Source organism: Pseudomonas sp. GM50 (genome assembly GCF_000282375.1).
Lineage (GTDB): Bacteria > Pseudomonadota > Gammaproteobacteria > Pseudomonadales > Pseudomonadaceae > Aquipseudomonas.
The window spans coordinates 1-85783 of sequence record NZ_AKJK01000069.1 but is presented as its reverse complement, the minus strand read 5'-3'; the positions used below and the strand labels follow the sequence as shown (position 1 = coordinate 85783).

Below are 85783 nucleotides of genomic sequence, written 5' to 3'. Positions count from 1 at the left end.
CGTTGGGCTGCGAAGCAGTCCCCAAATCTCTGATGTACCAAAAATTTTGTGAGTGCTACGCACTCAAACGGGGGCAAGCCCCCTCGCCACAGGCTCGCTCCCACATTATTGATCGGCAGTTTGCATGCCGGCGCGGGTGGGTTTGCCCAAGGCATGGGAGAAGAACCGTCCGGCTTCGGAGATCATGTTGCGGTGAATATCCTTGCGGTCGACGCCGTCGGCATCGGTACACAGTGCCGGCATGGCGGCGATCTGTTCTTCGTTGCACGGCGCCAGGAACACGAAGTGCCCTGCCCCGGCCAGCAATTTGAAGTCCGGTGCGGTCGGCAGTTTGCGCGCAAGCGCTGCGGCGTTTTTGTCGAACGCCACCAGTTTGTCGCCATCGCCGCTGTATAGCAGCACCGGCACATGCACGTCAGCCAAGGTATGGCGGCCGAACTTCAGACTCAGCGGCGCCATCAGCAGCAAGGCATGCACGCGCGGGTCCGCCACTGGCTGCAAATCATCGCGGTCGACGATCAGTTCGCCTTGCGTATTGCAGGCATCGTGATCATCCGGGCGCTCCTGGCAATAACGGCGCAGACGATCCAGATCGGGGGTGGCACCAGACAGAATCAGTGCAGTCTCACCGCCCGCCGAATAGCCAATCACCCCGACCTGCTCGGCATTGACGAAGGGCGCGAGCATCCGGTCGCTGAGTGTCGCGGTAATGGCTTCGGAAATCTGGATCGGCCGACCATAAAGATTGCTCAAGGTGCCGAGGCGGCTATGGTCTTTGGAGTTGTCGCCAGGATGGATCACCGCCACCACCACGAAACCCTTGCGCGCCAATGAGGTAGCGAGGTCGTGCAGGGCCAGCGGGGTTCCGGTGTTGCCGTGGGACAGCATCAGCATCGGGAAACGTCCGATGGCGACTTTGGTGTCTTCACCGGCTTCGACCGTGTAGCCCTCGAGCGTGCTGGAATGTTCCCTTTCACTGGACGGGTAAAAGGCAATGGCGCGCATCGGCTGCAAGTCCAGCGGATCGAGGAACGTCATCTCATGGAAGCCGACGCTCCAGTGAGGGTGCGGCGCAGGCGCGGCGTGCACTGAATTCAGGCTGCCGAGCAGGCAAATCAGTAGCGTTGCACAAAGACGCGCCATGGGATGCCCCACCTTGTTACCTGACCGCAGATGTTAAGCCTCGGGTGCATAACCTGGGCCAGAAACTGATCACCGCCAGAAACAAAAAACTCCGTACCTGGCCATCACGATGACCAGAATACAGAGTTTCAGGGGTATTGCCCGAGCTGTTTACGACTTTACGCAAGCCTTACGCGGCAGCGAACAATTGCTCGCTGATGTGCGCCTGGGCGTCGCTCATGGCTTTAGTGCGCACTTCATCACCGTAGGCCAGGCCATGGGCGCGGACGAACTCGATGTCGGTGATGCCGAGGAAACCGAACAGCACCTTCAAGTAGTCTTCGTGAGCAGTGCCGGTTGGTTGGCCAGCATGCAAACCGCCAGCGGTCGAAACGATGACCAGTTTCTTGCCACCGCACAGCCCTTCAGGGCCGGCTTCGGTGTAGCGGAAAGTCTGGCCGGCCACGGCGATGCGGTCGATCCAGGCCTTGAGCTGGGTCGGAATGGTGAAGTTGTACATTGGCGCTGCAATCACGACGGCATCGGCAGCGAGGAATTCGGCCAGGGTCTGCGCGCTCAGCTCGGCTTCGTGTTGTTGCGCGGCGTTGCGCAGCTCAGCGGCGGTACCGGCGGCAACCAGGGTGGTAGCGGAGAAATGGCTGATGGCATCGGCGGCCAGGTCGCGGTAAGTCACCGCTACGCCAGGCTCGGCGGCTTGCCAGGCTTTGACGACTTCGCCGCTCAACTGACGGGAAGCCGAGTTGTCACCCAGAATGCTCGAATCGATATGCAGTAATTTCATGTGGGATCTCCAAGGTGAGGATCGCCACCCGGCGATCTGATGGAGACAATCCTATCGACGAAACCAATAGCTGATTAGTCAGCAACAATGCGATAGTTCGTCTCACTGATAGAACAATCGGATTTAAATCATGCAAGACCTCAACGACCTCTATTACTTCGCCAAGGTGGTCGACGCCGGCGGTTTCGCGGCGGCCGGGCGTTTGCTGGGGATTCCCAAGTCCCGGTTATCGCGACGCATTGCCGAGCTGGAAGAACGCCTGGGCGCGCGCCTGCTGCAACGCACTACCCGCCAACTCAATCTGACCGCCGTGGGCGAGCGCTACCTGCGGCACTGTCAGGCGATGCTACTGGAAGCCGAGATGGCCGACGAAGCGGTGGCCAGCATGTCCAGTGAACCCCGGGGACGACTGCGGGTGTCCTGCCCTGTCGGGTTGGCCCACGAAGTGCTGCCCGGAATAATCAGTAATTTCCTGGAGAAATTCCCTCAGGTGCAACTGGAGGTGATGCTGCTCAACCGCCGGGTTGATCTGGTGACCGAAGGCGTCGATGTCGCCTTGAGAGTGCGGGATCTGGGTGATGAAGATCCATTGCTGGTCACCCGCCGCCTGCGTCAGGCACAAACCGTCATGGTCGCCAGCCCGGCGTTTCTTCGCGAGCGGCAGATCAAAACCCCGGACGACTTGAAAAACGTACCGATACTGGGCGCCCTGGAAGCCGATCGGCTGGTGCATCTGCGGATGCTCGACCAGCATGGCAAGGCCTGTGAAATGACATTCGAAGCCCGATTGGGAGTCGATGATTTTCTCGTGCGCAAGGCTTGTACCCTGTCCGGGCTGGGCTTTACCGTGCTGCCCATGATGTATTGCGAGCAGGAGCTGGAAAACGGCACGCTGGTGCAACTGTTGCCCGACTGGTCATTGCCGGGCGGCTGGCTGCAAGCCGTCTACCCTCATCGACGCGGGGTGATGCCAGCGGTGCGCGCCTGGATCGACCATTTGATCGAATCATTCAATGCTTGTGGGGACAAACTGTTATGAAAGCGCGATTAATGAGCGAAGAGGACGTCGCGCAATTTTGCCTGGCGCTGCCTGGTGCGCAGGAGGACTACAAGTGGGGTGGCGTGCGGGTGTTTTCGATTGCCGGGAACAAGATGTTCGCTTTGCAAAACCTGCGCGGACAGTCCCTGGCTTTCAAGGTCGACAAGGACCTGTTCCTGGGCCACTGCGACCGGCCGGGCATTCACCCGGCGCCGTATCTGGCCCGGGCCCAGTGGGTCATCATGGAAACGCCCTACCCGCTGGGCACCGAAGAACTGCAAGGCTTGCTGCAACGTTCCCACCAATTGGTGGTGAGCAAGTTGCCCAAGCGCACGCAGGTCGGCTTATTGCTTTGAAGCGCTTTAAAACAACGCAAACAGGTTAGCGCCCAGAAACAGCTGGTCGATCCAGAACACCTGATGCATCAGCACGATGAGCCAGAACACCAGTTGAAACGAGACTTTGCGGGTCTTGTGCCGAAACACTTGCTGGGCCAGCAAGGCGCCCGGCCAACCGCCCGCCAGCTCTACCGCGTGCAAGACGTTCTCCGGCGTGCGCCAACTGTCGGCGCGGGCCTTGTGTTTGTCGCTCCAGTACAGGAAAAACGCCAGCACGCTGACGATGCCGTAGGCCGCCAGGGGAATCACCGACACCCCGTGCAGCCATAGCGACACCGAGCCAAACAACGGCACTGCGCACAGCACAACGAATACCAGCAGTTTCAGCCGCAGGTTCTGCATGGCGCCCCCGGGCTTGCGTCCGGGGTTGTTGTTGCGCGCACCGGAATCGTTCATGGCTTGACCGCTGTCCAGTCGACCCAGCCGAATTGCCAAGTGGCCAGGATCACCAGGCCGAACGCGATGCGATACCAGGCGAACGCCGCGTAGCTGTGGCTGGCGATGAACTTGAGCAAGCCCCGAACGGCGATCATCGCAAAGACGAACGCCGTGACGAAACCAATGGCGAACACCGGAAAATCAGCCGGCACGAACAGGTCGCGGTATTTGTAGCCCGAGTACACTGCCGCGCCGACCATGGTCGGCATGGCGAGGAAGAACGAGAACTCGGTGGCCGTCTTGCGCGACAGCCCGAACAGCAAACCGCCAATGATCGTCGAGCCGGAACGCGAGGTCCCGGGGATCATCGCCAGGCATTGGGCAAAGCCGACTTTCAAGGCATCTTTCCAGGTGATGTCGTCGACGCTCTCGGCATGCACTTCATGCTGACGGCGTTCAGCCCACAACATGACGATCCCGCCCACGACCAATGCGGTGGCCACGGTAATCGGGTTGAACAGGTACTTGTGAATCAAGTCGGCGAAAATCACCCCCAATACCACGGCCGGAAGGAAGGCGATCAACAGGTTCGCGGTAAAGCGTCGAGCGCTGGGCTGCGTCGGCAAACCGATGACCACGTCGAAGATCTTGCGACGAAACTCCCAGACCACCGCCAGGATCGCCCCGAGCTGAATGATGATGTTGAAGGCCATGGCCCGCTCGCCCCCAAAGTTGAGCAAGTCCGCCACAATGATCTGGTGCCCGGTACTGGAAATGGGCAAGAACTCCGTCAACCCTTCTACAACGCCTAAAATCAATGCCTGAAAGGCCGTCCAAAGATCCATCAATCCCCCAAGAAGCAATACCCCCAGGCATGCTCCGTTAATAATTTGTAAAGCGTTAAACGCAATCAGCCTTGGCTGAAGCCCCGCGCGCGCAATATCCACACAAAACCGTAAAAACCTTGTGAAAAATCAACCTGGGCTCAGGTTTTTCCGTGCGGGGCCGAAATCCTATCAGACACGCCTCATTTACGCTGCCGCGTAATAGGACCTGAGTCGCATAGGCCCGAGCGGCAAAGTGTGGTTGGATGCTGGCGATCGTTTATGACAAGAACAAGAAAACGGAGTAACAGCGTTATGAACAGCTTGCGCAGTGTGTCGATCAGTCGACGCTTGTGGCTCATCTTGATCGTGGCCGTGGTGATGCTGTTGACGTTGGGCGTGTTGATGCTCAAGCAGATTCACGACGATCTCTATCAGGCCAAGGCCCAAAAGACCCAGCACGTGGTGCAGACCGCCAGTGGCATCCTCACCTACTATCAAGGCTTGGAAACTGCCGGCACCCTCACCCGCGACGCCGCGCAAAAGCAGGCACTGACCGCCGTGCGCGGTTTGCGCTACGACCAGAATGACTATTTCTGGATCAATGATCTGACGCCCGTCATGGTCATGCACCCGACCAATCCGAAACTTGAAGGCCAGAACCTTTCAACGATTCGCGACCCCGACGGTTTCGCGCTGTTCAACGAGATGGTCGCCATCGCCAAGGCCAAGGGTGCCGGCATGGTCGATTACCGCTGGCCGAAACCGGGCGCCAGCGCGCCGGTGGAAAAAACCTCCTACGTGAAACTGTTCGAGCCTTGGGGTTGGGTGATCGGCTCGGGCGTGTACATCGATGACATGCAGGCGGAGTTTTATGCACAGGTCTGGAAGGCGTCTTTCGTGGGCCTGGTGATTGCCCTGATCATGGCGTTGCTGGTGATCATGATTGCCCGCAGCATCGTGCGTCCGCTCCAGGAAACCGTGAACGCCATGGCCAACATCGCCAGTGGTGAAAGCGACCTGACCCGCAGCCTCGATACCCACGGCCAGGACGAAGTCACGCAATTGGCCCGGCACTTCAACGCCTTCACCGCGAAACTGCGCCTGGTGATCAGTCAGCTGCAGGTGTCCGCCGGCGCGCTGGGCCAGTCTTCCAGCGAACTGGGCAACGATGCCGCGCAAGCCCAGCGACGCAGCCAGCAGCAGTCGCAACAAATGGAACTGGTGGCGACCGCGATCAATGAAGTGACCTACGGCGTGCAGGACGTGGCCAAGAACGCCGAACACGCGGCCAGCGAAATGCGTAATGCCGAATCTGAGGCGCAGCAGGGACAGGTCAATATCGATGGCAGCTTGCAGCAGATCGACAAGCTGTCTGCGACCATCGATCAAGCCGTTGAAGTGATTCGTACGCTGGCCGCCGAAAGCACGCAAATCGGCAGCGTTCTGGAAGTAATCCGCTCCATCGCCGAGCAAACCAACCTGCTGGCCCTCAACGCCGCCATCGAAGCCGCTCGGGCCGGCGAGCAAGGTCGCGGGTTTGCGGTGGTTGCCGATGAAGTGCGCCTGTTGGCCCAGCGCACTCAAAAGTCGACGGCGGAAATCCAGTCGATGATCGAACGCCTGCAAAGCCATTCCGAAGCGGCGGTCAAGGTGATTGGCGACAGCAGCCGTGCGTCGCAACTGACCATCGAGCAGGCCGGTCTGGCCGGTGCCAGCCTGAATGCCATCGGCCAGGCCTTGCGCAACCTCAACGGGTTGAACGCCTCGATTGCCAGTGCGACGTTGCAGCAGGCCCACGTGGTGGAAGACATCAATCAGAACGTCACCCAGGCAGCCGGGTTGTCCCATAGCACGGCACTGGCGGCCGAACAGTCGAGCGTGGCCAGCGTTCACCTCAAGGAACTGAGCGAACAGTTGAACGGGTTGCTGAAGCAGTTTCGGGTGTAACCCTTCCCTGAACCCGGCATTGTCCCCCTGTAGGAGCGAGGCTTGCCCGCGAAGAACGCACCGCGGTTTTTCAGGTACTGCGCGTCATCGTTCTTCGCGGGCAAGCCTCGCTCCTACAGGGGCAAGCCCCATTCCCCACAATCCGGGTACAATTCGCCCCCCTCATTTTTACGACACCAAGGAACCTCCATGTCCGGGCTTGAACTGTTTGCTGCCGCCCTCGGCGTGATTGCCGTCTGGTTGACGGTCAAACAGAACCCCTGGTGCTGGCCGATCGGCCTGGTCATGGTGCTGTTGTATAGCTGGATCTTTTTCGAGGTGAAGCTGTATTCGGACATGCTGCTGCAAGTGATCTACGCCGCGTTGCAGCTCTACGGCTGGTGGCAGTGGACTCGCTCGGGGGTGACTCATGGTGGGCGGCAGGTCAGCCTGCTCGATGGCAAATCCACCGCGCTCGGCTTGGCCGTCGGCACGCTCGGCAGTTTGCTGCTGGGGGCCGCAATGGCTAATTGGACCGATGCCGCCCAGCCCTGGCTCGATGCGGCGTTGACCGGTTTCAGCCTGGTGGCGCAGTTATGGATGGCGCAAAAACGTTTGCAATGCTGGCCGCTGTGGATCGCGCTGGACATCATCTTTGTTGGCCTGTTCATCTATAAAGCGCTGTACCTGACCGCTGGCCTCTATGGGGTATTCGCACTGCTGGCGGTGCACGGCTGGCGGACATGGCGCGCCGACCCGGCGTTGCGCACATGAAAGTCCTGGTACTCACAGGGCCTGAATCCAGCGGCAAGAGCTGGCTCGCCGCCGAACTGCAACAGCAATTCGGCGGCGCTCTGGTGGGCGAATACGTGCGCTGGTTCATTGAGCGGAAGGCGCGTGACACGTGCCCGGCCGATATCCCGGAAATCGCTCGCGGCCAGCTGCAATGGGAGGATGACGCCCGCGCCCTCGGGCCGCAGCTGCTGATTCTCGACACTCACTTGCTGAGCAACATGCTCTGGAGCCAGACCCTGTTTGGCGATTGCCCTGCCTGGATCGAGCAGGCGCTGCTGGCTCGGCACTATGACTTGCACTTGCTGCTGTCTCCCGAGCAGGTCGACTGGACGGACGATGGCCAGCGTTGCCAGCCGGAACTGGATGAACGCCGGGCTTTTTTCGACGCGACCCTGGCGTGGCTGGAACAGCATCGACAGCCTGTTCAAGTGCTTCAGGGCGATTGGGCCGAACGCCGGCTTCAGGCATTGCAAGCCGTCGCGCTGCTGCTCGAGCGCTGACCTTTCCCTATTTGGGCCAACACCCCACCCTAGGCGGGACCTGTGGGAGCGAGCCTGCTCGCGATTGGGCCATCACATTCAACATCCATGTTGACGGTCAGACCGCTATCGCGAGCAGGCTCGCTCCCACAGGGATTGCGCTTGACTTACTGGCACTCTCCTCCAGCATTTGTTGCAGTATTTTTGCAAAATACGTCCGTTCCTGAAACACCCCCTCCCTCTCGAACAGCCTGTTTCAACGCTGGTCATCTTGTTGTCATGCGATGTGTTAGAGCGCTGATACATCCCGCACAAAGCTTGGATCCAGTGCTATTGCGATCTCTTATCAATATTGCCGTCCCGATGGCTGTCTCAGACCTGAAACACCCTTTCATCGATCCACTAGCGTTGATCGATAACCCTCTGAATTAAAACAACAATCAAAAACCGGCACAGCTTTCGCTCACTCCTTCCACAACGCTGACCAGGACCAGCCACAACAAAGAAGGAATTGCCGCCGTGGGGAAATTTGATAGAAGCATCTACAGCCTCCTGCTGATCGGATGCGCACTGGGTTCAAGTGTCTGCCTGCCCGTACAGGCTGATAACGGCCTCATCATTATCAAACGAGATGTCCAGCCGCGCATGGCAACGCGTGCGCCGGTGATGCCCGACCCTGGCCCCACGACCGCCAATGCCAACCCGTCCAAACAAGTCCTCAGACAAACGGACGAGTTGAGCGACGGCGACTTTGCCAGCGTCGCCAGTGGTGCAGGCATCTCCCGCCTGGTCACTCAAAACACCAACAACCTGGGCGGCAATCTCACCAACCAGACCCAGCTTTCCAACCTCCCTGCCGGGCGCTCGGGAAATTCGGGCAACGGTATTGCCAACATGGTCAATTCAAACATCCAGCAAGGCCTGGGTGCTCTGAGAGTCGTAACGGGAGACCGTTAAGATGAATCGTACGCTGCTGATGATCGCCATGTTTTGCAGTGCATCGACCTTTGCCCAATCGCCCGTCATCAATAACGCCGACATCGACGGTTCGGGCATGCAGCACCAGGGCGTCCTCTCGGTCAACCAGGCGGCGGGCGATCAGCAGCAACAGGCCAACGCCCGCGCCATCGCCATTGGCAACAACGCCAGTGCTACCACACAGATTCGCCAACGGCTGCGTACGCAGGTCGACCCCAGGATCGATGCCCGATCCAGCATTCAAGGCGACTCCTTCAGCCACGGCAACGGCGTACTGGGCGTCAACCAGAGCGCGGGCGCGAGCAACCAGCAAGCCAACGCCCTGCGGATAAGCGTCAGTACACAGCCGCAAAGTATCGACGACAGCGTCCTCATGCAGCAAAACGTGGCGCTGATCACCAACTCCGATCCAACTGACTCTGCACCAGGCTATCGCCAGGTCGCTACCAGCGATCAGGCCTTCACCGGTAGCCGTGGGGTGATCCAGTTGAATCAGAGCGCCGGGGTGGGAAACCGAACGGCCAACACCCTGAGCGTACGGGTCTCGGATTGACCCAAACAGGTAGAAACAACACTTAACCTAAAATAAGTACGGAGAATCACCATGAAACCTTCGATGGCACTAAAGCCTCTGGTTTTCGCAATTGCTGCGGTCATGGCTGTTGCTGTACAAGCGAACGATTGGCGTGACAATGACCACCACCATGGTCATAAACCCCCTCCTCCAACAAAGATCCCTGTCTATGCGACAGCCAATGCGTGGGATAACCAGAGCAGTACCGGCAACCGCATCCGTAACGAGGGGACGGTCAACGAAGCCGAGATGAGCAGCTCCGCCACAGGCGCCAGCGGCAACGTCGGTGTCAACGTGGCTGCCGGTAACGGCAACCAACAAGACAACGCGTCCGCCATCGCCAATGCTGCTTCAAACTCCAGTCAGGACAATAGCTTCGTGTTCGGCACTGCCGAAGCCACCGCCGACGTCACGCAATACAGCAACAACAACAGGGTCAACAACTTCGGCAGCACAGCCTCTGCCGTGATGGGCGGCTCGGGTAATGGCGGCAGCGGTAACATGGGTATCAACATTGCGGGTGGCGACCTTAACCAGCAGAAAAACACCATGGCAATTGCCAACACCAATGCCCCACTCGGTAACGCAACAGCCACCGCCTCTGCCGATCAACAAGGTCCTGGCCTGGTCGTGAATAACAACGCCGACCGGACGTACCGCCAGGATACGTTCACATTTACCAGAACGGCCAGCGGTAGCTCCTCTCGCGATAAGTCTTCCAATGTGAGCGTTGATAAAAGCGCTTCTTCGAGCTTTGACGAGAGTGGTTCCAGGAACTCTGAGGCGAGTGGTTCCAGGAGTGTTGATGTGAGCGGCTCCAGGAGCTCGGATAGCAGCTCTACTCGCAGTGCTTCTTTGAACGTTGATGTGGACGCTTCTGCGAACGCTACCAGAACGGTTACCTGGAATAATGGCAATGGCGATCGCACCCGCACCAGGACTGTCGACGCATCGCTTGACGCATCGATCGATGCAAATTTCGACGCATCGCGCGAAAGATCGAGCGATTCCTCGTTCGAAAGATCGTTCGATAAATCGTGGGAGAGATCGTCCGCCTCCTCGTTCGAAAAATCGGGCAGTAAAGAGTCCGAATCTTCGTACGACAAATCGAAAACTTTCAGTGAAAGCAGCTCTTTTGATTTGAGCAACACCTATTCCTATCAAGTGCTGACTCCAACTGGCTGGGCAAACCCTGTGACCAACACTGCAACCCTGAGCGGTTCGGTGAATGGTGGCAGTGGCAACCTCGGCGTCAACGTAGCTGCTGGTGTGGGTAACCAACAAAGCAACTCGCTGGCCATTTCCAACAACTCGTTCTAATTGCTGTCTCTGGAGGCCCCCTTACGGGGGCCTGTTTCAACACACCCAGAAGGCGTCCCACCATGCGCATTATCGCCTTGGCATTTTTGCTTTACGTGGCCAGTGTGAGCGAGGCTGCACAAATGCCGCTTTCCGTCCTGCCGGGCGGCGCTGTGGTGTATAAGCCGATCCAGAGCATGCGCGAGCGTAAATTTGCCGACCTGGTGCAGCAGAAAACCGACTTCAGTTGCGGCGCAGCTGCGCTGGCAACCATATTGCGCCAAGCCTACTGGCTGGACGTGAATGAAGAACAGATCATCCAAGGCATGCTGGCCCACTCCGATCAAGATCTTGTCCGCGTCCAGGGCTTCTCCATGCTCGACATGAAGCGTTACGTGGAAAGTATCGGCATGCGAGCCCGTGGCTACCGGGTAGCGCCGCAAACGTTGAGCGAAATCAGAATTCCAGTTGTGGTACTCCTGGATATCCGTGGCTACAAACATTTTGTGGTCATGCAAAAAGTCCATGAGGGCTGGGTCTATATCGGAGATCCGGTACTCGGTCATAAACGCTACAAAGTCGACGACTTTGTAAAAGGCTGGAACGGCATCATCTTTGCCGTGATCGGTCAGGGCTACGACAAAACCAATGCGTTGCTCGACCCGCCCTTGCCACTGACCGCCAAGAACCGCATCAACGCCTTCACCCCGGTGCGAGACGCAGAGTTGATGGATTTCGGATTCATCCAAAGCGACTTCTTCTAATGACAAGGAGCACGACGCTCCGGGAGCATCCAATGAAGACTCCACTCTGGCTAGCCATGGTTTGCCTGGCCGCCAGCCTGCCGACCCAGGCACAGACGTTCAAACCCATTGAACTGAAGGATCAGGAATTGGCGACCCTGCGAGGGCGCTATGTCATGCCGGGACGAATCATCAGTTTCGGCATTGTCATGACCAGCACTTGGCAAAATGCCAACGGTGAAGTGATCGGGGCAACGTCCTCGATGCAAATTCAACAATCGACCATCAAGCCACAGTTCTATGTGTCGATTATCAACGAAAAAGGTAATGGCTCAGCGCATTCGCAAGGCACCGGTACCGTCACTGGCGGTAGCGGCCTCAACAGCACCGAAGGCGTCACTCAAGTCGTGCGTGCTGCCGGCGACCATAACACTGCCTACAACAACGTGGATATCAACGTCACAAAGGCTAGCCAAGCGCCAGCAACGCAACAGCAGGGCCAGGCATTGGCCGCAGGCTCGACGTTGGTCGGCGCCAATGGCGCGGGTTCGCTGAGCGTTTCCTCGACCGGTACGGGTGTGCAATTCAACATCGTCGCCAACAACAACCAGGGCAGTACCGTACAACGCCTGGCCCAGGGTGGGCTGATGCAGAATACGACGTTGCTCGGCGGCGGCAACCAGGTCAACAACCTCACATCCTTCAATGTCGTGCTGCGTGACAACGCAACAACCGGGTCGCTGAATGGCAACCTGGACCAGCTAAGAGGTCTTCGCACTCTCGGATTCTGATCTACGCTCAGTGTCACCCGATGTAGTCAGAAGGGACGGCTAACCCATGCACCGATCGTTGACGTTTAGAGCTATCGTTTGTTTGAGTAGCCTGGCCCCGGTCACACTGCTATACGCAGCAACGGACCCCCAGGTTGAAGCACTAAAACAAGAACTCATGGAGTTGAAACAGCGGTACGAAGCACAACAGAACGCGCTGATGGTACTCGAGCAACGCGTTCGCCAAGTCGAAGAAACACCTGCGACACCGGCTCCCAAACGCTTGACCAAATCCCCCGCCGAAACGCCCAGGAGTGGCCAGACGGTGGCTGCCGGTGCGCCCGGAACCACAGGCAGTTCATACGGCCAGTCGCTCAAGGATGATTCGGCGCCTGCGCAAAGCGTTTCCAACCTGTATGACGAAGCCAGCGGCTTCTTCGGTGGCGGCAAGTTCAGCGTCGAAACCGGCCTGACCTACACGCACTACGATACCCGTGCATTGGTGCTCAACGGCTTCCTGGCACTGGACGCGATTTTCCTCGGCAACATCAACCTCGACCGTATCAAGGCGGATAACTGGACCCTGGACCTGACCGCCCGCTACAACGTGGCCCAACGTTGGCAGTTCGACATCAACGTCCCCGTGGTGTATCGCGAATCAACGTATTCCTCCGGTGGCGCCGGTGGCGCAGGCCCGGTGACGTCGGACGCAACCGTGACCCGCGACCCGACCATCGGCGATGTGAACTTTGGCGTTGCCTACAAGTTTCTGGATGAGTCGGCCAATCTGCCCGACGCGGTCGTTACACTGCGCGTCAAGGCGCCGACCGGCAAGGACCCTTACGGCATCAAGCTGGTCAATGACCCGAACAACGATAACCTCTCGGTACCCGAGGACTTGCCGACCGGCAATGGCGTCTGGTCGATCACCCCGGGCATCTCGCTGGTCAAGAGCTTCGACCCGGCCGTGCTGTTCGGCAGCCTGGCCTACACCTACAACATGGAAGACTCTTTCAGCGACATCAGCCCTCAGGTCAACTCCAAGGTGCCCGGGGACGTGAAACTGGGCGATTCCTGGCAGGTCGGCGCCGGCATTGCATTCGCCTTGAACGAGAAGATGAGCATGTCGTTCTCGTTCACCGATCAGTTCGCCCGCAAGAGCAAGATCAAGCCGGACGGTGGCGATTGGCAATCGATTTCCAACAGCGATTACAACTCGGCCAACTTCAACATCGGCATGACCCTGGCAGCAACCGATAACCTGACGATCGTTCCCAACCTGTCCATCGGCCTGACCGACGACTCGCCAGACTTTTCCTTCAGTCTGAAATTCCCGTACTACTTCTGACCGCCTCACTGCAATGGAAAAGGCCCGCTGCGATGGAAGTCGCAGCGGGCCTTTTCGTTTCACCCGCCCTAGCGGATTTGGTGCTTATGCAGCAATCGGTAAAAAGTCGGCCGCGACACCCCCAGAACTCTGGCGGCGACACTCAGGTTATCGCTGTGCCGGTTCAACACATCGCACAACGCCTGACGCTCGGCGCGGGTCTTGTAGTCTTCAAGGGTGCCCATCGGCGAAGCGGTGGCGTGTTGACTGAGCAACCCCAGGTCTCGCGCCTCGATCTGCCGTCCTTCGGCCAGAACCAGCCCGCGCCGTACCCGGTTGGCTAACTCGCGGACATTGCCCGGCCAATCGTGCTTGCCCATGGCGATCAGCGCGTCTTCGCTGAAGCTGCGAGGGCGACGGCCGGTTTCCTGGCTGTAGAAATGGGAAAAGTGGTTGGCCAGCATCGAGAGATCGCCATGGCGCTCACGCAGCGGCACGGTAATGACTTGCAAGACATTCAAACGGTAATACAGATCTTCGCGAAAGAGTTTCTTCTCAATGGCCGCTTCAAGGTCGACGTGCGTCGCCGCCAATACCCGCACATCCACCGGAATAGGCTGGTGCCCCCCTACACGCTCAATGTGTTTTTCCTGCAGGAAACGCAGCAGATTGGCTTGCAGTTCCAGGGGGAGATCACCGATTTCATCGAGAAACAACGTTCCGCCGTTGGCCGCCTCGATCCGCCCGACCTTGCGCTGATGAGCGCCAGTAAAGGCGCCCTTCTCATGGCCAAACAGTTCGGACTGGATCAAGTGTTCGGGAATCGCGCCGCAGTTTATCGCCACGAACGGTTTGCTGTGACGCTGGGATTGTCTATGCAGGGTGCGGGCGACCAATTCCTTGCCGGTGCCGCTTTCGCCGCGAATCAGCACCGGAGATTCGGTGGGTGCCAGTTTGCTCAGCAGTTTGCGCAGTTCGCGAATCGGTTTGCTGTCGCCAAGCAGTTCATGTTCAGGCTGATCGATATGAACCGTGCCCTGGCCGCGCAGGCGCGCCATGCCGAACGCGCGACCCAGGGTGACTTGAACCCGTGAGACATCGAACGGCAGGGTATGGAAGTCAAAAAACCATTCGCAGACGAAGTCCCCGACATTTTGCAATCGCAGGACTTCTTGATTAAGCACCGCAATCCACTCGGTACCGCTACGGGTGATCAATTCCTTGACGGCTTCCGGGCGCTCCAGATGAAAGGGCTGCAAACGCAACAAGCCGACATCGCAGGTTCGTTCGTTGGCGTTTTCCAGGGTACAGCTGTCAACATCCCAACCCACGGCGCGTAAACCCGGCAACAAACGGTGACAGTCGTCGCAAGGATCCACTACTAAAAGACGTCGTAAGGCAGGCGCTTCGATCATGACTGTTCCTTGACGCCAAATTTTAGGAAATATTATTAAAAACAGTCATTTGGCGGGCTTCGTTGTAACACTAGCAAGATTTTGACGCAGGCTTGTATCGATTGCTTATAGGGCGGTTTGCTTATTAGTTATAAGAAGCCACTTGATTAGTTGCCTAACGAGTTGAACCTTTCATTCAGCTTTCAGAAACGACCTGAATACCGAATCCAACAAAGAAAGTTGAAAATTCTTTTGATTCTGTGTGACCCAACCCCCGGTTGCGGACATCAGTACAAGTAACCAGCCGAACGGTAAGCCCAACCGACGGCACATCACTTGATTGGGCATACAGCGAGAAGATCCCATGAACGCCCCGCTCCGTATCAACGAAGCACTTTTGATTGCCGACCGCGCCTTCCAGCCCTTTCAATGCGTGGCCTGGGCTCTACAAGACGGTAGCGAACTAAGTCTGGCCATCATTGATCGCACCAACACGCGCATCAGCCGCAAACAGATTCCAAGCAGCGCCTACTCCGATCCGGCGCAACTTGAACATGTGCTGGAAGAAGCCCGTGCCGAGTTGAGCCAGGAAGGTTACAAGCTGCAATCGTGGTCCATGCCGCACTAATTGTTTTCGCGGATTACCGCTCGGTAATCCGCGCCCCCCACTTCCTCTTAGTTGACGATTTTTTATTGTCAGCTGCGTGACACCACTCACCTGTTTCAACTTCTAACCTGCCCGATTACTTGGCAGGCTTGGCAATGGTTCGAAAAGACATTGTTCTGGCACAAAACGCCCCTCCACCGGCTCATGAAGACAGTTGTGCGCCGAGTCATTCAGGGATTGAATGATGTGCTCATGCAGTCACCGTCCGGGCACCCGGATAAGGACGACTGGCAAGGAGATGCATGCATGTCACCCCAGCCTGCTTTTGCCTTACCTGCAACCGTGAATGGCGCCGAACGGCTCGATACGAGTTTCGCTGGCACCGGCAAGACTCAAGTGTATTTCGCCAGCAGTCTCTCCAGCATGGCCAATGACGTTGCGATTGATCACGTCGGCCGGTTGTTGGTGGCGGCAAAGGTCGGTACGCCGGGCGGCCAGCGCTTTGGCCTGGCCCGCCTGCTGGCGGATGGTTCGGCGGATCTGGCATTCGGCAAACAAGGCAGTATCAGCGGGCAGTTCGCACACGGCTTCGAGGCCATGGCTGGCAAGGTGCGGGTATTGGCCGACGGGCACATTCTGGTGGCCGGCCTGCACTACGAAAATGCACACCGTACGCTGCCCGCCCTGGCGATGTTTGATCAGCAGGGCTGCCCGGCTCAGGGTTTCGGCGACCATGGACGTTGCGTGGTGCGCCTGCCGGGAGATCTTTCCCGGGGCGCTCGCGACGCCTGGTTACCGCCCGGCGTGCCGAGCGCCGAAGCCTGTGATGTCTGTGTGCAGGACGACGGTCGAATCCTGCTGCTGGCCAATCATTACTTCGAACCGACCGATCACGTCGGCATGCTGATACGGCTCAACACCGACGGTTCTCTGGACAGCAGCTTCAACGGCCGCGGTTTCGTCATGGTTCGGCACTTGTTGATGAACACCCGGCTCAGCAGCCTGATGGTGCAGCGCGATGGCCGGATCCTGGTGAGCGGATCAATCAATTTTCCCGAGGAAGGTCTGCTGGCGCGTTATCACCCGGATGGGCGACTGGACGACAGCTTCGCCGTGGATGGTTTCATGACCTTCAAGGCACGGGAGCACAGCGCTCAGGTCTGCCAGATCGTCCAGCATGAAAGTGGTGACTTGCATTGTTTTGGCAGCAGTCGCGACCCGATGCTCTGCCTGTCTCTGAAAATCCACAGTAATGGTCGACCCGATATTCATTGCAACGGTGGCCAGCCAAAGCTATTGGGCGTCGACCGCAGCGGTTGCCACTGGACCGCCGCCGGGGTTCAGCCGGACGGATGTGTGCTGACAGTCGGAGCGACGGTCGGCGGGGTCGAAGCCGATTTCATTTTTGCCCGATATTTACCCAGTGGACAGCTGGATCGCAGTTTTGCCAAGGGCATCGGCTGGTGTCGCACACACCTGAGTCGCGGTTCGCATACCGCTACTTCACTGGCCATTCAGGCCAACGGCTGCATGGTCATCGGCGGCTATTCACTGGACGGAAACTGCCGCGCGGTCGTCGCGCGTTTTCGGTGTTAGGCCAACGTCATTTTCCTGCACTTGATCTTCCCTTCCTCTTACGGCAAGTTGCGCGCTTCTTAATACAAGGAGTAGCCGATGTCCGGCTCAATGGCCCAGGCCTTCGCGCACAATTTTCTCGGGCACTCACCCCGCTGGTACAAGGCAAGCATTGTCGGCTTCCTGATTCTCAACGCCCTGGTGCTATGGACGGTCGGTCCGGTGGCGGCCGGCTGGCTGTTGGTGCTGGAATTCATTTTCACCCTAGCCATGGCGCTGAAATGTTACCCGCTGATGCCCGGTGGGCTGCTGCTGGTCGAAGCGCTGCTGCTGAAAATGACCACGCCCCAGGCACTCTACGACGAGTTGGTGCATAACTTCCCGGTGATCCTGCTGCTGATGTTCATGGTGGCGGGCATCTATTTCATGAAAGACCTGCTGCTGTTTCTGTTCTCGCGCCTGCTGCTGGGGGTTCGCTCCAAGGCGCTGCTGGCGTTGATGTTCTGTTTCCTGTCGGCGTTTCTGTCGGCGTTTCTCGATGCGTTGACCGTGACCGCGGTGATCATCAGCGCGGCCGTGGGGTTTTATTCGGTGTATCACCGCGTCGCCTCGGGCAACGATCCGCGTCAGGACAGTGAGTTCAGCGATGACCGGCACTTGCCCACCCTCCACCATGCCGACCTCGAACAGTTCCGCGCTTTCCTGCGTAGCTTGCTGATGCACGGTGCTGTCGGCACGGCATTGGGTGGCGTGTGCACACTGGTTGGCGAGCCGCAGAACCTGTTGATCGGCCATGAGATGGGCTGGCACTTCGCCGAGTTCTTTCTGAAGATCGCCCCAGTGTCGTTGCCGGTGCTGGCTGCGGGCCTGGTGACCTGCGTACTGCTGGAGAAACTGCGCTGGTTCGGCTATGGCACGCTGCTGCCGGACAACGTGCGTACCGTGCTGGCCAACTACGCCGCCGAAGACAACGCCGAACGCACTTCACGCCAGCGCGCGGCGTTGCTGGTTCAAGGGGTGGCGGCGCTGATCCTGATTGCCGGGCTGGCGTTTCACGTCGCTGAAGTCGGCCTGATCGGTTTGATGGTGATCGTGCTGATCACCGCGTTCACGGGCATTACCGATGAGCATCGGATTGGCAACGCCTTCAAGGATGCCATGCCGTTCACGGCGCTGCTGGTGGTGTTTTTCGCAGTGGTGGCCGTGATTCACGATCAGCAACTGTTCACGCCGCTGATCCAGTGGGTGCTGGCGCTGCCGGCAGATCAACAGCCGGGCATGTTGTTTATTGCCAATGGCTTGCTGTCGGCCATTAGCGATAACGTGTTCGTAGCGACCATTTACATCACCGAAGTGAAGCAGGCGTTCATCTCCGGCCACATGAGCCGCGAGCACTTTGAAACCCTGGCGATTGCGATCAATACCGGCACCAACCTGCCGAGCGTGGCAACGCCCAATGGCCAGGCGGCGTTCCTGTTCCTGCTGACCTCGGCGATTGCACCGCTGATTCGCCTGTCGTACGGGCGAATGGTGTGGATGGCGTTGCCTTACACCGTGGTGATGGGCGTGTTGGGCTGGTATGCGGTGAGCTTTTGGCTTTGAGGTGATCGGTCTGACGCCTTCGCGGGCAAGCCTCGCTCCTACAGGAGTGGCGTCGATCATGCCCTCCCTTGTAGGAGCGAGGCTTGCCCGCGAAGAACGATAACGCGGTTCAGACCGAACTCAGGATAAACCGCTCGATCGCCTGGGCTGCGCCGTCTTCGGTATTGGCCCCGGTCACCACGTCGGCCTGACGCTTCACCGCCTCTTCCGCCTGCCCCATGGCGATCGACAACCCGGCCCGGTGAAACATCGCCGGGTCGTTGCCACCGTCACCCATGGCGGCGGTCTGTTCCAGCGGCACCCCGAGAAACTCGGCCAGGGTCGCCAATGCCTCGCCCTTGTTGGCTTTCATCGCCGTCACGTCCAGATAGATCGGTTGTGAACGCGAGACCTGCGCCTGCCCTTCGACCTTGGGCAGCAACTGCGCTTCCAGTTCGATCAACAGTTCGGTGTTGCTGCTGGCGGCGACGATTTTGTCGATACGTGCCATGCAAGGCTCGAAACTCTCGACCACCACCGGCGGATAACCCAGGCCGTGCTGCTCTCGCGGGACCATCGGGCCGTACTGATCCTTCAACAGCCAGTCGCCGCCACTGAATACCCAAACCTCAATGTCCGGCTGATCGGCAAACAGCGTCAGCGCCGTCAGCGCTGCCGTGGCCGGCAAATAATGCGCAACCAGCAAACTGCCGTCCGGATTTACGAGGGTGCCGCCATTGAAGGCCGCCGTCGGCAGATCGACACCCAGGGCTTCGATCTGTTGCAACATGGCTTTGGGCGGACGCCCGGTGGCCAGGCTGAACAGCACGCCGGCCTCGCGCAAGGCACGGACTGCGTCGATCGTGCGCTGGCTGAGGCTGTGATCGGGAAGCAGTAACGTGCCGTCCATGTCACTGAGCAGAAAACGGATGGGCTGTTGCGTTACGTCACTCATCCGACGCTGTGCCAGACGCGGCCGTCGCGGGTCAGCAGCTCGTCAGCGGCCTTTGGCCCATCTTCGCCCGCCGCATAGCTCTGCACTGTTGCGTCCTGCTGCCAGGCGTCGAGGAATGGCTGCACGGCGCGCCAGCCGTTCTCGATGTTGTCGGCGCGCTGGAATAGCGTCTGATCGCCAGTCAGGCAATCGTAGATCAACGTTTCATAGCCAGTGGACGGCTGCATTTCAAAGAAATCCTTGTAGGCAAAACCCAGCTCGATGTTGGCCATGTTCAACGCCGGCCCCGGCCGCTTGGCCAGCAGGTCGAACCACATGCCTTCGTTGGGCTGGATCTGGATCCGCAGATAGGTCGGCTGCAACTCATCGACCTCGGTATCGCGGAACTGCGCATACGGCGCCGGCTTGAAGCAAATGACAATCTCGGTATCGCGCGCGCTCATGCGCTTGCCGGTGCGCAGGTAGAACGGCACACCGACCCAGCGCCAATTGTCGATCATCACTTTGAGCGCGACATAGGTTTCGGTCGTGCTGTCGGGCGCCACGTTGGCTTCCTGGCGATAACCGGGCAGCGGCTCGCCACCAATCTCGCCGGCCGCGTATTGGCCACGCACCGAGTTGGCTCGCGCTTCCTCGGTTGTCCAGGGGCGAATCGCGCCGACGACTTTGGCTTTCTCGCCGCGTACTGCATCGGCGCCAAACGCGGCCGGCGGTTCCATGGCCACCATCGCCAACAATTGGAACAGGTGATTGGGCACCATGTCCCGCAGGGCGCCGGTGACTTCATAAAAACTGCCACGGGTTTCCACGCCGACGGTTTCGGCGGCGGTGATTTGCACGTGGTCGATGTAATGGTTGTTCCAGAAGGCTTCGAACAGGCTGTTGGAGAACCGGCTGACCAGAATGTTCTGCACGGTTTCCTTGCCCAGATAGTGATCGATCCGGTAGATCTGCTTTTCCGTCATCACCTTGAGCAGGCACGCGTTCAAGGCTTCGGCGGTGTGCAAGTCGGAGCCGAAAGGTTTTTCGATCACCACCCTCCTGAACGCTTCAGGGGTTTCTTGCAACAATCCGGCAGCGCCGAGCCTCTGCACCACTTCGCTGAAAAAGCGCGGCGCGGTGGCCAAGTAGAAAATCGCATTGCCAGTACCGCTGGCGGCGATTTTCGCCGCCAGCGCTTCATAGGTGCGTTCGTCAAGGAAGTCGCCCTGGACGTAGCTGATGTGCTTGGCCAGTTTGGCCCACAACGCCGGGTCAAGGGCTTGATCGCCCTTGCCGACCTTGGCCGCCACTTCCGCCCGAATGAAATCTTCGAGTTTTTTGGCGAAGGCTTCGTCACTGATGGCGTTGTGATCAACGCCGATGATCCGCAGTCCATTTCCCAGCAAACCGTCGCGACTCAGGTTGTACAGCGCCGGCATCAGCAGACGCTTGACCAGATCACCATGGGCACCGAACAGAAACAGCGTGGTCGGCGGTGCCGGTTCAGCCTTGGATTTCCTGCGGATCACATGGGTCATTTTTTCGAGGTCTCCACATGGCCGCCGAAGCCGAAGCGCTGGGCAGAGAGAATCTTGTCACCAAAGGTGCCTTGCCCGCGTGAACGGTAGCGCGAGAACAGCGAGTTCGACAGCACTGGCACGGGCACCGATTGCTCCATGGCGGCTTCGATGGTCCAGCGACCTTCACCGCTGTCAGCCACCGAACCGGAGTAACCATCGAGTTTCGGGTCGCTGGCCAGGGCGTCGGCGGTCAGGTCGAGCAGCCAGGACGACACCACGCTGCCACGACGCCAGACTTCGGCGATGTCGGCAACGTTCAGGTCAAAGCGCTGATCTTCCGGCAGGTTGGTACTGGCCTTGGTCTTGAGAATGTCGAAGCCTTCGGCGAAGGCCTGCATCATTCCGTACTCGATACCGTTGTGGATCATCTTCACGAAGTGCCCTGCACCAGCGGGGCCTGCGTGGATGTAACCGCGCTCGGCGCGATCATCTTCCGATTTGCGGTCCTTGGTGCGAGGAATGTCGCCCATGCCCGGGGCCAGGGATTCGAACAGCGGGTCGAGGCGCTTAACGGTCTCGGCATCGCCGCCGATCATCATGCAGTAGCCGCGTTCCAGGCCCCAGACGCCACCGGAGGTACCGACGTCGATGTAGTGCAGGCCTTTTTCCGACAAGGTTTTGGCCCGGCGGATGTCATCCTTATAGAAGGTGTTGCCGCCATCGATAATGGTATCGCCAGCGTCAAGCAAGGTGCTCAGGGTGTCGATGGTGTCTTCGGTGGGTGCGCCGGCGGGCAGCATGACCCAAACTGCGCGCGGTTTGGCCAGGCCAGCGACCAGGGCTGGCAAGTCGGCAACACCGGTGGCGCCTTCTTCAGCCAGGGTGTCGACAAAGGCGCTATTGCGGTCGTAAACAACGGTGGTATGCCCGTTGAGCATCAGGCGCCGCGCAATATTACCGCCCATGCGGCCCAGTCCAATAATCCCGAGTTGCATGTACTGATGCTCCCTACTACAAATAAAGTGTGTCAAAGGTTATAGCCCAACGCGACTAATGAGGGTTAGTCCAGAGCGCTGGCACATAGTTTCCGGGCATTGTGCCCGATCCAGACTGATAACGCCGGGAATCGTCCCGAAGACACAACGACCATGAAAAATAAAAAAGTTCCCTTCGGGGGCAAAAGAAATCAAAATTGGCGCCGATAGTAAGTCAGCACCCGAAATCGGGAGCGAACTTACAGTTGAGACAGCCATTTGCGAGGTGAGCAATGGGCACCGTACACACAGCACTGCCAGCACAAACACTTTACGTAACGATCCGTCGCGATGAACTGCGCCAGCTCAAAGACGAGCGCGACCAGTTGAAGCGGGAAGTCGCGCAATTACGCCTGCTGACCCAAGGCAATCAGACTCAGCCCTTGCCCGTCACCCAGCGCGCCCCCCACGCCTGATCCCCTCGTTTGACTCGGAAGCAGCCACCGCTGTTTCCGACTCGATGCAATTCTGCCAGCTCTGGCAACTCACAAAGTTTTCACACCTTCTTGTCGATACTCCGGCTCATTGTGGCCGCTCGGTATCCGCGCGGCGCCCGTTCGTCTGCGACAGGGAAAGTGCCGACGGCCGAAGTAATTATCAGGCTGGAGTGCTGAATGGCTTTGTTTAAACGCAGCAAAACGTCTGCGAAAGGTTTTGATTGGGCAGGATTTCTCTGGTTATTTCTGTTCTTCTGGTATTTTTCCGGCATCACCCAACTACTGATTCAACTGACAGGCACTTCCGGTTTTACCGGGTTCCGCCAGGCCTTTGTGATGAGCGCCATCTGGCTCGCGCCGATGCTGCTGTTTCCCAAGCAAACACGAGTGATGGCCGCGCTGATCGGCGTGGTGCTGTGGGCCTGTTCGATGGCCAGCCTTGGTTATTTCTTCATCTATCAGCAGGAATTTTCCCAGAGCGTCATCTTCATCATGTTCGAATCGAACGTGTCTGAAGCCGGCGAGTACATGACCCAGTATTTTGCCTGGTGGATGGTGCCGGCGTTCCTCGCCCATACCGCGTTCGCGTATTTCCTGTGGACCCGCTTGCGTCCGGTGCACCTGCCACGCGGCCAGGCGTTGGTCGCGGCGACGGCGATTCTGCTGGCCGTGGTCGGTTACCCGCTGATCAAGCAAACCGCGCGCACCGGTAGCTTGGCGGGTGGCTTCGAGAAATTCGAAACCCGCATCGAGCCCGCCGTGCCTTGGCAGATGGCCGTGGCCTATCACCGTTACCTCGATACCCTGGCCGGCATGCAAGACATGCTTCACAGCGCCAGCAAAATTCCACCGCTCAAGAACCTCACCGATTCGATGGCCAATCAGCCGGCGACCCTGGTGCTGGTGATCGGCGAGTCCACCAACCGTCAGCGTATGAGCCTGTACGGCTACCCTCGGCAAACAACGCCGGAGCTGGACAAGCTCAAGGATCAACTGGCGGTTTTCGATAACGTCATTACCCCACGCCCCTACACCATCGAGGCGTTGCAACAGGTACTGACGTTCGCCGACGAAGAGAACCCGGACCTGTACCTGTCGACACCGTCGCTGGTCAGCATGATGAAACAGGCGGGTTACAAGACTTTCTGGATCACCAACCAGCAGACCATGACCAAGCGCAACACCATGCTCACGACCTTCTCCGAGCAGGCCGACGAGCAGGTGTACCTGAACAACAACCGCAACCAGAACGCCGCCCAGTACGATGGCGATGTGATAGAGCCGTTCAACAAGGCGCTGGCCGATGCGGCACCACGCAAGCTGATCGTCGTGCATTTGCTCGGCACGCACATGAGCTACCAGTACCGTTACCCGCCGACGTTCAACAAGTTCACCGACCGCAAAGGTGTTCCGGATGGCGTGCGTGACGATCAGGTGCCGACATACAACAGCTATGACAACGCGGTGCTGTACAACGACTTCGTGGTGTCGAGCCTGATCAAGGACTACGCCAAGTCTGATCCGAACGGCTTCCTGCTGTACCTCTCCGACCATGGCGAAGACGTCTTCGACTCCGTTGGCCATAAAACCCTGGGCCGCAACGAGAGCAAACCGACGGCGCCGATGTACACCATTCCGTTCATGGCCTGGGCCTCGCCGAAATGGCGCGAAACCCATGACTGGAGTTTTGCTGGCGACTTGAGCCGGCCGTACAGCAGTTCGCAACTGATTCACACGTGGGCGGATCTGGCCGGCCTGAGTTTCGATGAACTCGACCGCAGCAAAAGCCTGGTCAGCGACAGCTTCAAGCCTCGGCCATTGATGATCGGCAACCCTTATGAGCGTCAGCAGCGGCCGTTGATTGACTTCAGCCTGATGAAGCCCAAGAACGCGCCGGCCACTCCGGCAGTCGTTCAGCAGTAATTCTGGCGCGGATCCTGTGGGGGCGGGCTTCTGTGGCGAGGGGGCTTGCCCCCGTTGGGGTGCGAAGCGCCCCCGGCATTTCAAAGTTAAACCGCATGTACAGGGTTTACGACTGCTTCGCAGCCGAACGGGGGCAAGCCCCCTCGCCACAGAAGCCCCGCCCCACAACAAGCTCGCTCCCAAAATGGACTGCGAATTAAAGCGCCTTGGTCCAGAACAGCATCCGGCCGTGCGCCGGGTCGAACATGCCTGGCGAGAAACCGAACTTGCCATAAGCCCCCTGAGCCACTGCATTGCCTTCCAGCACTTCCAGGGTGATTTTGCAGCAGCCGCGCTGGCGTGCGATGTCCTCGACTTTGTGCAGCATCTTCTGACTCAGCCCCAACCCGCGAAACTTCGACACCACGGCAACATCGTGCACGTTGACCAGTGGCCGGCAGGCGAAGGTCGAAAAACCTTCAAAGCAGTTGACCAGCCCTGCCGGCTCACCGCCAACAAACGCCAATACGCTGAAGGCATGGGGACGCTTGGCCAGTTCCCCCGGCAGTTGTTGCAACCTATCGGCCGGTAACGGCTGACCGCCGCCCATCGGGTCTTCAGCGTAGTGGTTCAACACCAGGCCAATCGCCTCGGCATGCACCGGGTTGGTGTAGCTGGCCTGAAGCACAAGAATTTCTGCGGATTCCATTTCCACCCTCAATCACACAAGTTGCCCCAGTTCGCCTCTTGCGCACTGAAAGGTCCAGTGACCTTATCGCGAGTACCGGGGTGCCGACAACCGGATCCTGTTGTGAACGTTCCCTCTCAAACGCCCCAGATCATTACCTCGGTCCATCCCAACTCGGCAAAATCCTCGGCCCTCAACGCCGACTCTCCGGCACAGAAAAACTCGTCCAGCTGCGGCGGCGTGACCGAGGTGCCACTGAGCATCGCGTGAACCTGCCCGCGATGATGAATCTGATGCTCGAACAAATGGGACAGCATGCGTAAACGGCTGTCATGTTGCGGGGTGTCACGCGCGATGGTCACAAGCCGTCCGAGGTCTGCGTCGCGCAGTTGCTCGCAGTAGGCAATCAGTCGACGGTCCACCAGGGCTTGCTCGCGCTTGAGATCGGCGCCGTGGGCGAACGGCTCGTCTTCGTTGAAAAACACGTAGCAATCGGGATGTGGTTCGTCACCGCGCAACTCCCGCTCCAGTGCATCCACATAGAACCAGTCACAGGTCAGGATGTGATTGAGGGTCGCGCTGAGGCTGGGAAAGAAACTGACTCGCGGCGCCGCCAGCTCGGCCGGGCTCAGCTGAAGCCAGGCCTTGGCCAGTCGGTGATTGGCCCAGGCGTTCTGATAGGCCATGGTCAGCAAATGGTGAGACAAGGGCTGATTCATGTTCGCTCCTCCCGGATATCAAGCCTCGGCGAAACGTTTTAGCTGCATCTCCTGCAAACGACTGAGGGTGCGACGAAACGGAAATTCCAGATAGCCCTCGGTGTATAGCGCTTCCATCGGCACCTGCGCTTCGAGGTACAGCGGCACCTTGCGGTCGTAGCATTCGTCCACCAGGGCGATGAACCGGCGCACGCCGTCGTCGTGCACCGACAACTGCGGCAACTCGCGATCCCCCGCTGCCACCCGTTCGACGCCGTCTTCAGTGCCGCGGGCGATGCGCGCTTCGCGTTTTTGCGCGCTGAGATTGGGCACGTCACTCAACACAATAGCGCTGAAGGTATCGCACAGGGCCATGAAGTCCATGGCCGCAAACGGCTGCTCGCAGAGCTCGGTGTAACGGCACCAGAGCACGGTTTGACTGGCCTGCATGACATTGACCGAACGGTAGCCGATCTTGACCGGATCGCTGGACAGCGACTGGCCGACGGTCAAGGCTTTGAACGCCTCGCTCAATGCGCCGGGCTGACCCGGTACGTTCACCCAGTAACGCTGCAGACCGGCGCCAGGATGCAGGCGATGATCTTCCCCGCCATCCACCGCAATCACTTGCATGTGTTGCTTGATCGCAGCAATAGCCGGCACAAACCGGTCACGGTTGAAGCCATCCGCGTACAGCTGATCCGGCGGCTGATTGGAGGTGCAGACCACCACCACGCCCTGCTCGAACATCACCTGAAACAAACGCCCGAGAATGATCGCGTCACCGATGTCGTTGACGAACAACTCATCGAAACACAGCACCCGCACTTCCTGGCTCAGCTCGCGGGCCAGCGCTTTCAACGGGTCGGCGGTGCCGGTCAATTGAAAAGAGCGCTGATGCACCCAGCCCATGAAGTGATGAAAGTGCTGACGCCGGGCCGGGACGCGCAGGTTTTGGTAGAACTGATCCATCAACCAGGTCTTGCCCCGCCCGACCGGACCCCAGAGGTACACGCCGGTGACGGGCGTGCGGTTTTCATGCAAGGCTTCGTGGCATTTTTGCAGCGCCCACACGGCGTGTTCCTGAGCTTCGTCCTGGACGAAGCCCTTCTGGTCGATGGCGTGTTGCCAGGCGCTTAAGGGAGAGTCGACATTCATGCGCGGCAGTATAGGTAAAACGCAATTCATGTGGGAGCGGGCTTGTTGTGGCGAGGGGGCTTGCCCCCGTTGGGGTGCGAAGCGCCCCCCAGCATTTCAAAGTTAAACCGCATGTAAAGGATTTACGGCTGCTTCGCAGCCGAACGGGGTGATGCGGCATTCCGACAAGCCCCCTCGCCACAACAAGCCATCTCACCACATAAGCCCCCACAGGTTTCGCGCCGGGTTACAGCGAGATGTCCAGCCGGGCGATTTTACCCTGCTCATTGAGGCGGAACATGTAGCGCAGTTCCAGCGGGCTGCCAGGGAACGTGCCGGAGATCAGGTTGTGCACCAGCACTTTGCCGGTGCGCTGTTGAACGTCGAGCACCTCGACCCGAGGCTGATAACGTTGTGCGGTGTCTTGCATCCATTGGGCGATGGCTTGTGTGCCGACCTGATGCTGCCCCTCATCGAACACGTTGGCATCCTCAGCGAAAAAACTGGCAACCCTCGACGTGTCGCGAGCATTGGCAGCGGCAATGTAGGCGGCAATGGCGGGGGCCAGTGAAGAGGCTGGATTGGACATGTTTACGGCTCCTTGTGAGTTGATTCTGGAGCCATGCTAAAACAAGCCTGTGTCAATTCTTGTCAGGAGTGAAACGCCCTGCTTCGTCCAGTTGCATCTGCTTGCGCCAGGTGCGCAAAAGGTCGCTGCGCCGCCCCGGATAGCGTTCACCCTGCTCGCTGGCGGCTGAGATCCGGTCGGTGCGAAAGGTGCGATAGGCACTGCGCAATTCACACCACGCGACGATGATCCGCACCTCGTTGAGAAAACCCAGGGCCAGTGGCCAGATCAACCGCTGACTGGGCACCTGATTGGCGTCCGCGTAGTCGATGTGCAGCTTGGCCTGATCGCGGATGGCTTGGCGAAACACGTTCAAAGGCACGGCATTTTGCGGATAGCCATAACCCGGCGGTCCCGGCAGCACCGTCGGGTTGCGCAAGGCCTCCTGGGCGGCGGGGTCGAGTACCGCAGCGATTTTTGCCAGGGCATCGGCCGCGGCTTTGCCCAACACCTCATCACCACGCTGATCCACGTAACGCAAGCCAAGCACGATGGCTTCGGTCTCATCGGCATTGAGCATCAAAGGCGGCAGAAACAGGCCGCTGCGCAACACATAACCGATCCCCGCCTCGCCAAAAATCGGCGCGCCGAGCGCGGTGAGTTCAGCGATGTCGCGGTACAGCGTGCGCTCGGAAATCTCCAGTTCGCTGGCCAATGTCGCGGCCGTCACCGGACGACTTTTGCCCCGCAGCACTTGTAACAACGTCAGTAAACGGCTGGTTCGCGACACGGTCGGCAGGCTCTTTCCTGAAAAGTCGTCGGAGCTTAGCAGAGGCTGCTGTCAGAAACTGGCAGGAGCGATTGGCCGGCCTGAAAAGCTTCGCGGGCAAGCCTCGCTCCTACAGATACAGAGATTGCCGCGCGATTTGGGCACGACGCAAAACCTGTAGGAGCGAGGCTTGCCCGCGAAGGCGCCATACCAGACACCACAAATCAAAACTACCGATCGACCTTATGCCTGGCCGCATACAAACACAGCATCTCCATGGCCAATGTCGCCGCTGCCAGTGAGGTAATGTCCGCGCTGTCGTAGGCCGGCGCCACTTCCACCACGTCCATCCCCACCAGGTTGATCCCGCGCAAGCCGCCGAGAATCTCCAGCGCCTGCACCGTGCTCAAGCCGCCACACACTGGCGTTCCGGTGCCCGGCGCAAAGGCCGGGTCGAGGCAGTCGATGTCAAAAGTCAGGTACACCGGGTGATCACCGACCCGCGCACGAATCGCCTCGACGATCGCCTCGCACCCTTGCCGATGCACCTGCCGCGCATCCAGTACCTGAAAGCCCTGATGATCGTCATTGGTGGTGCGCAACCCGATCTGCACCGAGCGCGACGGATCCACCACCCCTTCTTTGGCCGCATGCCAGAACATCGTGCCGTGATCGACGCGCTTGCCCTCCTCATCCGGCCAGGTGTCGCTGTGGGCGTCGAAGTGAATCAACGACAACGGGCCATGCTTGCGGGCATGGGCCTTGAGCAGCGGATAACTGATGAAGTGATCGCCACCAAACGTCAGCATCGCGCAACCGCCGCCCAGGATGTGCTCGGCGTGGGCTTCGATGCTTTCCGGCACCGAATGCGGCGTGCCGTAATCGAAGGCGCAATCGCCGTAGTCAATCACCGCCAGGTGATCGAACGGGTCGAACGTCCACGGCCAATGGCGCTCCCAGGCGATCCCGGCGGATGCCGCCCGAATGCCGCGCGGTCCGAAACGTGCGCCGGGGCGGTTGCTGGTGGCAGTGTCGAACGGCACACCGCTGACCACCACATCGACACCACGCAAGTCGCGGCTGTACCGGCGGCGCATGAAACTGGTGATACCGGCGTAGGTACTTTCGGCGGCAGTCCCGTAAAGACTGTCGCGGGTCATGGCCTGATCGTTCTGTGCAGGGACGTCCATGGTGTATTCCTTGTTATTGGCTTATTGGCGGCTACGGAAAGTGGTCCACAAGCGGGTGCGCTGACGCATGTCCTTGAGGCTCATGCTGCGGTCGGCATACAGCCGCTCACGCACCTCGCTCTGCGGGTAGATGTCGGGATCGCTGCGCACCGCCTCATCCACCAATGGCGTCGCCGCCCGATTGGCCGTGGCGAAGAACAGCGTATTGGTCAGCGCGGCGACGGATTCGGGGCGCAACATAAACTCGATGAAGGCCCGGGCGGCTTCTGGGTGCGGCGCGTCCTTGGGGATCGCCAGGTTGTCCTGCCACACCAGCGTGCCTTCGCGTGGAATGCGGTAGGCCACCTCGAACGGCTTGTTGGCCTTGCGCGCCTGGTCGGCAGCCATGCTCGCGTCACCGTTGTAGGTCAATGCCAGGCAGACGCTACCATTGGCCAGATCGTTGATCTGCCGCCCGGTGGCGACGTACAGCACCGACGGCTGTAACTGACGCAACAGGGCGTCGGCGGCTGTCAGATCAGCCTTGTCGGTGCTGTAGGGATCTTTACCCAGATAGTGCAGCGCCAGGCCGATCACCTCTTGGGGCGAATCGAGAATGGCGATGCCGCAATCTTTCAGCTTGCTGGCGTATTCGGGATTGAACAGCAGGTCCAGGCTGTTGAGCGGTGCGCTGGGCAAACGTTGTTTCACCGCTTCGACATTCATCCCAAGCCCGAGCGTGCCCCAGGTGTAAGGCACGCCATACCGATTGCCGGGGTCGACCGCCGCCAGTTTTTCCAGCATGTCCGGGTCAAGGTTGGCGTAACCCTTGAGGCCATCGTGAGGAATTTCCTGCAGCGCACCCGCCGCCAGGCCGCGTGCCAGCACACTGGACGACGGCACCACCACGTCATAACCGCTGCCGCCGGTGAGCAGTTTGGTTTCCAGTACTTCCGGTGCATCGAACGTGTCGTAGCGCACATGAATGCCGGTTTCCTTTTCGAACCGCTGCAAGGCGTCGGGCGCCACGTAATCTGCCCAACTGTAGAGATTGAGGACTTTTTCCTCTGCCTGGGCCGGCACGGCCATGACGAGGAACAGCGCGGGTAAACACAGCTTGAAGAGCGGAGCCATGACGAACACCTGACCGGAGGAAGTGGTTGCAGGATGCGTCGTCGGTTACATTGGAAAAATACCAAGTTAATTATCCTGACTTTATTGCGGAGTAATGTTTGATGCTCGGTCAACTTCATGACCTGGACCTGCAGCTGCTGCGCCTGTTCGTCAGCGTGGTGGAATGCGGTGGCTTCAGTGCGGCTCAGGGTGAACTGGGGCTGAGCCAGTCGAGCATCAGCCAGCAGATGGCCAGGCTCGAAACCCGACTCGGCTATCGCCTGTGCAGTCGCGGCAAGGGCGGGTTCAAAATCACCCCCAAGGGCGAACAGCTGCTCCTTGCCATTCGCACCTTGTTCGAGTCGATCGAAGCGTTCCGTCATCAATCCAACGGCGTGGCCGGCCGCTTGATCGGCGAAGTGCGCCTGGGCTTGTCCGAAGCACTTGATCAATCGGTGCTGCAACGGGTTGCCGAGGCGATCCGGCGCTTTCGCGAACGGGACGAGTCGGTACGTATCGAGTTGATCAGCGCCATGCCCGGCGAAATGGAGCGGCTGTTGCTGCAACAGCGGCTGGACCTGGCGATCGGCTATTTCTCACAGGTACAGAGCGCTTTTGACTACCGCGAACTGTTCACGGAAACCCAGCACCTGTATTGCGCTCCGGGGCATCCGCTGTTCACCGATGAGACACCTGACGATCAGACGCTTCAGGCCTGCGACCGGGTCGATCACCCCTACCGTTTCCTGCGCAGCGACGAGCCGTTTCAGGGGAAGATGTGTTCGGCGCGTTCCGAACAGGTCGAAGGCACCCTCGCCTTCATTCTTTCCGGCAAGCACGTTGGCTACCTGCCCGATCACTTCGCCCGCAGCTGGGAAGACAAAGGGTTGCTGCGCGCCGTGCGCCAGGGCGACATGAGTTTTGAGGTGGCGTTCCATCTGGCCCGCCATCGCGCGCAGGTGCCGGGGGATGCGCAAAAAGCCTTTGAAGAGGATCTGCTTGCGGCGTTTGCCTGAAGTGCACGCGTGCTCTGCCCTGGAATGATCAACCCTGTGGCGAGGGGGCTTGCCCCCGTTCGGCGGCGCAGCCGTCGCAAGATCAGCGCGTCAGGTGTGTCTGGAGGAATGTCGGGGGCCGCTTCGCAGCCCAACGGGGGCAAGCCCCCTCGCCACAGGTTTTGTGTCCCCTCGCCACAGGTTTTGTGTATGCCCCCTCCGTACCGTTTAGCGTTGCCCTCGCTGCCCGCGGCTGGCATCCTGCGCCTCCATTTTCTGACCCGGCCCCGCCTTTCGGCACGCAAATCACCATGACCGCCTCTGAAAAAACCGCCTCCCCACGCAACAACGACCTCATTTACGGCCTTGACGATCGCCCCCACCTGACCGCCACGGTCTTCGCCGCCCTGCAACACGTACTGGCGAGTTTTGTCGGCATCATCACGCCGACGCTGATCATGGGCAGTGCCCTGGGCCTGCAAAGTGAAGTGCCTTATCTGATCAGCATGGCGCTGTTCGTTTCGGGGCTGGGCACGTTTGTCCAAGCGCGGCGGTTCGGCCCGGTCGGCTCCGGTTTGCTGTGCCTGCAAGGCACCAGTTTCTCGTTTATCAGCGTGATTCTCAGCGCCGGGTTCATGGTCAAGGCGCGTGGTGGTGGCACCGATGAGATTCTTTCGACGATTTTCGGCGTGTGCTTTTTCGCCGCGTTCATTGAAGTGGTGCTAAGCCAGTTCATCGGCAAGCTGCGGATGCTGATCACCCCCGTGGTGACCGGCACCATCATTACCCTCATGGGCCTGTCGCTGATCAAGGTCGCCATGACCGACATTGCCGGCGGTTTCGGTGCGACGGATCTCGGCGCCGCCAGCCACCTGGCGCTGGCCGCACTGGTGCTGGGGACCATCGTGGTGTTGAACCGGGTGGATGTGCCGTTCCTGCGCCTGGGCGCGATCGTCATCGGCCTGGCCCTCGGTTATGCCGTCGCGTGGTTCATGGGCCAGGTCGATTTCACCAGCCTGCCCGCCGTGCCGCTGATGAGTGTGCCCGTACCGTTCAAATATGGCTTCTCATTCGACTGGGTGGCGTTTGTGCCGGTGGCGGTGATTTTCCTGGTGTCGCCCCTGGAGGCTGCCGGAGACCTGACCGCCAATTCGATGATTTCCCGGCAACCGGTCAAAGGCCCCATTTATATCCGCCGGATCAAATCCGGGTTGCTGGCCGACGGTCTCAATTCGGCCATGGCGGCGGTGTTCAACAGCATGCCGATGGTGACCTTCGCGCAGAACAACGGGGTGATCCAGCTCACCGGCGTGGCCAGCCGTTATGTGGCGTTTTTCATCGCGGGCCTGTTGGTGGTGCTGGGGTTGTTCCCGATGATCGGCGCGGTGCTGCAATTGATGCCGAAACCGGTGCTCGGCGGCGCCGAGCTGGTGATGTTCGGCACCGTGGCAGTGGCCGGGATCAAGATTCTCGCCGAGGCCGGCCTGCATCGGCGCAACATGCTGATCGTGGCGATATCCCTCGGCATGGGCCTGGGCGTTGCGGCGGTGCCTGAAGTGTTGCGCGAGTTGCCGAAGGCGTTGCACAACATCTTCGAATCACCGATCACCGTCGGTGCGTTGTGCGCTATCGTGCTGAATATCTTCCTGCCCGAAGAATTCATCGAGCTGGAAGAAGACGAGTTCGACCCGGAAGCCTCGGTGCTTCAGGTGATGCAGAACCCGGATGTTGCGGCCAAAGGTGAACCCGTTTCACCTGCGGCTGTCGCACAGTTAGACCGTGCGTAATGCTCAAGAGCCGAGCCACGAGCGGCTCGGCCTTTTTCCTTACGAGAACCTGTCCATGCGCAGATTGTTCGCCCTGTCTCTGTCCCTCCTGTTGCTCTCCCTGAGCGCCTGCGCCCTGTTCCCCCAACACGACCCGCTGAACATCAACGTGGTCGGTATCGAGCCGCTGCCAAGCCAGGAACTGGAAGTGCGTTTTGCGGTAAAACTGCGCGTGCAAAACCCCAATGAAGCGGCGATCGCCTACAACGGCGTAGCCCTGGATCTGGAGGTGAACGGTCAATCACTCGCCTCCGGTGTCAGCGACCAGTCGGGCTCGATTCCGCGGTTTTCCGAAGCGGTTATCGTGGTGCCGGTGAGCGTTTCGGCCTTCTCGGTGCTGCGTCAGACCCTCTGGCTGGGTCAGACGCAGACGCTGAACAATCTGCCGTACGTGCTTCGGGGCAAACTGGCTGGCGGCGTGTTCGGCACGATGCGTTTCGTTGATCGCGGCAAACTCAGCCTGCCGGAGCCGACCACCGGCACTTGGTAATGCTCACGGCTCGGTCCGCGGTTTAACGGGATCGATAACCTGGGTCACACAATGTTTGAAACCTTCTACGTGCCAGTTGGCCCACAGCCGACTTTTGCCGGTGCTGTGTTCATCCGGCTCTATCGCCAGCCAGTTTCGAGCGGCGATCAGGTAACGTCCCCGTGAACCGATGGGCAACATGGTTCCGGTGATGGCGTAGTCGATCTGTTCCTGGTGCTTGCCAATGGACTCCAGAAACTGCACCGCCAACACCGGCGGTGAAGGATGCACGACCCCGGTCGAAATCAATTGGTAGATCAATCCCGAACCATCATTGCGATGCCGGGACAACGTCGATTCGATCACGCAGGCCCCTGCCACATGGACATCACCGGACACCATCGTAACCTTGCATGACTCGGCATGGGCGTAATCCAGCAACCGCATGATCAGCCGCTTGCGTTCGTCCCGGTGGGGCAGGCTTCGCCAATGGTCGCGCAAATCGTCCTCGAGTTCCTGTTGCCCCGAAATCAGGTCCAGTGCCTTTTCGGCCGCCTGCAAATCAAGGTAACCCACGGGAATACTCGACATCAGCAGCAAGTGCTTATGTCCCTTGACCTTGCCCAGCCAGGCATAAATCGCATCCCAACTGACGGGCGAAATGATCCGGGTTTGCCGAGCTGGCGGAGTCGTCAAATCCGGCGCACGTTCACTGCGCAAGTCGGGAACCAGCAACGCCAATTCGCCCAGGCCGGTAAACCCCAGGTGAAAGCCGTCAGCGGTATCGGGAATCGCACAGGGATGAGTATCGGCGGACGGTTTAAGGTGAGGATGAGTCTGGATCAGTTGCTGCTGGAAAATCCTGAAATAGCGTTTGGCCGTGGCAAACAGCCCCTGGAACACCGGGCTTGAATGCAGTATCTCATCGTAGGAACCCCAGCCATCGATGATGTCATGGTCATCCCACATCATCACCGTCGGCACGGCGCTGAGCAGCTTCGCGACCTCAGGCTGTTTCCAGTGCTCCAGGTAGAGTCTGGCGAAGTACTTGTCCAGATCGGCTTCGATCACCTTGCTGTAGACCGCCTTTCGACGGTCGGCGAAGGGCTTGGCAAACCATGTTTTCATCGACGACACACTGCTGCGCATATCGTCGCTGTAAACCTGGTCGCCCCCCATCAACAACAGGTGATAGGGCTTGCTTTGATGAGCCCCCCACATGTGCTCCCAACGCTCGTTGTTCCGGTCGACCTTCTCCATGTCCTTGGGGTCCGAGAAGCCGTTACACGACACATAAGCCATGCGCGGCGACTGGCCCTCGGCCGGAACGACGAAGTTGGCCTCCGTGCCCTCTATCTTGATCGTGTAAGTGCTGGCAACAGCCTGGTCTTGCAGCGCTTTTAAATCGATGCGCCAGACGCGGTACTGAGGATTGAGCAACGGAATATCGGCGGTGGCCAACGGTTTGCCGGCCGTGACACCCCCGGGTACTTTTACGCTGGGTGATGTCGCGCCCAAGGGTAAAACCACTAGGGCAGACACGTTATAGACATTACCGTTGATGCCACGAAACTGCAGAATCGGGCCGAGTAACAAACTCATGGACAGTCCATCCGTTGACAGGGGTGTGAACGCCTAGAGACTAGACCACAATCGACGCTGCGCATGATGCGCACCACCCGTCCCAACAAGGAGGTCACCCACGATGCACGCCGCTCCAACGCTCTACACCGAACGACTGATCTTGCGCCCGCTGGAACTGGCCGATGCCGAGGCTATCCAGCAACAATTCCCCCACTGGGACGTGGTGCGTTATCTGAACGTCCTGGTGCCGTGGCCTTATCCCGCCGATGGCGCGTTGACTTATCTGCGTGATATTGCCCTGCCGGCGATGGCCCGTGGCGAAGAATGGCACTGGTCGATCCGCTTGAAATCCGCCCCCAATCAACTGATCGGCAATGTCAGCCTGATGAATGAACAGGACAATAACCGCGGCTTCTGGTTAAGCCCACAATGGCAAGGCCAGGGATTGATGGGCGAAGCCAGTGCGGCGGTGACCGAGTACTGGTTCGAAACACTCGGCCGGTCGTTGCTTCGCGTGCCGAAAGCGGCGCCGAATATCGGTTCGCGCAAACTCTCGCAACGTACCGGCATGCGCTTGATACACACCGAAGAAGACGACTTTGTCAGCGGGCGATTCCCGAAGGATCTCTGGGAAATCACCCGTGAAGAGTGGCTGCGCCTCAGATAAAACGCACGCCCGGTTTGGCCCGCTCATCCACCGTCAACTCAAACACGTCCGGGCGCGCGTAGTGCCCGACCACGTCGTAGTCGTAACGGGCGCGGATCAGGTCGTCGGTGTCGATTTCGGCGCTGAGCAAACCCGCCTCGTCACGCAGCGGTCCGGCGAGAATGTCACCCATGGGCCCGACAATCACGCTGCCGCCGGAGATCAACGGGCGCTCCGCCGGCCAGTTGGCGATTTTCACGCCCAAGGCTTGCGGTGAGGCCTGGACCTGACAGGCGCTGACCACAAAGCAGCGTCCTTCATGGGCGATGTGACGCATGCTGACCTGCCACATTTCCCGCTCGTCCACCGTCGGCGCGCACCAGACCTCCACGCCTTTGGCGTACATCGCGGTGCGCAGCAACGGCATCATGTTTTCCCAGCACACCACGGCGCCGATTCGCCCGACCTGGCTATCGATCACCGGCAAGGTCGAGCCATCGCCCTTGCCCCAGATCAGTCGCTCGGTACCGGTGGGCATCAGCTTGCGGTGCTTGGCGACCAGCCCGGCCTGCGGATCGAAATACAGCGCCGTGCAGTACAAGGTGCTGCCCGCGCGTTCGATTACGCCGATCACCAGGTTGGCCCCGGTGCGTGAGGACAATCCGGCCAAGGCTTCAGTCTCGGCGCCGGGCACATCGATGGCGTTGTCGAAATACCGCGCAAACGCTTCACGACCTTCTGGCAGTCGATAACCGAGTTGCGTACCGAAGCCCTCGCCTTTGGGGTAGCCGCCGAGTAACGCCTCCGGCATGACCACCAGTGCGGCGCCGGATTCGATAATGGCGGTTTCCCAGCAGAGGATTTGATCGAGGGTATCGGCCTTGCCGCCGGGCAAGGCGCCGATTTGCAGGGCAGCAACGATGGACTTGGGCATCGCGGTGACTCCGTCAGTAATGAGGTGTTGCTCATTCTCCGGCGTCACAGGATCATGAATAAAGCCCGACTCACTGCTGAATGATATGAACCAGATGAATATCGCCACCCTCGATCTAAACCTGCTCAAAGTCTTCGAAGCCCTGCACGAGGAATCCAGCGCCAGCCGTGCCGCGTTGCGTCTGGGCGTGACGCAATCGGCCGTCAGCGCGGCGCTGCGTCGATTGCGCGAGGCGTATGGCGATCAGTTGTTCGTGCGCACGGGTCGAGGCCTTGCGCCGACGCTCAAGGCCAACCAGTTGAAACCGGTGGTGAGCGATGCGCTGAATAAATGCCGCCAGAGCCTGGCGATGGTCGATCCGGCTGCGCATCATTACGACGGACGCTCGGTGACCGTGGGTTTGTCGGATGATTTCGAAATCGCCTACGGGCGACGATTGATTGAAGAGATCGCTCGCTGCGCGCCGAAATTGCGGCTGATCTTTCGCCAGACCCATAGCCAGATCGTCGCTCGGGCCTTGATGGAGCGCAGCATCGATCTGGCAATCACCGCAGGCGGATTTGCCGAGCGTTTGCTCAGTCGCCAGGTGCTGGGTGAAGGCGATTATCTGTGCCTGGTGGATCCTCTCAGTCTGGCCGAGGGGCAGCAGACTCTCAGCCTTGAGGCGTTCGTCGCCCGCGAGCACATTCTGGTGTCATCGGGCGGTTTTATCGGGATTACCGATGAAGGCCTGGCGGCGCTGGGAATGAGTCGGCGGGTATGCGCGTCGACCACGCACTTTGCTGCGTTGCCGTATCTGCTCAAGGGCAGTCAGGCAGTGGCGACTATTCCAGCCCATGCGGCTCGAAGTATCGCCGCGCTCAGCGGATTGGCGCTACTGCCCTGCCCTTTGGCGCTGCCACGCTATCCGATCGAGCTGGGCTGGCGCACCAGTACGCAGCTCGATCCGGTGGTGCTGAAAGTGCGCGAGGCGATTATCGCGACCTTTTCCCAAACGTAGGGGAATGGTGTCTGGACGTTTATTTAGCCGCCATCAGGCGATTGACTTCACTGCGCACCATGTTGGCGAATTCCGGAGGCGACATGCCGTCGAGCTCGGCGCGGACCCACTCGGCCCATTTGCCTTTGCGCTTGGCCCGCTCACCGAACAACCGTGCGGCTTCGCCCTTGGATTTACCCAGGTTGTTTTGCCAGAGTTCGAACAGACGGGATTTTTCATCTTCAAGCGCCGCGCGCTCGGCGAGGGGTTTGTCGGCCAGATTGAAGCTCATGGGAGTTACCTGCTGCATAAAATAGGCGACATCTTACACTGTAGGAGGAAATGTCCTGCCCTGGATTTTTCTTCAGGGTGGAGTCGCCACGCAAAATGACTGCAACTTTTGCCATGGCGCCAGACTCCATTGTTCACTGTCCATTCACCTGCAAGGAGTACTCTAATGGCCCGCAAAATCATTGATCAAATCGCCGAGGATCAAATCAAGGATCAGGTCTTCAGCGAACTTCAGGCCCTGATCGAAGAGTCGGAAAAACTGCTGAAAAGCAGTGCTTCACTGGTCGGTGAGGAGGCGGACACCCTTCGTGGGCAAATCGCCCAGAAGCTCCAGCAGGCCCGAAGCTCAGTTTCCAGCGTTCGTGACCGGACCAAACCGGCGGTCGACGCCACCGAAATCTACATCGGCGGTCATCCCTGGCAAACCGTGGCTATCTCCGCCGGATTCGGTTTGGTGGTCGGATTGTTGTTAGGCCGGCGTTAATTGGGAAACACTGAACCTGTAGGAGCCAGGCTTGCCGGCGAAGGCGGACTTGAGATCGCCTTCGCCGGCAAGCCTGGCTCCTACAAAAAAAACTGCTCCTCTCAGAGCCCGGCCAATTCCCGCAGATTTGCCAGCGTCTGAGCATCGAGTGCAATGCCTTCGACCTTGGCCTTGGCGCGCTGCCGGTGACGCCGATCACCCGGTAACCGCTTGAGCCCCACACCGTGCATCTGCCGGACCAGTTCCTGACTGCGCTCGGCAAAACTCTGCCCCGCCGACTTGCTCGGATCGATCACGATCAGCAGTTGACCGGTCCAGGGTGTTTTCGCCCCCGGATGATTCGACCAGTCGAATTCGAAAGAGAAATTACCGCCGGTCAACGCCGCCGCCAACAGCTCCACCATCATCGACAGCGCCGAGCCCTTGTGCCCGCCAAACGGCAGCAAGGCGCCGCCCTCAAGGATCGCTTTCGGGTCCTGGGTCGGCTGGCCGAGGCTGTCCACCCCCATGCCCGCCGGCAAGCGTTCGCCTTTACGGGCAGCGATCTGTACATCGCCATGGGCGATGGCGCTGGTGGCGAGGTCGAAGACGATCGGATCACCGTTGGCCCGAGGGGCGGCGAAGGCAATCGGGTTGGTCCCGAACAGCGGGCGATCGGCACCGTGCGGCACCACGCAGGTCATGCTGTTGACCACGCTCAGTGCCACCAGCCCTTCATCGGCAAACGGCTCGACGTCTGGCCACAAGGCGGCGAAATGGTGGGAATTACGGATGGCCAGTACCGCAATGCCGGCGCTGCGGGCTTTTTCGACCAGCAAGGGTCGCGCCGCCGCGAGGGCCGGTTGGGCAAAGCCATTACCGGCGTCAACCCGAACGAAGCCCGAGGCCACGTCCTCGACCACCGGCACGGCCTGACCATTGACCCAGCCGCTTTGCAGCGTCGACACATAACCGGGGATACGGAACACACCGTGACTGTGAGCCCCGTCGCGCTCGGCGCCGGCGCAGTTGAGGGCCAGGGTTCTGGCGACATCGGCCGAGGTGCCGTGGCGCAGGAAGATCTGCTCGAGCAACGCCGTCAGCGCTTCGAAGGACAGGTTTTGCGAAACCGCAGTAGACACATGATCGTGTGGCGCAGACATCTGAAGCTCCAGAATAATTATTGGAGGGGGCAACAGCGTATGAAAACCAACCGATTAACAACGGGCGACGAGCTGCCTGTCAACCTTTCGCTTGAACCGCTGCACCTGAGCGCAATCGGTTGAACCGAGAAGCTGCTTTCGCGCACGTTGGCACGAACACCGGGCAGCCGTGCGGTAACTATCTACCACCTACGTCTCACCTGCGAATTCTAGTCTTGAGCCTCAACCCACAGGCGCCTTCAACAGCGCCCTGAACGAGACTCGACGATGCCCTCACCTCCCGCTCCGCTGTTTTTCCCCCAGGCCCTGCAATCGCCCGGCCACTGGAATGATCTGGGTAGAACCCATGGGCTGACGCGCAAGGATTTCGAATGGTTCAGTCATCTGGAACTGGCCAGCCAAACGTTACGCAGTCAACAGACCCCGCCCATGATTACCGAAAAAATCCTGCTCAATGCGCAAGACCTGGCATCCGTCCCCTTGGCCGGCAGCTTCGTGTTGAGCCTCACTCCGGATGACAACGGTGAAATTCTCTACACCCCGTACGCCGGCATAAAGAAGTTCCACAGCCGCGCAGCCTTGACCGAACAGCTTGAGCGCCAACTGAGCAGCGTGACCGAGGACGACGGCTTGCTGGCCTTCATGTCGTTGGCTGAGCGCAAAACGCTGGCGGCAGCGAGCAATATTCAGGTGAGTTTTCAGGCCATCGAGGGCGACGTATTCGAAGACCAGCGCACTGTCATCGCCAATAACCAGCGAATGAACGAGCAGTCCATGCTGGACGAGTTGATCAAGCTGCCAACGCTGACCTCGCTGCTCAATACGCTGCTTGACGAGTTGTTGCAATCTTCATTCCCACGCCTTGATCAAAGCCAGACCCGACTCGACTTTTACTCCGTTGCACCGGCCCATGACGACGACCAGGACAGTGCCCCGCCCCGGCGCTGGATCAATTCCATGTCCCTGAGTGACGCGGTGCTGTCGTACTACCGCCATCAGCGATGGCCGGTCGGGCAGCTTTATGAATTCTCCCATCCGGGAAAAAATCCGGCGAGCACTGACCAACAGCACTGGGAAACCGCGGTAAAGACCGCTTCCAGCAAACTGCTAAGCCTGCTTTGCGGGAAACTGCAGAACTACTGGGACGATGCGGCGGCCGACGGTGCATCCCGCCGCGTTTTTTTCAATCGGGCCATCCGTGAAAAGGCACGCGCAGAGTTCCTGATCAAGCGCGAGGCCGACGTCATCAGCCCTGAACAGAGCCAGGCCTTGCACGCTTTGATTCAGCCGACAGCGGGCACTGCCTCGGCACTGAGCCTCGAGGCGGTGCGGCTTTGGGAACACGCAGCCAATTATGTCGAACTGGCCGGCGCACTGATGATCAGTCACGCCAATGCCAATGCCTTTCTTTACACCCCCACCCAAGGACTCCAGGTTCTGAAGGACTATCAGGACCTCAAAGGCACCTTGCTGAGCAAGTTCAGCGCGGCCGGTCACGAAGAGGAGCTCTACGGCCTGCTGAGCCTGGATGAACGCAACCGGTTCATCGGTTTCAATCAGCCACAGGTCTCCGGCGAGGTGATTTCAGGGGCGATATTCAAAACGCTGTTTGAGGCGGTCATCACCAAGCAACTGCAAAACATGGAATACGTTCTGCAGGTTTTCCGTCAGAGCGAAGGCACCGTGAACCTCCACGCCTTGTTCGACAAGGCACTGGATATACGCGCCATGATCAGCGAGCACTTGCTGACGCTGGATGTTCAGGGACGCTGGAGTACCCGACCGGTGTTATCCGGCAACCAACTGCCCTCCATGGTATTGGCAGACACGGCAGCGGCTTTCGTCAAAACCTTCAGCAGTGTCGAATCGCTGATCAGCGCGGAGTTCGCCTCTCAGCCGATCGCGTCTCTGGCGCTACAGCGCGTGTATCTGGAGAAGTTGAAACCCCAGCTGGCCCACGCGCTTTCCGTGGGTGTACGCGGGGAAGCCAGCCTTCGGGTACTCAACGCGACGCTGCGGGACGCCGACCGGGCCATTGTCGATACGGTGCTCAACCCGGATCAAGCGGATCGAAAAACGCGCCTCGCCCTCAATGGGTTCAGGCCTGATGCCTATTCGCTGATCCTTGAATGTTCCGGGCAGAAGGATGTGCTGCCCCTGGCCAATTGCGTACTGCTGACCGAACGTGGCGGGCTCGATGTTCAACATTCCGGCCGGGCGATTCTGTGGACGCCCGCGGCCGGGCTGGAAGTTTTCGCTTCAGTCAGCAGCGCAATGACGGAATTGAACCGGCGCCTGCTCGACGCCAACAAACGCCTGGAGCTGCTGGAAAACCTCCCCCCTGCCCAGCACACATTCCACCAGCGCTACACGCTCAACTCGTTGCGACTGATTGAAAGCAACGTCCTGCAGCACCTTGCGCAGTCCTCCATTGACCACTTCCTGGCCCGCTGCGAACACCTGCGCAGTCGAAAACTGGGCGACACACAGCAGATCAAAGCGTTGCAAAAGATGACGCAAAGGGTCATCGACACCAACTTGCGAAGAGCCACATTGATCTCGCAGGCAATTACCCGACAGCAGTCGCTGCCTGCATGGCTTGGCATGGCCCCCGTCGCAGAACAGCAGTTGCACATCGAACTGCTGGAGCAATACCGTAACAGCGTCACCGACGACAAAGATTATCTGCACGGGATCCAGCCCCTGGCGTCCTATGTACATGACCGATTGGTGTCATTGCTCGGCAGCCGATTCCCTGGAACGCAACTTGACCCCGGCCACATTAAAATTACGCCCGACCTGGCCCTGGCCGGACCGGCGCGTAGCCTGACCGAGTTTGCCCTGAACCCTGCCGACGTCGCTCAAGGCACCGGCTTCAAGATTGCCTCGACAACCGCTCAAGCCCTTCCCGATCGCCTGAATCAGGACGCCGTGCGCCAGCTTGTGCAGTCACTGAATATTCACAGCGATTATGCAAAGCAGGTGACGGATGCATTGACCAGGACCGGCACCGATGCCGACAGTCGAAAACAGCGTTTTATTCAGCAACTCCCGTGGCAACTGCTGCAACACGCTCATGCACTGAAACTGCAGCAACGTCTTTCCGCCCGCGCGTTCGATTTGATCTGTCAGGTTCTCGACATGCCGGACGCCATCGCCCGTGCGGCTGTCGCAGGTGCCCACGCCATCATCAGGTCGCTGGAACTGATCAAGACCGCAGGTGCCGCAGCCGTCAAAACCCTGGGCCTGTACCTGATCGGCCCCGGTGCCGGACATGACGGGCCGCAAATCCTGTATGCGCCTTATCACACAGGCTCGGTGTTTACCGAATTCAAGAACGAGGCCAGCGTTATCTCAGCGATCAATACACCCGGGGCACTGCAGGATCTGATCATTCGACGGCTTCCCGAAGGTGAACAGTCCCTGTTCGGCAACCTGTTGAAGTCCACCGTCGGACAACAAAGCGAAATCACCCTCGCCTCCACCCCCATCGACGGCAACCTGCTTGTACAACTGTTCAGCGATAACGTCAGCCTTCTATCGAAGATGCTCGGCAGTCACTCCGAAATCAGCGGCCAGGCCGAGTGGGAAGCCGCCAAAAACCTGTTCAGCTCCGGCATCAATCTGATTTCCCGCCTGTTGCCGGGCAAACTCGCCTATGTGCTGTTTCTGTGGCAAAGCTACAAGGACTTCAAGGACTCCGCCGAAGCGCTGCAGGATCATCACTGGACGCGGGCATTACAGGCATTCATTGCCGGTGCCGCACAGATGGTGTCGTTAGGCAAGTTGTCGCTGGAGGAGTCGGCGACCACGGCGCAAACAACCTCCGCCACCCCACCTGTTGCCAACCCGGTGACTGCCCCGCAATGGTCGCAAGTGAAACCGACGGCACCGGCGCGCACGGTGTTGCAGCCTTTCGAGACCACGGACGTAGCATTAAAGGAACTGCGCAAGAACAGCGATGGAACTTACCGAAACTCAATCGGCAATCGAACGTACGCCCCTGTCGAGGGAAAGGTTTACCCCGTGGTCAAAACCGGACCGATCTGGCGAATGATCAGAGACCAGCAGCCGGGACCCGCGTTGCTGGCGGCTCCCGGCCAGCAACTGGTGATCGATCCGGACATCCATACGGTCCATTACGGCAAAGCCCTGTCGAAAATGCACAATCAACATGCCACTGCTCGCATGGTCCGAGAGGTGCTGAATATCGAAGCGCGGGGAATGGAAGACATTCGGACAAAACATCCGGAAAAAGCACGCATGATCATGCAAGCCATAGACCTGGCTCGTTACTACGCGTTCAACAGTCTGCATAACCTGGCGCAGCTCCGGCAACGCCTCCCCGGTACGCGACTGGATACCTTCCTCAAAGCCTTTTTTGATGTGGGCAACATCGACGCGAGCATTCTCGACAAAATCAAACAGGCCATCGTTCCTGTTTGCAAAGCGCTGGTGGACCCAAACGAGGATTTGATGAATACCGAACGTTTTGTGGTCGGTTCCAACAAATACGGGCTCGACAGTACGATCGCTTTTGTTGTGGAAGAGGACATTCTGAAGCATGTGCATTTCACGGAAACATTTTTCAATCAGCAACTCGATTTCTATAAAGACTTTTTGACGGAGCCGTTCAATATCAACAGTCATGCCCAGGCCGCCACCCTGATTCACGAGTTCTCCCACCTCTATTCAAAGACTGTGGATATCGCGACGATCGAGTCAAGGCGTCCGTTCAGTGATCTTGTCACGCCAATGGCCTTTTTTAGCGCAAAGCTGAAACAGACTCAGCTGGACTTCCAACGAGAGGCACTGTCCCTGGCGACCCCGAGGGAACAACTGTTTGCGCGCTGGAACAGCGAGCTGGACTTATGGGACGATCTGGATTCGATTGCGGGTTTAGGGAATGTGGGTCGGGAAATTCTGAAAGCAACGGGTTGTACAACGATGGATGCTGCTCGTGATGCCTTTCTGAATCCACGGAATGTGGACGTGAGAGTCGACACCATTTTGCGCAACGCCGACTCGATCGCTTACTTGATATGTGAAATGGGTCGACAACTGGATCCGGTAAGTTAAGACGCAGAACCTGTGGGAGCGTGGCTTGCCCGCGAAGAACGATGACGCGTAGTACCTGAAAAACCGCGGTGCATTCTTCGCGGGCAAGCCACGCTCCCACAGGATTTTCGTCGCTCAAATTTCTTGACTTGCCGGCATTGGCTACAAGGCCTGCTTTTTTGGTCTTGACCATTTTTTCACTGCATTTGTGGATACTGCCTGGCGACGCCCGGTTTCCAGGGCATCCATGTGAAAATAAGTTGTACTTTGATGGGCAATTGCCATGACGGTTGTTCTCGCAGACTTCCCCTCAAGGTTAGAATGCAGGAAATCAGGATGAGTCAATGACCGACCACTCTCTCTCGCAAGCCCAATACGACGCCATCACCGATGCCGCTGCGCACTGGTGCATGCGTCTGCATGCCATCGACTGCACGGCCGAAGAACGCCTGGCGTTCGAGCAATGGCGTGATGCTCATCCTCTGCACGCCTTCGAGTACGAAGCCATGCTGGATATCTGGGATGTAGCTGGAGATTTACCACGTCCCGAATCCCCCGCGCCGGCTGTTCGCATCCAACCGACAACGCCCTGGCGCACTTTCGGCATTGCTGCCACCGTCTGCGCCCTGGCATTGCCACTGGCGGCATATACCGGATGGAACCTGGGATGGCTGCCTAATGCCTATCAGCATTTCGAGGCGACCGACAATGTTCGTCAGGTCACGCTGAGTGACGGCAGTCAGGTGGAGTTGAACCTGGGCAGTGAACTGACGTTCAGCAATTACAAGGATCAGCGTCGTGTCACGCTGAAAAAAGGCGAAGCCTTCTTCAGCGTCAGTCACGACCTGCAGCACCCATTCATCGTCAGGGCAGCCGATGGCAGGATTCGCGTCACCGGAACCCAGTTCAACGTGTGGATGTATGAAGACCAGGTACGCGTGAACCTGATTGAAGGTTCTGTGCTGGTAACCAGCAACGGTGCCCTGCCCGGCGAGGGTTCACATCTCGAACCTGCCATGCAGGCGCGTTACCGGCACGGCGACTTCACACCACAAATCAGCCAGACCTCTGCCAACGACCATTCGCTGGCCTGGCGCAGCGGCAAACTGGTGCTCGATGATCTGACGCTGACCGATGCCCTGCCCTTGATCAATCGTTATTTGAACAAGCCCGTCATGATCGCGGACCACAGCACCGGCTCGATTCGCCTCGGCGGTATCTACAACATCAAAGAGCTCAATAATCTGGTGGCTTCGCTACCCAAGGTGCTGCCGGTCTACCTGACCCGCAACAAGGACGGTAGTCCGGTCCTCAATTCAATTCCGCAACAAGCCCCAAAAAGCTGAAGGCCGCCACCCTTGTGGGTGCGGCCTTCATGTTTCATTCGAACGCTATTGCGACTACTGCGCGGCGATCTTCCCTGCTTTTTCATCCTGCTCGCGAATCGTCTGAGCCTGGTACTGCGGGTCGGACATGATCTGCTGCTCGGTAAACGGCAACACACTCAGCTGTTTCTTCGAAAAGGCCAGTGTCTGGTCCCGGGAATACTTCGACGCCGGATCGCTGGACAACGAGAATGCCAGCAAGCCCTGAGCCTGCGGCCCCTTGTCATCGAAAGTCACCACCTGCAAATAGCTGGTGCCACTGACGACTTCGCGCTTGCCGTCGCTTCTCGGCACGCTTTGGATCGCGTTATACACGCCCAGTGCACCCGGCCCGCCATGGATCGGCGTTTGCTGCCCACCACTGCTGGCCACCTGGATATCGCCCCAGCGGCTATCGGCCTTCAGGCCAAGTTTTTTTACCTGCTCGACCGAGGCCAGCATCGCCGCCCGAATTGCTTTGGCGACGTCTGGCCGTTCAATTGCCAGGCCACGCGGTGTGTGTTGCGGATCCTTCGGGTCGAACCCCACACGCCAGATGTCAGGGATCTGCTGTAACGGCCCCATGACGTTTTGAAAATGCACAAAGCCCAGTCCGCTCTCCAGATTCACCCGGCGATCCCACGCCTTGAGGCTGGCACACAGCGGCGTAAGCGTCGGCGCATCGGAGCCAATATCCGCGGCGCAGAATTGCAGCAGGTCCGGCATCACTTGCGCCGCCTGATACACCTGATCGTCCATCACCATGTGTTGCAGATCTGCCGCAGCGACAGGGCCGACCTTGCTCAAGGTGCCCAGACGCTCCAGTGCGAAGCGCGAACGCAGTCCCAATGGCTGATTGTCCTGACTGATCAATGGCGAGAAACCGGTGAGCGGTTGTGCCGGGTTGGCCATCCAGGCCGAATCATTGGAATGCTGCACAAAGTCTTTGCGCAGCAGTTGCGGCAGTTTATCGGCTGCGTAAATACCTTTTTGCGCAGCGTTCGGGTCAATGTCCCAGGCGCAGGCGCTGTTGGAACCGTCGAGCAGGATCATCTGTAATCCGGCCCGCGGATCGCTGCACTTGGCCAGTTTGTCGGCATTGACGTTCGGCACCACCGACAGGTTCATGTAAAGCGTCTGCCCTTGATCGTCTACGGCCAGGGTGTTGACCCATGGAATCCCCTGGATTTTGTGCACCGATGCCTGCAATTCAGTGAGGCTGGCGGCACGGTTCATCGCATACCACTGCTGCAAGACCCGGTCGTTATCCAGGTTGGCATCGCGCAAGCTGTAGGCGAACTGGTTGTTCCAGTCCAGCTTGCCTGGCCATTGCACAATCGGGCCGAACTGCGAGCTGTAGACCACATGGGAAATCTGCCGGGTCTGGCCATCGGCTTGCTTCACGTTAACCGCCAGCGTCTGCTTTTTCATCGGCAAAGACTTGCCATCCAGCAGGTAACGGGTCGGATCCTTGGGATCGAGTTGCAGGCGATACAGCGTGAAGTGCTTGGACGAATCCACCGTGTGGGTCCATGCCAAGTGTTGATTGAAACCAATATTGATCATGGGCAGGCCGGGCAACGCGGCGCCCATGACATCCAGTTTGCCAGGAATGGTCAGGTGCATCTGATAGAAACGCATCCCACCGACCCAAGGAAAGTGCGGATTGGCCAGCAACATCCCGCGTCCGTTGAACGAGCGCTCGCTGCCGACCGCCACGGCGTTGCTGCCGCGATCCAGAGCGAAGCGTTGCATGCGTGAAGCCGCCAGCTGGAACGACCCCGGATCGCCCGCCACATGGGCAACGGTTTTCGGCGGGGTCGCGCCGGCCAATGCTTCGGCAAACTGCCCCACGCCGCCTTCGACCAACAGACGTCGGGTCAACTTGACCAGGTCCTGCGCGGTAATCGCGCGCACCCATTCTCCCTGGCATTGCTGCGGCAAACCCTGCGCTCGACGCTCTGTCAGCGAACGGTTGTAACCCGCCACATAACCTTCGATGAGCTCGCGGACTTCAGGCGTTTGCGCCTGCCAGAAAGTGGCGACAGCCTGCGGGGTGTTCAGCCAGTTGAAAAACAGATCGCTGGCCAGGTTCCCGCGCTCTTCGACGGTGGACTGGTCCGGGCCAAAATACCGTGAGCGCTCGCCATTGACGGTGACAATCTCATTGGCCAGCAAGCACAGATTGTCCTGAGCATAGGCATAGCCAATGCCATAGCCGAGCCCACGCTCGTTGTCGGCACGAATATGCGGCACGCCGAAACTGGTTCGACGAATCTCGGCCGTCGCCTGCTCTGGCTGGCTGCGCGCGTTTGCCGCAAGACTCAGCCCCAGAAACACACCCGCAAGGCTCAACCTGGTTAACTGCCTGGAAATAATCACGCTCGCTCCTGATCGAAAAGACGTATGACACGCAATGCGCCTCCCCTTAGAACGAAGCAAACAGCAAAAATTTAGGACGTCCCCACGCCCGGCTCACGGCCCGCTGACGTAACGGCGACAAATTTTCTACATGCGGGTCTTCATTATTTGCCTGGCTCGTTCGTCTTATTGATTGAGAGCACCCATCACATTTTCCTGATCAGGCTCTGAAAAGGAGTTTTTGCATGTACAACCCGCAACTGCCAACGGACGGTAGCCATGCGCCAAAGGCCAGCACCCTGGGCTCCGGCGTCTTCAATCAACAAGCCGAACGCCACGGCAACGAACGGATCAGGTTTTTGCTCAAGAGTTTTGGCCTGCGCACCAGCCTGATTCGTCTGAAAGTCATCGACGCCTTGCTGACCGCCGCCGAAAGCGATCGCAGCCTGGGGGTGCGTGGCGTGCACAGTCACTTGCTGGACCTGGACATTCCCCTGTCCTTTCTCAGTGTCCGTGAAGTGTTGAAACGCTTGTGCGGTGAAGGTGTGATCACCCTCAATCCGGACAAAAGCTACAGCCTGCATCCACAGGCCGCCGCCGTCCTTTACAGCGAGCAACCCGGCCAGGGGGCGTCGCTCAAGGCTTGACCTTGCGACGCATCACGCCATTGATCACCACCACGAGCACCGCCACGCCAATGGCGATGTACTGGAACAGCTGCTCTGTGATGATCCCTGCGTTTTGTAGCCAGGAAAGGCCGAACATGATCCCCAGTACCACCAGGGAGATCAGAATCGAGTATTTCAAACGTTGCGACTGGGTCATTGCGGGTTCCTGAACCAAAAAAATGTATCCGGTTTGTATCCGATTGCATGCCAAGCCCCTACTGTTCTGCGGGAATAAGGGGCTGCAAACGGGGTCTCATGTTACAGCCGATGAAGAGTTTTGACTTCATTGCGGCGATAACCATGAGGATTTTGAAATGTTCCGTCGAATCACACTGCTGATTCCCCTGCTCGCGTTCCTGACCCTGAGTGGCTGCATCGTTTTCCCCCACGACGGCTGGCATGGCGGCCACCATTACGACCGTGGCGGCCCCGGTTATTATCAACATCGATAATAGGGAACTCGCTCAGGCGCTCGAGTCTTTTTTGTAAAAACCATTAGCCGACTGCGCACAGAGTTCCACCATCCAGTCGACGAACACCCGTACCCGTCGGGACAACTGGCGATGAGGAGGATAGAGCGCCGTCAGCGGCATACCCGGTGGCGGCACGTCCCTCAGGACCTCGATCAAACGCCCCTCATTCAGTTGGCGGGCAACGTGATAATACGGGGTCTGGACCAATCCATATCCCGCCTCGCACGCTGCCAGATAGCCATCGGCGCTATTGACCGAGACGTGCTTGGGCAGGTCGATCAACCGCAGTTGGTCATCGAGTACAAATTCCAGTCCGTAGCGTTTGCCGGTGTCGTTGGAAAAGTACTCCACCATCTGGTGCCCCTTCAGATCCTCCAGACACAGCGGAGTCCCGCAACGCTGCAAGTATTCCGGGCTCGCACAGGTGACCTGGTCCAACACGCCCAGCGGCCGTGCCACCAGTGAGTCGTCCAGGGTCGAGCCACCCCGCAACACGCAATCGATACCTTCGCGGATCAGATCCACAGGCCGGTCATTCAAACCGATTTCCAGTTCGATCAATGGATACCGGGCAGTGAATTGCGGCAATGCCGGGATCACAATCAAACGCCCCACTCCCGCCGGCATATCCACTCGCAGCAAACCTTTGGGATTGTGGCGAGCTGCAGAAAATACGGCTTCGGTCTCTTCCAGATCCGCCAGCAACCGCACGCAACGCGGGTAATAGGCAGCGCCATCAAGCGTCAGGCTGATCTGCCGGGTGGTGCGCTGTAGCAGTTGCACGCCCAGATGTGCCTCAAGTTGCTTGATCAGAATGGTCACGGAAGCGCGAGGCATTTGCAGGCTGTCCGCCGCTTTGGCAAAGCCGCCCAGTTCGACGATTCGGGTGAACACGCGCATGGCGTTGAAACGGTCCATTGCTTTGGCTTACCGGCTGATTATTTAGAAATTGCAAATAGTGATAGCAGTTTTAGCCGGTTTATCTCGTTTCTGTCGAGATCAACAATAGGATTTCAATTCACAGGGAGCTGATTTCATGCAAACACGTCAACTGGGCAAAAACGGTCCGCAGGTGAGCGCGATCGGTCTGGGCTGCATGGGCATGACCGATTTCTACACCACCGGTGTGGACACCCGCGAAGCCACCGCCACTTTGCATCGCGCGCTGGAGTTGGGGATCAATCTGCTCGACACGGCGGACATGTACGGTCCGCATACCAATGAAGAGCTGATCGGCAAGGCCATTGCCGGCAAGCGTGACCACGTGTTTCTGGCGAGCAAGTCCGGCATTGTCCGCGACCCATCCAACCCCGGTGCACGAGGCGTCAACGGGCGACCGGAATACATTCGCAAATCCATCGACGGCACCCTCAAGCGCCTTGGCGTGGAGACCCTGGATTTGTATTACCAGCACCGCATCGATCCGCAGGTGGCCATCGAGGAAACCGTCGGCGCCATGGCAGAACTGGTGAAGGCCGGCAAGGTGCGTTACCTGGGATTGAGTGAAGCCTCGGTCGTCACGCTGGAGCGAGCGAACAAGGTTCATCCGATCAGCGCACTGCAAAGTGAATATTCGCTATGGAGCCGCGATCAGGAGGAGAACGGTTGCCTGGCCGCGTGCCGGCGACTGGGCGTTGCCTTTGTACCTTACAGCCCATTGGGCCGGGGCTTTTTGACCGGTGTACTGAAAAGCCCGGATGATTTCGCAGCCGACGACTACCGTCGCTTCAGTCCACGTTTTCAAGGGGAAAACTTCGCAAAAAACCTGTTGCTGGTGCAGCAGGTTCAGGCCCTGGCCGCCGACAAGGGTGTGACGGCGGGCCAACTGGCGTTGGCATGGGTCTTGGCCCAAGGAGATTATCTGATCCCGATTCCAGGCACCAAGCAGCGTAAATACCTGGAAGAAAATGTGGCCGCACTGGACGTGAAACTGAGCCGCGAAGAATTGCAGGCCCTGGAAGCGATATTCCCGGCCCAAGCCACGGCAGGCCTGCGCTATCCGGAAGAAGTCATGAAGTTGCTTGACCGATAGCAGGTGCCCGGCCCGCCCCCTGTGGAGAGGGGGCTTGCCCCCGTTGGGCTGCGTAGCGGCCCCAAGTCCGCGCCCGTTTCTTACCATCAGATTGCGTGTTCGGTTTTTACGACTGCTTCACAGCCGAACGGGGGCAAGCCCCCTCGCCACAGTGGTTTACCCAACGCTGTATCACTTCGAAACAATCCCCTGTCTCTTTGTTGGGTAAATTGGTCAAAATGCATCTTTTTGGCCACAACCCGAGACGAGATATCCATGCGAACCCACCTGCGTCTGGCCGCCCTGAGCGCCCTCTTCATCTCTTCCCTGACCCAGGCCGCCGACCTGATTCCCATCGAAGTTCACCGCGACGCCAATTGCGGCTGCTGCAAAAAATGGGTCAGTCATCTGGAAGCCAACGGTTTCAAAGTTGAAGACCATGTCGAAGCCGACATGAGCCAATTCAAGCAACAACACGGCGTGCCACCTCGCCTGGCGTCGTGTCACACCGGCCTTATCAATGGCAAATTCGTCGAAGGCCATGTACCTGCCGATCAAGTACTGGCCTTGAGCAAGCGTGACGATCTGTTGGGCGTTGCCGCCCCCGGCATGCCCATGGGCTCGCCCGGCATGGAAATGGACGGCATGAGCGATGCCTACCAAGTGATCGGCCTGAAAAAGGACGGCACTGACGTGGTGGTGGCGGACTACCCCGCCCATTGATGTTCGGCGCATACATCGGGCTGTTTCTCGCAGCGTTCGGTGCCGCGACGCTGCTGCCACTGCAATCCGAAGCGGTGCTGGTGGGGTTGCTGCTCAGCAACCCGTATTGGCTCTGGTCGCTGCTGGCGGTGGCAACGCTGGGCAATGTGCTGGGCTCGCTGCTGAACTGGTGGCTGGGGCGTGGCATCGAGCGGTTTCGCGACCGGCGCTGGTTTCCGGTCAGCCCCCGCCATCTCGAGCAAGCCCAAAAGCACTATCAGCGTTACGGTCATTGGTCGTTGTTGCTGAGCTGGGTACCGATCATCGGCGATCCACTGACGCTGGTGGCGGGTGTCATGCGCGAGCCGCTGGGGCGTTTCCTGATGATCGTGACACTCGCCAAGGGCGCCCGCTACGGTGTGTTGGCCCTGGCTACGCTGGGGTGGATGGGTTGAACGATCATGCAGGGCCATAGCCCAGTGCCCGTCAGTCAAGGTGCGGAACCTGTGGGAGCGGGCTTGCTCGCGAAGAGGGAGTGTCAGTCGACATTAATGTTGCCTGGCACACCGCTTTCGCGAGCAAGCCCACAGGGATTGCGCTCGGCATTGCGGCCCTGATCCATGTTTAATGTCACCGTAATCATGCCGATCCAGCATCAGCAGATTTCCTGTGGAGTTCGCCCATGTCGCCCATTTTCCGCTGGTTACCCGGCCTGCTGCTGACCGCTGCGCTCCCCCTCATCGCTCAGGCCGAAACACCGGAATACGGCCCGCAACTTCAGGGCTTCGAGTATCCCTACACGGTCAAGCATTTCGCCTTTGAGTCCCAGGGCAAATCCCTGCAGATGGGTTACATGGACATTGCCGCCCAAGGCAAGGTCAATGGACGCAGCGTGGTGCTGATGCATGGCAAGAATTTCTGCGGCGCGACCTGGGACAGCTCGATCAAGGCGCTGAGCGAGGCCGGTTATCGGGTCATCGCGCCGGACCAGATCGGCTTCTGCACCTCCAGCAAACCGGACCACTACCAATACAGTTTCCAGCAACTGGCGAGCAACACCCAGCAACTGCTCAAGACCCTGGGCATCCAGAAAGCCACCCTGCTCGGGCACTCCACCGGCGGCATGCTCGCCACGCGCTATGCGTTGCAATACCCCGATCAAGTCGAACAACTGGCGCTGGTCAACCCCATCGGACTGGAAGACTGGAAAGCCCTCGGCGTGCCGTACCGCACGGTCGATCAATGGTACGAACGCGAACTCAAACTCAACGCCGACGGCATCCGCAGCTATGAACGCAACACTTATTACGGTGGCCGCTGGAAACCCGAGTTCGACCGCTGGGTGGACATGCTGGCCGGCCTGAACAAAGGACCGGGGCATACGCAAGTCGCGTGGAACTCGGCGCTGATCTACGACATGATCTTTACCCAACCGGTGTACTACGAGTTCAAGGACCTGAAGGTGCCGACGCTGTTACTGATCGGCACCTCCGATACCACGGCCATCGGCAGCGACATTGCACCACCCGAGGTCAAGGCCACACTCGGTCACTACGAGGTGCTCGGCAAGCAAGTGGCGAAACTGATTCCCCAGTCGACACTGATTGAATTCCCCGGCATGGGCCACGCGCCACAGATGGAGGAACCGGCCAAATTCCATCAGGCATTACTCGACTGGCTAAACAAAACCAATCCCGTTCGTTGATGAGGTAAGGCTGATGGCGGTGCAGATTGCGGTGATCGATGACTGGCAGGACGTGGCTCGCGAAGTGGTGGACTGGTCGGTGCTGGACAGCATCGGTCAGGTGAGTTTTATCCATGACTACCCGGCCGACAACGAAACCCTGGCCGAACGGCTCGGCGCATTCGAGGTGATCTGCGTGATGCGTGAGCGCACCCGGTTCGACGAAGACCTGCTGCGCCGCTTGCCCACACTCAAGCTGTTGGTCACCGGCGGCATGCGCAACGCCGCCCTGGACCTGAAAGCCGCCGCCGCGCTGGGCATTCAGGTCTGCGGCACCGACAGCTACAAACATGCCGCTCCCGAACTGACCTGGGCGCTGATCATGGCCGCAACCCGCAACCTGGTGGCCGAAGCCAACGCCTTGCGCGCCGGTCAGTGGCAACAAGGGTTGGGCGGCGACCTGCAGGGCAAGACCTTGGCGATCCTCGGCCTGGGCAGCATCGGTCAACGGGTAGCCCGGTTCGGTCAGGTGTTCGGCATGCGGGTGATTGCCTGGAGCGAAAACCTGACAACCGAACAGGCTGCCGAAGTCGACGTCACCTATGTCAGCAAGCAGGAACTGTTCGAGCAGGCCGATGTGCTATCGGTCCATCTGGTGCTCAGCGAGCGCAGCCGAGGGCTGGTGGACGCTCAAGCACTGGACTGGATGAAACCCACGGCATGGCTGATCAACACCGCCCGCGGGCCGATTGTCGATGAGTCGGCGCTGATCAAGGCGCTGCAGAAACAACGCCTGGCGGGCGCGGCGCTGGACGTGTTCGAGCACGAGCCGTTGCCCCGCCATCATCCTTTCAGAACGCTGGACAATGTGCTGGCCACGCCTCATGTCGGGTATGTCAGCCGACAGAATTACCAACTGTTCTTTTCGCAGATGATTGAAGATATTCAGGCTTGGGCGGCGGGAGCGCCGATCCGGATTCTGAGCTAAGACCGCGAAGAGGCCCTCAAACCACTACACCTCCCCTAAACCCTATGCACCGCAATGGTGCAACCCACATCCCATCACGCCCGATTATCGTGACCTCTCGGTCCCGATTTGACCCACCTCCAAAAACCAACCTGCCCTTCGTCGGTGCGCTCCCCCAAAAAGCCCGCATGTTTTGTTCCCTCTCCAACCGATTGTCGAACAATTTCGCAGTTAACCGCCCCCGCTCTAAGTTCTGGCCTAGACTGATTTTCGCGGGGTAAAACCGGTCGGTCATTCGGTGAAAATAATCGAAACTTTTGGTGCTGGCCGCGAGTCAGGTTAAGAGTAGGGCCACAGCGACTGGTGCATTCCTTGCAACAGCCACTTCACCCATTCTGCTTCAGCGCATGGGCAGCACTTGCTCACCGATGCGTAGCGCGTTTGCGCCCGGCCACAGGATTTGGCCACGAACACCGTTTGTGCCAGACCTAGAATTAGATCAACAACACGGGAGATTCATATGATCAGTGCGGCTTTAGATATCCAGGGAGAACGTGCTCATCAGCAGGTCGGGGAAACGAGCACCGTCGGTGTCCTCAGTGCCAAATCGGTCAACGCGCCGGTCCCCAAAACACTGGCACCGGTAGTCAGTCAGAATCCCAACAAGAAGAAAGTCCTGTTCGTCACCTCGGAGATTGCCGACCTGGTAAAGACCGGAGGTCTTGGCGACGTTTCCGCCGCACTGCCACGGGCGATGGCGCATCTGCACGATGTCCGTGTGCTGATCCCCGGTTATCCGCAAGTGATGAACAGCGAAAACCCGATTCATATCATCGGTGAACTGGGCGGGCACGCAGCGTTGCCGCCCTGCAAGATCGGGCGCATGGACATGCCCGACGGCCTGGTCATTTACGTGTTGATCTGCCCTGAATTGTACGAGCGCGAAGGTTCGCCTTACGGCGCCAACAACGGCCGCGACTGGCCGGACAACCACATTCGTTTCGCCCGACTGGGCCTCGCGGCAGCTGATATCGCCGCCAACCTCGCCCAAATTCACTGGTGCCCGGACCTGGTGCACGCCCACGACTGGCCCGCTGGCCTGGCACCTGCCTATATGCACTGGCGTGGCCAACGCACCCCGACCCTGTTCACCATCCACAACCTGGCCTACCAGGGCGTCACCAGCCTCGGTTCGTGCCCGGAACTCGGTATTCCCCTGCATGCCTTGCAACAGGAAGGCATGGAGTTTTACGGCAAGATGTCGTTTCTCAAGGCCGGCATGGCCTACTCGAGCCACATCACCACCGTCAGCGCGACCTATGCGCAGGAAATCACCACGCCGGCCTTCGGCTGCGGTCTCGACGGTTTTCTCGCCGCCAAGACCCAGCAAGGCCTACTCAGCGGGATTCCCAATGGCATCGATGAGAGCTGGGACGCAGCGACCGATCCGCACCTGTTCCACCCGTTCGGCATCGGCGACTGGGACGGCAAAGCGGTCAACGCCGCGCACGTTCGCCGGCTGTTCGACCTCGACGACTCCGAGGGTCCGCTGTTTGCCGTGGTCTCGCGGCTGGTCTACCAGAAAGGCCTGGACCTCACCGAAGCCGTCGCCGAATACATTGTCGCCAACGGCGGGCAGATCGCGATCATCGGCCGTGGCGAGCCGGAAGAAGAACAGGCCATGCGAGAACTGGCGTTGCGCTTCCCCGGGCAAGTCGGCGTGCACATCGGCTTCAATGAAACCGACGCCCGCCGGATGTTCGCCGGCAGTGATTTCCTGCTGATGCCTTCGCGTTACGAACCCTGCGGCCTGAGCCAGATGTACGCCCAGCGCTTCGGTTCATTGCCGGTGGCCCGCAATACCGGCGGCCTGGCCGACACCATCGAAAACGGCGTGACCGGTTTCCTCTTCAACGAATCCACCGTGGAGAGTTATCGCGAAGCCCTGGGCCGCGCGTTCAAGGTGTTCGCCTTCCCCGGCCTGCTCAACGCCATGCGTTGCCGAGCCATGGCGGCGCCCTTCAACTGGTGCAAGGCAGTCGAACCCTACGCCGAACTCTACGAACAACTGGTGGCTAAAGCGCTGGGAAAATCGGGCAAACAGTAAGAGGCTTTCAACGATGCCGTTACGGACCCTTGAGACCTGGCCCCACGGCGCAATCATGCTGGACGCCGAACACACGCGTTTTGCCTTGTGGGCGCCAGATGCGTTTTTTGTCAGTCTCGAACTGGAAGATGGACAATCCCTGCCACTGCTGCCTCAGGCCGATGGCTGGTTTGTGATCAAGACCCGCTGCCCCGCGGGTACCCGCTACCGCTACAACATCGATGGCGAGCTTACGGTGCCGGACCCGGCCTCCCGCGCCCAGGCGGGCGATATCGACAGCCACAGCGTGGTGGTCGATCCCCTCGCCTATCGGTGGCAACACAGCGCCTGGCAGGGTCGACCGTGGAATGAGGCGGTGATCTACGAACTGCACGTCGGTGCACTCGGCGGTTTCAGCGAGGTCGAGCAGCATCTGGAACACCTGGTCGAACTGGGCATTACCGCCATCGAACTGATGCCGCTGGCGCAGTTCCCCGGCGAACGTAACTGGGGCTATGACGGGGTTTTACTTTACGCGCCTCAAGCCTCCTACGGCTCGCCCGAACAACTCAAACACCTGATCGACACAGCCCACGGCCATGGCCTGGCGGTGATTCTCGACGTGGTCTACAACCACTTCGGCCCGGACGGCAATTACCTGCATCGCTACGCAGAAGGCTTTTTCCGCGAAGACAAACACACCCCGTGGGGCGCGGCCATCGACTTCCGGCGGCGCGAAGTGCGCGACTTCTTTATCGACAACGCGCTGATGTGGTTGCTGGAGTACCGCTTCGACGGCCTGCGTCTGGACGCGGTGCACGCCATCGAAGACCCGGACTTTCTTCAAGAGCTGGTGCAACGGGTGCGGCGGCAAACCGATCCGGCGCGGCACGTGTGGCTCATGGCGGAAAACGAACACAACCAGGCCAGCCTGCTGGAGCAAGGTTTCGATGCGCAGTGGAACGATGACGGCCATAACGCCCTGCACGTTCTGCTCACGGGTGAAACCGATGCCTATTACGCCGATTATGCCGAGCAGCCCACCGAACAGCTCGCCCGCTGCCTGAGCCAAGGCTTTGTGTTTCAGGGCCACATCACTCGCCACGGTACGCCTCGAGGTGAACCGAGCGGTCACTTGCCGCCCACGGCCTTCGTGCTTTTTCTGCAGAACCACGACCAGATCGGCAATCGCGCCTTTGGCGAGCGCCTGCATCAGCTGGCCCATCCTGATGCCCTTTACGCCGCCACGGCGTTGCTGCTGTTGTCGCCAATGATCCCGCTGATGTTCATGGGCGACGAATTCGCCGCCGAGCAACCGTTTCTATTCTTCACCAGCCACCATGGTGAATTGGCAGAGTTGGTGCGCGAGGGACGACGCAATGAGTTCGCGGCGTTCAGCGCCTTTGCCGACCCGCACAAGCGCGAGCAGATTCCCGACCCGAACGCGACGCAGACCTTCGAGGCTTCACGGCCGAAACTGACCGCCAGCCGCCAATCGCCGATCTACCAGCTGTATCGCCAACTGCTGCAGATCCGCCACCGACACATCATCGCGCACCTGCCCGGCGCCCAGGCGCTGGGTGCGCAGGTACTGGCCAAGGGCGCGGTGACGGCGCGCTGGCGGCTGGGCAATGGCAGTCAGTTGCGCATTGACCTGAACCTCAGCGATGCGCCCGTGGTCCACTCCCCACAGACCGACGCGACGTTGCTGTTCGAACACCCGCCACAATCGGCCGGTCTGTTGAATCAGGGCATGCTTGCCCCGTATTGCGCGCTAGTCAGCCTCACGGCCGCAGCCCCTTTGCTACCCCCGGATGGAGAGCGCCCATGAGCAATGCGCAACTGGAAATACTGGCCAGCCGAGCCGGCCTGGCCGTCGACTGGATCGACGCCAATGGGCGTCCACAGAAAGTCACCCCGGCGGTGTTGCGCTCGGTACTCAGCGGACTTGGCCATCCGGCCAGTACCGCCCAGGAGATCGACGCCAGCCTGCTGCAACTGCAAGAGGTGCAACAAACCCGGCACCTGCCACCGCTGCTGACCTGCGACGTGGGTGTCGGCCTTGATCTGGCCCACTATTTCGAACCGCAAACCCCGTGTGAGATCCATCTCGAAGACGGCTCACGGATTAACTTGAAGCTCGATGACAACGCCGTGTTGCCCGGTCTGGTGCCGGTGGGTTATCAGCACGTCAGCATCGACGATCAGTCCTTCACCCTGGCGGTGGCACCCCAGCGCTGCTACAGCGTCGGCGACGCGGTTGACAGTCAAAACCCGCGCGCCTGGGGCCTGAGCGTGCAGTTGTATTCGCTGCGTCGTCCCGGTGACGGCGGTTTCGGCGATACCCAGGCCCTCGAAGATCTGGCCCGAGTGGCCGGCGAACGAGGCGCCGAAGCGTTGGCAATCAGCCCGCTGCACGCGATGTTCAGCGGTGACACCCAGCGGTACAGCCCTTACTCGCCGTCCAGCCGTTTGTTCCTCAATAGCCTGTACGCGGCGCCCGGTGCGATTCTCGGTGAGCGTGCCCTGCGCGCCGCGATCGACGCCACCGGCCTTGCCGCTGAGCTTAAGCATCTTGAAGCACTGCCGCTGATCGACTGGCCCACCGCCGCCGAAGCCAAGCATCGTTTGCTCGAAGCCTTGTACGAAGGATTCACCCACGGCGAACACCCTTTGCACCCCGATTTCAGCAGCTTCCGCCATGCCGGTGGCGAAGCGCTGGAAAATCATTGCCGCTTCGAAGCCATCCAGGAAGCCCGTGCGCGGCGCGGTGAAAGCCTCGACTGGCGTGAGTGGCCCGAACAATGGCGTGACCCGCGCAGCACCGCTCTGGCGCATTTTGCCGAAGAAAACTCGACCCGCATCGGCTACTACGCGTTCTGCCAATGGCTGATTGCGCGCAGCCTGGAACGCGCCCAGACCGCCGCCCGCGGTGCGGGCATGGGCATCGGCCTGATCGCCGACCTGGCGGTGGGCGCCGACGGCGGCGGCAGCCAGGCCTGGAGTCGCCAGGACGAATTGCTCGCCTCACTGACTGTGGGTGCGCCACCGGACATCCTCAATCGTTCCGGCCAGGGCTGGGGCATCTCTGCGTTTTCCCCCGAAGGTCTGGTGCGCAACGGCTTTCGCGCGTTCATCGAAATGCTGCGGGCCAACTTCGCCCATGCCGGAGGCCTTCGCATCGATCACGTCATGGGCCTGCAACGACTGTGGGTGATCCCCAAGGACGCGCCGCCCAGCGACGGTGCCTACCTCTATTACCCGGTGGATGACCTGCTGCGTTTGCTGACCCTCGAATCCCATCGACATCAGGCCATCGTTCTCGGCGAAGACCTCGGCACCGTGCCCGAGGGTTTGCGCGAGAAACTCATTGCGCGCTCGATTCTCGGCATGCGCGTGCTGCTGTTCGAACAGGACAACACTCACTTCAAGTCGATTCTCGAATGGCCGGACAACGCCCTGGCAACCACCAGTACCCATGACCTGCCGACACTCAATGGCTGGTGGCATGGCCGCGATATCGACTGGAGCGCACGCTTGAATCTGGTCGACGCCCCGGGTGAAATCGAATGGCGCCAACACCGTGAGCGCGAGCGCGAAGGTTTGCGTCGGGTGCTGAGCCAAGACCCGCAGAACTTCCGCGAAGAGTCCCACGAAACCGATCAGGTGCTCGACGCCGCGATCCGCTTCCTCGGTCATACCCGCGCACCGCTGGTATTGCTGCCAATGGAAGATGCCTTGGGTATCGAACAGCAGGCCAACCTGCCCGGCACCACCGACACCCATCCCAACTGGTCCCGCAGGCTGCCCGGCGACAGCGAAGCCCTGCTCGATGATCCAGACGCCGCCCGGCGCCTGGAACTGCTCGCCTGCGCGCGGCTTCAGGCGGCCGAGCGTGACCAATGAATCAATCGCTCACCCAGCCGCTACGGGCGACCCTGCGGCTGCAATTTCATAAGGGTTTCACCCTGGATCAGGCGGTGCCGCTGGTGCCGTATTTCGCCAGCCTGGGCATCAGCCATGTCTATGCCTCGCCGCTGCTCGCCGCCCGCGCAGGCTCCATGCATGGCTACGACGTGGTGGACCCGACCACCGTCAACCCTGAACTGGGCGGCGAAGCTGCATTGCGCCGTTTGGTCGGTGCCTTGCGCGAACAGAACATGGGGCTGATCCTCGACATCGTCTCCAACCACATGGCCGTTGGCGGTGGCGATAACCCCTGGTGGCTCGACTTGCTCGAATGGGGGCGACTGAGCCCTTACGGCGAGTTCTTCGACATTCAATGGCACTCTCCCGACCCGTTGATGGAAGGCCAATTGCTGCTACCTTTTTTGGGCAGCGATTACGGCATCGCCTTGCAGGACGGCACCCTGCCCTTGCGTTTTGATGCCCGGCGCGGCGCCTTTTATGTCGAGCACTATGAGCACCACTTCCCGATTTGCCCGACGAACTACGGCGAACTGCTCAAGGCTGATGATCAACTGGATGCCGAGCAGGCCGAGCAGCTCAAATCCCTGGCAGACCGCTTCAGTACCTTGAGCTACCAGACTGACGCGCACAGCCTGGCGATGCCACTGAAAACGGAACTGGCTGAACTGGCCAGCGATCCGGCCATTCTTCAGGCCATCCAGCACACGATTGGAACCTACGACTCGATCCCCCCCGAGGGTTTCCAGCGCCTGCATAACCTGCTGGAGCGCCAGAGTTATCGCCTGGCCAGTTGGCGCACCGCGGCAGACGACATCAACTGGCGGCGCTTTTTCGATATCAATGAACTGGGTGGCCTGCGCGTCGAACGCCCGGCGGTGTTCGAGGCGACCCATGCCAAAATCTTCGAGCTGGTGGCCGAGGGGCTTGTCGACGGGCTGCGCATCGATCACATCGATGGCCTCGCCGACCCGCGTGGTTACTGCCGCAAACTGCGGCGCAGAGTCGATCGCCTGGCACCGGATCGGCACCTGCCGATCTACGTCGAGAAGATCCTCGGCGAAGGTGAAACCTTGCACCGCGACTGGTCTGTCGATGGCAGCACCGGTTACGAATTCATGAACCAGTTGTCGTTGCTGCAACACGACCCCGAAGGCGCCCAGACCTTGGGTGAACTCTGGAGCCGGCACAGCGAACGCCCCGCCGATTTTCGTCAGGAAGCGCAACTGGCGCGCCAGCAGATTCTCAACGGCTCTCTGGCCGGGGATTTCGAAAGTGTCGCCCATGCCCTGTTGCAAGTGGCCCGGGACGACGTGATGACCCGGGACCTGACCCTCGGCGCGATCCGTCGGGCCTTGCAGGAACTGATCGTGCACTTCCCGGTGTATCGCACTTACATCAGCCCGCTGGGCCGAAACTGCGCCCAGGACGAGGGGTTTTTCCAGCAGGCCATGGACGGTGCAAAGCAAACCCTCGGCGAGGCCGACTGGCCCGTGCTCGATTGCCTGGCCGGCTGGCTCGGTGGCCAACCCTGGCGCAAGCACCCGGTGGGCCGCCCACGCAAGCTGCTCAAGCATGCCTGCGTGCGCTTTCAGCAACTGACCTCACCGGCGGCGGCCAAGGCGGTGGAAGACACCGCGCTTTATCGCTCGGCCGTGCTGTTGTCGCGCAACGATGTCGGCTACAACACCGAGCAGTTCAGTGCGCCAGTGGCTGACTTCCATGCCGCCTGCGCCAATCGCCTCGCCGAATACCCCGACAACCTGCTGGCCACCGCGACCCATGACCACAAACGCGGCGAAGACACCCGCGCGCGGCTCGCAGTGTTGAGCGAGCGCAGCGTCTGGTATGCCGAACAGGTCGAACACTGGCGAACCCTGGCCGACGAATTGCGCGCTGAACCCGGCGCGCCCTCGGCGGGCGACGAGCTGATTCTCTATCAAGCGATCCTCGGCAGTTGGCCGCTGGAACTGCGCAGCGATGATCAGCCCGCGCTCGAGGACTACGCCAAACGCCTCTGGCAGTGGCAACAGAAAGCCCTGCGCGAAGCCAAGTTGCAAAGCAGCTGGAGCGCGCCAAACGAGGGCTATGAACAGGCGACCCATGGGTTTCTCGAACGCCTGCTGCTCAGCCCCGAAGGCCAGCCACTGCGCATGGCCATCGGGGCGGCGGCGCAGAGCATCGCCGTACCGGGCGCATTGAATGGCTTGGCGCAAACCTTGCTGCGAATGACCGTGCCGGGGGTACCGGACCTCTATCAGGGCAACGAGTTCTGGGACTTCACGCTGGTCGATCCGGACAACCGCCGGCCGGTGGATTACGTCAGTCGTCAGCAGGCCATGCACGTACAGTTGGACCTGCCCGATCTGTTGGCGAACTGGCGTGACGGGCGCATCAAGCAAACCTTGATCGCCGAGGCGTTACACCGGCGTGCCGAGCATGCCGGGCTGTTTCAAAAAGGGACTTATCAAGCCCTTGAAGTCCTCGGTAGCCAGGCTCACCGGGTACTGGCGTTTGCTCGTGAATGGCAGGGAAAACGGGCTATCGTGATCGTACCGATACGCTGTGCCGAACTGCTGGAAAACAGTGCCAAACCACAGGTTGACGCGCCGCTGTGGGGCGATACCCGAATCAAATTGACGTTCGCCGCGCCTGAAGAAAATCTGAAGGGACTTTTTACAGGCGTCGCAGTCACAAAACACAGGGAGCTGATGGTCAGCGCCGCGCTGGGGGATTTCCCGGTCAATCTCATTATCCAAACGACCCAAGCTTGAGTTCAGTTCAGGAGCATTGCGATGAGTACCGACGATAAACGCATCCGCGAATTTGCCTATCAAATCTGGGAGTCCGAGGGCAAACCCGTGGGCCAGGAAAAACGCCATTGGGAGATGGCCTGCAAACTGGTCGAAGCCGAACGCCTGGCCCCCGGCAAATCCGCGAAAGCAAGCGGCAGCAAAACCACCGGCACCAAGTCCGCTGCCGGCAAGCCGGACGGTAAGCTGGTCAATGCCAAGGGCATCGAACCGACACTCAAGGCCAAAGCCAAGCCCAAAGCCAAACCCGCCGCGGCTTCGGCGGTGATCCCGCCGGGCGAGAAGAAAACCGCCGAGAAAAAGCCTCGCGCTGCGCGTAAACCACCCACGGCCTGACGTTTGCCGCCGTGCCCCGCTTGATTTCGCGGCGTGCCCCTCGCCATCGAGGGCGCGCTCGCCCGCGCAACACCGCAGCTCGCAAACCACGGCCCGACTCATTGCGGCCCAGAGCAGCCCCCCAATGCAGGAGCATTTATGACCAGTCCAAAGAAAACCGCGCCCGAGCCTCATGCCGAGGCCTCGCGGATACGTGAAGGCTTGCCCTTCCCGCTAGGTGCAACCTGGGATGGCCTGGGGGTCAATTTCGCGCTGTTTTCGGCTAACGCAACCAAGGTCGAACTGTGCATCTTCGACGACGCCGGCGAGGTGGAGATCGAACGTATCGAGTTGCCGGAATACACCGACGAGATCTACCACGGCTACTTGCCCGACGCCCATCCGGGGTTGATCTACGGTTATCGCGTGTATGGGCCGTACGACCCGGCCAACGGTCATCGCTTCAACCCCAACAAGCTGCTGATCGACCCCTACGCCAAACAGCTGGTCGGCCAATTGAAATGGTCCGAAGCGTTGTTCGGTTTCACCATCGGCCATCCTGACGCCGACCTCAGTTTTGATGAACGGGACAGCGCCCCCTTCGTACCCAAATGCAAAGTGATCGACCCGGCCCACACCTGGGGCCACGACCATCGGGTCAGCGTGCCGTGGGACAAGACAATCATTTATGAGACTCACGTACGCGGTTTCAGCATGCGCCACCCCTCTGTCCCCGAGAACCTGCGCGGCACCTTCGCCGGGTTGATGGTCGATGACGTGCTGGAACACATCCGCAAGCTCGGCGTGTCGACCGTGGAATTGCTGCCGATTCATGCCTTCGTCAATGACCAGCATCTGCTGCACAAAGGCATGACCAATTACTGGGGGTACAACAGCATTGCGTTCTTTGCCCCGGACCCGCGCTACCTCGCCAGCGGCAAAATCGCCGAGTTCAAGGAGATGGTCGCGCACCTGCACGAGGCCAATCTGGAAGTCATCCTCGATGTGGTCTACAACCACACCGCCGAGGGCAACGAACAAGGCCCGACCCTGTCGATGCGCGGCATCGACAACGCCTCCTACTATCGCTTGATGCCCGACGACAAGCGCTACTACATCAACGATTCCGGGACCGGCAATACCCTGGACCTGAGCCACCCGTGCGTGCTGCAAATGGTCACCGACTCGTTGCGTTACTGGGCCACGGAAATGCACGTCGACGGTTTCCGTTTTGACCTGGCGACCATTCTTGGCCGTTACCATGACGGTTTCGACGAACGCCACAGCTTTCTCGTGGCCTGCCGTCAGGACCCGGTGTTGCGCCAGGTGAAGCTGATTTCCGAATCCTGGGACTGTGGCCCCGGCGGTTATCAGGTGGGGAAATTCCCGCCGGGTTGGGTCGAATGGAACGACAGATTCCGCGACACCGTGCGCGCGTTCTGGAAAGGCGACGACGGTCAGCTCGCCGACTTCGCCAACCGCATGACCGCCTCCGGTGAGATGTTCAACCAGCGCGGACGTCGGCCGTATGCCTCGCTGAACTTCATTACCGCCCATGACGGCTTCACCCTCAACGACCTGGTGTCGTACAACGACAAACACAACGAAGCCAACGACGAAAACAATCAGGATGGCAGCAACAACAATCTGTCCTGGAACCACGGTGTCGAAGGCCCTACCGACGATCCCGAGATCAATGAGCTGCGCCAACGGCAAATGCGCAACTTCTTCGCCACGTTGCTGCTGTCCCAGGGCACGCCGATGCTGGTGGCCGGCGATGAGTTCGCCCGCACCCAGGAAGGTAATAACAACGCTTATTGCCAGGACAGCGAGATCGGTTGGGTCAATTGGGACCTGAGCGATGACGGCAAGGCCCTGCTCAAGTTCGTCAAACGCCTGATCAAATTGCGCCTGGCCTATCCGATTCTGCGTCGCGGGCGCTTCCTGGTGGGCAATTACAACGAAGACATCGGCGTCAAAGATGTGACATGGCTGGCCCCGGACGGCAGCGAAATGTCTACCGAACAATGGGAGGAAAGCCACGGTCGTTGCCTGGGCATGCTGCTCGATGGCCGCGCCCAGGAAACCGGCATTCGCCGCAAGGGCGCCGACGCGACCCTGCTGCTGGTGGTCAACGCCCACCATGACATCGTCAACTTCCTGCTGCCTGAAGTGCCTGACGGCGGTTTCTGGACCTGCATGATCGATACCAATCAACCGTCGATTCGTGGCCAGGAACGCTTCGAGTTCGGTCACCAATATTCGGTCACCGGCCGTTCGCTGCTGCTGTTCGAGTTGCAGCGCGAAGAAGAAGAGTGAACATCCATGTAGGAGCGAGGCTTGCCCGCGAAGACGGTGTGTCAGTCGACATCATCGTTACCTGACGCACCGCCTTCGCGGGCAAGCCTCGCTCCTACAGCCATTGCGATTATTTGCGATACCCGACACAGCCCGGATTAAAAAAATCGTATCAGACCAAAGACTGGGGCGACGAATAGCGTTCCATGAGCAATACTCTGCCCGCGGCAATCCAGGGTTCGGAGCGCTGCAATTGCTATCTACCCGCCTTCACGGGTCTGCCAGGCTTGCGCCCTCGCAAGCGTTGCGCACGACTGAGGGCCAGACAGAACAAGGACGTAGCGCCTATGAAAACGGTTTCCATCAGCGAAAGTGGTCTGCCCGCGCAAATCTGGAACAGCGCCCAACAACTGGACAACATCCCTGTCATCAATACCGAAACCCTGGTCCCGGCCGGCGCTCGCGCAGTGGTGATCGCACCGCATCCTGGCGATGAAGTGGTGACCTGCGGCGGCCTCCTGCAACAACTGTGTGCCCTTGGCCATCCTCTGCAATTGATCTCGATCACCGACGGTAGCTACAGTCATTTTGGTTCGCGACAGTGGTCACAGAAACGCCTGAGCGTATTCCGCCCCCAGGAAAGCGTCGAAGCCTTGCGCCGGCTCGGAGTGCCGATGCACAGCCTGAAGTGGATTCGTGCCGGCTTCACCGACAGCGGGCTGGCCGAGCGGGAGTCTGAACTGACCCAATTCATCGTCCGCTACCTGCGCCCCGGCGATGTGGTGTTCACCACCTGGCGCGAAGACGGCAACCTCGACCACGACGCCGTCGGCCGTGCCAGCGCCAGGGCCGCGGCGCTGGTCGGTGCGACGCTCAACGAAATACCGGTTTGGGCCTGGCACTGGCCGACACGTGACCATGGGCTGATCCCCTGGCATCGCGCGCGCAAGGTACGCCTCGACACCTGGACCGTCGCGCGTAAAAGCCATGCCACCTACGCCTACGCCAGCCAACTCGACGGTGAGCCGATGATCGGCGTCTCCCCGTCAGTGCCCCGGGTACTTCTGGAGCGCATGCGTTTGCCGTATGAAATTGTGTTTGTCTGAATTATTCGAGGAAAGTCTTTTGTGGCTGAGGGGCTTTGGGCTGAGGGGGCTTTTGTGGCTGGGGCTTTTGTGGCGAGGGGGCTTGCCCCCGTTGGGTCGCGAAGCGGCCCCAAAAGCTTTGCGACTGCTTCGCAGCCGAACGGGGGCAAGCCCCCTCGCCACAAAAGCCTCTCAACCCAAAAGCCCCAGCCACAAAAGCTCCTCAGCCCAAAGTCCCCAGCCACAAAGCCCCTCAACCAAAAGCCCCCCAGCCACAGTAGCCCGCTCCCACATTGGATTGGCGTTGCTCAAACTGAACTGCTCGCCCATGCATCAGTCGCATACATACATCAGCCTTGATTCGGAGGAGTGAACGTGACCAGCGATGCCGAACGCCAAGCCGTCGAATCAATGCTATCGAACACGCCTCAGGCGATTCATCGACTGAGAGTGCTGACGGTCAACACCCACAAAGGCTTCACCGCCCTCAATCGGCGTTTCATCCTCCCGGAACTGCGTGAAGCGGTACGCAGTACCTCGGCGGACCTGGTGTTTCTGCAGGAAGTGGTCGGTGAGCACGACCGGCATTCTTCCCGCTACAACGATTGGCCACCGACCTCGCAATACGAGTTCCTGGCCGACAGCATGTGGAGCGATTTCGCTTACGGCCGCAACGCGGTCTACCCCGACGGCCACCACGGCAATGCCCTGCTGTCGAAATATCCGATCCGTGAATTTCGCAACCTCGACGTCTCGATCACCGGCCCCGAGCGGCGCGGGTTGTTGCACTGTGTGCTGGATGTGCCGGGCCATGCCGAAGTGCATGCCATTTGCGTGCACCTGAGCCTGTTGGAAAGCCATCGACAACTCCAGCTGCAGTTGCTCTGCCTGTTGCTAGAGTCGCTGCCCGATGAGGCCCCGGTGATTATTGCCGGCGACTTCAACGACTGGCAGTTGCAAGGCAACGCCGCCCTCGCCCGGCGCGACTACCTGCATGAAGCCTTCGAACGTCATCATGGCCGACCGGCGAAAACTTACCCGGCGCGTTTTCCCCTGCTGCGCCTGGACCGGATCTACTTGCGCAATGCCAGCAGTCATGAACCGCGAATACTCAGCCACAAACCCTGGACACATCTGTCAGACCATTTGCCGCTGGCGGTGGAGGTGCGCCTGTAACAGCGTCAAGCAGCAGTCGCCAAGGACTGCCAACCCTGACAGAAAAAATGACAGCAATAGCGCGCCGATGCCGTTTGTTTATCCTGCACTGGATCATCCGTCAAACAACCGATACCCCCTATTCAACCCGTCTGACTCGTGCCTTTCGAGATGATTTTTCGCACAAACAACAACTTATATACGCGCCAATAATCAGTCACTTACAACGCCTAAAATAGCCATACCGCCTATCGGCCACTTTCTTGACGCAGCGCCAGCAGTCTTCTTAGCTAGTGCTTACTACCCCCGGAAATCCATCAGGGGCAAGCTTCCAGACTCCCGTAAAAACGGGCGGGTCTGACCTTGCCTCAATCCATTCGGTCGCCCCTCATTCGGGGTAGGAGAGACGCCACAGCGAGATACACATGCGATTGCAAGGTAGACCCCCATGAAAACTTCATTCACCTCACAAGAGATCAAAATCACTTTTTGCACGGTCACAGGTTCACTCCTGCTGTGTTCATCCATGGAGGTGCGGGCCTCGTCTGCCGAGGACGAAACACCCCTCTGGTACAACCAGGCACTGCCAACCCTTACCTTGCCCGCCGGTTCCGCCACGTATCCCGGCCGCTTAGGCGTCAATCCAGACTTACAAAGCTCACGCCTGACGGTTGAAGACGCCGCGCCTTCGGCCTGGGACCACGTCTATGGAAAGACCTCACGGCAGGCCCAAACCGACTATCTGGCCCAGGGTTCTTCTATCTCCGGCGCCAGCGAATTCAAAGGCCCGGCGCTGCTGACCGTACAAAGCAACGGCGGCCATACCCAACGGGTCGGACTGATCGGCGGCACCACCCAACTCCAGGGCAATGACCACGGCCTGCTGACCAGTCGCGCCCTTGCCGATCCCGGCCATGACACGCTCAACCTCCAAGGCCAAAGTCTCGGCGCCTACTGGAGCCTGACCGGCCCGCAAGGCTGGCACGTCGACTTGAGCGCCAGCGGCGGCCGGGTCAACGGCTACAGTCGCAATGACCAGGGCGCGCGACAAGCCACCGAAGGCAGCGCGGTAACGTTGTCGGTGGAAGGTGGTTTCCCGATTGGCCTGGGTAATAACTGGGTGATCGAACCCCAGGCGCAGTTGATCAATCAACGCATTACGCTGGATACGCCCTATGCCGGCTCCGGTAATGCTTCCTCCAGCGACATGAACTCCTGGAGCGGTCGGGTCGGTGCACGCTTGAAAGGCAGTTACGACATTAACGGCTTGCCAGTCGAACCGTATGTGCGGACCAACGTGTGGCACACGGTGTACACCGGCAATACCGTAAGCCTGGATCAGGTCGACAAAATCAGCAGCAGTCGCAATTCATCGACGGTGGATGTGGGTCTGGGGCTCGTCGCCAGAGTGACGCCCTTGGTCAGCCTGTATATCAGCGCCGATTACAGTAGCGATGTAGATGACAATGATTTGAACGGGTTGATTGGCAGTTTGGGTGTGCGGATGCGGTGGTGAGTGCATGACTCTCAGGAAGCGCTTTGCTCGGTCTGGCCCCTTCGCGAGCAAGCCCGCTCCCACATTGGTTTTGTATACGACGACAATCCAATGTGGGAGCGGGCTTGCTCGCGAATGGAGCGACGCGGTTTTGGATCAACCCTCCGGCCGCAAAATCAACACCCCCAACGGCGGCAAATTCAACTCCAGTGAGAGGGCTTGGCCATGGCTCGGTTCTTCGTCGGTGAACACCCCGCCACCATTGCCGTAATTGGACCCGGCATAAGTGTCGGCATCGCTGTTGATCAACTCGACCCAACGCCCGGCAAACGGCACGCCGACACGGTAGGACTGACGCGGCACCGGGGTAAAGTTGGCCACCACCAATACCGGCCTGCCCTCCTTGCTCCAGCGCAACCAGGCGTAGACGCTGTTGACCGCGTCATCGCCGATCAACCACTGGAAGCCTTGCGGCGCATCGTCCTGATCGTGCAGCGCCGGCTCTTCGCGATACAACCGATTCAGGTCACCGACCAGTTTGCGCACCCCTTGGTGTTCCGGGTATTGCAGTAAATACCAGTCCAGTTGCTGATCGTGATTCCACTCGCGCCACTGGCCGAACTCGCAGCCCATGAACAACAGTTTCTTGCCGGGATGCGTCCACATGAAACTCAAGTAAGCCCGCAGGTTGGCAAACTTCTGCCAGCGATCGCCGGGCATCTTGTCGATCAGCGAATGCTTGCCATGCACCACTTCATCATGAGAAATCGGCAGGATGAAGCGCTCGGACCAGGCATACACCAGGCCGAAACTCAGCTCATTGTGATGATGGGCGCGGTACACCGGATCCTGCTGAATGTAATGCAGTGAATCGTGCATCCAGCCCATGTTCCACTTATAGGCAAAACCCAGCCCTCCCTGCTGCGTGCCCTGGCTGACACCCGGCCATGCCGTGGACTCCTCGGCAATCACCAGCGCACCCGGCGTTTCCAGGGCCACCACATCGTTGAGGTGGCGGACGAAATCAATGGCCTCCAGATTCTCCCGACCGCCGTGACGGTTGGGCACCCATTCGCCGGCCTTGCGCGAGTAATCGCGATACAGCATCGACGCCACTGCATCCACGCGCAGACCATCGACGTGGAAATGCTTGAGCCAGTGCAGCGCCGACGCCAGCATGTAGCCGTGCACCTCGGTGCGGCCCAGGTTGTAGATCAGTGTGTCCCAGTCTTGGTGAAAACCTTCCTGCGGGTTGCCGTACTCATACAACGCGGTGCCATCGAACTGCGCCAGGCCGTGGGTATCGGTGGGGAAATGCGCCGGCACCCAATCGAGGATCACACCGATCTCGGCCTGGTGACAGGCGTTGACGAAAGCAGCGAATTCATCCGGCGTGCCATAACGGGCGCTCGGGGCAAATTGCGACAGCAGTTGATACCCCCAGGAGCCACCGAACGGATGCTCCATGATCGGCATCAATTCAATGTGGGTGAAACCCAGCTCCTTCACATAAGGAATCAGCCGCTCGGCCAACTCGGGCCAGGTGTACTGACGGGCGACCTCGCCCAGATCATCCAGCTCGCATTGCCAGGAACCGGCGTGCAATTCGTAGATCGACAACGGTGCGCTGGTTCGCTGACGTTCGCCCCGCGACTGCATCCAGGCGTGGTCCTGCCAGTCGATTTTCAGCGGCGAGGCGACTTTCGATGCTGTGTCCGGTGGCAGAGCGGTGGCGAGGGCCATCGGGTCGGCCTTGAGCGGCAGAATGCCGTGGGCGCCGAGGATTTCGTATTTGTAGGCCTCCCCCGCTTGCAGGCGCGGAATGAACAACTCCCAGACGCCGGAAGGATGGCGCAGGCGCATCGGATGCCGGCGCCCGTCCCAGACGTTGAAATCGCCGACCACCGAGACCCTTTTGGCGTTCGGCGCCCACACGGCGAAGCGCACACCCTCTACGCCATCGACCGTCCTCAGCTGCGCGCCGAGGCAACTGCTCAAATCCCGGTGATTGCCCTCGGCGAACAGGTACAAGTCCATCTCGCCGAGTAACGGGCCAAAGCTGTAAGGGTCCTCGGCGAGTTGCTCGCCACCGGCCCAACGGGTTCGCAACTGATAGGGTCGGGCCCGCTCGAAGTGCCCGACGAACAGCCCCGGGGTTTGGGTGGTTTCAAGGTTGCCGAGTTCTTCCCCGGATTCCTTGTCCACCACCTGCACGCTCAAGGCGTCCGGTAGATAGGCTCGAATGAATTGCCCGCCAGCGCCATCGCCGTGCGGGCCGAGAATTGCAAAGGGGTCTCGGTGCTCGGCGCGTACCAACGCATCGATATCCCGCGCCCTGGGCAGCAGCGCCTGTTCCACGTGCCCCTGTTCCTTGTTCGAGATACTCATGACTACTCTCCACCAAGATCGGAAAAGGGTTTGAGCCCACTCAATAACCCGTACAGACCGTGCAACGGCACGGGCAGCCAGGTGGGGCGATTTTCAGCCTCATAGGCCACTTCATAAGCCGCCTTCTCCAGTCCGAACAACGCCAGTGCGGCGTCCTCGCCTTCAGGATCTTGCCATGCATGAGCAAGACTAGCTGCCGCCAGCCGATAAGCGTCGACAAATGCTTGCCGCGCCTCTTTCAGATAACGATCGGCGACCCGTTGACGCGCCGCCTGGGCATCGGCGGTGTTATCGACGTTGTGCACGTTGATCGCCATCGCCGCCGCATAATCGAAGGAGCGCAACACGCCGCTGACATCTTTATAAGGGCTGTGTTTGCCTCGGCGCTCATGCAGCGGCCGCGCCGGTTCGCCCTCGAAATCGATCAGGTAGGCATCGCCCTTGATCACCAGCACCTGCCCCAGGTGCAAGTCGCCATGGACGCGAATACGTAAGCCGCCAGCGGCCTTTTTACCCAGTTCCTGGACATGGCTGAGGATGGCTTTTTTGTTGTCCAGCAAGCGACTGACCAATGCCTGGTCCGCCGCGCTCAGTTCAGTTTGATGCTGCTTGAGCAGCTTCAGGGCATGTTCCAGTTGCGCCGTCACGTCCTTGGCTGAGGCCAGGGCATCTTTCTGGGTAGTGATTTGTGGCGCGAAGTCCGGGTTGGTGCTCGGGGCCGCCAACACCTGATGCATTTCCCCCAGGCGCTGGCCGAGCATGCCGGCAAAATCCTTCAACTCGCCGAGGGCGTTGTAGTGCTGCTCCTGTTCGGACATAGCGTCAGCGAGTTCGTCGCGAAGCGCCCGTTCGAGGTTGTTCTGGGTCCATTCCCACGCGTCGCCCTGATTGCTCAAATAGCCTTGGGCGATCATCAACAGCGTGTCCTCACCCGCCGCATCGCGACGAATCACGGCCCCCAGCAGCGGCGAAATATTCTGGAAACCGGCATGGGTCAGGTATGCACTCATTTCCAGTTCCGGGTGCACGCCTGACGCGACCTTGCGGATCAGTTTCAGCACCAGGCTGCTGCCGATCACCACCGAACTGTTGGATTGCTCGGCGGACAGGTACCGCACCTCCGACTCGGCAGTAAGCCCGAGTCTGGCCAGTTCGTCGGTAGGCTCGAAACGGATCTCGCCGCCGTCGGACGGCAACACCATGCCTGCCTGCATGCTCTGCAACACCGCATGAACAAAGCTGTCGAGGCTGAAGGCATCGGTGATCAAACCGACCTGACGCCCGCGCCGGACTCTGGCCAGTGCCAATTGCTGCGGCAAGGCCGCGCCAACCTGTTCCTCGGAAATAAAACCGAACGGCAACTGATAGCGGCTGGTCTGCCCACCGCTGGTGACGTCGATTTCACCCAACAGCACCGGATGCAGCGGGTCGCCGAAACGCACGCCGTAAGCGAGGTTGACGTTGTCGATGATGCCGTCCTTGCCGGCGTACCAGCGGCGGTTTTGCAACCAGCTCGGCAGGATGCCCTGCTCCAGGGTGTGGCGGGACGGCGCTTCGAGCAGCTCTTCCATGCGTTTCTTCAGCACCAGGGTGGTGAAGTCCGGCAGGCTTTGCGCCGGCTCCACGTGCCAGCTCGGCATTTGGTTTTCCGCCGCCAGCCCGAACCAATAGAAACCGTAAGGCGCCAGCGTCAGCAGGAAATTCAACTGGCCGATGGGCGGGAACGCATTGCCGCCGAGCATCTCTACCGGAACCATGCCGACGTAAGCCGACAGATCCAGTTCCGCCGCTTGTGCGCTGCGGGACACGTTGGCCACGCACAAAATAACCTCGTGCTTGCCGTCCGGTCCGGTGAATTCGCGGGTATACGCCAGAATCCGTCGATTGCTCGGCGAGAGCATCTTCAGCGTCCCACGACCAAAGGCCTTGGACTGCTTGCGCACCGCGAGCAGGCGCCGGTTCCAGTTCAACAATGAATGAGGGTCACCGGCCTGGGTTTCGACGTTGACCGACAGGTAGCCGTACAACGGGTCCATGATCGGCGGCAACACCAGGCTGGCCGGGTCGGCGCGGGAGAACCCGCCGTTACGGTCGATCGACCACTGCATCGGCGTGCGCACACCGTCGCGGTCGCCGAGGTAGATGTTGTCGCCCATGCCGATTTCATCGCCGTAATACAGGGTCGGCGTGCCGGGCATCGACAGCAGCAGGCTGTTAAGCAATTCCACGCGACGACGATCACGTTCCATCAACGGCGCCAGACGCCGGCGAATCCCCAGATTGATCCGCGCCCGACGGTCGGCCGCGTAGTAATTCCACAGGTAATCGCGCTCCCGGTCGGTGACCATTTCCAGGGTCAGCTCATCGTGGTTGCGCAGGAAAATCGCCCACTGGCAGTTCGCGGGAATTTCCGGGGTCTGGCGCAGAATATCGGTGATCGGGAAGCGATCTTCCTGGGCCAGCGCCATGTACATGCGCGGCATCAGCGGGAAGTGAAAGGCCATGTGGCATTCGTCGCCGTTCTGGCCGTCGACAGAGGTGTTGCCAAAGTACAACTGAGTGTCTTCCGGCCACTGATTGGCCTCGGCCAGTAACATGCGGTCGGGATAGTTTGCGTCGATCTCGGCACGGATCTGCTTGAGGACGTCGTGGGTCTCGGGCAGGTTTTCGTTATTGGTGCCGTCGCGCTCGATCAGGTACGGGATCGCGTCCAGCCGCAGGCCATCGATGCCCATGTCGAGCCAGTAGCGCATCACCGACAGCACCGCTTTCATTACCTGCGGGTTGTCGAAGTTCAGGTCTGGCTGGTGGGAATAGAAGCGGTGCCAGAAGTACTGGCCGGCCACCGGGTCCCACGTCCAGTTGGACTTTTCGGTGTCGAGAAAAATGATGCGGGTGCCGTCGTATTTCTGGTCGTCATCGGACCAGACATAGAAGTCGCGAGCCGCCGAACCGGGCTTGGCCTTGCGCGCGCGCTGGAACCACGCGTGCTGGTCCGAGGTGTGGTTGATGACCAATTCAGTAATCACCCGCAGGCCGCGTTTATGGGCCTCGGCAATGAAGCGCTTGGCATCGGCCAAGGTGCCGTAGTCAGGGTGTACGCCACGGTATTCGGCGATGTCGTAACCGTCGTCGCGCCGTGGCGAGGGATAGAACGGCAACAGCCAAATGGTATTGACGCCCAGATCGGCAATGTAATCGAGTTTGGCGATAAGGCCTGGAAAGTCGCCGATCCCGTCGTTGTTGGAGTCGAAAAAAGACTTAATGTGAACCTGGTAGATCACCGCATCCTTGTACCAGAGCGGGTCCTTGATGAAGGTGGCTGACCTGGGTTTCTTCGCCATTTGTAACTCCTGTTGAAGAATTCGTCATGAGCCGAGCACCAACTGATGGTGAGGGTGCTTTTGTGGCGAGGGGGCTTGCCCCCGTTCGGCTGCGAAGCAGTCGTAAAATCTGTGTATCTGAATCTGGCAGGGGGAATGGGTTGTCTGGGTTATTTGGGTTATTTGGGGGCCGCTTCGCGACCCAACGGGGGCAAGCCCCCTCGCCACAGGCAAGCCCCCTCGCCACAGATCCTGCTCACCACAGTCAAGAAGTAGTAATCCTCCAGATCCCGAACGGCAGATGCCACGGTTCGATCCGCATGAACTGGTACTTGCCGTGCCAGGTCCAGCGGTGGCCGTTCATCAAGTCTTCGCCCTGGGTGACGGCATCATCGGGCAAGCCCATTTCCCACAGCGGCAATTCGAAATTCGCTTCCTGGGCGTGATGCGGATCGAGGCTGACCGCCACCAGAATGAAATTGCTACCATCAACGCTGCGCTTGCCGAAGTACAGAATGTTGTCGTTCCAGGCGTTGTAGACCTTCAGGCCCAAGTGCGTGTGCAACGCCGGGTTCTGTCGGCGGATGCGGTTGAGCTGGGCGATTTCGGCAATGATGTTGCCCGGCGCGTTGAAGTCCCGTGGGCGGATTTCGTACTTCTCGGAATTGAGGTATTCCTCCCGGCCCGGCACCGGTGCCGCTTCACACAGCTCAAACCCCGAATACATGCCCCACAGGCCGGAGCCCATGGTCGCCAGCGCGGCACGGATGAGAAAACCGGGGCGTCCGGATTCATGCAGGAACGCCGGATTGATGTCTGGCGTGTTGACGAAAAAATTCGGCCGGTAGCATTCACGCCACGGCGACTCATTGAGTTCGGTGAAATAGGTCGCCAGCTCGGTCTTGGTGTTGCGCCAGGTGAAATAGGTGTAGCTCTGGGAGTAACCGACCTTGCCCAGGCGCGCCATCATCGCCGGGGTGGTAAAGGCTTCGGCCAGGAAGATCACCTCGGGGTACAGCGCCCGCACATCGGCGATCATCCACTGCCAGAACGGCAACGGTTTGGTGTGAGGGTTGTCGACGCGAAACAGTTTCACGCCCTCCTTGACCCAGCCCACGACGATGTCGCGCAACTCGATCCAAAGGCTGGGAATCGCGTCCACGGCATAGAAATCGACGTTGACGATGTCCTGGTATTTCTTCGGCGGGTTCTCGGCGTATTTGATCGTGCCGTCCGGCCGCCAGTTGAACCAGCCCGGGTGCTGTTTGAGCCACGGGTGGTCCTGGGAACACTGAATCGCAAAGTCGAGGGCGACTTCCAGCCCATGCTCGGCGGCGGCCGCGACGAGCCGGCGAAAATCCTCGCGGCTGCCCAGTTCCGAGTGAATCGCCTCATGCCCGCCCTCTTCACTGCCGATGGCGTAAGGGCTGCCCGGATCGTCGGGGCCGGCGATCAACGAGTTGTTCGGGCCTTTGCGGTAGCTGCGGCCGATCGGGTGGATCGGCGTGAAATACAACACGTCGAAGCCCATGTCCTGGATCATCGCCAGCCGCGAATGCACGTCGTTGAAGGTGCCGTGACGGGCCGGATCGTCGGTGATCGAACGCGGAAACAGTTCATACCAACTGGCGAACTGTGCCAGATCTCGCTCCACGTCCACCGGGTATTCAGGGCTCAGGCTCAGGAAGGGACGATGGTCGGCTTGGGCCATCAAGTCCGCGCTGCGTTGGTGCAGAAACAAGGCGACCTGCTCGGTTTCGAGCAGGCCGGACAGCTCATGGTGCAACGCCGCCAGTTGTTCACTGAGCGGGCCTTCAGAGCGTTCGGCGGCCTGCTGGACGTGGGTGCGCCCTTCCTGCAACTCCAGGCTGACCGAGACGCCGGCGTCGTGCTTTTTTTTCAGTTCATAACAAAAGCTGGCGAACTGATCGATCCAGGCTTCGAGGCAGAACACATAACGGCCCTGCTTCTGCACACGAAACTGGCCCTGCCAGCCGTTGTTGCCCAGCTCGGCCATCACCTCGCTCTGCCAGGTTTCGTCGCCCTCGGCACGCCAGCGAATGCGCACGGCCAGCTTGTCGTGACCGTCGGCAAACACCTTGCTGGTCACCACCACATCCTGATCGACCACGGCTTTAACGGCGAATTGCCCGCCATCGAGGGTCGGCATGGTGTTTTCAATCACGATCCGCGGCAGCAGTAACGCCTGCGACAGCGGTATATGAGGGTTGTAGCTCAACTCTGTGGGTTTTTCAGCGGTCATCGAGCATCTCTCCTTAACGCCCCAAGGACGCTCTTGTGCCTGGTCGTCGTTCACACGAAGCGGTCTGCCCCGACATGAACTCACTTAAGTTCCGAACAGCAGGCGCCGGTAAAAGTTCAGAGGGATTTGCCAAGTCTTTCGGGGAATCAAATCCCCTGCGCACGGGTCAACCAACTTAAGCACGACTCACGCCATCTGCCACTGGAGACTGTAGCGATGAGCATTCCAATCCCGGCCGAGACACCCGATCCGAACATCGATGAGCCGACGGTACCGCCGACACAGCCAACACCGCCGACTGAGCCCGCCCCGGTCCCCGAACAGGAACCGCCGGGCACCAACCCGCCACCGCGCGAAGAGCCACCAACCGTCCAGCCGCCGGAAATCGTCACCCCGGAGTGATCAGTCGCGCGGGGTGCGATCCTTTTCCAGTTGGCGCACCACGACCGGCATCACACCGAGGATCACCAACGCCAGCAACGTACTGAGCACCGCTGTCGCCTCGCGGCCCATCCCGGCCGAAACGCCAATCGCCGCCGTCATCCACAAACCGGCGGCGGTGGTCAGGCCTTTGACGTGGCTTTCATCACCATCGGTGTTTTTCAGGATAGTCCCGGCACCAAGAAAGCCGATGCCGGCGATCACGCCCTGCACCACCCGGCTCATGGCATCGGCCTGGGATCCTGACATCTGCGGCACCAGTACAAACAGCGCCGCGCCCAACGCCACCAGCATATGGGTACGAATCCCGGCGGCCTTGCCCTTCTGTTCACGCTCGAAACCGAGAATGCCGCCCAACAAGGCCGCTATCAGCAATCGCACGGTAATGCGCGTCAGTTGTGACGCGTCGCCGATGTCAGCGAACTCTGCTTGCAGCGTCACCCAAACCTCATGCCACCAGGCGTCCATGACGCGGTCCTTATGATGATCAATGGAAGTCACTCGATAAACGGTGGACCGCCCCCACCATTAATCGGTTGCACAGAACGATGAGCGGCAGATGCGTCCTAACGATCTGGAACCTGCAAAAAAGGACACCCCCATGACCGTGCGCATCGAAAACCAGACCTGCTTCTTCATCACCAGGAACGGCGAAGAAATTCGTCTTTGCCCCGACGTCACCATCATCACCGACGCGGAAAAATCCATGTCAGCGGTGGACCTCGACGGCCAGCGCATCTACATCACCGAAGCAGAAGCCGATGCATTGACCGTAGCAGGCGCAGTGGACGGTCGCCGGCATTTGAAGGCCACGGACAGTGATTCGGTGATTTGACTGACCCGCATCAACACACGCCGCAAACACCTGGCATAGGCGTTTGCGGCCAGCCGCTGCGGGTGCATCAAGTTGTCGCAGGCGAGTGCCAGAAACTCATCTGATCCGCTTTTTATTGCTTTAGCTGAGTCTGTTATGCAAACAGATCGCTGGTCATAGTGCTCTGGCCTGATGGAGGCTGATGAGCGAAAGACCATGAGCGATAGAATCCCCGTCCGAACCGTTGAAAATTCCTCATTTTTAAAAAGCAATGAGCCTTTGCGTCCAAAGATAAAGGCCAAGTCCAGCGACAACCTGATCCACACCCGCAGCTTCACGGGTTTGTTCCGCACCCTGCGCATGAGTGGCGCGGGGGTTCTGTTTCTGCTGTTCTTCGGCACTGTGTGGCTGAACTGGGGTGGCCGCCAGGCAGTGCTCTGGGACCTTTCCGAAAGCAAATTCCACATCTTCGGCGCGACCTTCTGGCCACAGGATTTCATCCTGCTGTCGGCGCTGCTGATCATTGCTGCGTTCGGCCTGTTTGCGATCACCGTGTTCGCAGGCCGGGTCTGGTGCGGTTACACCTGCCCGCAGAGTTCCTGGACCTGGATCTTCATGTGGTGCGAGAAGATCACCGAAGGCGAGCGCAACCAGCGAATCAAGCTGCAAGCCGCGCCCTGGGGCCTGAACAAACTGATCCGCCGCTCGGCCAAACACACCCTGTGGCTGGCGATCAGCCTGCTCACCGGCCTGACCTTTGTCGGCTACTTCACACCGATCCGGCCACTGGCCGAAGAACTGCTGACCTTGCAAATCGGCGGGGTCAGTCTGTTCTGGGTGCTGTTCTTCACCGGCGCCACTTACATCAATGCCGGCTGGCTGCGCGAAGCGGTGTGCATGCACATGTGCCCGTATGCGCGATTCCAGAGCGTGATGTTCGACAAGGACACCCTGACCATTTCCTACGACGTGGCCCGCGGCGAAAACCGTGGCCCGCGCAAACGTGAGGTGAAACCTGCCGAGGTCGGACTGGGTGATTGCATCGATTGCCAATTGTGCGTGCAGGTCTGCCCGACCGGTATCGACATCCGCGACGGTTTGCAGATGGAGTGCATCGGTTGCGCCGCGTGCATCGACGCCTGCGATTCGATCATGGACAAAATGGGCTACGCCCGTGGGCTGATCAGCTACACCTCGGAGCATGAACTCCAGGGTGGCAAAACCCACCTCCTGAGGCCGCGACTGATCGGTTATACCGCCGTGCTGCTGGTGATGATCGGCGCTCTCGCCCTGGCGCTGATAGAGCGGCCGATGGTGTCGCTGGACGTGAGCAAGGACCGTGGCCTGTTCCGCGAGAACAGTGAAGGCCAGATCGAAAATATCTACAGCCTGAAGGTCATCAACAAGACCCAGCAACGTCAGGATTATCGATTGACGCTGGTCGATGGCGACGGCTTCCAGCTGCAAGGCAAGACTGAACTGAGCCTGGCCCCCGGAGAGATCGTCGACGTGCCGGTATCGGTGGCCATGACCACGGATCGCCCGAGCAGCAGCTCGCAGACCATCAGTTTCAAGATTGTCGACAGCGATGAGCCGGACATCAACAGCGTGGCCAAGAGCCGGTTTGTTGCACCGATGAACCGTTGAGCCATTAAGATGGCGAGCGCTTCGCGCTCATTCGCGGGCAAGCCTCGCTCCTACAGTGCGGTGGTGTGTGTAGGAGCGAGGCTTGCCCGCGAATGAGCCACCCCGATTCTCCAGAATGACTATCCAACCCGGGCACTTGATGAAACGCTACGAAAAATTCGCCGATGACATCGCTGAACTGATCCGCTCCGGCGTCCTCGGTCCCGGCCAGCGGGTGCCATCGGTGCGCTACGCCAGCCAGACTTACGGGGTCAGCCCGTCCACGGTGTTCCAGGCCTATTACCTGCTTGAGCGCCGTGGCCTGATCCGCGCTCGGCCGCGCTCCGGTTACTTCGTCAATACCCATGCACCGAGCCCGTTCTCGGAGCCGGTGATCAGCAGCCAGGTCAACGAGTCCACCGAAGTCGACGTCAGCGAACTGGTGTTCTCGGTGCTGGACTCGATCAAGGACCCGAACACCGTGCCCTTCGGCTCGGCCTTCCCCAGCCCCACGCTGTTTCCGCTGCAACGCCTGTCTCGCTCGCTGGCCAGTGCCGCCCGGGAAATGGACCCGCGCATGGTAGTCACCGATATGTCGCCGGGTAACCCGCAATTGCGTCGACAAATCGCCCTGCGCTACATGGTCGGCGGGCTGATGCTGCCGATGGAAGAACTGCTGATCACCAACGGCGCCCTCGAAGCCCTGAACCTGTGCCTGCAAGCCGTGACCGAACCCGGCGACCTGGTGGCCATCGAAGCCCCGGCGTTCTACGCCAGCCTGCAAGTGCTGGAACGGCTGAAGCTCAAAGCCGTGGAAATTCCGGTCCACCCACGCGACGGCATCGACCTCGGCGTGCTCGCCCAGACGCTGGAACGGCATCCGATCAAAGCCTGTTGGTGCATGACCAGTTTCCAGAACCCGATGGGCGCGACCATGCCCGAGGCGAAGAAACAGGAACTGGTGGAGCTGTTGCGCAGCCACCAGGTGCCGCTGATTGAAGACGACGTCTACGCCGAGCTCTATTACGGCCAACAGGCGCCAAAACCGGCCAAGGCTTTCGACACCGAAGGACTAGTGATGCATTGCGGTTCGTTCGCCAAGAGCCTGGCCCCCGGTTATCGCATCGGCTGGGTCGCCGCCGGGCGTTATGCGCAGAAAATCGAACGCCTGAAACTGATGACCTCGCTCTGCGCCTCAATGCCCGCCCAGGCCGCCATCGCCGATTACCTGCAACACGGCGGCTACGACCGGCACCTGCGCAAACTGCGCTACGCCCTGGAAGAACAGCAAAGCGCGATGCTCGCGGCTATTGCACGGTACTTCCCGGCCCAGACGCGTGTCAGTCAGCCGGCGGGAGGGTACTTTTTGTGGCTGGAACTGCCGTCGCAGATGGATTCGTTGAAGTTGTTCCAGATGGCATTGGCGCAAGGGATCAGCATCGCGCCGGGGCCGATCTTTTCACCGACCCAGCGGTTCAGGAATTGTATTCGGTTGAATTACGGCAGCCCGTGGACTGAGGATTCCGAGAAGGCGATGGAGACGTTGGGGCGGATTGTGCGGTCGTTCTGAAAGTTTGATGTCGTTTGATCGATTGCTATCGCGAGCAGGCTCGCTCCCACAGGGTTCGGTCATGCTCACACATGATGTGTTCACACAGATCCACTGTGGGAGCGAGCCTGCTCGCGATGAGGTCAGAACAGACGGCGCCAACCTTAAGGTTTAACGCCCACCACCCAGATCGACGAAAGTCCCGGTCGCATACGATGCCTTATCCGACAATAACCACACAATCGCCTCAGCCACTTCATCCGGTCGCCCACCTCGAGCCATCGGGATCGCCGATTCCAGCTTGCTGACCCGATCCGGATCACCGCTCAGTGCATGGAAATCGGTGTAGATGTAACCCGGGCGCACGGCGTTGACGCGAATACCCTCGCCCGCCACTTCCTTGGACAGACCGATGGTGAAGGTGTCCAGCGCGCCTTTGGACGCGGCGTAGTCGACATATTCGCTGGGGGCACCCAAGCGGGCAGCGACCGACGACACGTTGACGATGCTGCCACCCTGCCCACCATGTTTGGGCGACATGCGCAGGATCGCGTGTTTGGCGCAGAGGATCGGCGCCAGGACGTTGGTTTTGAGGATTTTCAGAATACGGAATTCAGACATTTCGTCGATCCGCGACTTTTGCCCGACGGTGCCGGCGTTATTCACCAGCGCCGTGACCCGACCGAGTTCGGTGTCTACGCGGTGGAACAGGCCGATCACTTCGTCTTCGATGCTGACATCAGCGCGTACCGCAATGGCCTGGGCGCCGAGTGCGCGGACTTGTTCCAGCACACTGTGCGCCGCCTGCTCATCGGACTGATAGTTGATACATATCCGATAGCCCTGTTCTGCGGCCAACAGGGCCGTGGCGGCGCCGATTCCGCGGCTTGCGCCGGTGATGACGATGACTTTGTCCATGCTGGCATTTCCCCCGTTACAAGCGTAAGCAGTCGGGGCCAAGAATAACCGCCATCGGCGGGTTTTGCATGAATCTGCGTCAGTTCCAATGACACAAACCTGTGGTGAGGGGCTTACCGTGGCAAGGGGGCTCTGTGGCGAGGGGGCTTGCCCCCGTTGGGCCGCGAAGCGGCCCCCTTCGATTTTTCATCCTGACCGAGTTGCCTGAATTTACGACTGCTTCGCAGCCGAACGGGGGCAAGCCCCCTCGCCACAGGGGTCCATCAACCAGTAGCCAATTGCTCCCCACGGTGAATATCGGCCATGAAGCGATCGGCCGGCAGCGGGTGTCCCAGCAGATAACCCTGCAACGAGTCGCATCCGAGTTGGGTCAGGAAGTCTTGCTGGACATCGGTTTCCACCCCTTCGGCCACGATCCGCAAGCCAAGCGCCTGGCCGAGGGCGACGATGGCCGAGACGATGGCCGCATCGTCGCTGTCGTGTTCCAGATCGCGGACGAAGCCCCGATCAATCTTCAGTTCATTGGCCGGCAAACGCTTGAGGTACATCAAGCTCGAATAGCCGGTGCCAAAGTCATCAATGGACAGGTCGACGCCCATATCCGAGAGTTCCTGCAGCACCGTCATGCTCGCATCGGCGTCGCTCATGGCGGTGGTTTCGGTGATTTCCAGGGTCAGGCTGTTGGCCGGCAAATGATGAGTGGCCAAGGCCTTGGCGACACTCTGGACCAACCCGGCGTGGCAGAACTGCAAGGCCGAGAGGTTCACCGCGATGCGCCAGTCGGTGTAACCGAGCTCGTACCACTCGCGCATCTGACGGCAGGCTTCGTTGAGCACCCACTCGCCGATCGGAATGATCAGCCCGGTCTTCTCCGCAAGATCGATGAAGCTGTCCGGCTGCAGCATGCCCTGCGTCGGGTGCATCCAGCGCAGCAACGCCTCGGCGCCCACCGCCCGGCCATGGCCGGCGTCGAACTTGGGCTGGTAATAGAGGCTGAATTGCTGCTGATCGAGGGCGTTGCGCAGGTCTTGCAGCAACTGAAGCTGTTTGCGTGCGTTGCTGTTCATCGAGGCATCGAAGAAGCGATGGCCATTTTTCCCGGCGCCCTTGGCGTGGTACATCGCGGCGTCAGCGTTCATCAGCAATTCCTCGGCGGTCTGACCGTTACCGGGGTAGAGCGCGATGCCGACGCTGGCGGAAATTTGCAATTCATGTTCCGCCACCCGGAACGAACGCCCGATCAGCCCGACCTGACGGGCCGCCAGGCTCAGTACATCGTTCGGCTCGGTCAGTTGCACCAGCAGCACAAATTCATCGCCGCCGATCCGCGCCAGAGTGTCCTGGCTGCGCAAATCTTCACGCAGGCGCAGGCCGACCTCACGCAGCAGCTGGTCGCCCATGTGGTGTCCGAAGGCATCGTTGACCGGTTTGAAACCATCCAGATCAATGAACATCAACGCAAAACAGCCGCCCTGCTCCTGCACCCTCGACATCGCCTGATCGATACGGTCGGCCAGCAACACCCGGTTCGGCAACCCGGTCAGGGTGTCGTGCAGCGCCAGCTGGGTGAGTTCGCGATTGGCCTCGGTCAGTGATTGGGCGAGCTCCGCGGTGCGAGCCTCCAGCCGCGCATCGAGGATCGACGTCAGCAAGGCGATGCTCAACACCGCGAGGGTGGTGATCAGCACCAGGTTGTCCAGGCCCTTGCCGTTCAAGCCGTCGACCGCCGCACCACAGAAACTGCCGTCGGCAAAACGCGCCGCGGCCATGCCGGTGTAGTGCATGCCGACGATGGCGATGCCCATGATCACCGCAGCACCGCCGCGGAACAGGCGAACATACGGCGTGTGCTGGCGCAGGTGGAAGGCGATCCATAACGCTGCACCTGACGCGCCGACGGCGATCAGCAGCGAGGCGCTAAACAGTGCGGGGTCGTAATCGATGCCCGGCTGCATGCGCATGGCGGCCATGCCGGTGTAATGCATCGCACTGATGCCGGCGCCCATGACCAGCGCGCCGAACGCCAGTTGCCAGGCCGGCAATTGTGGCTGGCTGACCAGCCA

72 protein-coding genes are annotated in these 85783 nt (G+C 59.7%); 44 read left to right on the top strand and 28 right to left on the bottom strand.

Annotated elements, in window-relative coordinates:
* Positions 1–105: 105 nt before the first annotated feature.
* Both PMI30_RS12310 and PMI30_RS12315 read right to left on the bottom strand, forming a co-directional pair.
* A complete protein-coding gene (locus PMI30_RS12310) occupies positions 106–1143 on the bottom strand; it encodes an alpha/beta hydrolase family protein (RefSeq protein WP_008010810.1) in 1038 nt (345 codons plus the stop codon).
* A 169-nt stretch (positions 1144–1312) separates the two neighbouring features.
* Complete coding sequence (locus tag PMI30_RS12315) at positions 1313–1924, bottom strand: FMN-dependent NADH-azoreductase (RefSeq protein WP_008010809.1); 612 nt, start codon at positions 1922–1924, stop codon at positions 1313–1315.
* Between the two features lie 130 nt (positions 1925–2054).
* On the opposite strand from PMI30_RS12315, the gene PMI30_RS12320 reads away from it, so the two are divergent.
* Positions 2055–2963 carry a LysR substrate-binding domain-containing protein gene (locus PMI30_RS12320; RefSeq protein ID WP_008010808.1) on the top strand — a complete coding sequence of 303 codons (909 nt, stop codon included), beginning with the start codon at positions 2055–2057 and terminating at the stop codon, positions 2961–2963.
* Positions 2960–3319 carry an MmcQ/YjbR family DNA-binding protein gene (locus PMI30_RS12325; RefSeq protein WP_008010807.1) on the top strand — a complete coding sequence of 120 codons (360 nt, stop codon included), beginning with the start codon at positions 2960–2962 and terminating at the stop codon, positions 3317–3319. The genes PMI30_RS12320 and PMI30_RS12325 overlap by 4 nt, the downstream gene beginning before the upstream one ends.
* A gap of 6 nt (positions 3320–3325) precedes the next feature.
* Here the strand turns inward: PMI30_RS12325 and PMI30_RS12330 are convergent, their stop codons facing one another.
* On the bottom strand, positions 3326–3757 hold the full coding sequence (locus tag PMI30_RS12330; protein WP_008010805.1) for a DUF1294 domain-containing protein: 432 nt from the start codon (positions 3755–3757) through the stop codon (positions 3326–3328).
* Positions 3754–4584, bottom strand: a complete 831-nt coding sequence (locus PMI30_RS12335; protein ID WP_008010803.1) for an undecaprenyl-diphosphate phosphatase — start codon at positions 4582–4584, stop codon at positions 3754–3756. The genes PMI30_RS12330 and PMI30_RS12335 overlap by 4 nt, the downstream gene beginning before the upstream one ends.
* 294 nt (positions 4585–4878) lie before the next feature.
* On the opposite strand from PMI30_RS12335, the gene PMI30_RS12340 reads away from it, so the two are divergent.
* The 9 genes from PMI30_RS12340 (at position 4879) to PMI30_RS12380 (ending at position 13478) form a co-directional block, all read left to right on the top strand.
* On the top strand, positions 4879–6513 hold the full coding sequence (locus tag PMI30_RS12340; RefSeq protein WP_008010801.1) for a methyl-accepting chemotaxis protein: 1635 nt from the start codon (positions 4879–4881) through the stop codon (positions 6511–6513).
* A 189-nt stretch (positions 6514–6702) separates the two neighbouring features.
* Entirely contained in the window at positions 6703–7266 is a 564-nt protein-coding gene (gene pnuC / locus PMI30_RS12345; RefSeq protein ID WP_007897345.1) for a nicotinamide riboside transporter PnuC, read from the top strand.
* A complete protein-coding gene (locus tag PMI30_RS12350) occupies positions 7263–7787 on the top strand; it encodes an AAA family ATPase (RefSeq protein ID WP_008010798.1) in 525 nt (174 codons plus the stop codon). The genes pnuC and PMI30_RS12350 overlap by 4 nt, the downstream gene beginning before the upstream one ends.
* A 498-nt stretch (positions 7788–8285) precedes the next feature.
* Positions 8286–8723 carry a hypothetical protein gene (locus PMI30_RS12355; RefSeq protein ID WP_008010796.1) on the top strand — a complete coding sequence of 146 codons (438 nt, stop codon included), beginning with the start codon at positions 8286–8288 and terminating at the stop codon, positions 8721–8723.
* A 1-nt stretch (position 8724) separates the two neighbouring features.
* Entirely contained in the window at positions 8725–9297 is a 573-nt protein-coding gene (locus PMI30_RS12360; RefSeq protein ID WP_008010795.1) for a hypothetical protein, read from the top strand.
* 51 nt (positions 9298–9348) lie between these two features.
* On the top strand, positions 9349–10638 hold the full coding sequence (locus PMI30_RS12365; RefSeq protein ID WP_008010794.1) for a hypothetical protein: 1290 nt from the start codon (positions 9349–9351) through the stop codon (positions 10636–10638).
* A gap of 62 nt (positions 10639–10700) precedes the next feature.
* A complete protein-coding gene (locus PMI30_RS12370) occupies positions 10701–11381 on the top strand; it encodes a C39 family peptidase (protein ID WP_008010792.1) in 681 nt (226 codons plus the stop codon).
* 32 nt (positions 11382–11413) lie between these two features.
* Positions 11414–12151 carry a hypothetical protein gene (locus PMI30_RS12375; RefSeq protein ID WP_008010789.1) on the top strand — a complete coding sequence of 246 codons (738 nt, stop codon included), beginning with the start codon at positions 11414–11416 and terminating at the stop codon, positions 12149–12151.
* Positions 12152–12197: 46 nt separating this feature from the next.
* Positions 12198–13478 carry a transporter gene (locus tag PMI30_RS12380; RefSeq protein WP_008010786.1) on the top strand — a complete coding sequence of 427 codons (1281 nt, stop codon included), beginning with the start codon at positions 12198–12200 and terminating at the stop codon, positions 13476–13478.
* A 68-nt stretch (positions 13479–13546) separates the two neighbouring features.
* Here the strand turns inward: PMI30_RS12380 and PMI30_RS12385 are convergent, their stop codons facing one another.
* Positions 13547–14872, bottom strand: a complete 1326-nt coding sequence (locus PMI30_RS12385) for a sigma-54 dependent transcriptional regulator (protein ID WP_008010784.1) — start codon at positions 14870–14872, stop codon at positions 13547–13549.
* Between the two features lie 343 nt (positions 14873–15215).
* On the opposite strand from PMI30_RS12385, the gene PMI30_RS12390 reads away from it, so the two are divergent.
* The 3 genes from PMI30_RS12390 (at position 15216) to nhaB (ending at position 18635) form a co-directional block, all read left to right on the top strand.
* A complete protein-coding gene (locus PMI30_RS12390) occupies positions 15216–15479 on the top strand; it encodes a hypothetical protein (RefSeq protein ID WP_007897359.1) in 264 nt (87 codons plus the stop codon).
* A gap of 285 nt (positions 15480–15764) precedes the next feature.
* Positions 15765–17054 (top strand): hypothetical protein, encoded by a 1290-nt coding sequence (locus PMI30_RS12395; protein ID WP_008010782.1) that lies wholly within the window; start codon positions 15765–15767, stop codon positions 17052–17054.
* 78 nt (positions 17055–17132) lie between these two features.
* Positions 17133–18635: a sodium/proton antiporter NhaB gene (gene nhaB / locus PMI30_RS12400; protein WP_008010781.1), complete on the top strand. Its 1503-nt coding sequence runs from the start codon at positions 17133–17135 to the stop codon at positions 18633–18635.
* A gap of 109 nt (positions 18636–18744) precedes the next feature.
* Here nhaB and PMI30_RS12405 read toward each other — a convergent pair whose 3' ends face one another.
* Genes PMI30_RS12405 through gnd form a run of 3 tightly spaced genes read right to left on the bottom strand, consistent with a single transcriptional unit; the run spans position 18745 to position 22066 of the window.
* Positions 18745–19569, bottom strand: coding sequence for a Cof-type HAD-IIB family hydrolase (locus PMI30_RS12405; protein ID WP_008010780.1), 825 nt, complete (start codon positions 19567–19569; stop codon positions 18745–18747).
* On the bottom strand, positions 19566–21089 hold the full coding sequence (gene zwf, locus PMI30_RS12410) for a glucose-6-phosphate dehydrogenase (RefSeq protein ID WP_008010778.1): 1524 nt from the start codon (positions 21087–21089) through the stop codon (positions 19566–19568). The genes PMI30_RS12405 and zwf overlap by 4 nt, the downstream gene beginning before the upstream one ends.
* On the bottom strand, positions 21086–22066 hold the full coding sequence (gene gnd / locus PMI30_RS12415; RefSeq protein ID WP_008010777.1) for a phosphogluconate dehydrogenase (NAD(+)-dependent, decarboxylating): 981 nt from the start codon (positions 22064–22066) through the stop codon (positions 21086–21088). Before gnd ends, zwf begins: the two co-directional genes overlap by 4 nt.
* A 272-nt stretch (positions 22067–22338) precedes the next feature.
* On the opposite strand from gnd, the gene PMI30_RS12420 reads away from it, so the two are divergent.
* Entirely contained in the window at positions 22339–22521 is a 183-nt protein-coding gene (locus PMI30_RS12420; RefSeq protein WP_007897365.1) for a DUF6026 family protein, read from the top strand.
* A gap of 198 nt (positions 22522–22719) precedes the next feature.
* Positions 22720–24465: a phosphoethanolamine transferase CptA gene (locus PMI30_RS12425; RefSeq protein WP_008010774.1), complete on the top strand. Its 1746-nt coding sequence runs from the start codon at positions 22720–22722 to the stop codon at positions 24463–24465.
* A gap of 196 nt (positions 24466–24661) precedes the next feature.
* Here the strand turns inward: PMI30_RS12425 and PMI30_RS12430 are convergent, their stop codons facing one another.
* The 7 genes from PMI30_RS12430 to PMI30_RS12460 all read right to left on the bottom strand — a co-directional run bounded on the left by PMI30_RS12430 (position 24662) and on the right by PMI30_RS12460 (position 30607).
* Entirely contained in the window at positions 24662–25153 is a 492-nt protein-coding gene (locus PMI30_RS12430; RefSeq protein WP_007897367.1) for a GNAT family N-acetyltransferase, read from the bottom strand.
* 116 nt (positions 25154–25269) lie between these two features.
* Positions 25270–25851, bottom strand: coding sequence for a DinB family protein (locus PMI30_RS12435; RefSeq protein ID WP_008010771.1), 582 nt, complete (start codon positions 25849–25851; stop codon positions 25270–25272).
* An 18-nt stretch (positions 25852–25869) separates the two neighbouring features.
* Positions 25870–26988, bottom strand: coding sequence for a cell division protein ZapE (gene zapE, locus PMI30_RS12440; protein WP_008010769.1), 1119 nt, complete (start codon positions 26986–26988; stop codon positions 25870–25872).
* Between the two features lie 226 nt (positions 26989–27214).
* Positions 27215–27556, bottom strand: coding sequence for a nuclear transport factor 2 family protein (locus tag PMI30_RS12445; RefSeq protein WP_008010768.1), 342 nt, complete (start codon positions 27554–27556; stop codon positions 27215–27217).
* Between the two features lie 52 nt (positions 27557–27608).
* Positions 27609–28325 (bottom strand): helix-turn-helix transcriptional regulator, encoded by a 717-nt coding sequence (locus PMI30_RS12450; RefSeq protein WP_007897371.1) that lies wholly within the window; start codon positions 28323–28325, stop codon positions 27609–27611.
* A gap of 209 nt (positions 28326–28534) precedes the next feature.
* The gene (speB, locus tag PMI30_RS12455; protein WP_008010765.1) at positions 28535–29494 is read right to left on the bottom strand and encodes an agmatinase; all 960 of its coding nucleotides are present in this window, start codon (positions 29492–29494) and stop codon (positions 28535–28537) included.
* Positions 29495–29515: 21 nt separating this feature from the next.
* On the bottom strand, positions 29516–30607 hold the full coding sequence (locus tag PMI30_RS12460; RefSeq protein WP_008010763.1) for a polyamine ABC transporter substrate-binding protein: 1092 nt from the start codon (positions 30605–30607) through the stop codon (positions 29516–29518).
* Positions 30608–30708: 101 nt separating this feature from the next.
* On the opposite strand from PMI30_RS12460, the gene PMI30_RS12465 reads away from it, so the two are divergent.
* The 3 genes from PMI30_RS12465 (at position 30709) to PMI30_RS12475 (ending at position 33897) form a co-directional block, all read left to right on the top strand.
* A complete protein-coding gene (locus tag PMI30_RS12465) occupies positions 30709–31602 on the top strand; it encodes a LysR family transcriptional regulator (RefSeq protein WP_008010760.1) in 894 nt (297 codons plus the stop codon).
* 290 nt (positions 31603–31892) lie between these two features.
* The gene (locus PMI30_RS12470) at positions 31893–33368 is read left to right on the top strand and encodes a nucleobase:cation symporter-2 family protein (RefSeq protein WP_007897378.1); all 1476 of its coding nucleotides are present in this window, start codon (positions 31893–31895) and stop codon (positions 33366–33368) included.
* Positions 33369–33423: 55 nt separating this feature from the next.
* The gene (locus PMI30_RS12475) at positions 33424–33897 is read left to right on the top strand and encodes an LEA type 2 family protein (protein ID WP_008010758.1); all 474 of its coding nucleotides are present in this window, start codon (positions 33424–33426) and stop codon (positions 33895–33897) included.
* Positions 33898–33900: 3 nt separating this feature from the next.
* On the opposite strand, the gene PMI30_RS12480 is transcribed toward PMI30_RS12475, so the two are convergent.
* A complete protein-coding gene (locus PMI30_RS12480; RefSeq protein ID WP_008010757.1) occupies positions 33901–35478 on the bottom strand; it encodes an alkaline phosphatase D family protein in 1578 nt (525 codons plus the stop codon).
* A 103-nt stretch (positions 35479–35581) separates the two neighbouring features.
* Between PMI30_RS12480 and PMI30_RS12485 the strand changes: the two genes are divergently transcribed.
* A complete protein-coding gene (locus PMI30_RS12485; protein WP_008010755.1) occupies positions 35582–36127 on the top strand; it encodes a GNAT family N-acetyltransferase in 546 nt (181 codons plus the stop codon).
* On the opposite strand, the gene PMI30_RS12490 is transcribed toward PMI30_RS12485, so the two are convergent.
* Positions 36120–37040 (bottom strand): carbon-nitrogen hydrolase family protein, encoded by a 921-nt coding sequence (locus tag PMI30_RS12490; protein WP_008010753.1) that lies wholly within the window; start codon positions 37038–37040, stop codon positions 36120–36122. The genes PMI30_RS12485 and PMI30_RS12490 overlap by 8 nt on opposite strands.
* Positions 37041–37125: 85 nt before the next feature.
* Here PMI30_RS12490 and PMI30_RS12495 point away from each other — a divergent pair, with 85 nt between their 5' ends.
* Entirely contained in the window at positions 37126–38040 is a 915-nt protein-coding gene (locus PMI30_RS12495; protein ID WP_008010751.1) for a LysR family transcriptional regulator, read from the top strand.
* Positions 38041–38059: 19 nt separating this feature from the next.
* On the opposite strand, the gene PMI30_RS12500 is transcribed toward PMI30_RS12495, so the two are convergent.
* A complete protein-coding gene (locus PMI30_RS12500) occupies positions 38060–38311 on the bottom strand; it encodes a hypothetical protein (protein WP_007897387.1) in 252 nt (83 codons plus the stop codon).
* A 165-nt stretch (positions 38312–38476) separates the two neighbouring features.
* Here PMI30_RS12500 and PMI30_RS12505 point away from each other — a divergent pair, with 165 nt between their 5' ends.
* Positions 38477–38794, top strand: coding sequence for a DUF883 family protein (locus PMI30_RS12505; protein ID WP_007897388.1), 318 nt, complete (start codon positions 38477–38479; stop codon positions 38792–38794).
* Between the two features lie 101 nt (positions 38795–38895).
* Here the strand turns inward: PMI30_RS12505 and PMI30_RS12510 are convergent, their stop codons facing one another.
* The gene (locus PMI30_RS12510; RefSeq protein ID WP_008010748.1) at positions 38896–39936 is read right to left on the bottom strand and encodes an Ldh family oxidoreductase; all 1041 of its coding nucleotides are present in this window, start codon (positions 39934–39936) and stop codon (positions 38896–38898) included.
* A 267-nt stretch (positions 39937–40203) separates the two neighbouring features.
* Between PMI30_RS12510 and PMI30_RS12515 the strand changes: the two genes are divergently transcribed.
* Together PMI30_RS12515 and PMI30_RS12520 are read left to right on the top strand one after the other, a co-directional pair.
* Positions 40204–45015, top strand: coding sequence for a dermonecrotic toxin domain-containing protein (locus PMI30_RS12515; RefSeq protein ID WP_008010746.1), 4812 nt, complete (start codon positions 40204–40206; stop codon positions 45013–45015).
* Positions 45016–45338: 323 nt separating this feature from the next.
* A complete protein-coding gene (locus tag PMI30_RS12520; protein WP_008010745.1) occupies positions 45339–46340 on the top strand; it encodes a FecR family protein in 1002 nt (333 codons plus the stop codon).
* A 54-nt stretch (positions 46341–46394) separates the two neighbouring features.
* On the opposite strand, the gene pvdQ is transcribed toward PMI30_RS12520, so the two are convergent.
* Positions 46395–48740: a bifunctional acylase PvdQ gene (pvdQ, locus tag PMI30_RS12525; protein ID WP_008010742.1), complete on the bottom strand. Its 2346-nt coding sequence runs from the start codon at positions 48738–48740 to the stop codon at positions 46395–46397.
* Between the two features lie 224 nt (positions 48741–48964).
* On the opposite strand from pvdQ, the gene PMI30_RS12530 reads away from it, so the two are divergent.
* Complete coding sequence (locus tag PMI30_RS12530) at positions 48965–49366, top strand: hypothetical protein (RefSeq protein WP_008010741.1); 402 nt, start codon at positions 48965–48967, stop codon at positions 49364–49366.
* Here PMI30_RS12530 and PMI30_RS12535 read toward each other — a convergent pair.
* On the bottom strand, positions 49356–49544 hold the full coding sequence (locus PMI30_RS12535) for a hypothetical protein (RefSeq protein ID WP_007901365.1): 189 nt from the start codon (positions 49542–49544) through the stop codon (positions 49356–49358). The genes PMI30_RS12530 and PMI30_RS12535 overlap by 11 nt on opposite strands.
* Positions 49545–49701: 157 nt before the next feature.
* Between PMI30_RS12535 and PMI30_RS31520 the strand changes: the two genes are divergently transcribed.
* The gene (locus tag PMI30_RS31520) at positions 49702–49839 is read left to right on the top strand and encodes a hypothetical protein (RefSeq protein ID WP_008010740.1); all 138 of its coding nucleotides are present in this window, start codon (positions 49702–49704) and stop codon (positions 49837–49839) included.
* Between the two features lie 12 nt (positions 49840–49851).
* Here the strand turns inward: PMI30_RS31520 and PMI30_RS12540 are convergent, their stop codons facing one another.
* Positions 49852–50778 carry a LysR family transcriptional regulator gene (locus PMI30_RS12540; RefSeq protein ID WP_008010739.1) on the bottom strand — a complete coding sequence of 309 codons (927 nt, stop codon included), beginning with the start codon at positions 50776–50778 and terminating at the stop codon, positions 49852–49854.
* A gap of 118 nt (positions 50779–50896) precedes the next feature.
* Between PMI30_RS12540 and PMI30_RS12545 the strand changes: the two genes are divergently transcribed.
* The 14 genes from PMI30_RS12545 (at position 50897) to PMI30_RS12610 (ending at position 70419) form a co-directional block, all read left to right on the top strand.
* Complete coding sequence (locus tag PMI30_RS12545) at positions 50897–51892, top strand: aldo/keto reductase (RefSeq protein ID WP_008010738.1); 996 nt, start codon at positions 50897–50899, stop codon at positions 51890–51892.
* Between the two features lie 255 nt (positions 51893–52147).
* Positions 52148–52594 (top strand): DUF411 domain-containing protein, encoded by a 447-nt coding sequence (locus PMI30_RS12550; protein WP_008010737.1) that lies wholly within the window; start codon positions 52148–52150, stop codon positions 52592–52594.
* Positions 52594–53028: a YqaA family protein gene (locus tag PMI30_RS12555; protein ID WP_008010736.1), complete on the top strand. Its 435-nt coding sequence runs from the start codon at positions 52594–52596 to the stop codon at positions 53026–53028. The genes PMI30_RS12550 and PMI30_RS12555 overlap by 1 nt, the downstream gene beginning before the upstream one ends.
* A 227-nt stretch (positions 53029–53255) precedes the next feature.
* The gene (locus tag PMI30_RS12560; protein WP_008010732.1) at positions 53256–54278 is read left to right on the top strand and encodes an alpha/beta fold hydrolase; all 1023 of its coding nucleotides are present in this window, start codon (positions 53256–53258) and stop codon (positions 54276–54278) included.
* A gap of 13 nt (positions 54279–54291) precedes the next feature.
* Positions 54292–55245, top strand: a complete 954-nt coding sequence (locus PMI30_RS12565) for a D-2-hydroxyacid dehydrogenase family protein (protein WP_008010730.1) — start codon at positions 54292–54294, stop codon at positions 55243–55245.
* A 499-nt stretch (positions 55246–55744) separates the two neighbouring features.
* On the top strand, positions 55745–57331 hold the full coding sequence (gene glgA, locus PMI30_RS12570) for a glycogen synthase GlgA (protein WP_008010728.1): 1587 nt from the start codon (positions 55745–55747) through the stop codon (positions 57329–57331).
* Positions 57332–57344: 13 nt separating this feature from the next.
* Positions 57345–59141, top strand: a complete 1797-nt coding sequence (gene treZ, locus PMI30_RS12575; protein WP_008010726.1) for a malto-oligosyltrehalose trehalohydrolase — start codon at positions 57345–57347, stop codon at positions 59139–59141.
* A complete protein-coding gene (gene malQ, locus PMI30_RS12580; RefSeq protein WP_008010724.1) occupies positions 59138–61216 on the top strand; it encodes a 4-alpha-glucanotransferase in 2079 nt (692 codons plus the stop codon). Before treZ ends, malQ begins: the two co-directional genes overlap by 4 nt.
* Positions 61213–64011 (top strand): malto-oligosyltrehalose synthase, encoded by a 2799-nt coding sequence (locus PMI30_RS12585; RefSeq protein ID WP_008010723.1) that lies wholly within the window; start codon positions 61213–61215, stop codon positions 64009–64011. The genes malQ and PMI30_RS12585 overlap by 4 nt, the downstream gene beginning before the upstream one ends.
* Positions 64012–64032: 21 nt before the next feature.
* Positions 64033–64386, top strand: coding sequence for a DUF2934 domain-containing protein (locus PMI30_RS12590; protein ID WP_008010721.1), 354 nt, complete (start codon positions 64033–64035; stop codon positions 64384–64386).
* Positions 64387–64524: 138 nt separating this feature from the next.
* A complete protein-coding gene (glgX, locus tag PMI30_RS12595) occupies positions 64525–66684 on the top strand; it encodes a glycogen debranching protein GlgX (RefSeq protein WP_007901334.1) in 2160 nt (719 codons plus the stop codon).
* Positions 66685–67010: 326 nt separating this feature from the next.
* On the top strand, positions 67011–67769 hold the full coding sequence (locus tag PMI30_RS12600) for a PIG-L deacetylase family protein (RefSeq protein ID WP_008010719.1): 759 nt from the start codon (positions 67011–67013) through the stop codon (positions 67767–67769).
* 354 nt (positions 67770–68123) lie between these two features.
* Positions 68124–68924: an endonuclease/exonuclease/phosphatase family protein gene (locus PMI30_RS12605; protein WP_008010717.1), complete on the top strand. Its 801-nt coding sequence runs from the start codon at positions 68124–68126 to the stop codon at positions 68922–68924.
* Positions 68925–69351: 427 nt separating this feature from the next.
* Positions 69352–70419: an autotransporter domain-containing protein gene (locus PMI30_RS12610; RefSeq protein ID WP_008010715.1), complete on the top strand. Its 1068-nt coding sequence runs from the start codon at positions 69352–69354 to the stop codon at positions 70417–70419.
* A gap of 135 nt (positions 70420–70554) precedes the next feature.
* On the opposite strand, the gene glgB is transcribed toward PMI30_RS12610, so the two are convergent.
* The 3 genes from glgB to PMI30_RS12625 form a co-directional block, all read right to left on the bottom strand.
* Entirely contained in the window at positions 70555–72786 is a 2232-nt protein-coding gene (gene glgB / locus PMI30_RS12615) for a 1,4-alpha-glucan branching protein GlgB (protein ID WP_008010713.1), read from the bottom strand.
* Positions 72787–72788: 2 nt separating this feature from the next.
* Positions 72789–76130, bottom strand: a complete 3342-nt coding sequence (gene treS, locus PMI30_RS12620) for a maltose alpha-D-glucosyltransferase (protein ID WP_008010711.1) — start codon at positions 76128–76130, stop codon at positions 72789–72791.
* Positions 76131–76374: 244 nt separating this feature from the next.
* The gene (locus PMI30_RS12625; RefSeq protein ID WP_008010706.1) at positions 76375–78372 is read right to left on the bottom strand and encodes an alpha-1,4-glucan--maltose-1-phosphate maltosyltransferase; all 1998 of its coding nucleotides are present in this window, start codon (positions 78370–78372) and stop codon (positions 76375–76377) included.
* Positions 78373–78588: 216 nt separating this feature from the next.
* Here PMI30_RS12625 and PMI30_RS12630 point away from each other — a divergent pair, with 216 nt between their 5' ends.
* Complete coding sequence (locus PMI30_RS12630; RefSeq protein ID WP_007901322.1) at positions 78589–78774, top strand: hypothetical protein; 186 nt, start codon at positions 78589–78591, stop codon at positions 78772–78774.
* Here PMI30_RS12630 and PMI30_RS12635 read toward each other — a convergent pair whose 3' ends face one another.
* Positions 78775–79281: an MgtC/SapB family protein gene (locus tag PMI30_RS12635; RefSeq protein ID WP_008010705.1), complete on the bottom strand. Its 507-nt coding sequence runs from the start codon at positions 79279–79281 to the stop codon at positions 78775–78777. It abuts the gene before it with no gap.
* Positions 79282–79414: 133 nt separating this feature from the next.
* Between PMI30_RS12635 and PMI30_RS12640 the strand changes: the two genes are divergently transcribed.
* The 3 genes from PMI30_RS12640 to mapR all read left to right on the top strand — a co-directional run bounded on the left by PMI30_RS12640 (position 79415) and on the right by mapR (position 82823).
* Complete coding sequence (locus PMI30_RS12640) at positions 79415–79648, top strand: DUF3203 family protein (protein ID WP_008010703.1); 234 nt, start codon at positions 79415–79417, stop codon at positions 79646–79648.
* A 195-nt stretch (positions 79649–79843) separates the two neighbouring features.
* Complete coding sequence (gene ccoG / locus PMI30_RS12645; RefSeq protein WP_008010699.1) at positions 79844–81274, top strand: cytochrome c oxidase accessory protein CcoG; 1431 nt, start codon at positions 79844–79846, stop codon at positions 81272–81274.
* A gap of 139 nt (positions 81275–81413) precedes the next feature.
* Positions 81414–82823: a GntR family transcriptional regulator MpaR gene (gene mapR, locus PMI30_RS12650; protein WP_032835628.1), complete on the top strand. Its 1410-nt coding sequence runs from the start codon at positions 81414–81416 to the stop codon at positions 82821–82823.
* 150 nt (positions 82824–82973) lie between these two features.
* On the opposite strand, the gene PMI30_RS12655 is transcribed toward mapR, so the two are convergent.
* Positions 82974–83720 (bottom strand): SDR family oxidoreductase, encoded by a 747-nt coding sequence (locus tag PMI30_RS12655; protein WP_007901312.1) that lies wholly within the window; start codon positions 83718–83720, stop codon positions 82974–82976.
* 263 nt (positions 83721–83983) lie between these two features.
* The coding region (locus PMI30_RS12660; RefSeq protein WP_008010688.1) for a putative bifunctional diguanylate cyclase/phosphodiesterase at positions 83984–85783 on the bottom strand (1800 nt) is incomplete at its 5' end.

Bases quoted from the DNA above. Each gene is read 5' to 3' on its own strand.
- PMI30_RS12310 (WP_008010810.1), bottom strand. From the start codon at position 1,143: ATGGCGCGTCTTTGTGCAACGCTACTGATTTGCCTGCTCGGCAGCCTG.
- PMI30_RS12315 (WP_008010809.1), bottom strand. From the start codon at position 1,924: ATGAAATTACTGCATATCGATTCGAGCATTCTGGGTGACAACTCGGCT.
- PMI30_RS12320 (WP_008010808.1), top strand. From the start codon at position 2,055: ATGCAAGACCTCAACGACCTCTATTACTTCGCCAAGGTGGTCGACGCC.
- PMI30_RS12325 (WP_008010807.1), top strand. From the start codon at position 2,960: ATGAAAGCGCGATTAATGAGCGAAGAGGACGTCGCGCAATTTTGCCTG.
- PMI30_RS12330 (WP_008010805.1), bottom strand. From the start codon at position 3,757: ATGAACGATTCCGGTGCGCGCAACAACAACCCCGGACGCAAGCCCGGG.
- PMI30_RS12335 (WP_008010803.1), bottom strand. From the start codon at position 4,584: ATGGATCTTTGGACGGCCTTTCAGGCATTGATTTTAGGCGTTGTAGAA.
- PMI30_RS12340 (WP_008010801.1), top strand. From the start codon at position 4,879: ATGAACAGCTTGCGCAGTGTGTCGATCAGTCGACGCTTGTGGCTCATC.
- pnuC (WP_007897345.1), top strand. From the start codon at position 6,703: ATGTCCGGGCTTGAACTGTTTGCTGCCGCCCTCGGCGTGATTGCCGTC.
- PMI30_RS12350 (WP_008010798.1), top strand. From the start codon at position 7,263: ATGAAAGTCCTGGTACTCACAGGGCCTGAATCCAGCGGCAAGAGCTGG.
- PMI30_RS12360 (WP_008010795.1), top strand. From the start codon at position 8,725: ATGAATCGTACGCTGCTGATGATCGCCATGTTTTGCAGTGCATCGACC.
- PMI30_RS12365 (WP_008010794.1), top strand. From the start codon at position 9,349: ATGAAACCTTCGATGGCACTAAAGCCTCTGGTTTTCGCAATTGCTGCG.
- PMI30_RS12370 (WP_008010792.1), top strand. From the start codon at position 10,701: ATGCGCATTATCGCCTTGGCATTTTTGCTTTACGTGGCCAGTGTGAGC.
- PMI30_RS12375 (WP_008010789.1), top strand. From the start codon at position 11,414: ATGAAGACTCCACTCTGGCTAGCCATGGTTTGCCTGGCCGCCAGCCTG.
- PMI30_RS12380 (WP_008010786.1), top strand. From the start codon at position 12,198: ATGCACCGATCGTTGACGTTTAGAGCTATCGTTTGTTTGAGTAGCCTG.
- PMI30_RS12385 (WP_008010784.1), bottom strand. From the start codon at position 14,872: ATGATCGAAGCGCCTGCCTTACGACGTCTTTTAGTAGTGGATCCTTGC.
- PMI30_RS12390 (WP_007897359.1), top strand. From the start codon at position 15,216: ATGAACGCCCCGCTCCGTATCAACGAAGCACTTTTGATTGCCGACCGC.
- PMI30_RS12395 (WP_008010782.1), top strand. From the start codon at position 15,765: ATGTCACCCCAGCCTGCTTTTGCCTTACCTGCAACCGTGAATGGCGCC.
- nhaB (WP_008010781.1), top strand. From the start codon at position 17,133: ATGTCCGGCTCAATGGCCCAGGCCTTCGCGCACAATTTTCTCGGGCAC.
- PMI30_RS12405 (WP_008010780.1), bottom strand. From the start codon at position 19,569: ATGAGTGACGTAACGCAACAGCCCATCCGTTTTCTGCTCAGTGACATG.
- zwf (WP_008010778.1), bottom strand. From the start codon at position 21,089: ATGACCCATGTGATCCGCAGGAAATCCAAGGCTGAACCGGCACCGCCG.
- gnd (WP_008010777.1), bottom strand. From the start codon at position 22,066: ATGCAACTCGGGATTATTGGACTGGGCCGCATGGGCGGTAATATTGCG.
- PMI30_RS12420 (WP_007897365.1), top strand. From the start codon at position 22,339: ATGGGCACCGTACACACAGCACTGCCAGCACAAACACTTTACGTAACG.
- PMI30_RS12425 (WP_008010774.1), top strand. From the start codon at position 22,720: ATGGCTTTGTTTAAACGCAGCAAAACGTCTGCGAAAGGTTTTGATTGG.
- PMI30_RS12430 (WP_007897367.1), bottom strand. From the start codon at position 25,153: ATGGAATCCGCAGAAATTCTTGTGCTTCAGGCCAGCTACACCAACCCG.
- PMI30_RS12435 (WP_008010771.1), bottom strand. From the start codon at position 25,851: ATGAATCAGCCCTTGTCTCACCATTTGCTGACCATGGCCTATCAGAAC.
- zapE (WP_008010769.1), bottom strand. From the start codon at position 26,988: ATGAATGTCGACTCTCCCTTAAGCGCCTGGCAACACGCCATCGACCAG.
- PMI30_RS12445 (WP_008010768.1), bottom strand. From the start codon at position 27,556: ATGTCCAATCCAGCCTCTTCACTGGCCCCCGCCATTGCCGCCTACATT.
- speB (WP_008010765.1), bottom strand. From the start codon at position 29,494: ATGGACGTCCCTGCACAGAACGATCAGGCCATGACCCGCGACAGTCTT.
- PMI30_RS12460 (WP_008010763.1), bottom strand. From the start codon at position 30,607: ATGGCTCCGCTCTTCAAGCTGTGTTTACCCGCGCTGTTCCTCGTCATG.
- PMI30_RS12465 (WP_008010760.1), top strand. From the start codon at position 30,709: ATGCTCGGTCAACTTCATGACCTGGACCTGCAGCTGCTGCGCCTGTTC.
- PMI30_RS12470 (WP_007897378.1), top strand. From the start codon at position 31,893: ATGACCGCCTCTGAAAAAACCGCCTCCCCACGCAACAACGACCTCATT.
- PMI30_RS12475 (WP_008010758.1), top strand. From the start codon at position 33,424: ATGCGCAGATTGTTCGCCCTGTCTCTGTCCCTCCTGTTGCTCTCCCTG.
- PMI30_RS12480 (WP_008010757.1), bottom strand. From the start codon at position 35,478: ATGAGTTTGTTACTCGGCCCGATTCTGCAGTTTCGTGGCATCAACGGT.
- PMI30_RS12485 (WP_008010755.1), top strand. From the start codon at position 35,582: ATGCACGCCGCTCCAACGCTCTACACCGAACGACTGATCTTGCGCCCG.
- PMI30_RS12490 (WP_008010753.1), bottom strand. From the start codon at position 37,040: ATGCCCAAGTCCATCGTTGCTGCCCTGCAAATCGGCGCCTTGCCCGGC.
- PMI30_RS12495 (WP_008010751.1), top strand. From the start codon at position 37,126: ATGAACCAGATGAATATCGCCACCCTCGATCTAAACCTGCTCAAAGTC.
- PMI30_RS12500 (WP_007897387.1), bottom strand. From the start codon at position 38,311: ATGAGCTTCAATCTGGCCGACAAACCCCTCGCCGAGCGCGCGGCGCTT.
- PMI30_RS12505 (WP_007897388.1), top strand. From the start codon at position 38,477: ATGGCCCGCAAAATCATTGATCAAATCGCCGAGGATCAAATCAAGGAT.
- PMI30_RS12510 (WP_008010748.1), bottom strand. From the start codon at position 39,936: ATGTCTGCGCCACACGATCATGTGTCTACTGCGGTTTCGCAAAACCTG.
- PMI30_RS12515 (WP_008010746.1), top strand. From the start codon at position 40,204: ATGCCCTCACCTCCCGCTCCGCTGTTTTTCCCCCAGGCCCTGCAATCG.
- PMI30_RS12520 (WP_008010745.1), top strand. From the start codon at position 45,339: ATGACCGACCACTCTCTCTCGCAAGCCCAATACGACGCCATCACCGAT.
- PMI30_RS12530 (WP_008010741.1), top strand. From the start codon at position 48,965: ATGTACAACCCGCAACTGCCAACGGACGGTAGCCATGCGCCAAAGGCC.
- PMI30_RS12535 (WP_007901365.1), bottom strand. From the start codon at position 49,544: ATGACCCAGTCGCAACGTTTGAAATACTCGATTCTGATCTCCCTGGTG.
- PMI30_RS31520 (WP_008010740.1), top strand. From the start codon at position 49,702: ATGTTCCGTCGAATCACACTGCTGATTCCCCTGCTCGCGTTCCTGACC.
- PMI30_RS12540 (WP_008010739.1), bottom strand. From the start codon at position 50,778: ATGGACCGTTTCAACGCCATGCGCGTGTTCACCCGAATCGTCGAACTG.
- PMI30_RS12545 (WP_008010738.1), top strand. From the start codon at position 50,897: ATGCAAACACGTCAACTGGGCAAAAACGGTCCGCAGGTGAGCGCGATC.
- PMI30_RS12550 (WP_008010737.1), top strand. From the start codon at position 52,148: ATGCGAACCCACCTGCGTCTGGCCGCCCTGAGCGCCCTCTTCATCTCT.
- PMI30_RS12555 (WP_008010736.1), top strand. From the start codon at position 52,594: ATGTTCGGCGCATACATCGGGCTGTTTCTCGCAGCGTTCGGTGCCGCG.
- PMI30_RS12560 (WP_008010732.1), top strand. From the start codon at position 53,256: ATGTCGCCCATTTTCCGCTGGTTACCCGGCCTGCTGCTGACCGCTGCG.
- PMI30_RS12565 (WP_008010730.1), top strand. From the start codon at position 54,292: ATGGCGGTGCAGATTGCGGTGATCGATGACTGGCAGGACGTGGCTCGC.
- glgA (WP_008010728.1), top strand. From the start codon at position 55,745: ATGATCAGTGCGGCTTTAGATATCCAGGGAGAACGTGCTCATCAGCAG.
- treZ (WP_008010726.1), top strand. From the start codon at position 57,345: ATGCCGTTACGGACCCTTGAGACCTGGCCCCACGGCGCAATCATGCTG.
- malQ (WP_008010724.1), top strand. From the start codon at position 59,138: ATGAGCAATGCGCAACTGGAAATACTGGCCAGCCGAGCCGGCCTGGCC.
- PMI30_RS12585 (WP_008010723.1), top strand. From the start codon at position 61,213: ATGAATCAATCGCTCACCCAGCCGCTACGGGCGACCCTGCGGCTGCAA.
- PMI30_RS12590 (WP_008010721.1), top strand. From the start codon at position 64,033: ATGAGTACCGACGATAAACGCATCCGCGAATTTGCCTATCAAATCTGG.
- glgX (WP_007901334.1), top strand. From the start codon at position 64,525: ATGACCAGTCCAAAGAAAACCGCGCCCGAGCCTCATGCCGAGGCCTCG.
- PMI30_RS12600 (WP_008010719.1), top strand. From the start codon at position 67,011: ATGAAAACGGTTTCCATCAGCGAAAGTGGTCTGCCCGCGCAAATCTGG.
- PMI30_RS12610 (WP_008010715.1), top strand. From the start codon at position 69,352: ATGAAAACTTCATTCACCTCACAAGAGATCAAAATCACTTTTTGCACG.
- glgB (WP_008010713.1), bottom strand. From the start codon at position 72,786: ATGAGTATCTCGAACAAGGAACAGGGGCACGTGGAACAGGCGCTGCTG.
- treS (WP_008010711.1), bottom strand. From the start codon at position 76,130: ATGGCGAAGAAACCCAGGTCAGCCACCTTCATCAAGGACCCGCTCTGG.
- PMI30_RS12625 (WP_008010706.1), bottom strand. From the start codon at position 78,372: ATGACCGCTGAAAAACCCACAGAGTTGAGCTACAACCCTCATATACCG.
- PMI30_RS12630 (WP_007901322.1), top strand. From the start codon at position 78,589: ATGAGCATTCCAATCCCGGCCGAGACACCCGATCCGAACATCGATGAG.
- PMI30_RS12635 (WP_008010705.1), bottom strand. From the start codon at position 79,281: ATGGACGCCTGGTGGCATGAGGTTTGGGTGACGCTGCAAGCAGAGTTC.
- PMI30_RS12640 (WP_008010703.1), top strand. From the start codon at position 79,415: ATGACCGTGCGCATCGAAAACCAGACCTGCTTCTTCATCACCAGGAAC.
- ccoG (WP_008010699.1), top strand. From the start codon at position 79,844: ATGAGCGATAGAATCCCCGTCCGAACCGTTGAAAATTCCTCATTTTTA.
- mapR (WP_032835628.1), top strand. From the start codon at position 81,414: ATGAAACGCTACGAAAAATTCGCCGATGACATCGCTGAACTGATCCGC.
- PMI30_RS12655 (WP_007901312.1), bottom strand. From the start codon at position 83,720: ATGGACAAAGTCATCGTCATCACCGGCGCAAGCCGCGGAATCGGCGCC.